Raw genomic sequence first — 90,204 nt, forward strand, 5'->3', positions numbered from 1 at the left:
CAGAAATTCGGCCAGCTTTACGGTGGCAATTGGCGGGCAATGTGGAGACAATTCTTAGATTTAACGGGCGACGAAGTGCTCGATGACGGACATCATTTTGAGAATCGCGAAAATTTTTGTCTTCATCAAGATAAGTTGCGCATCTTGGATTACGGCAGTCGCGCTACGCAGAAAATAGTTGCCCAATACGGTGAAAAGATACACAATAATTTTGATCCGAATAAAATTTAACGGGTGTTTGAATTCAAGGTTCATCCGCCCGTTTTTTTAATTCAATATAGCGAGCATTGAAAAATTTCCGTTAAAGCACGCAGCGCACCGCCGCCGCTGGCGGGGCAAGGAAACCGTGTCCCGCCAGCGGCGGGGCTAGGCTTCCTAGCGGAGTGATAGGAAATTTTTACTGCGAGCAGTTTTTCTTGTCCCGTCATTTTTGCGGGATGCGCCACTTTTTTTAAAAAAAGTGGCAAAGATTTTTGAAATAATGTCAGGAATAGACCCACCCCCCAACTTCGCTCCGCGACGGAGCTTCGTTGGGCAAGCTGTCTTTTTAAGAAAGGCCACCCTTGCCCTGCCGAAGCTTCAGCGTAGGCGGGCCTCCCGGGGAGGGGAATTATTAGCTTTGACTTTTCCCCCAATTATTCCTATAATCAATATTACTAAAACTAATTAACCAATTAACTAATCAACTAATTTTATGCCATTGATACCAACAGTCATTGAAAAAGCCGGAAATTACGAGCGCGCTTATGATATTTATTCGCGTCTCTTAAAGGATCGGATCATCTTTTTGGGCGAGCCGATCGACGACCATGTCGCCAATATCGTCATTGCCCAGCTTTTGTTCTTGGATGCGGAAGGAAGCGACAAGGATATCAAATTCTATATCAACTGCCCGGGCGGAGCGGTGACTTCCGGTTTGGCGATCTATGACACGATGCAATACATCAAAAGCAACGTTTCGACGATCTGCGTCGGCATGGCCGCTTCGATGGCGGCGATGCTTTTGGCGGCCGGAACCGCAGGCAAGCGTTTTGCTTTGCCGAATAGCGAAATAATGATCCATCAGGTTCTGGGCGGCGCCGAAGGCCAGGCCTCGGACATCAAGATCCGCGCCGAGCATATCCTGAAGATGAAGGAAAAGATGAATGTCTTGCTGGCTTTCCATACCAAGCAGGATATTAAGACGATCGAAAAAGATACTGACCGCGATTACTTTATGAGCGCGGAAGAGGCGAAGAAATATGGTATAATTGATAAAGTGATTAAGAAATAGTTATTTGGTTAATTAGTGAATTAGTTAATTAGTTTACACTCATCGGGCTTTAATATTTTATAGTTCTCTGAGGCTAAATCAAGATTTCCCTTTTTAAAATTATCGAACTTATTTACTTTACAACTAATTAACCAATTAACTAATCAACTAATAAACCATGTTAGAACTTACCGACGCAAATTTTGAGAAGGAGGTGATAGAAACTTCTAAGGCTAAACCAGTCGTCGTCGATTTTTACGCCACCTGGTGCGGCGTCTGCAAAATGATGGCGCCAATCTTCGAAGAAGTGGCCAACGAGACCGGCGACAAAGTTATTTTTGCAAAAGCCAACGCCGAAGAAGTACCGCTCGCGGCGGAAAAATTTGAAATTCTTTCCCTGCCGACGATCGCTCTCTTTAAAGACGGCAAAGTGATCAAATCGATTTCCGGCCCGCAGGCGAAGGAAATGTTGTTGGAACTTATCAAATAAAATAACTATAAACAAAAAACCGGGTAATGCCGGTTTTTTTTGTTTGAAATTAGAAATTTGAGATTAGAAATTGGGCTGATTAAATTACTAATATCAAATTTCCAATTTCAAATTTCAATTAATAGTGCTGCCCCGATCGCGCCGGCTTCCAAGCCGAGCTTGGATTTTAAGATTTTGGTCTTGCCTTGCGTCTTGACGACTTTTTCGTCGATAGTTTTTTTCAGCGCCGGCAAAAACAGATCTGCCGAGCCCATTACTCCGCCGCCGAAAACGATCGCTTCCGGATCAAGCAGGTTGATGATGTTGGCGCAGGCTAAGCCCAGAAAGCGGCCGACTTCATCGAAAGCGCGGCGGGCCAGTTCGTCGCCGCGGTAATTTTCCATGGCCAAATTGAGCGGGTTATTTTGGGTAAGTTTTTGGTAGGAAGCTTCCAGCGAAGTTTGTTCTTTAAAATCAAGGATCATCCGCCCTGGTTCAGAAAAGCCGTGAGCGCCGTAATAAATATCGCCGGTGACCCACCAGGCTCCGCCGATTCCGGTGCCGACGGTGATGCCGTAAATATTCTTGTATTTGGCGGCCGAGCCCAGAGTCGCTTCGGCGCGCAAAAAGCATTCCGTGTCATTGTCCATTTTCACCGGCAAATTGATCCGTTTAGCCAGAATTTCCGCGAGTTTGACGCCGTTTAATAAAGGTAGATTGGGCGCATCGACCACTTTAGCACTGTAAGGATCGACAATCCCCGGAACGCCCAAACCAACTCCGGAGATTTTCATTTTATCCTCGGCGGCTTTTTTGGAAAGCGGTTCAATCAGGGCCAAAATCATGATAATCAAGTGCTCCAGCGAATCTTTCGGCGTGCCCAAAGAATAATCCATCACGACCTTTTCGCCGTTAAACAAAACCGACTTGATGTTCGTCCCGCCTATATCAATGCCGATTGAGTACTGATTTGCTTGCTTCGCCGCCATAGAATTTTTAATTTTTATAATTTTTAAAGAAATCAAATTTTTAATTTTTAAAGGGCCTGCTTAAGCCGGCTTTTTAAAAATTTGAGTTTAAAAATTCTTTAAAAATTTAAAAATTATAAAATTTTATTTAAATAATGTCTTAGCATAATCCCAATAACCCGAATCGCCCTTAATTTCCCTCTCATAGGCCCACCATTCCGCGCCCCAGAGATAAAAATTCTTGAAGCCGGTTTTCTGGCCGAAATTTATCAGATATTTGAATTTATCGATCGTCATGGTTTGCGCCATGTCTTTTTCGCTTAAAGCGGTGACCGCGACCGGACCCCAGGGCTCGCCTTGCATTTCAATAACGATCCAATCTTTGGGATGAGCGAAGAGACTGACGATATTTTTTTTGAAATGGAAAAATCCAGGCAAGATCGGATAATGAACATAGCTTTTGGTATTTCCCGAGTAAGTATTCAAATACATGCTGGTGCCGAAAATATCGGCTCGCTTGGCCGCTTGAACCCAGAAGGAAAGTTCCCCTGAATCAGTGACGACGATCGGACGGGAATCAAGGCTTCTGACCAGGGCGATCTCTTTGTCCAAAAAAGCCGGGTCGAACGGCGGGCATTCGCCGAAGAAAGAGAGGAACGGCTCGTTTTCCACTTGCCAGGCCATGATCTGGTCTTTGTCTTTGTATCTTTCAACCGTTTTTCGAATATAATTCAGCGTATCCTGCTGTTTCTGTTCGGCGGACAAATTTTTCGCCCAAGCCGGCAGATGGCATTCGGGCCACCTCGGCAGGCGATAACCGACCGCCAAGATGATCGCCGCGTTTCTTTTGCCGGCTTCATTGATCTGCCAATCGAGCGCCGAGTAATCATAATCATTCTGCCCTTTCGCCTGGATCTCATCCCAAAAAGCGGGGATCCTTAATTTTCTCACGCCCAGATCGTCCAGAATATCAGTGTAAGTTTTTTTCCAGTCCAGCCCCAAAAATTCGGCATAGCTTTTGGCAAAAGTTACGCCATAAGAAAGTTCGGCTTTGGGGTAATTTTTTCCCAGCGAAAGAATGACGGCCAAAAAAATTACGATTATCAAAACGACCAAGATCTTTTTTATGATTTTTAGCGAGGTCCACATAGGCTTTTTGCCTGGCAAGCGCCGGTAATCTTTATTCGGCTTATTTACAGATATCAGCTGTCCAAATAACATAGCTGGTTGCCCCGATCAGGCAGCTGGTGACAAAGCTGGTTAAGGCGTAGGCCGATAAAATAATGATCAAGCCGATAATGGCCGAGACGATCTGGCCTTTAGCTTGGCTGGTTTGTTCCTCGTTGCCCATGCTGGTCATGTATTTAAATCCGGCATAAAGCAGGAGAATCAAAAAAATAGTTCCTAAAAGACCCAAAACCGCCACAATGATATTGGCGATGATAGTCCTGATGTCGGTAGGCTCTCCGCTTTGGCCAAAGGCGTGGGAAATGGCCCCGGTACCATCTTCAAACCCCTGTTGATTATTGATGTCCGTCGGAGCCTGGGCCAATACCGGCGGCACTAAAGCGGCGGCCGAAAAATTAAGCAAAAAGATCGGCAGCATTAGATAAAAAACGATTCTTTTCATAAACATGGAGCATAGAACATGGAGCATAGAACAGGTTGCCGATGAATGCCTTGAGGAGCTGATAAATGGCAACTTGTCTTACGGTGGATGTTTTATGCCTTGATTAGTATGATATAATTAAATATTAGATATTAATCCATTTATCCCTTCTATTGAATTATAGCTAAAATTGCGGGAAAAGACAAAACAAAGAGTAAGAGAACATAGAACAAAGAGCAAGTCGCCAATATTCTTAAGCCCTTTAAGCTCCGACCTGTTTTTTGCTCTTTGCTCTATGCTCCGTGATCTATGCAGCTTGGCACCAAAGTCGCTTATAATACGATCATCCAGGTAGCGAGCAAAGTCGTGACGACCGCGCTCGGTCTTTTGGCTGTAGCCATAATGACTCGTTATTTGGGCACGGCCGGTTTTGGCGAATATACCACCATCATTACTTTTCTGGCTCTTTTCGGAGTGCTGGCCGATTTGGGATTGACCCTGGTGACCGTGCAAATGATCTCTCAAGCGGGCGTTGACGAAAAGAAAATTTTGGATAATTTATTCAGTTTGCGGCTGCTGACCGCGATTGTTTTTTTAGGCGCGGCTCCGATCGCGGCTTGGTTTTTCCCCTATAATCATGACATCAAGATTGGCATCATCATCACGGTTTTCTCTTTTTTCTTCATCGCCCTCAATCAAATTTTTACCGCAATTTTTCAAAAATATTTGCGGATGGATAAAGTTTCTCTGGCCGAGACCGCCAGCCGGCTGGTCTTGCTCGGCGGAACCATCGCGGCCGTTCGTTTCGATTTCGGTCTCTCGGGCGTGCTGGTTTCGATCGTGGCCGGCAGCTTCGTTCAATTTATTTTACTTTATCTGTTTTCGAGAAAATTCGCCCGGCTGGGTTTTGCCTTTGATCTTTCTTTATGGCGCGAGGTGGCGCAAAAGTCCTGGCCGCTGGCCGTGACCATTTTTTTTAATTTGATCTATCTCAAAACCGATACTTTGATTTTGTCGTTAATGAAAAGCCAGTCCGATGTCGGCATCTATGGCGCGGCTTATAAAGTGATCGATATTTTGACGACTATTCCTTTTATTTTTGCCGGAGTGGTCTTGCCGATCTTGGCGGCCGATTGGTCGCAACGCGCCGAGGAGCGGTTCAGAAAAATTTTACAAAAGTCTTTTGATCTGATGGTGATCTTGGCCGTGCCTTTGGTGGTCGGCACGCAAATTTTGGCTCAGCCGGTGATGGTCTTGGTGGCGGGCCAGGATTTTGCGGCGGCCGGAACGGTTTTGAAAATTTTGATCTTTGCCGCCGGATTTGTTTTTACCAGCAGTTTTTTGGCGCACGTGATGATTGCTTTGAATAAGCAGCAAAAAATAATTCCCGCCTACATTTTTACCGCCGTTACTTCGGTGATCGGCTATTTGATCTTTATTCCGCGGTTTTCTTATTTTGGCGCGGCGGCGATCACGGTCTACAGCGAGGCAGTTATTACTTTATTTATGATCTGGTACGCTTTCCGCTACGCGAAATTTTTTCCTCGCTTGAAGATTCTCGGCAAATCCGTCCTGGCCGCCCTGGTCATGGGAGCGGCGCTGGCAATACCGCCGGCCGGTTTTTATCAGCACGGCTGGTGTTTGCTTTCGGCCATCGGCGCGGCCGTGGCGATCTATTTTGTCGCTCTGTATCTGGTGCGCGGCATCGGCCAAAAGGATTTGGCGCTCTTGCTTAACCAGGAGCCGCGAGAAAACGAATTTCTGTAATGATAATGGTCGGTTATAACGCAAAATATTGCGTTCCCGCGATATGAAAAATATCTTATTGATAAATTCGGCGAAAAAATTCGAACAGTCGCTGCTGGACATGTTCGGGGATTTAGGCAAGGATAATTCTTTTTTTTCCTGGGTTGGCGATCGTGACTATTGGCAGCAATTCAACGCCGCGGGCAAGCTGAAGAAGATATTTTTCGGCCCGGAATTGAAGAATTTTTTTGGCGTGGCGAGCTTTCTTTCCTTATTACCGTTTCTTTGGCTGGGTTATCTTTGGTTGCTTTCTTCCTGGAAACGCTCGGAGCAGATCGATAAAATTTTGTGCGTCGATCTGCGGGAGAAAATAATTTTTACGCCCCTGGCTCGAATTTTGCGGATCAAAGTCTATTGGTTGGAATTGCCCGAAAGAAATCGGCGCCAATTAAAAAAAATGCGGCGGCTATTTTCTTCACCGGCAAAGTTAATTGTCTTCACGCCCCAAGACGCGGAGGATTTGGCGAAGGACGGATTTAAGAAAGAAAAAATTCACAATATTTCTTTGGGGGTTAATTTACAGTCGGTCGAGCGGCAAGATAATCTTTTTTCGAGCCTGGCGAAAGCCGATAAGCCTTATAGTTTTTATAAAAATTTTACCGTGGGCGCCTGGTGCGGCAGCGGCGATCGGCGCCGTTTGGAAATACTTTTGCAGTCGGCCAAGGCTTGCGTTAATCTTATTCCTAATTTCCGACTGGTGGTTATCGGCCAGGATACCTCGAGCGGAAATCTTAATTGGCTGATCAAGAAATTAGGGCTCGAGCGGCGAGTTTGGCTGGTGGGCGAACAAAAAAATCTGATCCAATGGTTTGCTGATCTGGATTTGTACGTTGTTTTGGCGGAAAATCCCGGCTTGAATGATTTGGAGAGAGCGTTGATGGCCGCCTCCCGCGGCTTGCCCTTGCTCGGTTTTCCGACCAGGAATTTAACTGATATTATCATTGAGGGCCAAAACGGTTTTATCTGCGAGGATGACCGCGCCGAAGCGCTCGCCCAAAAAATAATCGCGATTGAAGCAGACGAGCGGGCGCGGAAAAAAATGGGCGCCAACGGCCAGCAGCTGGTTTACCGGAATTTTGATAGGCAAAAACAACTTCAGCGGTTGAGAGAAATAATAGGTTAAAAAATAATCCGAACTTACGAAATATCCGAATACTACGAACATTTTAACGAAAAGTTGTTCGGTTCGCAGAGTTCGTAGTATTCGGATATTTTGTAGGTTCGGATTGTGTGTTAGGCTTGTTATCATTAATAAAGCATTGATTATTATGAAGTATAAAATAACCAAAGAAAACGCCGGACTACGCTTGGATTTGTTTTTAGTCCAAAAAACCAAAAAAACCCGCGGGCAAGTTCAAAATTTAATCGGCGCGGGGCAAGTTTTGGTTAATGGAAAAGTTTTGAGCAATCATTACGCGTTAAAAGAAGGAGAAGTCGTTGAAATTAGAAAATTAGAAAATTTGAAAATTAGTAAAGATAAAAAAGAGGATCATTTGAAGCCCGAGATCGTTTTTGCCAATGATGAATTCATCGTGGTGAATAAGCCGGCCGGATTGATCGTCCATGGCGCGCCGCACATCAAGGGGCCGACGCTGGCCGATTGGCTGGTAAAAAAATATCCCGAACTTAAAAAAGTCGGGGAGGATAAAACCCGTCCGGGCATCATGCATCGCCTGGATAAGGACGTCAGCGGCTTGTTGGTGATCGCGCGAACCAATAAATCTTTTGCCAATCTGAAAAAACAATTTCAAAAACGCGAAGTGGAAAAAGAATATACGGCGCTGGTTTATGGCGCGGTGGCCAAAGAGAATGATAAAATAAATTTTTCGCTGAAGCGCGCCGCCGGCGGATACCGGCAGGCGGCCGTTCCCGCCCGTTACGACTTTAAACAAAACTTTTCGGAATTGCGGGAAGCTTTTACCGAATTCCAAGTTTTGCGCCGCTTCGTCAATTACACAATGCTGGCGGTAAAAATAAAAAGCGGGCGCAAGCATCAGATTCGCGTCCACCTTTTCGCTTATGGTTATCCGTTGGTGGGAGATAATTTATATAGCACCAAGAAAACCCGCGAGCTGAACCGGAAAAATAATCTGGGCCGGATTTTTTTGGCGGCGAGCAAATTATCTTTCGCGGATCTGGCCGGAAAAAAGCATTCTTTCCGCATCGGGTTGCCGCCGGAATTGGCCAGTTTTTTGCCGGGCATCAAATAGCTTCCCCCTTTTATCGGAAAGGATCGGTAACGGAACTTGACAGAGATGAGCTGGAAGTTTTTTGGTCGATATTTTCAACGAGTTTATCGAATTTGTTGACATCTACGGCTTGGGCGGCCATATTTTTTTGCAAGGCGAAAACCGTTTGCGAGCCGGTTAGAGCGGGGTAAAAATCATTTTGCGCAAAGGAAAAAATGTAAACACCGGCGCCGAGCACGGCGCCGAGCAACAGAACTTTTACATAAGGTCTGATTTTTTTTGCGGAAATCATATTTTTTTTCAGGTTTTATTGACCTTGCCAGTAGGTGAAGGCGGAAATTTGCGCCGCCAAAATTTTCTGCGGCGTGCTGGTCTCGGTCTTGATTGGCAGTTCCGAACCGATCGCGGTTATTTGCAGCGAATTTATATTGATGTATTTTTTAAGCGTTTCCAGATCGGTGACAAAACCGATCAAACCGCTGAAGTTGCCGCTCACGTCGAGCCGCAAGGGGATCTGACTGTAAAATTTTCCCAAAGGAGTTTCCGCCCCCAGCTTGGCCTTTTCCGTCACTTTGTTTTTTTCGGCTGCCGCCTCCAATGAAGTTACAAAGGACAAAGAATCGCTTTTGCTGATAAAAATTTGTTCGATCTCTCCTATCCGGGGCGCGACGGCCTTGATATCGTCCTTTATTTTTTTTAAATTTTGCCCTTGCGCGTAATCTCTTTCCGCCGCGAGTCTTTGATTTTGCATTTGGACCTTGGTTGTTTCGACATTATTTACGGCCGGAATGATCAGCCAATAAAATAAAGCAAAGGCGGCGGCCAGAAAAGCGAGGACGCTCAAAGCGATTTTACTCGGATAAGTCAGGCGGGTTAAGATATTATTATTCATATTAGTCGGAAGTAATTTTAAAGGCATCAAATTCCATGTCAATATCAAAATCAATTTTATTTTGGCTGAATTTTTCTTCCAGCGGGACGTTGACGTTCTTGAGCCACGGCGCGTCTTTCAGGTTTTTTTCCAAATTAAGCAGATCGTCTCTGGTCATGGCCAACCCCCTCAGCTTAATGGTTTTCGCGTCCGAATCGATGTTTAAAAAAGACAAAGAAATATTATCCGGCATTAAAGCGGCGAGATGGCGGAGAATCCGCGCGTAGGAAAGATGGCTGTTTTCGATCTGGGCCACGGCCGCCATTTTTTCGTTTAATTCCCTGGCTTTGACATTGTAATCGGCGCTCGAAGCGTTGATCAATTTGGCCGTTTCCTGGCTTGATTGATAGATATTGGCAGAAAGCATTTTTTCCGCCGCAAAAACAATTACTCCCACGAGGATGGCGAGGATAAGCAAAATACTCTCTGCTTTGAGTAAGAGAAAATATAGCCGTTGATATTTAATTGTCTGTTTTGCTTCTTCAGCAAGCAAATTTAATCGAAGCATATTTAAGTTGGGGCAGTTTAAATGTTTCCCTCCGCCCGTTTGCCAAAAGGTTGCGAGGGTCGGCGTCCGCCGGCGGGCGGATCATTCCGCGGCACGCGGGAACGCAAAATATTGCGTTCCTACCAATCATTCGTCAATAAAGATTCCGCGCAAGGCCAGGCCGATGGCCGTGGCATAGCAGAGGCTGACATCATGAGAAATTTTGATGGTTTTGCTTTCCTTGGCCTTGGTTTTTTTATTTTGTTCTTCGTCGAGAAAATCGGTGTTCAAACCGAAAGAGCGGTTAAATTGGCCAAAAAAATTTTTTTTGTTTCCCAGGAAATTAACCAGGACATCGCCTCTGATCGTATTGATGCCGGTTTCCTTCCGGATCAGCTTGTCCAGATCTTTGATGTTGGCGCCGCCGCCGCATAAGATGATCTTTTCGATCGGCCCCCAGGCGGAAAAATGATGATTGAAAAAAGCCAGCGCTTCCGTGCATTTATCTTTCAGATCATCGGCCAGGTCGTCGATGATTTTTTTTGCCTCCGTTTCTTCGCTGTTATTTACCAGGCCGTAAAGGATTTTGACTTTTTCCGCCTGGGCATGATCGATCTCCAGCGCGGCGGCTATTTTTTGGGTTATGGCTTCGCCGGAGATCGGCAGATTCACCGAGAAAAGAATGGTGTTTTTTGAATAAAAAGTGAGGCTGGCGTCAGTGGCGCCGATATCGACGATCGCACTATTTTTATTAGCCGCGCCGCGGTAAGCCGGATTTTCCGATGACAAAAGACAGCGGCAAACGGAAATCGGTTCGGTTTCCACGACCGAGGCCAGAAGACGGCATTCTTTGAGCAATTCCTGATGGTCGTTGACTAATTTTTTGGGAGCGGCGCCGATCAAGACGAGATTCGAATGTCCGGAGTCGCCGATGATCTGCCAGTCGAATAACAAGTCGTCGATCGGCAGCGGAACGTGTTTTTCCAGCTCGCTCTTGACGGCCTTGTTTTTGTCCGAGCTTTGTTTGTCGATTTCCACGATTTTGAGAAAAGTTTTTCCTTCCGGCAGGCAAATTGCCGCCTCGCGGCCGGTAACTTTCCCCCACTCGGGATGAGCGACCAATTTTCTGATCGATTTAGCCAGCTCTTTCTGGTTGATGATCTCTCCGTTCGCCAAAAGACCCGGCGGAAGATCGATCTTTCCCAGGGCTTGGATTTTAATTTTTTTCCCCGTTTTTTTCAGCTGGACTAATTTTATCGATAAGTCGGAAATGTCCAGGCCGATCGGACTGGCGAAACCGCTAAGAAGTGACATAAAAGTTTTTTACGACAACTAATTTTAAAAATCCAAAATTTAAAGCACGAAATCCAAAACAAGCACAAAATTTAAATAACAAAAAATTTAAACTTTCTTAATTTTAGATTTTGAGCTTTTAAATTTGTTTTGAATTTTGGATTCTGAGTTTTGGATTTAAAGAGTACACAGCATTTATGATTTCTTTGACCCGTTAAAATTATAGCACAAAAATTCGGTCAGAGGGGATATTTATCGCACTTCCTGCCAGGAAAGGATGGTGTATTGGTCGGAGGTTTGAGGAAAGCTGGGCGGCGGCGAGTACAATAAGTGTTCGTCATAATTGATATTTCTGATCTGATAGCCGGTGCCGCCGACGTAGGCAAAACCATAGCGCAGGCTGGAAGCGATCATGCCATTGAGGGTTAAGGTCGATTTGATAGCGTCGGAACCGCAGTAGCTTGAGCCGTTAGCGTAATAATAGCGGCCGGCGCGCCCGGTTTCGGCGACTAGCGCGGCGTCAATGGTTAAAATATTCTGGCTATACAATCCGACATTGATATTATTTTGGGCGATCAGCGAAATGACATCGCGTCCGTCATCGTTGGTGTAGCGCAGATTATTATTGATGGTAATGCTTTTTCGCGTGGCAGGGTCGTCGGGGAAAGCCGCCGCGGCAATGGTTACCCGGGCGGTATTGATCTGCCCCTCGACAAAAACATTATCCTCCAAAAAGATTATACCGTTGCCGGGGAAAGGATAGTTGCCCAAAAGAGTCTGCGTATTGACGCTCCAAGTGCCCCAGCCGGCTTGGTAGTTTCCGGCGTTAGTGCAGTTGCTTGACGGCGAGGCTTTGAGGACGGTGACTTGATAGAGGTCGAAGGTGTCATTGGTTTTTAAGATCAGATTATAACCCATGGCGCCGGAACCGGCGCGATAAAAACCATTGGCGACGGCGTCGGTTTTCATCTGCGCCAGATCAGCGGTCAGTCCGGTAAAGTCCACCGCTGGCACGGGAAATTGCCGGCCGGCCACAAAGACATCGGGTCGATTGGGGACGGAAGCGGGGGGCACTGGATCGTACGAGCCGTGATGAGTGTAGACGCCGAACTCGTTTGATTTTATGTCAGAGTCATTATCGTAATACTGGGTCAGGGCGCTGGTGACCAGATTATAGGCGATGCCGTCGAAATGGATGCCTTTATTGGAACTGATCGGGCCCTGGACTATCGTGCCCTCGCCAAAGCGCATATTATCATTGGCGACGACGGCGAATTTGGCCAGCGAAGGCTTGGCCATTTTAGTTTCGATCACTCTTGAACCATGAAAATCACTGATAGTTTTTCCCGTCGAACGAACCGTGACAATGCTCGAGCCGATCAGCGGCGGCGTGATAGCCAGAGAAAAACTGCCGACCAGACCCCCGGCTTTATTATAAAATTGATGGACATAAGGCCCTGGTCCGGCCGTGCCGTCTTGATAATCGGTCGGGGCGTGCGCCAAATGCCAGCGATAATATTCGCTGCCTGATTCGGCGATTTGAAAAGCCGCTTCGCGCTTCACCGCTTGTTGCGCCGCGCGCAGATTGATCATGGCCCAGCTGACGATTCCGCCCATGATGATCATGGCGATCGTCCCGAAAACGAGCACCAGCGGCAAGGTTATACCGTCTTGGTTATTGATTATTTTTAGCCTCATAATATGATGCGAATACAACAAATTTTACGCGAATACAGCGAATAGATTTAACGAATTTTTTGGAGTAATTCGATAAGTAATTTGTAGTATTCGCGTCCGTTATTACTAATTCGTATGAGCCGCATTCGTAGTGCGGCGGACAAATCCGTAGTATTCGTATTATGCGCCCAGCTTATAAATTATCCTTCAAATTCCTGATCGAGACTTGCGTGGAAAATCCCATCGCGGCCGGCGGCTGACTTGGATCATGATCGATCAGCACGTTTATTTTGATCAGCCGCACGGCGGAAATATTTATCGGCAGTGTCAGCGGAGCGGTCGTTCCGTCATAGGAGCTGTCATAGTAAGAAAAGATCGGCGTTGCCGCCGGATTGACCACGTCGTTGATCAGGGCGGATGTTTTTTCATTGGCCGGATTATAAATCGGCGGATTGCCGGTCGGCTCGATGACCCCGATCCTTAAAATTTTGCCGCTCAAAAAATAGCGGATTTTTTCTTTTAAGCCGTCACGGTCGACATCCGAATAAAAAGAGAAATAAGTCGAGCTGGCGGTATCAATAGTGTAGGCGCCGGCAGCCGATGGCGAAGCGCTGCGGATGTTAGCCAGCATCGAAGTAAAAGCGGCTCGAACTTCCATTTGGGCGTTAAGATTGCCGGTCAAAGCGTCGTTAGTTTTGATCGTATCGTTATATAAAGTTAAAGATCCCTGCAGGAGTATTAAAAAAATAAACATCGCGGCGAGCGTTTCCGCCAGCGTAAAGCCGGAAGATGATTTAATCGGCGGAAATCTGAACATAAATATTTAAATTTTTTTGCCTTAATGGGGCATTAAAATGACTTGGTGCTGCTGCCAGGACGAGGAAGCGGTAATCGTTTCATGGCTGGGATCGAAACCCAATTTGGAAACATCCAGGGTATAATCAGCGTCGGTTAAGCCGTCAAATAGCACTTGTCCCGACGGCACGCAGAGCGAAGAAAAAGTAAAATCGACTTCGCCGACGTTGGGCGTGAAAGTCGAACTGGCAGTGGCCAGATAAATTTTGTAGCGGAAATAGCGCTTGTTATTATTAATGGCGCTGATATTGGTGTCAGTGGCCGTGTAATAAGTTGAAGCGGTGCCGTCCGGCCCCTTAAAGTCCCAGGTTAAATTGTCATTATTGGTGGCGAGCTGCAAGCGGACGCTCGAAGTGCCGGCGCTCTCCGGCTGATCGGTCGGTGAAAATTCCAGCTGATAAAAATTGCTGACCGAACCGGTATCGAACGTCGAAGAAGTCAGATCTCCGGCCGCGGCAAATAAGCCGGCATTGTTTTTTAATTTTATTTCTCCGGCCGGGTCAGCCGTTTCAATATTGCCGTCGGAGCTGGAATAAGAAGTTTGGTCGATAAAATTTTCCTGGCCCGAGCCGCCCGACCAATCAGACTGCCGCAAGAATCCCCGCCCGGTGATCAATTGTTTGGTCGAAGTTCCCAAAGACAATTCCACGGTGGCGCCGGAAAGCGGCTGGGTTGTGCCTCCTTGTTTGACGCTGACCAAAATACTATTGGGATTTTTGGGAGTGGCGACGATTTTTACCTCCTGGGTGCTGCCGGGCGCGAGCGAGAGAGGAATCGGGGAGATCGAACCGGCCAAATCGCGGGTAGTATCGGTGAAAGTCAGGGTGTAGGTGTCCCACTCGAGATCGTTGATGATTTTTAATCCGGTCCCGTCGGTGGTAAAATCATTTTGATATTTTAAAACATCGGGAGAGCCGATCAGTTTGCTCCCCCGCAAATTAAAGGCGATATTGGCTACTGGCGCGCAAGTTTGAGTGACGCTTTCAATGTTAAGCGTCGCGACTCGGTCGATCATAAAACTGGTTTGTGTTACTTGCTGGGTGAGGACGGTCGCGTCCGGCATCGTCGGACTGGGATTAGTGGAAGAGCCCATCGGATAGGTCCGGTCTTGCGAATAGCCGCTTTTGCTGACGAAGATTTTATAGACGTTGGCGCCCGGCGGCACGTCGACGATCGTGAGAATGCCGTCGTTGTTGGTGACATCATTGATTATTCTCGGCGGCTCGGCCTCGTTGTTTTCGATGTGGACTTCAGCTTCCGGCACCGGCTGGCCGTTGGCGTCAAAAACGCGGACAAAAAGCGCGCCGTTGGTGGTGGAATTTTCCAAATTTTTCGGGGCGATGTATTCGGTGTAAATCTGCGCCGGAAAGCGGGAATTGCCGGGCACGGAAATTTTCAGTTCCATCCGCTTATAGTCGGCCGGCGAAGTATCATTCGGAGTGCCGCCGATGGTTCCGTCGAACGGATCATCAATATTGCTTATGAATGTTTCTACCAGAAAATTAAAATTATCGCGCGCGATATTTTGCAGGGGCGGTATTTTTCCGAGCGGGATGCCGCTCAACAGGCCGACATCGGCATAAGGCAGGTTGTGGGCGATTTCGAATTGCTCATTGGCTAACGCGGCGGAGGAGACGAGCATTCTTGATGTTTCAACCAAGCGGGCCGCCATTTCAAACGCCCCGTAAATACCTACGGTGAAAAGCAAAAAAACCGCCAGGCCCACGATACCTTCGATCAGAGTAAAACCGGCGGCGCTTGATTTTAGTTTGGGTTTTTTCATAACTAGATCACTGACGTCAGAGAATACATCGGCATAATGATGGCCACGGCGATCGCTCCGACGCCAAGGCCTAAAAGCAAAATCAAAACCGGTTCGATGATCGAAGGAAGATTTTGCATGGTTTGATCGACTTCGCCCTCGTAGAATTCCGCCAGGTCGGCCAAAATATTGCTCACCTCGCCGGTTTGTTCGCCGACCGTGATCATTTGCGTGACCATGGGCGGGAAAAAACGCGGATAATTCTTGATGATCTCGTTGATCTGCCCGCCTTTTTTTATTTGTTCGCTGATTTCCAGTATCACCCGGCGGTAATGATGATTGGAGACGACGTTGGCGGTGATGCGGAAGGCATTGACGATCATCACGTCGGTTTTTAAAAGAGAGCCGGCCGTGCGCGAGAAGCGGGCCAGATTGATTTTTTTGGTGATCGGCCCGATGATCGGCAGCCGCAAAATGATTCCCTGAAAAAAATATTGGCCTTTTTCCGTGCGGAGTACGGCCCAAATCGCGAAGATCAGGACCAGCGCGCCGGCCAGGGACAATAACCAGTTATTGGCCAAAAAATTGCTGGTGTCGATCAGTATTCTGGTTAACAGCGGCAGCGGAACATTGCTTTCGGTAAAAACCGAAGTTATTTTGGGAATGACGAAAATCATCATGAAAATTCCGATGCCGATCATCGCCATGACCACGATCAGCGGATAGGTCATCGCCCCCTTGATCCGCGAAGTCAGTTCGTACTGTTTTTTGGTTTGCAAATGAAGCTGGGCGAGCACCTCTTCCAATTTGCCCGAAACTTCTCCGGAACCGATCATATTGATAAAAAGTTCGTTAAAAACCCGGGGATACATTTTCATGCTTTCGCTCAAGCTCGAGCCTTGCTCCAGTTTCAGGGCGACCTGTTTGATGATCCGGGAAAAGTTTTTGCTTTCGGTCTGCTCGGCCAAGGTGCGGAAAGAAGCCAGCACCGGAATGCCGGCCTTGATCATTACCGAAAGATTTTGGATGAAGACCAGTTTTTCCCGGATACTGACGCCCTGCAAATCGAACCATAAGTCTCCCAAGGTCCGGGAAAAAGATTTTTTTTCTTCGGCGGTTTGACCCAAATTCTGCGGGTTTATTTTTTTGTCGGGCTTGAATAAAGACATCGAAAGATAAGTAAAAAATAAAAAACCAAAAGTAAAAAATTAATTCTAAATAATTTTTTGTTTTTTGTTTTTTACTTTTTGTTTTATTATTCTTGCGTTACTCTCATCACTTCTTCCAGGTTGGTCAGGCCGCTGACCGCTTTGATAAAACCGTCTTCCACCAGGCTGAGCATACCTTGTTTTTCCACCTGTTTTTTCAATTCGGCGGTGTCGATCGTGTTGGTGATGAGTTCGGCCATTTCCGGAGTCATTTCCAGGGTTTCGTAAACGCCGATCCGGCCCTTGTAGCCGGAATTGTTGCAACGATTGCAACCTTGGCCGCGATAAAAGGTGATTGATTCCAGGCTGTCTTTAGTGCTGATGTTTTTTCCCCTTTCCAGCCGGGCCAGGATGTCGGTGATATTCAATTGTTTTTCAATGTCTTCGATGGCTTTATGGGAAAGGTGAAAAGGCTGTTTGCAGTAAGGGCAGACTTTTCTGACCAGGCGCTGGGCGATGATCAGGTTGGTCGTCGAAGCGATCAAAAACGAAGCAATGCCCATTTGCGCCAGGCGCGGCAAAGTCGTTACGGCATCATTGGTGTGCAAGGTGGACAAAAGCAAATGGCCGGTCATGGCGGCGTTCACCGAAATCTTGGCGGTTTCTTCATCGCGGATCTCGCCGACCATGATAATATTGGGGTCTTGGCGCAAGAGCGATCTTAAGCCGGCCTCGAAACCAAAACCGATCTTGGGATTGATCTGGGATTGATTAATATGCGGGATGCGGTACTCGATCGGGTCCTCGATGGTGGCGATATTTACCTTGGGCGTGTTCAGTACGCTTAAGATCGTATAAAGCGTAGTTGTTTTTCCCGAACCGGTCGGGCCGGTGACGATGATCATGCCGTGCGGCTTGGTAATATTTCTTTTGACGATTTCCAGCGAGCCGGACAAAAAGCCGAGATTTTCCAAGCTAAGCGCCTGGGCTTTTTCATCCAATAATCTGATCACGATCTTTTCGCCGTCAAAAGTGGGGATGATCGAGACGCGGCAAGAGACGCGGTATTTATCGGTGTAAATCTTAAAGCGTCCGTCTTGCGGCAAGCGGTGTTCATCGACTTTCAGGCTGGAAAGGATTTTTATTCTGGCGACAATGCCGGGCTGGACGTTTTTGCCCAGCGTCATCACATTATATAGTATGCCGTCGATGCGGTAGCGGACGATCACGTCGTTTTCTTCCGGTTCGATATGGATGTCCGAAGCGTCTTTGAACATTCCGTATTCCAAAAGATCGTTGACGATGCGGACGATCGGCAGATTGGCGGCGATTTTTTCCAGTTCTTCCGGCCGGTTGATCTCCATGCCCTCGCCTTCTTTTTTGGGCTCGCAAAAATTTTTGATCTCGGCATTGATGGTTTCGCGATATTGTTTCAGCCCTTCTTTGATGCTTTCCGGAGTCGTCAAATAGACTTCAATTTCATAACCGGTTTTTTTTCTTAAAAAATCAAAAATTTCCAGATTTTCCGGATCGAGCACGGCGATCTTCAAGACATTGCCCGCCATAGTAAAGGCGATCAGATCGTGGGCGACCGCGATCGGCTCCGGAACATTGAGCAGGGCATCTTTTTGGATGGTCTGTTCTTTCAAATTGACGAACGGCACTTTGAAATATTTGGCGGTTTCTTTGGCCAGATCTTCCGGAGCGATGATTTTTTTCTCCGCCAGCAGGTCTTCGATCTTTTTGTCGTTTTCCGCGGCTTCGCGGGACAATTTATCAAAGTCCTCCTCGCTGATGATTTTGGCGCCGGTCAGAATATTTTTTAATTGTTGCTCGTTAAACATACATTAGACCCCCTTTTAATTATTTCTATTATTATAACATATAATGCGACTTTTGGAGAATTTCATAACACGTAACACGTAACACGTAACACGTAACACGTAAAAATAGTTTTTTCTGTTATGATAAAAAGAAGGAAAATTGATTTTGTCAAATTATTTTTTCAGCACCGTTACGTGTTATGTGCTATGTGTTATGTAATAAAGGTGATAAAATAAATAACATGAAATACAATTACGCCAAAATAATTCAAGAAGTAAAAAGGTTGGTCAAGGCGGCCAATGATTCGCCGCGCAATAAATACAGCGCTTCGGTTTGGAAATACCATTTGGAGCTGGTCGCCAAGTACGGTTTGGCGTTGGCCAAGAAACTAAAAGCTGATGCCGAAGTGGTGGAGTTGGCAGCTTATTTGCACGATTACGCTTCTTTGCTCAATGTCAAAAACGCCGCCCAGCACCATCTGGCCGGAGCGAATTTGGCCGGAAATATTTTGCGAGATTTGGGGTTGCCCGAAGCCAAGATCAGGGCGGTCAAAAAATGCATTTTTTCCCATCGCGGCAGTGTCAAGATAAGAAAGCAGACCTTGGAAGCCAAGATCATCGCTTCAGCCGACGCCATGTCCCATTTTTATTATCTGCCGGATATGTTTTATCTCGCTTACGGCGTTCATAAATTCAAAACCGACGAAGGCGCGGCCTGGCTTAAGGCGAAGTTGCAAAGGAGCTGGGATAAAATAGTTTTGCCCGAGGCGCGGGTGATGATCAGAAAGGACCGGAAGTTATTTTTTGAAGTTTTGGACCAGGTATTAAAATAACCAATATTCAAAATAATAAATAAACAGTTTGATATCTGAATTTTCGCCAATAAATGGTATTCAACCGCAGGTCAAGACCCGCCCCCCTATCTTTTCTGTTGGGTGTCCCCGCCACAAGTGGACGAGATCTTTATCGGCGCTCGCTCGGAAATAATCCCCGCGAGGCGCGGGATCATTTCACTCACTCGCTTGATAAGCAAGGTTATCGGCGCTCGCTCGGAAATAATCCCCGCGAGGCGCGGGATCATTTCACTCACTCGCTTGATAATAAAAAAAGACCGGTCGCGAGATCGGTCTTTTGCCTGCTTATTGGCCGGCAGTAATAGTTTTTTGATAAGTAGATAGTTTTACTCGTTTCTTGCCCGGACGATTTTTCGCGCTAGCGGAGCTAGCCGTTTTTATAAACGGCGCATTATCTTTTTGTGGCCGCTGATTGTTATGGCAGAAATTCGGGTATCAGTCATCGGGCCTCCGTGAGGAAAAGGTTAAAATCCATCAATGGCGCGGGGAAAATTAAAAATTTTCGACTGCTCGCAGTTTCCGGATCAATGACCTTTTCAGTTTCATCAATCTTGAGTCCTTGGCCGAGATGCGGGTAACAAAGTTTCCGGAGACAAAATCATTTTTAGGGAAAACGCCGCCTTTTGACGCGCCTTCCGGCCGCAAAAGCTTAGTTGAGTATAAGCCGAGCTTCTTGTCTTCACCGGCGATCTTTACAAAAGCGCCGGTGAGCGTGATGAAACAGCTTCCTTTTCTGATAGGCACAAGCTTCTCCTTTGTTGATGGTGGAAAAAGGTGCATTTTTGCTGACTAATCAAATTAACACAAATTAATAAAAAAAGCAAGCCACGATCGCACAACACATAACTCGTAACACGTAACATGTTTCCTCTGCGCCATGCGGCAGTCCCCTAATCGGGAGACTGCCGCATGGCAAGGGAGTAAGAGGTCGCAAGTCCCCTGATCGGGAGACTGCCGCATGGCAAAGAACAGGTTACTTAGTGACAAAAATTATTAATTTTGTTAAAATATTTTTGTATGAAAAATCAAGGAGGGAAAATATTTTTGATCTTGGGCGTTTTGCTATGTCCGGGATTTTTTATTGGCTTTGGCAAATAAAAAACCCGCCAGTGAAATGTCCTGGCGGGATAATGACTCGTCCATGATCTGCAGCTTACGCCCAGGCCATGATTCCTCCTATTACAATGAGGATAAGCCCGAGATTTCTGAAGAACGTTCCTTGCAGCCAGATCGGAGCGCCACGACCGTCCTTTACTGTGTTCCGGGAAAGGATCCACCAGCCGGCAACTACCAAGCAAACGCCGAAGAAACCGGTACCCAGGTTGGGATTATTCTTGTGCTTGTCGCTTATGCAGGAACAGAGAATGCAACTGAAAGCGCATAAAGTACACAGGAATGAAGAAATGTAAAAACGCATAAGAGCCCCCTTGTTTGTTGTGGTGATTTTTTTTGGCCTTTATCAGATTATCATCTGATAAACGTTGATTTACCAGTGGATTTTTCAAAGATCTCTTTTGACATCCTATCTAATCATAAGCCGGCATTTTTGTCAATATCGGCAAATCGGCGTTGCTGCCGGAAAAAAGTTAAATAATTCGGTAAAAAATTACTGGCTATGAAAAATTGGGGAGGAAAAATATTTTTGATCTTGGGCGTTTTGCTATGCTCGGGATTTTTTGTTACGCAAAAATGCCAGGCGGCTTCGGCCGGTGACGTTGTAATCAGCGAGATCGCTTGGATGGGAACGTTAAATAGTGCTAATGATGAATGGCTGGAATTGGCGAATAAGACGGATCAAGACATAATAATTGAAGGCTGGACTATAACTTTCGGCACCAGCACGCCGAAAAAAATTGAAAAATGCAAAATTAATCAGCCTTGCGCCATCCCGGCCGGAGGATTTTTTCTGCTGGAGCGCACCGACGATACCAGCGCCCCGCCGCCGGCTGATTTGATTTATACCGGCGCTTTGAATGATAATGGTGAAATTTTGGAATTAAAAAATGATTCGGGCGTCACGGTCGACCGGCTTGACGCCTCGGCAAAATGGCCGGCCGGAAATAAAGATTTAAGATCAACCATGGAACGAGCGGCTGATAATTCTTGGTGCGATAGCCAATCGCCCGGCGGGACGCCGAAAGCGGCAAATGATTGCGCGGGCGGAAGTTCGGCGCCGGAAACGCCCGAGCCGCCGCCAGCGGAAAGCGGCGGAAGTTCAGTGCCGGTTTATCGCTACGGCGACGTGCTGATCAACGAATTCGTCAGCGATCCGGCCGCGGGAGAAAACGAATGGGTGGAATTGTATAATCCGAGCGGCGGGGAAATATCGCTTGAGGGCTGGACGATCGCCGACGGTTCGGGCGCGGAAACTGCGCTGTCCGGCGGTTTTGATGAAACTGATTATTATTTTTTCGTCGCGGAAAAATTCAAGGGCGCTTTAAATAACGACGGTGATGAAATTAATTTATACAGCGATACCCATAATTTGATCGATAAGGTTATTTATGGAAAGTTCGGCGCCTTGCCGGCGAATAATGCTCCGGCGCCGGGAAAAGGCGAGTCAGCAGCTTTAAAAACCGACGGACAAGAAGCTGTTTTTGATAAAGATAGTTACGCGGTCACTGATTCTCCGACCAAGGGCAAAAGCAATATTATTTCCTCGCCGGTTGAAGAAAACAATGATGATACGGCGGCCGCCGGCGCTGAAACCGCCGGCAAAATAATGATCACGGAAATTTTTCCCAATCCGATCGGCTCGGACCGGGAAGGGGAATTCATCGAACTTCATAACGCAACCGATCAGGCGATTGATCTGGCCGGCTGGCGGATTGAAATTGAAGGCGGAAAAATTTTTGAGTTTGGCAGATTTTTCAATCCCACCCGGACGCTCTCCGCCGGAGAATACTTTGCGCTTTTTCGGGCGGCCAGCAATTTGATCTTGGACAATAACGGCGGGAAGATCCGCTTGTTCGCGCCGGGCAAGAGCAAGGCCGCGCAATTATTGGAATATGGCCCGGCCGGCGAAGGTTTGAGTTTTGCTGATACGGAAAATATCAATTTAAAGAACGCGGCCAGCTCGACCAAGAATTTTTTGCGCAATTCTTTGCTGCTTAACCGCTGGGTTTGGAGCGATTTGCCCACGCCGGGCGCGCCCAATCAGATCAGAACCGCCAATCACGCGCCGAAAATAAGTTTTTCAACGCCGGATAAAATTATCACCGGCGCGCCGATGGTTTTTGACGCTTCTGATTCTTTTGATGAAAACGGCGACACAATCTCTTTTGTTTGGGATTTTGGCGATGGCGCGCGATTGAATCTGGAAACACCGGCGCACGTCTTCATGCGGCCGGGAAATTACCCGGTAAAATTGACAGCCAGCGACGGGCAAAATTTTTCCACGCTGGAAAAAATCATCAAAGTCACGGGCGCTTCTTTTGGCAATGCGGCGGTGCTGGGAGAAAAAATCGCGGCCAATAATATTCCGATTGAGTTGAAAAATAATTTGCCTGCTAAAAAAATAAGCCCTAAGCCGAGCGCGGTCGCGGCCACGACGGCGAGCAAGAATAATTCAGCGGTGAAAGTCGCGGTTGCTACGCCAACAATTAAACCAAGCGCGCCTGGAACCGCGATAGATAAAATAAAGCTGGGCGCGGCTTGGAAAATTTCCGGAACCGTCATTGTCTTGCCCGGGATTTTCGGCGTCCAATATTTTTATATAATAAATAATTCCCCTCTCGGGATCACCGCCGAGGCGGGACAGGGGGGTGGCGACGCCCCTGGCGGAGACGGGGTGGGTCAGCCGGCGGTGAAAATTTATAATTATTACAAAGATTTTCCCGCTTTAGCGATCGGCGACATTGTCGAAGTAAACGGCGTGATCGGCGGGTCAGAAGCTGATAAATATTTAAAAACTAAAAGCAAGGCCAATATAAAAATTTCGAGCCATGGCGATCCGCCCGTTCCGGAAAAAATAAATGCCGCCGGATTTAAAGAAGAAAATTTGGGAAAATTCGTGCAAGCCGAGGGCGAAGTCGAGTCGCGAAGCGCTCAAGAGATGAAACTTTTCGACGGCCAGGGCGATATCAATTTATATTTCAAAAGCAACGCCAAGATCGACGTTAAAAATATTCCGGCCGGAGCCAAAATCACGGCTATCGGTTTATTAAGCAAAGTTTCCGGCGGCCTAGCCATTTTACCCCGCAATCAAGCTGATTTGATTTTAGCCACGACGACTGAAGACGCAACCGGCCAAGTTCTTGGCGCGGCCACCGGCTCCTCGGCCTGGACTTTGCCTGCCCGCTCGAATAATTCTCAGCTTCTTTTATATATCTTGATCGCTGCCGGCGGAGTAATCATTATTTTAGCCATTGTACTTTTAAAAAAATATTTAGCCAGATAAACGGCAGAATTTCCGGCGGCAGCCATAGGTTTATTAAGAAAGGAAATTCGGGCAAAGCTTGCAATTTTCGGCAAAAAGTATAAAGATAAAAACATATGATCAACGGCGTAGTTATCAAAGAAGTGAAAAAAAATATCGACGAGCGCGGCTGGCTGGCCGAAGTTTTTCGCCATGATGAAACGAATTTTCAGGAAGCGATGTGTTATGTGAGCTTAACCAAGCCCGGCGTGATCCGCGGCCCGCATGAACACGTGCAACAGGCCGATTGTTTCGTTTTTCTCGGTCCGGGCGCGTTTGCCTTGCATCTTTGGGACCGCCGCCCCGGATCAGCGACGGCCGGCGAATATTTGAAAGTCGTGGTCGGTGAAGACAATCCATCTTTGGTTATCATTCCGCCGGGAGTGGTGCACGGCTACCAATGTATTTCCAAGCAACCCGCCTGGTGTTTGAATTTTCCGGACAAATTGTACGGCGGCGAGGGGAAAAAAGAAGAAGTTGACGAGATCCGCTGGGAAAAAGATCCAAACTCGCCTTACAAGATTGAATAAAATGTTATTTTGAACTTCTTTTGTCATCCTGAGCCTCTGGCGAAGGATCTATTTTGAATTAGATTGGGATATAGTTGAAAAATTTTTTATGATAATCGTTGGTGATTAAGGCAATTGCTCAAAATTTATATCTCGTGTATCGGCGTATTGCGATAATAGATCCTTCGCGCGGCGCTCAGGATGACAAAATACAAAAATCGTCTTAAGAGACGATTTTTTTGATATATTCTTTTAAAGCTTCCTGATAGCTTCGTAGCGGCGGCAGTTTGGTGTTGAGGAGAACGGATTGAGCCGGGCGCCGGGCCGGCCGGGGAAATTCATTGCCGGTAACCGGCATGACTTTTTTTTCAACGCCGGCAATCTTAAAGAGTTCGAGGCAAGCTTCATACCAGGTGGCCGGATTGCTGTTAATAATATGGTAGATGCCAAAAGGTTTTTTTTCTTCCAATAATTTTTTCGTCGCTTTCGCCAAATCAGGCGTATAAGTGAAACAGCTTTTTTCTTCATCAACCGCTTTAACCCTGTCATTTTTTTCGGCCGCTTTGAGCATCAGATCAAAAAAGCTGGGCTTGGCCGAAACAGACGGCCCCTGCGGGCCGAAAAGCTTGGAAGTTCTGATCAAATAATGGCGCGGTCCGTCTGAACTTGTCATGAGCTCCTCTTCGCCCAATAATTTACTGATTCCGTAATTATTGATCGGAGCGGGAAGGGCGGCCTCGTCATAACCGTCTCGATTTACGCCGTCAAAAACATAATCGGTCGAATAATGGACGATCGTGGCGTTGATCTTGGCCGCGGCTTGCGTTAAAAAGCCGACCGCCTCGCCGTTGATTTTTTTAGCCAGCGCAAATTCATTATCGTCGGCTTCGCATTTGTCCACGGCATTGTAAGCGGCGGCATTGATGATGAACTGCGGCTCGAGGCCGATAATTTTTTCAATCAAGCTTTCGCCATCGGCGATATCAATATCTTCTTTATCCCAACTGATCACTTCCGCTTCATTCGCTTCAGCGAAGACAGCGGCTAATTGCGCCCCCAAATTTCCTTTGGCTCCTAAAATTAATATTTTCATAGCTTATTGCATTAATTTAGCACAAAAGAAAGAAAAGTTAAATGTGACCTAACCGGCGCTGCAGGCACGAAGATTTAGCCGGAGTAAAAAAATCCCCATTCATTAAAACGAATGGGGATTGATTGAATAACATTTTTATTTACTTGCCAAGAAGGTGGAATGCTACGTCGCCCTTGAGGACCAGGCCTATCATTTTTGTCCAGGAGAACAGGTTTAATCCTCCGTTTGGGCAAGAGTAAGTGTAAAAGGAATCGTTCTTGTTTGTCATGCACTGGACATATTGATCGACGCTTACAAATTCCCAGGCGGAGATATCGGGATTATACCGATATCTAACCTGCCAAAGGTTTCGAGAAACAATTCTCCCGTTAGAAATTCTCTGCAAATAAGCAATAACGTGAACATGTGCTTCCGCCACTACCCTGTCAGTAACATACAAGATATCGACCGCAGAAGAAAAGTCTTTCGCTTTCTCAAAGTTAGCAGTGGACTTCTGATAGCTGCGATTTTCTCCGCAGCCGGGAAAACTTTTAACTTTGACGAAATACCATTTTAAATAATAACCGGGGTTATTATTTTTTTTACTGTTAAAGATATTGCTGATTTCTTGGGCAAGGTCTTGTAAGGGAGTGTTTTCCTGACCAAGGACCGGGCTGCTCATAGCGCCGAGCAGGGCGACAACAACGATAGTTCGTAATGAATAAAACATAAGTCCCTCGTCTGTTTAAGGTTTCAGTTATTCTGCTGATAAACGATGGATATAACCCATTTTTAATGAACATTTTAAAATCATTTTAATATAGGATAATATTAGTTTTTTGTCAATAGTATAATATTGGCAATGCCTACGCGCGTCACCTTTTATTTTTGTTACCGTCTTTTATCGGATGATTCTGGCGTAGTCAAAAATCACCTTTTTTTAATGTTTTTTCTGTGATATCATAAAGATAACAAGGGGGATAAACTATCCCCAATTTTGAATATAAAATTTTTTACTTATTACTTTTTACTTCTTACTTTTTCTATGGCTCGCCGCAAAAAATTCAAAAATCCGCTTGATTATCTGGAGATTCCCGATGTGGAGATCAGCGCCGAAACCAAAACCAGCCTTTTTATCCTGTTGATTCTGCTCGTGGCCGTGCTTTGCCTGTTGGGCTTGTTCGATCTGGCCGGCGCGGTGGGCAAATATCTGGCCCGGGGCGAGGAGCTGGCTTTCGGCTGGGGCAAATGGCTTTTTCCGCTCTTGCTGATTTGGTGGAGCTTCCTCTTATATAAGAAGGACCGCCGCTACTTCCGCGGCGCGGGAATTTTGGGAATTTTTTTGGCTTTTATCACCTTGCAGGCTTTTCTGCAAATTTTTATTCCCTTAAGCGAATGGAATGATTCGATCAAGACCGGCATCGGCGGCGGTTATGTCGGCTTATTTCTCGCTTCGTCATTTATTAAGATTTTGGGATTCTGGGGCGGGCTGGTCGTGCTGGTCGCTTTGATGATCGTCGCCGGCTTGCTGATCTTTAACACGTCGCTTTTGAAATTGATCGGCGGGGAAAGCATTTTTGCCAAAACCGCTCATCCGTTCCGCGCCTTGTTCGGCCGCTTGTTCGGCGGCGAGGATCGGGAAGAAGAAATTGAAGAAGAGGAGGAAACCGAGAAAGAAGAAAAGGCCCAAGAAAGCTTGTTTACCAAAAAAAGCATTGTCGAAGAAGAAGGGGAGGCTGGAGCCGAGGAGACGGTGGAAGAAAAAAACGAAGAAGAAGCCGATGATGAATTAGCCGACAAAGAGGAACAGCCGGTTCGCCGGATGACCGAAAGGGAAATTTGGAAAACCAATCGCGTCAAGATTGATCTGCCGATCGAATTGTTAGACAGTAATAATAGCAAGCCGACTTCCGGCGATATCAAGAATAATTCTTTGATCATCCAGCGCACGCTGGAAAATTTCGGCATTCCGGTGGGCATGGGCGAAACGCAGATCGGCCCGACCATCACCCAATATACTTTCCGGCCGGCCGAGGGGGTCAAGCTTTCTAAGATCACCACTTTAAGCAATGACTTGGCCTTGGCTTTATCGGCGCATCCGATCAGGATCGAGGCGCCGATCCCGGGCAAGCCGCTAGTTGGAGTGGAAGTTCCCAATAAGACCAAAGCGATCGTCGGCTTGAAAGAAATTTTGGAATCCAGCGAATTCAAAGCGAGAAAAAATAATTTGACGATTGCGATAGGCAAGGACGTGGCCGGAGCGGCTTGGTGCTATGACATCAACCGCATGCCGCATTTGCTCGTCGCCGGCGCCACCAACTCGGGAAAATCCGTCTGCTTGAATTCGATCGTGGTTTCGCTTTTGTATCAAAACAATCCGGAAGATCTGCGTTTTATCATGGTTGATCCCAAGCGCGTCGAACTTACCGTCTATGACGGCATCCCGCATCTGTTGACCCCGGTCATTACCAATGTGCCGAAAACGATCAATGCTTTGCGCTGGTGTTTGAATGAAATGGACCGCCGTTTCGAGGTTTTGCAAAATTTTAAAAAGAGAAATATCCAGGCTTATAACGCGACCGCCCGAGAAAAAATGCCCTATATCGTTTTTATTGTCGATGAGTTGGCTGATCTGATGGTGGCGGCCGGCCGCGACATTGAGGCGAGCGTGATCCGCCTGGCGCAGATGGCCCGCGCGGTCGGCATTCATCTGGTGCTCGCCACGCAGCGGCCGAGCGTTGACGTGATCACCGGTTTGATCAAGGCCAATATGCCCGCCCGCATCGCTTTCTCGGTCGCTTCCAGCATTGATTCCAAAACGATCTTGGACGGCATGGGCGCGGAAAAACTTTTGGGCAAGGGCGATATGCTCTTCCAGACTCCGGAAATTTCCAAACCGAAAAGATTGCAGGGCGCCTATGTTTCTGATAATGAAATCAAACGGATCGTCGATTATATCAAAGACAAGGGCGGTGATTTTGAATATGTCGAAGGCGTGACGGAAAAGCAAGCCGTGCACGGCATCGCTTCGGTCGGCATCGACGGCCAGACCGGCGATGAAGATGAATTATTGGCCGAAGCTCGGGAGTTGATCATCAGATCGGGCAAGGCCTCGGCTTCGATGCTGCAGCGCCGCCTTTCAGTCGGTTATGCCCGTGCGGCCAGATTGCTGGATGAGTTGGAAGAAGCCGGGATCGTCGGTCCGTCCAATGGCGCCAAACCGCGGGAGATTATGATCAGCCAATCGCAATTTGAAGAAATGGAAGATCAGCCGACCGCCGGAGTCGGGTTGCACGATCGCGCCAAAACCAAAATGCCGGAAAATTTCTTGGGTGAAGATAATAGCCTGGGCGAAGCGCCGGACGATGACGCGACAGTTTTTGCCGGTGAGGAGGAAGAAGTAGAAGATGAGGATGATGAATCGGAAGAATCCTCCTTCGCTAAAGCTTCGGAGGATGAAGAAGCTGCGCCAGAAGAGAAAGAAGAAACCAAAGAAGAGGTTGACGAGCCGGACTTGTCCGCCGAAGCTGCGTCAGACGCAGCGGAGGTGGATTTTGAAGTCCCGGCCGAGTCCGAGGAGAAAAAATCATCTGCGCCGAAAGCTGAAAAAATAATCGATTTAAGAAAAGACAAAAAATCCGTAGCAGACATCGAGGATGATGGGATGTTTTTTTCCCGCTAAAAGGCCAATTGATAAGTTTTGGGGAATTGTTGACAGATAATCAAAAAAGTGCTATTTTATAAAGAATAACTATTTTTTCGACCTCTTTAAAAATATTTTAAATTATATGAATACAAAAGATGATATAACTGAAGCGGGGCTTTCCGAGCCGGAAGCGGCGGCCATGATCCGCGGGCGCAAGCTTGGATTTTTAGTAGCCGCATCGACTTTACCCGATGAGGTTAAAGACGAATTGGCGGTTTTGACCGAGGAGATGACCGAAGAACAGCAAAACAAACTTTTGGATATCTTTGAAGCGAAATATCTGGACGAGCAAACCGAAGACGCGGAGAAAAAATTAACCGAGGAAATCGAAGCTTTAGTAAAAAAATATCAAGCCGAGGACGAAGCGCTGGCTAAAAGTTTAGCCGCCGCCATCGGCCGAATATAAATATGCCAAATATTGAAGCAGAAATCGGAGCGGCAGTTGAGAAAATCGAATCGCTTCCCAGCGTTGAGAAAAAAAGAGGCGACTTGCCCCAGGGAAAAGATTTGTCGCGAAAGATCGATAATCTGGTCAAGGAAGTCGAGTCTTTGCCGAACAAAGAAAGGCTTGACGCCGACTTGGCGTCAAAAAAAGAAGAAGCCTGGATGCCGGCAGTCGGGAAAAGCGTTTTTGTCAAAAGAACCGACGGCGAAATTGACGGGGGCTGGGAAGTTTCCCGAGTTGAAAACGGCATTGCTTATCTTTTGAAGCCCGATGCGAATAATCCGGGAAGAACTTTCAGAAAGAGCGGTCCGGTGGAAGAATTGGAAAGATTGAATGAAAAGGGAAAAATAGATTTTTCGCAAGCGGAAAATTTTTCTGATTTGTATAAATTGATTAATTATAACGGTCCGGTGAGGGGATCCAGCCGGGAATATTCTCCTGACAGATTGCAAAAGATAATTGAAGATGTAAAAAGCAAGAAAGTCGGTTTGGAAATGGTTACGCAGACGGGAAATTTGCGCCAAGCCGTGACTAAGCTTTTGGAAAAAGAGCCGGACGCGGAAATGAAAACTCTGGACGAGCGGATCATGGGCAGCCGCAGTTTTGCCGATTTGCGCGAGGTTATTGGCACATCACAATTATCCTATAAAAAGCAGGTTCTCGCGGCGCTTAATCAGACCGAAGCGGTCGTTAAGGAATCTTTGGCGAAGGGAAAAAATTTTCAAACTCTTTCCCCTGATTTTGTTAAATCAATTCCCGAAACTCACGGCTTATCCCGCAAGATCAGACAAATCGCTTCCGATTTTTTCGCTTCAGCCAATGGCGAGACCCGCTCCGGGAAAGAAAAATTAATCAGTGAAAAATCAAAAATTGTTTTTCCGCCCGAAGCGGTTAAAGCCGCCAAGCCTGAACCGGCCGCGGGAAAGAGCCCGGCTGAACTGGTTGCCGGGATGGACAAGGAAATCGAAGAGTTAGATAAAAAAATGGCCGCTCCCGATGCCGGTATGAGCAATTGGGAAGTCGGCGAGCGGTATTTGGCCAAGCATCCGGTTTCGCCGTTCGGCCGCCGGCCGGAAAGAATAGAAAAAGAACCTTATGATCCGGCAATTGAAGAATATAAAGCTTCTAACAAATTGGTCGGCGATAGCGGAGCAAAAAAGTCGCGCCGGGAATATGATCCGGTTGACGGCATTATCAGGCGTTTGGATGAACTGACTAAAAGTGAAGACATTCACGATCGGGTGGAAGCCGCTCGGATTTTGAGGGAGATGACTCCGGAGCAGACGGCGAAGCTTCCGGAAAAGATGCCGCCCGAATTAATCAGAAGATTGATGAAGATCGAGGCGCCGGGATTTGGCCGCCGGCCGGAAAGAAAAGAAAAAGATTTTCCCGTCGCCGATGAACGCGCTCGTGAAAGGGGAAAAATATTTAAAGTGGAGAATGGCAAGCGAAAAATAATAAAGTCGCGCCGGGAATATGATCCCGATGCTCCGCGGGTTTCACCGCCGGATGAAAAAGGCGCGCCAGAACCAGCGGGGGCGGAGCCCCGGCAAAGGGACAATCCGAACAATCTTCCGCGGGAAGAATTGGATAATTTGCGCCGTTTCGGCCCGAGCAAGGCTGAAGCTTTCGGGCGCGAGGTGGAGGAAAAAATTTTTGGCGGAGAAAGGAAAAATAAGAACGAAAGTTTTCATAAAAAATTCAAGAATCTCCTGGCTGACCATCCGATCGCTACCCAGATTTTTAAGACCGGGGCTGCTTCGGTTGCTTCGATTTTGGGCGTCAAATCTTTTTATGACGTGCCGGCTTATTTTACCCAGCGCTATGCCGTGCGCGGCAATATTTTCGGCATCGGCCACGGCAAAAATTTAGCCGATTCGGTCGAGGAATTGGTCGCTGCCAACAAAGCGTCCAAAGAAAAAAGGCGCGGTGAAAAGCCGGCGAAAAAAGAAGGGTCAACTGAAAAAAGCGCGGTTGATCAGGCGATCGATGATCTGAACAAGCGCCTGGCCAAGACCAAAGAGGGCACGACCAAAGGTTCCGAGCAAAGAAAGATGTTAGCTGAACTCCTTAAGGCTAATCGCAACAAGGAACAACAGACCAAGGAAGAAAGGCGCAAAGAGTTGGAAAATATTCTGGATAATTATACCAATACTAAGGTTTCCGGCATTCAGGCGGCTCGCGAGGCGCTCAACACCGCTTGTATGGCTACCGGCGCGATTTCCCTGCGCGGCGTCACTTATGGCGGCTTGGCTTTTTTTGAGAAACGGGAAGAGATGCGTCATCAGGCCCAAGGCGAGGCGAACAGAAAGGGCACGGAAGCCAAAGCCGAATATGTCAGCCTCGAACAAGTCTTTATCCGCGGTCTAAAAGAAACTTATAACGGCATTACGCTTCAAACCGGACGGAATAAAAAAGAAAAATCCATTGCCGCCATCAAGTCCTTCGGGTCGATCGCCCGTTTTGCCGGCATCGCCTTTGGCATGGGTACGGGCGGCCATGCCTATCACGGGGATTTGGAAAAAGTCATCAATGCTTTTGAAGGTAAAGTTAATTTTTCGGACATTGGCCATAATTTTATCCATAATGCCGAACGATACTTAAAGTTGATGCCCAATCTGGTAAATTCAATGCCGCATCTTCCCGGAGCGGCCCTTGGCGCCGAAGCCAGCCATCAATTTTCGTCTGCTCCGGCCGATTCGGCGGCGGGAAAACTACCTTCGATGGTAACGCCGGAAGGAGCGCCGGCGGCCGTTGAGCCGATTCCGGAAATTCAGTATCAGGGAGGCAATAGCATTTGGAATGAATTGAAACAGCAGCTAGCGGCGCGGTATGGGAAGGATTTTGACGGCTTGAGCGAAGCGGCTAAAAATGAATCAATCAATATTTTAGCCAATCGGATCACCGGCAATCCGGCGGCTTTCGGCCTGCCGACTGATGTCGACTTCACTAAATTAACCAAGGCCGATTTGGAAAAAATTCCCTGGAATAATTTTTTTGGCAACGAAGAAACTCCGGCAGCCGCCGTTCATAATTTGGGAAAAACTTTGGCCGAGCCGGGCGAAAATTTAAAACATTTTGGCGGCGGAGCGGGAAGAGAATGGACGCCGGAGGAAAGTCAGCATAATGCCGAGAATTTTTTTGAAAGTAAGGCGATAAGCGATGAGCTGGCCAAAATGTCGGAAAGAGCCCGTCATCTTAACGATGGAACTCTGGGACAAATAGAAAAGCAGAAGTTTTACGATGAGTTTGAGCGGCTGCGCAGCTCGGTTAAAAATCTGACCAACGGAACTTTGTTTTTTGATCCGAGCGGCGATTGGAATATAAAAATGCCCAACAACGAAATAATGAATGTTTTTCATGCCCAGGGGCCGCTGGCGATAAATATTGAAAAAGGCGCCGGAATGGGCAGCGGAATGGTAACGGCCGAGGAATATTTGCCGCCCGATAAATCCCCTCTGGTTGGACTGACTGCCGATGAAGCGGAGCGTTTGGAAATAAAAATTCCGGCTCCGGATATGTCGGATGAAATGGCGGTCGCGGCTGCCGGCCCTGCGCCCGAGGCTCCGGAGTTTCACCGGCCAAGTTTGGGCTATCAAAATGCGCCGGCTCCGCATGAGACCGACGTGTCCGGTCATGAGGAAGCCGAGCCTTTGGCGCCGAGCGCGGTAGGCGCGATCGAGCCTACGATTGATTGGCAGCACCCCGCAAAAATAACAGGCTCATTTGATGATGTCGCGGCGGCCAAGCGGATGATCGCTCATCAGGGCAAGAATCTTGATTTGCGGAAGGTCACCTCTATTTCTCCCGAAGTCCTGGAAATTTTGGCAGGCAAAAAAAATGGCGCGATAATCTTGACCGGGCTTTATCCGGAAAATATCCCGCCTGAATTGGCTGAAAAAACTTTTCAGGCCCTGACCGAAGTCCAGCCGCGCGGCGGAGTGGCGATGAACGATGAGATGATCAAGTGGATGGAAAAGAACGCGCCGGTTAATGAGGCTTGGCTGCCGCCCGATGAAAATCTGGAGGTTACCGCGGCTCCCAATCCTTGATAGTTATAAATATTTTGCAAATAAAAAAGGCGGCTCGAGCGAGTCGCCTTTTTGGTTTATCGTTGTTTTGGCGCCAATCGCCAGTAGCTTCGGGGATGGTTGATCAGGAAGTCGATATCATCCCTGGTTACCTTGCGGGGCGGAATGAATTTTTGATTATCCAATTCCGTGGCCTCCAATTCCATCAAATTGAATTCCAGCAGCGTGCCTAAACAGCTGTCGTTGATGGCGGAGAGCAAGAACAGGCTGTCCGTGAAAATCATTTTCTGGCCGTTGGGAAGGCTGATAGCCACCTCGATATTCTTGTAATGAAAGCTGGAATCATAAAAATAGGGCAGTTTGATCTCCGTGAATTTTCCGTTCCCGTAAAAAGTAGCGGACTTGATCGAAAAACAGATGGCATCGCCGATCAGTTGCTCGGCCGGTTCACAGCCGGCTGATTCGGCCGCAACAACAGCGAGCGGCCAGCAAAAGAGCCAGCAAAAGAGGAATAATTTCATAATACCCTTCTTTCCGTAATGTAAAGAGCTTCAAAAATCCTTCCCGCCATCTTTTCACATTTTTTAAAAAAAATCAAGCCCATGAAAAATATAATTCGGATTATCTAAATTCGTAGCATTCGCTGTAAAAAAGGCGGCTCTATTGAGTCGCCTTTTATTTGCTCATTTGATGTTGTTTATTTCTTCTTCGGAAGGTGCAGCCGCCAATTTGAAGCCGTCTTTTTAAAATTTGCGGCCTCGGCGGGTGTGATTTTTCCGTTATTCTGGGTTCCCAGTCTTTTGCTGGCTTCATTGGAATATTCGGCCACTAATCGATAAAGATCGATAATTACGTCTGTCCCGCCGGTGGCGCTGGCCAGCAGGCGGAAAGTTGTGTCATGGATAGTGATGACCTTGGTCCCGTTGGCGATGTCCACCAACAGTTCGCCGTTCTGGAACGCCTTCGGTATCGTGTCCAGCGAAACGATCCACATAATTGAATCGTTGTTAAAGGGGAGAGCTTTCTTCGGAGAGAGATAAATTGTGTTATTCGCATTGGCGATGGCGCAGGCGGCAAAGACGATGCCTGCTAACAGTTTGAACATGGGTCCTCCTTGAGAGATTGTTTAAAGATTAAAGGCGACTGGTTAGCCGCCTTTGTTACCGAGAGTGGGCTTAGCTTTCCAGCCGCCAGTTTTTCCCGTTCGCGAGAAGATCATTGATATCCTCTTTGGAAAATATCTGTTCGGAAAAACTTGCGTCCTTCTGCAGTTGCGACCAGTTTCTCAATAGTCCGGTCAGGGAGAAGAAAATAACCGTTGTCGGATATTTATCCCCTTCGATTTTTGCAATCGTTCTGACTTTGACGGTTACGCCCTCGTAATCGACGGCGACTTTTACACTGTCGCTGTAGAATTTTGTCCCCTGGATTTCGGCCCGGATTCCAATCTGGCCTTTAAGTTGAATGAAGCTGTAATAAGCTTTGAATCCGTAAAAATACATCTTCGAATCTGACATGGAAAATGCACTTTCCTCGGCCGACACAATTGATACAACTGAAACCAGCAGCGAAAGCAGGCAAATCCGGAACATAAAGCCTCCTGTAAAAATGGTTTATATGGGTTATTTAGGTTGTTTTTAATGTTCATTCTCGTACTTTTATAATAGCATATTTTATATAAATTGTCAATAAGAGCTGATTGACACTAATGGCCGATTTGCTATACTTATTATAGGCAAAATGGGTGCCTATTTTTCAATTTTTAGGTTGATTTTACTAATAAATTTTGGGATGTAATACTAATCCACGAATACATACTAATCTGACGAATATTTTTTCAACAAGCATTCGTTATATTAGTATGTATTCGTATTTATTAGTATTACATTTAAAATAATATTATGATGATAAGTTATTTAGGACAATCGTGTTTCAAACTTCAGGACAAGCTCGGACCGGAAGGCGTGACCTTGGTCACCGATCCGTTTGATAAAGAGCTGGGTTTAAAAGTCCCGAATTTTGAAGCTGATATCGTAACCGTGAGCCATCAGCATCACAATCATAATAATGCCGCGGCTTTGCGCGGCAATCCTTTTATCATCGACACGCCCGGAGAATATGATATTAAAAACGTCATGGTGCAGGGCATTAAAACCTGGCATGATGCCAAGGGCGGCGCCGAGCGCGGCGAGAATATTGTTTATCGGATTGAGATGGATGATTTGACCATCGTGCACTTGGGCGACCTCGGCCATATATTAACCGATGAACAATTGGAACAGTTGGACGACGTCGATATTTTGTTTATTCCGGTCGGCGGAAAAGTTACGTTGGATGCCAAAGCGGCCGTGGAAGTTATCGGCCAGCTTGAACCGCGGATCGTCATTCCGATGCATTATAAATTATCCGGCGCCAAGGCCGATCTTGATGCAGTGGAAAAATTCATCAAAGAACTGGGAGTCCAGCCCCGCAAGGAAGAAAAATTGAAAGTCGCCAAGAAAGATCTGCCGGTTGAGGGGATGGAGCTTGTTGTTTTGGATGTGATAATGTAATACTAATCCACGAATACATACTAATTTCGAATATGTTTTTAGCAAGAATTCGTCATATTAGTATGTATTCGTATTCATTAGTATTACATTTAAAAAGTAAATAAAAGAACAATCATTTATGTCAGTGGAGGAAAAAAAATCAACCCCGCCGGCTTCTTCGCCGAAAGAAGAGCGGGATAAGCATAACGCGCTCTTGGCCGGAGTTATTTTTTTCATGCTGCTGATTATTATTTTGTGGGCGATGAATTTGAATTTGGTTTTTAAGAGCGCTTCCCCGAAGCCAAACGATCTGGCCAATATCAATCAGTTAAGCCGGGATTTTAAAAAGGCTTTCAATCAGGTGGGAGCAAAAATCACTGAGTTGAAGAATATCGACTCTGCCGAGCTGCAAAAATACGCGGCGCAATTTTCAGCCTCCAGCTCCCTGGCCACCACTACGATTAAAAAATAGATTTTTACTTTTTAATTATTTAGGATATGCCGAAAAACAAGAAACCCGCGAAATTATCTTCCGTCCGCCCTGGGCGGACTACGGCGGACAAGCCCGCCTCCGCCAAGGCTACGGCGGACAAGGGCGGAAAAAAGCATAAAGTCGAGAGAAAAGAGGAGAAAGAAAAGAAAGTGGATAAAAAATCCATAGCTATTCCTGTTGGCGAAGTTGCGGCCGATAAAGCGGAGAAGAAGCAGCCTAAGCTGGAAAATCCCGTTTCCGCCAAGGCTATGGGGGACAAGCCGGAGGACAAGGGCGAGATGGTCGGGCTGCAGCCTAAATCCGGCATGGGACAATCACGGACCATGTATGGCTTGGTGCAAACCCAGCCGATCGTCGAAGAAATGAGCCGGTCATATTTGGATTACGCGATGAGCGTAATTGTTTCGCGCGCCTTGCCTGACGTCCGCGACGGCTTGAAACCGGTGCACCGCAAGATTTTATACGCGATGTGGGATATCGGCTTGCGCGCCGGCGGTAAATTTAGAAAATCAGCTACGGTCGTCGGCGAGGTCTTGGGCAAATATCATCCGCACGGCGACAGCGCCGCTTATGAATCGATGGTCCGCATGGCGCAGGATTTTTCCATGCGCTATCCGCTCGTCAAAGGCCAGGGAAACTTCGGTTCGATGGACGGCGATTCGGCCGCGGCCATGCGTTATACCGAAGCCAAGCTCTCGGCGATTTCCGAGGAGATGCTTTTTGATATTGATAAAAATACTGTTGATTTCATACCGACTTATGATGGTTCGCATCTTGAGCCGAGCGTTCTGCCATCCAAATTACCCAATCTTTTATTGAACGGCACCATGGGCATCGCCGTCGGCATGTCCACGGAAATCCCGCCGCATAATTTGCGCGAACTTTCCGACGCCATCGCTTATCTGATCGAAAAACCGGATGCGACAGTCGAAGATCTCTGCCAATTCGTCAAAGGCCCGGATTTCCCGACCGGCGGAATTATTTATAATCAGAAAGATATCGAATCGGCTTACGGGACGGGCAAAGGCGGGATCGTGATGCGCGGCGTGGCCGAGATCGAAGAAATGAAAGGCGACAAATTTCAGATCGTCATTTCCGAAATACCCTATCAGGTTAATAAGGCGACTTTAGTGGAAAAGATCGCCGAGTTAGTGACAGAGAAAAAGATCGATGGCATCCGCGATTTGCGCGACGAATCCGACCGCGAGAAAAGCGTGCGCATCGTGATTGAATTAAAGAAAGATGCTTATCCGAAAAAAGTTTTGAACGCCTTGTTCAAGATGACCGCCCTGCAATCAACCTTTCATGTCAATATGCTCGCCTTGGTCGACGGCATCCAGCCCAAGGTTTTGAATTTGAAATCGATTTTGGAAGAATATATCAAGCATCGCGAAGTGGTGGTCAGGCGCCGGACGCAATATGATCTGGATAAAGCCAAGGATCGCGCCCATATTTTGGAAGGCTTGGTGATCGCTTTGGAAAATATCGATGCCGTCATCAAGACGATCAAAGCTTCCCGCGACAAGGATGACGCGAAAATAAATCTGATCAAGAAATTCAAGCTGACCGAACGGCAGGCGATCGCCATTTTGGAAATGAAACTCCAGCAATTGGCCAATCTGGAAAGATTGCGCGTCGAGGAAGAACTGAAAGAAAAGAAAAAATTGATCGCCGAATTGGAAGCGATCTTAAGATCAAAAACTAAAATATTAAGCATCGTCAAAACGGAATTGAAAGAATTGGCTGATAAATACGGCGATGAGCGCCGCACCCAAGTCGTCGCCCGCGGCGTTAAGGATTTTAGCATTGAAGATCTGGTGCCGAACGAAGAGGCGATCGTGATGATGACCCGCGATGGCTATATCAAGCGCCTGCCGCCTGATACGTTCAAACAGCAGGAACGCGGCGGCAAAGGCGTGATCGGCTTATCGACCAAGGAAGAAGATACGGTGGAATTCATGTTCACCACCATGACTCATACTGATCTGCTATTTTTTACTACCAAGGGGCGTGTTTTCCAATTAAAGGCTTATGAGATTCCCGTGGCCTCTAGAACGGCCAAGGGCACGCCGATCGTTAACTTCCTTCAATTATTGTCCGAAGAAAAAATAACTTCCACTTTGCCTTTGGACAAGATCGTCGGCGCGGAATATTTATTCTTTGCCACCGAGCAAGGCTTGGTGAAAAAAGTCAAGCTGGAAGCTTTTGCCAATGTCCGCCGCTCCGGATTGATCGCCATTAAAATAAAAGGCGAAGATAAATTGATCTGGGCCAAGCCGACTTCTGGCACTGACGATATCCAATTGATCACTTCCGAAGGCCAGTCGATCCGTTTTGCCGAAGATGATGTTAGAGAAATGGGCCGCAATGCCGCTGGCGTCCGCGGCATCCGCCTCAAGGGCAAGGATGTGATGGTCGGCATGGGCGTAATTTCCACTGATAAAGAAAGAGTGAAAAAATATCAATTGATCAGCATTATGGCCAACGGTTTTGGCAAGCGCTCGCCGCTTTCTCTCTATAAAGTTCAGGGCCGCGGCGGTTCAGGCATCCGCACCGCGCATGTCACTGACAAGACCGGCAAATTAACCAACGCTTTCGTAGTCAATGCCGAAACTATGGCTGACCGCGACCTCATTATTATTTCTGAAAAAGGCCAGGTGATCCGTCTGCCGTTCAAGCAGGTTAACGAACTCGGCCGCGACACCCAGGGCGTCCGGGTGATGCGCTTCAAGGAAGAGGGCGACAAGGTCGCCTGCGTAACCTGGGCCTAGCCCCCCTCCTTTCGAAGGAGGACCCCCCTCCTTTTCAAGGAGGGGTTTGGGGGTGGTTCTGGGGGTGGTTCTGCGGGGAGGGCGGGGGCGATTTCAGATTTACGATTTTCGATTTTTTTGTTTTGGCAGAATCTCCTCTCGGGGGATTCTGCCCTTTTGTCCGGCGTGCTCATAAGTATTTTAAACAGTATAATATAATTGAATAAAACATAAAATAAATTATGAATTCGATCTTGGGCGCGTTTTTGATCGGTATCGGGTTGAGCGTGATAACGGTTTTTGCCGATGCCTTGATAAAACATGCCTCGCTGCAAAATGCTTTTTCCGGGTGGCGAACGCTGATTTTGGGCGCGATTATCTATGGCTTAACCGCTTTCGGCTGGTTTTTTACCATGCGGAAAATAAAACTTTCCACGCTCGGAGTTTTATACGCGGTTAGTTGCGTCATTTTGCTGACTTTAATAAGTATGTTTTATTTTAAAGAAAGAATATCTCCTTGGGAAATTAGCGCTATAATTTTGGCGATTTTTTCTCTGATCATCCTTTTCCGTTTTGCTTAAATTTTTTCAAAATAAAAAAGGGCGGAATTGTTTCCGTCCTTTTTGTAATTTAAAGTTTTTCCTGTCCTAGAACCATCGCCTCTATTTCTCTTTTTTTCTTTTCATTACGCCGGCCGATTTCTTTCCCTAATAAGGAAAGTATGATCGCGGCTCCGATCGCCAAAAGGTAAACGAATCCGTTAAGCCGGGAAGAATAAAGGATGGCAAAAAAGCTCACAACTACGCCCCACCAGAAAAGAGAGTTATAGAATAAGGTCTTTACTTTGGCATCGACGCAGGATTGTTCCCCTTTTCCCGATAAGCAGAAGATTAAAATGCCGGTAGCTGTTAATCCCAGGGCGGCGGCAATCGCCGCTCCTCGCCAGGGAATGTCCAGAACCGGCTGGCCGAATCCCAGCCAGCCAAGGTAGATAAGGTAGATCATGACGAATAAACCCGCGGAAATTATCAGTAAACTCGAATAGTTCAAAATCTGGGGTGGGAGCAATTTGGCGACGCGCAAGAAAATTATCAAGACCAGCAAGGCGAGAAAGATCAAACCGATCCGCCCCTGGTAATTGGGAAAAATTTTTTCTTCCGGTTTGACGTGCCGGGGATAGATTTTTATCTCGCCATCCATCCCTTCAAGCTGGACTCCGGGTCCTTGCCGGACAATGTCAGTTCTGGCGATGACGCGGGCAAGATCAATACCCCAAAATCCCGCCGGGTCATAGACCGTGTCGAACAGAGCGACGCTTCCGGTCGATAATACTTTTTTGATCAGCGCGGAATCAATATCGATCGCGGTAATTATGTCTTGGTGGCCGTCATAGTAAAGGTGATATTTACCCGGGCCGGTTGGGACAAGCAAAATTCCGTTTTTTTCCGGCGCGGCTGAACCGAAAACTATTGCCGCCGCCAAAACGGTGATAATCAGAAAACTTCGCGATAAAATAATCATGGCCCAACTCCTTTCGTTTAGTGGAGGTTGTTAAAAGAACATTTCGTTCAATATTACGATTTCTTCAATCTTCTGTCAATCTCGGGACTTTGAGTTTTAAAAATGATATAATCAATATTAAGCAGCAAGGATATTTTTTCGTTGCGCGACAATGTAACAATTTAGCAATCTAATAATATATTTTTTATGAAACATTTTTTAATTTTCGGAGGAGCTTTTTTATTGATTTTAATTTTAGCGGTAGGCACTGTCAGGTTTCTTTCCGGGCCGGAGGATACTTGGCTTTGTCAGAACGGCGCTTGGGTCAAACATGGTGTTCCGGCCAATCTTCCGACTGGCATCTGTTTGTCAAAGGAAACCGGCGGTGTGGTCCAAACCAGCACGACGACCGCGCCTAATCTGCCGACCGCCGATAATGTGGCCGCGGAAATAACCATCAGTTCCCCCGCTTCGAACGGGATCGTTTCCAGCCCGCTCTCGATTGCCGGCGAGGCCAGGGGAAATTGGTATTTTGAAGCTGTTTTTCCGATCAAATTGATCGGCGAAAACGGCCAGGTGATCGCCCAAGGGCAGGCAACCGCCCAAGCGGATTGGATGAGTCCGGACTTTGTGCCGTTTAAGGCCGAGCTGAAATTCGATCCGGGAACTTCGACGATCGGCATGCTGGTTTTTGCCAATGATAACCCGAGCGGGTTGCCGCAGAATGAAAAACAATTCGGCGTTCCAATCCGTTTCAGTAACGTCCAAAAAATTCCCGTCAAGATATATTTTGGCAATACGCAGCTGGACAGCGGCTCAACCGATTGCAGCCTGGTTTATCCGGTTGAACGTTTGATCACCAAAACTCCGGCCGTGGCCCGCACCGCTTTGGAGCAACTGCTGTCGGGAACTAACAGCGCGGAAAAAATCCAGGGATATTTTTCTTCGATCAACCCGGGAGTAAGCATCAATTCGATCACCATCGAGAACGGCACGGCTAAAGTTGATTTTGACGCCGAAATGCAAAAGCAGCTGGGCGGTTCTTGCCGTGTCACCGGCATCCGTTCCCAAATCACCCAAACCCTGGAACAGTTTCCCACCGTCAAGGAGGTGATAATTTCCGTTGACGGCAACGTCGAAGAAGCGTTGCAGCCGTAGTCGCGTCTTTCAAGAATTTTAGAAATCAGCTTAACCGGCGGATTGATTAATCGGCCGGTTTTTATATTGATTACTTTTTCGTTTTGTGGTAATATCGTGGGCAAAAGAGATATACTTAATTTTTTGACTATTTTTAGCTAAATTATTAATTATATTTCGGCGCGATCTTTGACAATTTTTTTCTAACATTGCCAATAATATTGACTTAAATAATCATCCTAAAAAAGGAGAGAGAAGTATAAGCCAAGAGTAAAGTTGAAGTCAGCTTGGTGCGTTTTTTCATCCTCTTACCATTTTCGGTTAACGAGGATTTTCTGACAGACGGCTGTCAGCGCGGTTGCGTATGTTTCACCTAAATTTTTCGGAGGAATGAAAAAGAGATAAACAGATGATTTGCCGCTTTCAATGGTTGAGTCTTGGTCGCCGGTCGGCATCAGGACAAGGGAGGCGGCCCTCACCTTAAACCCGGGACTTTTCCCAATTCGGGACGGTTCTTCGAACCGTTGTTTTCCGGCAGATATTTTCGGACGGTTGTTATTTGAATTGTTTTTTACCTTAACTGAAATTTCCTTGGAGGCAATTATGTTCCGCTTTATTCATCCAGTAATCGTTTGGCTCTGGTTGTTGTTAATGGTAAATGTCTCTTTCGGACAGGCGGCCTGGGTTACTTTAAGCCCTTCGCCCACCGCGGCTAATTTATCTGATGTTGTCTGGGGCGATTCGCAGTTCGTGGCCGTGGGAAGCGATGGAACAGTACTTACTTCATCCGATGGCGCAAAGTGGTCGGTTCGTTTGGCAAAGACTTCGGGTCTTTTGAACAAAGTCATCTGGACGGGGAAACAGTATGTGGCGGTCGGTTCGGCCGGCGTGATCGTGACGTCGGAGAACGGAATCAATTGGACGGCGCGAGTTTCCAATTCAGCCCGAGATCTCCTCTCTGTTGCCTGGACCGGCAGCAAGCTGGTGGTCGTGGGGTCATTAGGAACAGTGCTTACTTCGCCCGATGGTATTGCCTGGACCGCGCAGCCTTTGGCCTGCAATCAATGCTATTTGCGCAGCGTCGTTTGGACCGGCGCGCAACTGGTAGCAGGCGGTTATTCGACGACTGGTACGGGCAGTTCGCTAATTCTGACTTCGCCGGACGGGACAGCCTGGACCGCGCATTCAGCCGGCGCGATCACGATCATTAATGATCTTGCTTGGACCGGCAGCAGACTGGTGGCGGTAGGATATTTTGGGCTGACGACATCGCCGGATGCGATTGTTTGGACCCTTAATTCGAGTGTGACTTACGGGTTAAACAAAGTTGTCTGGACCGGCAGCCAGTTGGTAGCCGTGGGAATAAGAAGCCAGTATCAAAATAGTATTTTTACTTCGCCGGATGGATTGGCCTGGACTTACCGCCCCACCGATAATATGGAAAGCCTGTTCGGCGTAGCGAGTAACGGCAAAACGCTGGTAGCAGTCGGAATAGTCGGAACGATCCTTAGTTCCGGCGATGGCATCAGTTGGGTCGCCCGATCAACGGGCATTGCCCGCGATTTGGCCGACGTGGCCTGGAGCGGGCACCTGCTGGCGGCGGTAGGCCGGGACAATATGATCGCGACTTCGGTTAACGGTACTGTTTGGACGCCGCGCTCTTGCGGATTTATGCAGAGTTTTCACTCGATCATCTGGGCCGACACCCAATTCGTGGCTTCCAGCGATAATTATACGGTAACGTCGGCTGACGGCGTGAATTGGCGGCTCCGAACCAGGGATGGAAACGGATTTTCGGCCATGGTTTACGCGAACAAACGAATCATCGGAGCGGGGATCAAAGGCATAATCAAGACCTCGCCGGATGGCCAAGTTTGGACGCCTTGCACTTCGAACGTGACCGTGGATTTGCGCGGGATAGTTTCCAATGGTCAGCGGCTGGTGGTTGTCGGCGACAGCGGGGTTGTTTTGACTTCGACTGACGGCAATGTTTGGCAAAAACAAATCCCCGATTCGTTGATCGATCTCTGGACCGTTGCCTGGGGCGGAGGAAAATTCATTGCCGCCGGCGCCAGTGACACGGTTTTGGTATCGCCAGACGGCGCGGTTTGGTCGGCGCATGCTACCGGTATGGGCGGTTTCTATGAAATCGTTTGGACCGGCCGGCAATTTGTCGCGCAAAATAACGGCGAAATCTTTTCTTCGTCCGACGGGGTAAATTGGTCAAAACGCACTTCGGGCATCAGGGGGAGCGCGCTAGTCTGGCAAGCCAACACGCTGGTGCTGGTCGGGGCAAGCGGCGAGATCAAAATTTCTCCCGAAGACATTGTGGCCGTGGAAGATTCCCGGCCGGTTCTTTCGGCAAGATCGACTCGCGCGTTGTCGGTCAGCTTGTCTGATCGCCAATTGTTCATTTCTTACGTTGTGGAACGGCCAGCCGCGCTGTCGATCGGTTTGGTTGATTTGAGCGGCCGCAGGATTTTTTCCGCGGTAGATAAATCCAACCAGGCCGGGACGCGGTCGATCCGAGTGCCCTTACACAATCTGGCTGCCGGCGCCTATTATCTAATTCTCAAGTCCGAATCGGCTCGAGAGTGCCGGATGGTAGTCATAGAGTAAAGTCCAACCGTTCTTTGACTTGATAAAGCCTGGAAAATCTTCCAGGCTTTTTATATCCTTGACTTTTCAGTGTTTCTAAGTTAGTATGATAAAAGCTAATAAAAATCGTTCAAAAGTCAATTTTTATCGGCTTATTTAGTTAAATAATTTATTAATTAGTCAGACTATATTGTTTGTCTATTTATTTTTTTAAAAATGTTAGTTATTAGATTAGCCAGGATCGGCACCAAAAATAAGCCGAATTATCGAATTATCATCACTGAAAAAGGCCGGGACAATTACGGCAATGTTTTAGAAAATTTGGGCACTTATAACACTTCGACCAAAGCTTTGAAATTGGAAGAAGCCAAAGTTAAGGCTTGGATCTCCAAAGGCGCGCAATTATCCGCGACTTTGAATAATCTCTTTATTGATAAAGGAATTATTAAGGGTGAAAAAATGAAATCCCGCCGGATGAATACGGAAAAATTAGTGAAAGCGCGCGCTGACAAGGATGTCGCAGCTAAAAAGAAAATTGAAGACGATAAAGCTGCCGCCGAGGCTGCCAAGGCTGCTGAAATTGCCGCCAAGGAAGCTGAAGCCGCTGCTAAGGCCGAAGCCGCTGCCGCTCCGGTTGTTGAAAATCCAGTTGCCGAAGTAAAGTAATCCGAAGTTAATAAAATAACGATATTTTTTATGTCAAATCCTACTGATGAAAATGGTTAAGATAGTTAGGCTAATATTAGCTTTTACTATTGACAAATTTAGCCAGTGTGCTATAATTTATTCAGAATGTAATTAGTCCTGTCGAATGACGGGGTTAATATAAAATTAATGAAATCTTGCGAATAAGGTTTAAGCTTTATTCGGTGAGAAGAAACACTACTATGGCAGACCAAGACAAGGCGTTCTTAGAAATGATTGTCAAGTCCATCGTGGGCAAGCCAGACGCTGTCCAAGTTGACCGCACAGTCGACGAAATGGGAGTCCTCTTAACTCTCAAGGTTGATCCGACCGACATGGGTTATGTCATCGGCCGCAAGGGCCAGACCGCTCAAGCGATCAGAACTCTCTTGAAGATTGTTGGCGCGAAGAACAACGCCAGAGTCAACTTGAAGATCTTTGATCCGGAAGGCGGCAACCGCCCGCGCCGGATGGAATCTTCTTCCTCTTCCGAGGTTGATACCTCCGCTGTCGATGATTTGAAGATCTAAACCAAAAAACACTTCAAATAATTGCAAAACCGCTCCAGACTGGGGCGGTTTTGTTTTATGCAAGCGCTCAGTTTTTTTGTGGTACAAGGTAATAGATGTTATAATATTAGTACATTTTTCAGTTAAGCGCATAATGCGCGCCAGATGGGCAAATTAATTACGTAATGTTTGACATTCTTCAGGATGTTAAAAAATAAAATACGCCACAATTTTTTATTTAAAAGTTTAGCGCTGAAATTATTTTTTTTGGCAGCCGTTTTTTTATTGCTGGTATCGAATGCTCAAGCAGATGATCCGCCAACCGAAATCTACCAAGTTTATGCGACGCCGGCATCCGCTACATCCGCTCTAATTACTTGGAACCTTCAGAACGATAACACAGGTGTCGATCACTATGAAATTAGCCGGGGATTGTGCGGTAATGACAGCTTGACTTTACTTGAAACCGTAGGGAGTACCACGACCTCTTATGTTGATTCGGATAGAGCTAATACCGTTTGTTACATTTATGGCGTCGTTGTTGTTGATGAGCTGGCGCATTCTGGTTCTATTTGGCACCGAGCCAGCCTGACTATGCCAGCCGGACCAAGTTTAAAGAAACCGATTTACGTTGATCAGACGTGGGGCGGAACCGATGGCCAGCCGTATACCGGCACTCCCGGAGTGGGCGTGGGTTATCACACGCTACAAGCCGCGGTTGATAACATAATCCCCGGCGATACGATTTATTTGCGCGGCGGAGTGCATCAGGAATTAACAAACCTTCCTAGTAATCGGAACGGGTCATCTTGGAATGACGGCGAATTTAATACCATCACCTCCTATCCCGGGGAGTGGGCGATATTAGACGGCGGGAATAATGTTAACGCCAACTATAAATATGTTATTGGAGTTAATTTTGGCACCGGTTATCTGGCCTATTGGAAAATTGAGCGGCTGGAAGTTCGTAATGGCTCAACTGCCGACGGCACCGGCGCGCACGGTCTTTCTTTAACTGGAATATTCAGCGTTCGTTATTGCTACATTCATGACAATGTGGCGACTTCATACGATAATTACGCCGGGCTTTATGGAGCTCATTGGACTGACGCTATTGTTGAATATAATGTTTTTAAGAATAATGGCTGCCCTACTCAGGGGAATAGTACCCATATGGGGCAATATACCGATTATAACGCTACCAATATTTCCAATAATGGTTTTGTCGACCTGGGAATAGCAAGGCACGATACGCGGAACGAAATTCGCTACAATCTATTTTTAGGAGGCAGTAATCATGGCTATAAGGAAAAAATGGATCAATATTTTTCATCGCGCTCTGTTTGGCAGGATGCCGATTTCAAGACCTATGGTAATAATATCCATCACAATGTTTTTCTGAATTTGGACGGTAGTGCTATTGTGGCGGATCAGGATTACACCCAAATACATAACAATATTATTGCCAATAGCGGCGGCGGCATCGTTCTCGGTGATGATCCGTTGCGCAAGCCCGTGGTATACAATAATACCATTGTAAATACTGCGGGTGATGCGATGACCTTCCTCAACAGCCCGGGAAGTTCCCATCTGCCTCTCCTAAATCCTTATTATGGCTATGCCTTCAATAATATTGCGGACGGTGATGAAGTTTCTGGGGCGAATTGGACTTCGGAAGAGTATACGGTCTGGGCCACCACAACAAACCCAAGCAAAATGTATTTTAAAAATAATTATTCCTACCGGCCAGTTTCCAACGGTAATGATCCGGCAGGTACCTATATGTTTTGGGCGGGTCCCTATAATGTTTGTCCCGGAGTCGCTTGTCGCTATACCATTGCTCGCTATAAATCCGAGATCGATCCTTCTGCTACCAATTGGATGAACGCTTACGATGCCGGCAATCTTCTCTATCGGGGTGTGGCTGGCACGGACTTGTATCGGACAGTGGGAACACATAGTTTGGGTGATGGTTTAACTATTGCTAATGGCGGAATCGGCGGTACGCACCCATATCTGGACGGCGTTGGCGTAGACGGCCGCGGAGTGGCCGTACCGTTGGTTACTATTCCGTCATACGTTGGCGCCACCAATCCCAACGATGACGCTTGGGTCGCGGGAGTCCTTGGTCTGGAAGCAACCTCCACTTTAATGGCCGCTTCTTCCAACGATCCGGGTTGGATTGAAGGTGCTGGGCCTGATATCACCGCTCCGTCCATTCCAACCGGTTTAACCGCGACCGCGATTTCTTCTTCGCGAATCAATTTATTTTGGACTGCATCCGCTGACGCTGTCGGCGTTTCCGGCTACCGCGTCTATCGCAATAGCATCCAGATCGCCACTTCCACCGGTACCAGTTATTCCAGCACCGGACTCTCCGCCTCCACTCAATATTCCTATACCGTTTCCGCCTTTGACGCGGCGCGCAATTTCAGCGCGCAAAGTTCCGCGGTTTCCGCCACCACCCAAGCCGCTCCCGTAGTCGCGCCGCCGTCAGGCGGGGGCTCTTCCGGCGGAGGAAGTTCCGGCGGCAGCGTTACTCCGGTCGTTCCGCCTGTCGTTTCTCCGGTAGCCACTTCCACCGGCCAAACCCCGGAGCCGGAAACCACTCCGCCCGCGGCCGCCAATCAAGAAAATCAAACCTCTGTTTCCGCTCCGGCCACATTGTCCGGCGCCTCCTCGGCCACGGTCAATCAAGTCACGGCCGCCGAAGCCGCGATTATCAGTTCCCGAACCACCTATGTTAATTTTTCCACCGGTTCCAAAATCTCCTACGACAAACTGATGGCGCAAATATCCGTCCCGGTAACTAACGAACAAAAAGCAATTGTCGCTAATTTCATCCAATCCGGCACTCCGACCACGCTAGTCTTGGGGGCGGGCGAGCGGGCCGGTTCGATCAATTCCTTCCGCTCCGCCTTTACCCGTTTGCCGGCTTCAACTCTGGACTGGCAGGACGTGATCAAGATCGGCAACGGCCGCTGGACAACGCAAAGAAGCGCCACGGCCGAAGCCAAAGCGAAAATCAGTTTCAAAAAAATCTATCTCCGCGAGCCGAATATGGCCAATGCCAAAGACAATGCCGCCGTTACGGTCATGGCCTACGGCCTGCGGCCGGCGCAAAGAAATATGAATAGCGAAAAAGCCGCGATCAATTCCTTCAAATATATTTTCCACAAAATTCCGGTGTCGGCGGCGGACTGGGATATAGTCCGAGCAATTGCATATAGCGGCGCCAAAAGATAAATTTAAGCAGCTTCAAATAATTGCAAAACCACTCTTTAAACGGGGGTGGTTTTGTTTTAATGTATTATGTATAAAGTATAATGTATGAATAATTTTGTTTTTCACATCATACATAATACATTATACTTTATACAAAAAGCTTGTTCCGAGGCGATGCTTTATTAATGTGGTTCTTGTTTTCCTGGCAGCTACCCATTTGCCCCGGTTTTGTGCTATAATATGAAAAGATAAATCTTTTCAATTAAATAAATCTTGTTTGGGCTCTACAAGGAGGACAAACAAGAGACATATTTTATGTTCCTCTATCGCGACATCTTAAAAAAATCTTTGGCCATCACCTGGACGCATAAGAATTTATGGTTCCTCGGCATTTTCGCCGGCCTGATCGGCGGCGTCAGCCAGTACACCATGTCGATCAGCCAGTCTGCCGAAGATTGGACCTCGACCATTTTTTCCTCCTTGGCCATTTTTTTCGGACAGACGGCTAACGGAAACGCCTTTTCCAACTTGATCATGCTTTTCAAAGGCGCTCCGGTTTTCGCCACCATTTTCACCGCTTTTATTTTGATTGTTTTTGTCGTCACCTTATTTGTTATCTGGCTGGCGGTCGTTTCTCAAGCCGGCTTGGTCAATAATGGGGCGGCGATCATTAAAAGCAATAATAAAAAAGAAGGCCTGCCGATCCGGGACGGGCTGGATAAAGGGATTAAGAAGTTTTGGCCGGTATTCGGTTTTGATCTGATCGGCGCCGCCCTGACCTGTTTCTTCGCCGCTTTGGTCGGTTCGCCTTTGGTATTTTTGACCGCCGGGTCGGATGTGCGGGTTTTTCTGCTTTATGTCTTGCTCTTCATCGTCTTGATTCCGTTGTCCCTGATAATTTCTTTCATTGTTAAATACGCGGTTAATTTTTCCATCATCAAAGAACGCAAATTCGTCGATTCTTTTATCGACGCTTGCCGCCTTTTCAGCAAGTACTGGCTGGTTTCCATTGAAATGGCCCTGATCCTTTTTATGATCGACTTCCTTTTTGTTTTTGTTTTGGCCTTGGTGGTTCTGGTGCTGGCCATTCCTTATATTTTCGTGACGAGAATTTTGTCTTTGACTTTCTTGGCGGTGATCGGGGTGGATCCTATTTCCTCGATCGCGCTGACCGCCGGATTATTTCTCGCGCTGATTCTCGTTGTTTTGGGCAGCGCGGTCATTACCGTCTTCAAGACCATGGCCTGGACCGACATCTTCATCAATCTGGTTGACAAAAAAGGCGGCCTGGCCAAATTGGAAAGAATGGCGGCGGGACTCAAGAAGTAAAAAGTTAAAAGTAAAAAGTAATAAAATACAAAAGCAAGCTTCTTTGAAGCTTGTTTTTGCTATATATAAAATAAAGACACATTGACAGATTATAAATTGTATGCTATTGTAACAGCATCTTAAATAGGTTGTACGTTCAAAATAGTTAAAACAAAACACAAACTTTTTAGAAGGGAGCTATCCATGAAAAAGATAGCAGTTTTAATGGTTTTGACAGCGATGTTTTTTGCGGGATGCGGGAATAAAGTCGCCGGACCTGAGGTTCCGCAATATTCCGCCGTCGTCAATTACGACCTTTCTCTTACCGAGATGATCGCCGACGGGGAATACGACGGTACTGATAATATCGGTGCCGATAATTTTTCCATAGAAGGAAAAGGGCAGGTTAAGGTCGATTTTATTCTCGTTCTCGCTAGCCACAGTATTCTAATGGATACGATACGAGAAACCATTCCAATGGACACCGTGCTCAAAGAGCTTGATTACCAAGGATTACGGCCGGCAACGATTGCGGAGCTTCTATCTTTTGGAGCTAAATATCCCGATGAGCAGCGGAAGTATCCTATCGTTGCCCTTGGCTCGGTTGGCTTAGACCCTGACGGCGGCAGCGTGGTGGCGGTTCTTTGCAAAGTTTATGCCGGGGGGCGCGAGTTGAAATTGTATTACGTTGATGGGGGTTGGTTTGTTAACTACCGTTACCTAGCCGTGCGCAAGTAAACGCTTGGGCGATTGGATGCTTAATCCTTTTTGCCCTTTATCTCTTTGTCCGTTTCAATCACTGTGTTGCAAAACATGGTGGTCGAAACGGACTTTTTTATTATCAAGCGAAGCGAGTGAAATAATTCCGCTACGGCGGAGATTATTTCCGAGCGAGCGATGATAAATACCTCGTCCGCTGGTGGCGAGGATACCTTTTAGAAAAGATGGGGCGAGTGCCTGCCCCGCGATTGAATACCATTTATTATTACAATTAAGAAATTGATTTAATTGGCAAAAAACAAGGGGTAAGATATAATATATAACAAAGAACAGGGAACAAAGAGCAATGCGTTAATAATTATTTTATACTCTTTGATTTATGTTCTTTGATCAATGATTTTTATGGCTACTTCTAAATCAATCGAAGAATTGATCAAGTCTTCCCGGGGTGAACCAATGGCTGATGAGTCAGCCGAAGCTAAATTCGCCAAAAAAGAAGAGGAGATAAAGATCAAGGAAATGGAACGCCAGACCGGCGAGCGGGCCGCCGCCGCGGGGTTGCCTTACATTGATCTTTTCGGTTTTCCCATCAGTCCGGAGGCGATCGCGCTGATTCCCGAGGCTGACGCGGCCAGATTGAAAATCGTTTGTTTTTTTTATGACGGCAATAACGCCCGGATCGCGGTGATGGATCCGTCCTTGCCGGAAATCGGACCGATCGCCGAAGCGATCGCCCATGATTACCACGTCAAAGTGGCGTTTTATATGATCTCCTCGCACAGTTTTGACTATGCCTTGAAAATATACCAGACACTCCCCAAGATCATCCGCCAGACCAGAGGAGTTGATATTACCGAAGAAGAATTGGAAAAATTCAAAACTTATATCGAAGACTATCGGAGCTTGGCGCAAAAGATCAACGAGGTCAACACCACCGATGTCATCACCCTGATTTTGGCTACCGCTTTAAAGATGGATTCAAGCGATCTGCACATCGAGGCGGAAGAAAAAGGCATCGCCGTCCGAGTCCGCGTCGACGGCGTTTTGTACGAGGCGGCAATGATCGAAAAAGAAAAATGGAAGCAGATCATTTCCCGCTTGAAACTTTTAGCCAAGGTCAAGATCAACATCACCGATAAGCCGCAGGACGGGCGCTTCACTATTTTTTTAACCAAGGAAAAAATCGAAGTCAGGGTTTCCTTTCTGCCCACCAATTACGGCGAGAGTGTGGTCGTTCGCTTATTGCGGCCGGGTTCGATAAGTTTGGGTTTTGAAAAATTGGGTTTGCGCCCCAAGGCCTGGGAAATTTTGGAACGGGAGATCAATAAGCCGAACGGCTTGGTCCTTGCCACCGGTCCGACCGGTTCGGGAAAAACCACCACGCTGTACGCGATTTTGCGGAAGATCAACAAGCCGGGAATGAAAATAATCACCTTGGAAGACCCGATCGAATATCAGCTGGAAGGGATCAACCAAAGCCAGATTGATCCTTCCAAAGGTTATACTTTCGCGAGCGGCCTAAGGTCGATCTTGCGCCAGGACCCGGACGTGATCATGGTCGGCGAGATCCGCGATCTGGAAACGGGGGAAACGGCGATCCAGGCCGCGCTGACCGGCCATCTGGTTTTAAGCACTTTGCATACCAACGACGCCGCCGGCGTACTGCCCCGTTTGATCGATCTGGGCGTCAAGCCGTATTTTATGACGCCGTCGATCAACTGCATTGTCGGCCAGCGTTTGGTCAGGCACCTTTGCCCCCAATGCCGGGTTGAGCATATTCTTAATGAAGAAGAAAAACAAAAACTGGAAAAAATACTCGCGGTGGTTTCGCCTAAATCCGGAGAAGACGTGCCCACGGTCTTGCCGAAAATTTATCAGGCCGGCGCCGGCTGCAAAGCTTGCAATGGCATCGGCTATAAAGGCCGTCTCGGCATTTACGAACTTTTTACCATGACCGAGAGCATCAAAGAATTGGCGACGCAAAACGCTCCGGCGTTCAAATTGCTGGAGCAGGCGATCGAGGATGGCATGCTGACCATGCTGCAGGATGGCGTGTTTAAAGTTATGGACGGACTGACTTCCTTGGATGAAGTTTATCGCGTCATCGGCAAAACCGATTATGTCGACGCCTTGTATGATATCGTCATCTCCAAAACTTTCGGCCATGGCATCAAAGTCACCGAAGCGGATATTGCCCGCAGCGAAGAGATCGCGGCCGACCCGGCCACGATGAATGCCAAAGCCGGCCGCATTCCTTCCAGTGAACTTCTTAATCTGGTTATGGCTTTGGCTCTCAAAGATGATGCCGGTGATGTCCATATTGAACCGACCGAAGGCGACGTCAAGATCAGATTCAGGATTGACGGCATTTTGCATGATATCTTGACTTTGTCCAAAGAGCATTATTTGCCGCTTTTGTCGCAAGTGAAAATTTCCGCCGGCTTTCCGACCAATGTCAAAAAGGCTACCTGGGACGGGCGCTTCGGCATATTCTTGAAAGACAAGAAGATCGATTGCCGCATTTCCATCATTTCCGGCGGCTATGGCGAAACGGTCGTGGTCCGCGTTTTGTCTTCCCAGGCGGAAAGCTTGGATCTGGAAAAATTAGGCATGCGGCCTTACGCTTTGGATCCGGTCAAGCGCTCGATGTCCAAAACCAAGGGTGTGATCATCAATACCGGTCCGACCGGTTCGGGAAAAACTACCACGCTTTACGCTATTTTAAACGCCTTGAATAAATCAGACGTGAAAATTATTACTGTCGAAGATCCGATCGAGTATCATCTTCCCGGCGTGATGCAGACCCAGATCGACCCGGAACAAGGCTATACTTTCGCCGCGGCCATGCGTTCGCTCTTGCGCCAGAATCCCAACATTATGATGATCGGCGAAATCCGCGACGAGGAAACGGCCAAGATCGCGATTGAAGCATCGCTCACCGGCCACTTGGTCTTATCAACCATCCACGCCAACACGGCCGCCACCGCCATTTCCCGTTTTGCCGGCTTGGGCGTGGGCGCGCAAATGCTGGCTTCGGCGGTCGAATGCACGATCGGCCAGCGCCTGGTCCGTAAAAATTGCCAATTCTGCAAAGCGGAAGTGAAATTATCCGACGAGCAAATGAAAGAAGTAAAAACGATCCTTGATTCCATCAGTCCGCTGGCAAAAATAAAAATCCCCAAAATTTTGAAGTTTTATCAAGGGAAGGGCTGCGCCAAATGCAATAACTTGGGCTACAAAGGGCGCTTGGGTATTTATGAAACGATTGAGATGATCCCGGAAATGCAGCGCAAGATCCAGGAAACCAACGTGACCGCTTTTGATATCGAGCAAGAGGCGATCAAATACGGCACGGTGACGATGATGCAAGACGGCATTTTGAAAGCTTTGGACGGGGAGACGAGCGTGGAGGAAGTGTTCCGGGTGGTAAAATAATTATTTAATTTTTGCAATTTTTAATTTTTAAATAATTTTTAAACAACTAATTTTTAAGGCTTAAAAATTAAGGCTTATTTAAAAATTACAAAATTAAAAATTTAAAAAACTGAACATGTTAAATAAGAAGTTCATCGAGAAGCTCAAGGGGGATTATCAAAAGTCGCAGTCGGAAAGACGGCAGATCATTTCTATTTCCAATGAAATCCTGCATGATTCGAAAAAGACGATTTTCGCCCTGCATCGCGGAGAAATAAAACAGGCCGAGGAAACTTTCAAAGCGATCGAGGAATCGCTGGCGCGGATGGAAAAGAATTTCGGCTTTAACCGCAACGAGGACGAGGGTTCTTATAAAGCGGCGGTTGAAGAATATGTCGAAGCCAAGATGTTTTATTATTATCTGTCCGGCCAAAAGATCGACAAAATTTCCGAAGTCAATCTGGATTATGACAGCTATATCGGCGGCATCTGCGATTTCACCGGCGAGATGGTCCGCTACGCCACTAACCAGGCGGCGGCGGGAAATTTCGAGAAAGTCGCGGAAGTGAAAGAAGCGATCAATCTGGTGATCGGCGAACTGATCGATTTTGATCTGGGCGGCTATCTGCGGACCAAGTATGACCAGTGCCGGTCTAATTTAAGGAAGATCGAAGAAATGGCTTATGAGGTGAAATTAAAAACTGGCAAATAAAGTTTGGAAAATAGCAAAAGCGCGGGTTGGACCCGCGTTTTTTGTTTTCAGTGACTGGTTGACTGGCAACTATTATTTTGTTAAGCTGCAGGGTCGGTTAGTCCTTTGCGAAATAAACTTTAGCAGAAAGGAAGTTGCATGAAAAAGGAAACGTCAGTCAATCTATACCAGGAATTGGGAGTTGATTCGGGAAAAAGAATCGTGCGTAAAGTCTTCAAGAGGCTCGTCCGGAATGAATTTCCCGGCGCGTTCTGCAATATCGTGGCTGATCCGATGGTGCCGGGCTGGGTGATGACCCAACATGGCGATGGCGATGGCAGCAAGATCGTGCCCCGGATAATCCATTATTTGGAAACCGGCAAGCCCGAAATCATCAAGGGCTCGGTCGATGACGGGATGACGATGAATTACGCGGATGTGGCCGCGGCTGGTTTCGTCTATGGCTATTCGGTGATTACGGACACGATAAATTTCGGTCTTCCGAAAAAACTGAAAGAAATCGTGATGACCCAGATGGCGGCGCGAATCGCCGAATTGATCGATTTCTACGCCAAGCATGGTATCAACTTGATTTATTTTTTGGGCGGCGAAACGGCCGATCTGCCCAATCAGGTCTGTTCCGCCGTGTTTGATGTCACGGTCAATGCGCACATGCCCAGAGAAAAAGTCATTGCCGGAAACGTCAAACCGGGTGATGTTATTTACGGTTTGGCCAGCGGCGGCAAAGCGCGGGGGGAAAAGGTGGAAAGTTCCTGGTTGATGTCGAACGGTTTGACCCTGGCATCTTCCTGCCTGCTGCACCGATCATATAACAAAAAACACCGCGATATCTTGCGCAATCCTTTTTGGTTCAAGGGTCGCTATCGGATCGGCGACGTTCCGGCTGGGCTGGGTTGCGAAGTGAACGAGGCGCTGCTGGCGCCAACCAGACAATGGGTGATCTTCATCCGTAAATTTCTGGATTATCTGGATCATGAGGGCATTGGAAAAATGCTTCATGGTATCAGCGTTAACACCGGCGGCGGAGCCACGAAAATTCTTCATGTGGGCGAAGGCGGTATCCGCTACGTTAAAGAAATGCCGACCCCGGGGCCGATCTTCCAACTCATTCATGAGGAATCCGGCCAGAACTGGCGCAATATGTTCGAGACTTTCAATTGCGGAGTCGGGCTTGACGTTGTCGGCAAAGATGATCCGCGATTTCAACGGGCCATCAGCCAAGTAGCCGCGAACTGCGAAATCGAGCTTTATCGGCTCGGCCAATGCGAAGCCAAGGAAGGGGAGAATGACGTCATCTTGAAAACTCCTTATGGGACGTTCGACGACTATACGAAGAAGAAGTAAACCAAAAGGACCAAGGGTAAGCGGGTAAGGCACAAGCCATACCCGTTTTTTTGTTGCCGAACAAGCAGTTTGTCTAAGCAAAAAAAATGAGGACCGTTTAAGAAAGGTCCTCGGCAACGCGAGCGTTGCGATGGTTTTGATGTTTCAGACAAAACGTTTTTTTCTGAATTCGGTAAAATACTTCCTGAACTCCCTTTGCTTATCATACCCCCGTAAATTCGGTTTCTGGTCCGGTTTGGGCCAGTTACTTTTTTCGATGTCCTTGCGGTCATCGGTTTTATTTTCCGGATTTTCCGGAATAGTTTGCGAAGCGGGGTTGGTGGAATCTTTGAGGTTGGGGGAATTTTGGGTGTTGGGGGCAGAGAGAGTATTTGTCGGTTGATAAGGAGCTTGTTTGGTTTGATTGGATTGAGCGTTGGTGATGAAAAAGAGAGCAGAGATGAAAAGGACGAGAAGAATGGGGGAGATTGGGATCGTTTTCATAGGTGCCACCTTTGTTTGGTGTGTTTTTGGTGTTGGTGAAGAAAAAATATTAGCCCTTGCGGGCGCCCGTCAGGGCTACTTTCTGCTTTGAAATTACCACCAAGCCGATTGTTTGTCAAGGGGCGGTTTTGGGCGTCTTTATATCCCAAAAAGGCAAAAAAATAACCCTCCTTGATAGGGGGGGGCTGTTTGTTGAAATTTATAAAAAGATAATTTTTGGACAAATTGAAAGGGGACTGTTGAATCAGTCCCCCTCGTGATCGTTTTTTGAGGTCAATCACCAACCTATGACAACAGACGTCGTTGTCGTTTGTGCTTGCTGCGCGTTCTTGCTGGCGAGTTCTTCCAGCATCAGGCTCTGGATCCTTTCGTCGACGCTGATTTTTTTGCTATAAACCCATTCGTTAATGGTAACCAGATTGTTCGGAAAGAGCGTTTCGACTGAACTCCTGCTCATCCTGGGGAGGGGGGTGGATGCGATTCGCAAGTTCCTCGCCGCGATGTAATCGTCGCCGGCTTTTTCGATTGTCGCGATTTCGGCATCCGATATTTTGGGTGCCGGCAGCGTGCAGGTGTCCGTCATCGACGAGTACCCCACCTGGGACGTTGAATTTTCCTGGGCGCTGGCGCTGAAGGAAAGGGCGAGACTGGCGATGAGGGCGGCAACTGCGATTGTGATACGGAACATGGCGTACTCCTTTGTGGATTGTGATGCCCTATTTTTGTAGGGCTGGTGTATGGGTTTGTTTAAATAACATTCTGTTTTATTCTCGATGACTATATCATAGCATAAATATAAAATTATGTCAAGAGTTTTGGCAAGAAAAAAGATGAAAAAATGGCATTTATTATTTAAAATTAGCTAAGTAATTGTTAATGGCTGGCTAATATTAAATAAGAAACGTTATATCAATATTGTCAATTTTACTGGTTATTTAACATTATATTAGCGTCGCAGTCCGCGGCGGCTTGTCCCGAGTTTGCCGAGGGAAGACTGCGACGAGGCTAATATTTTTTTAAAAAGAACAATCTCTGATATAATGAAGGTAATAAGTTACTCTCAGTTGCGTTATAACTTTATGGCATCAACCGAAGCGTTTTTAGAAAATGAAGCCGAGCTCGTGGAAAAAGCCAAGGTCGATGACCAGGCTTTTAGTATTCTTTACCAGCATTATTTTCCCAAGATTTACGGCTACGTGCAGAAGCGCGTCTCGGGCCGGGAAACGGCGGAAGATATTGTCTCGCAAGTTTTTTTAAAGGCTTTCGGCCATCGGCAAAAATATCAGAGCCGCGGTTTTAGTTTTGGCGCCTGGCTTTACCGCATCGCCACCAACGCCTTGACTGATCATTATCGCCGCCAAGGCTCTCATCTCGAAGAAGCGATCACTGACGATTCGGCGCGCGAGCCGGCGGGCGAAAATTTAACCGAAGAATTGATCCAAAAAAGCGATCGGCAAGCGATCGAAAAAGTGCTTAACAAGATGCCCGAACGCTACCGGCAAGCCGTCTATCTGCGCTATTTCGCGGAAATGGAAATTTTCGAGATCGCTGAAACTCTGCAGCTTCCCAAAACGCATGTTTCGGTGATCTTGCATCGCGCCCTGGATTGCTTCCGCCAAAAGGCGGACAAAGCCGGAATAAAATTTTATCTGATAATTTTTTAATATATGGAACAAGAATTAAATCCAAACCAAGGCCAAGACCTGGCTGGGCGTAATAAAGAGGATGAGGCAGCGTTATTAAAGGCAGAGGAAAAAATTAAAAACCTCGCTTTTAAAGACGAACCCGCTACGCCGGATTTCCAGGAAAATTTGCAAAATCGGATTTTGGCGGCGCGCCATCGTCATTTTTCTATGTCCGAATTTTTAAACAAGCTCGCCAAAGGATTGATTTTTATGTTTGACACCAAGGCTTTTGTCCCGGCCGTGGCCGTTTTTTTGATCATTGCCGTCGGCTTGAGCCTGACCATGCCCTGGCTGCCGCGGCAAGCGGGCGTTAATAATCCCTGGGGGAAGATCTCCCAATTGGTTATCAACCCGGCCTACGCGCAGGATAATTTTTCCGCCGAGGCGACCATTTCCGACAGCTTGGGCGTTGGCGCCGATACGGCTTTTATCATTAAAAGCAAAGAGGCGATTGACGAGCAAACTCTGCGGGCGAACATAACTTTACAACCGACGACCGAATTTTCCTTAACCAAGATCGATGATCATACTTATCAAGTAATTCCGGCGCAAGCTTTGGCGGCCAAGAAAGTTTATAGCTTGAAGATCGCCAGCGCTTATGTCGATCAAAGCGGCGCCACCGTCGAGCGCGATTATTCCTGGGCCTTCCAGGTCAAAGATATTTTTAAGGTTTTGAATTCGATCCCGGGCAATCAGGCCAATGGCGTGCCGTTGGATGCCGGAATTGAAGTGACTTTTTCCAACGAAAACTTCAGCAATTACGAACAAGCGTTCAAGATCGAGCCGGCCATTGCCGGGCGTTTTGAGATTCACAAGCGCACTTTGGTTTTTGTGCCCAAAGCTTTGGAGGCGGGGATGATCTATACCGTGACCATCAATAAAGATTTGCTGAAAGTTACGGGGAGCGAAGCCAAGCTCGCGGAAAATTATGTCATTCAATTTGAAACCGATCCGGCCGGAAAAAAACGCGGCGAGTATTCCGAATTCAATTTCCAAAATAATTTTAACGAGATCTATACCGAACGCGCGCCGGCGCTGGCTGTCAATCTATACAACATCAAACAGGAAACTTTTGCCGTCGAAGTTTACGCATTTTCCGGCGCGGACGGATTTATTGCCGCCCTGGAAAAGTCGCAAAAAATTCCCTATTGGGCGCAGTACAATCGCGCTGTCTACAATACCGACGTTTCCGCCTTGACTAAAGTTTCCTCGTTTTCCATTCCTTTGTCGCCTTTTGGCTACAACAAATACTTGGTGTTTCCCGACAAGATCGCCAAGGGTTTTTATGTCGTTCAGGTCAATATCAACGGCGTTTATCTTCAGACATTTATGGAGGTTTCCGATTTGACCAATTATACGACCGTGACTGATACCAATACTTTGGTTTGGCTCAACAATATCAAAACCAAAGGACCGGCGGCCGGGGCGAAGGTAAAAATTATCGGCACGGACAAGCAGACGGTTACCGGAAGCGACGGAACGGCCGTGATGCCGACCAGCTGGCTGTCTGCCGGCACCACCAGCGACCGCACTTACTTGCTGATCGACGCGGGAGAAAAAACGATCGTGCCGATCAATTTCAATTATCAAAACACCGCGCCAACGGGCGTCATGCCTTTGAGCGCCGCTTCTAAATTCTGGTATTATTTTTATACCGATCGGATGACTTACCAGCCGGGCGACACGGTCAGCTATTGGGGCTTTGTCAAACCACGGGAAGGAGTGAAAAGCTCTTCGACGGTCACGATCAAATTATTCGGCTGGCAAAGTTATTACGATTATTACAATGACCCGGTGCCGCTCTTGCAAACCGCGGCGCAGCTTGATCCTAACTTTACTTTTACCGGCAAGATCGATCTGGGGCGTTTATCCGCCGGGTATTATTATTTGGAATATTTTATCGGCGACCAGATGATCGGCAGCCGCGGTTTGAACATCGAGAACTATGTCAAACCGGCTTATAAAGTGGAGGCGAACGCCGACCAGCACGCGGTTTTTGCGGGGCAGACCCAGTCGATCGCGGTCAAGGCCAGCTTTTTCGAAGGCACGCCGGTTCCTAATCTGGCTTTAACTGACCCGAACGATAACGGGCAATTAAAAACCAACGCTTTGGGCGAAGCGATCAAAACTTTTAAGGTCGATCCGGTTTCCGGCGACTACGGCAGCAACTGCAATTATTTTTATCCGGTCGCGTCCGAGGAAGCCGATATTTCCGCCAGCGCTTGCTACACTGTTTTCAATTATAGCGTCGTCCCCAAGGGGGAACTGGTGAAAACGGACGGAGCCGATCAGGCGAAATTGCAATTAAACGTGAAAAAGGTGGATATCGCCAAAGCCAACGTGGTCGGGGCGACCGAAGATCAATTCTTGCACGAAGCCGCTCCGGGCATGCCCGTAACCGTTTCGGTCACGGAAATTTCTTATCAGGCCGTTTCCACCGGACAGTATTATGATTTCTTCAATAAGATCGTGCGTAATACCTATCGCTACAATGAGATCAGAAATAATATCGCCTCGGCCAAGGGCAAAACCGATTCGGCCGGCCAATACCAGTATTCATTTCCGATCAAGCCGAAAAACAGTTATGAAGTCAATGTCACGATCAAGGATGTTAACGGCCAGGATATCAATGAGCGATATTATATCTATTACAGCCAGTATAATTTTGACGATCAAAGCGATTATTATAATTTGGGATTCAAAGATCAGAAGAAAACGGATTTTTCCTTGGGCGAACAGGTGCAGATCCAATATAAGAATAAGGATCAGCTCTTGCCTGTTGCCCCCGGCCATTATCTTTTCTATCGCCTGTTCAAAGGATTGGTGGATTATCAGATCGGCGGCAGCGCGGAATATAATTTCAATTTTACCGACCGCTTCTTGCCCGGCGTGTACGTGATGGGAGTTTATTTTGACGGTGAAACTTACCATCGGCCGGGAAGTTACGGTTATTGGGAGTCATATTCCCCCGGGCTGTATGTGCCTTTCAAGCAAACCGACCGGGAATTAAAAGTCGAGGTGACGCCGGATAAAGACAAATATCAGCCGGGAGGCGAGGTGAAGTTGGCTGTCAAAGTTACCGACAAATCCGGCAAGCCCGTGGCGGCGAGCGTCAATCTTAATCTGGTTGACGAGTCTTATTACGCGATCTATCCGGAAAACGTCGATGCCCTGGGAGGATTATACGGCAATCGGGTCGAGGACGGCGAGTTAGTGACTTATATTTCCAATCCGGCGCCGGCGCTTGGCGCCGAAGTCGCGGAAAGGGGCGGCTGTTTTCTCGCGGGCACCAAAATAACCATGGCCGACCGGTCGCTTAAAAATATCGAAGATGTTAAAATCGGCGACGAGGTGCTTACCTTTACCAATGAAACGGCGCGGAGTTTGGTGGCGGGAAAAGTAACCAAGACCTATGTCCACGAAGTCGGCGAGTATTTGATCATTAATGATAAATTAAAAATCACTCCGATCCACCGCGTTTTCTTGAACGGCCAATGGCGGATGATCGGCGAAGCCAAGGTCGGCGACTGGCTTTTGGACGAGCAAGGCGAAAAAGTTAAGATTGCCAAGATCGAGGACCGCCGCGGTCTGTTCAAAGTTTATAATCTGACGATCGAGCCTTATCATACTTTTTTTGCCGAAGGTTTTTATGTCCATAATGATAAAGGCGGCGGCGTGCGTTCGCTGTTCGTGGATACGGCCGTGTTTATGAACGTCAACACCGGCGCTGATGGCGCGGCAATCGCCGCCTTCAAGCTGCCGGATAATATCACTTCCTGGCGCGTGACCGCGCAAGCTTTAAGCGGCGATCTTTACGCCGGCGACAAGGTCATCAATCTCAAATCGTCTCTGCCGGCCTTCGTCAACACCACTTTCGCCAAAGAATATTTAACGGTCGATAAGCCGATCGTAAAAGTGCGGGCTTTCGGCGACGCGCTGCGCGATAATGATCCGGTGCAATTCAAAATGGACGCGCCGACTTTGAATTTTTCGAGCACGACCGTCGGCCAGGCCTTTGTTGCTTCCTATTTTAAGCTCCCGCCATTGGCGATCGGCGAGCACTCGATCACCACGGCGATCAAAGCCGGCGGCAACCAGGACGCGGTTTTGGAAAAAGTGAAGGTGCTCGATACTCGTTTTAAAGAAACCAAAACCCAGTTCTATGAATTATCGCCGGGCCTTAAAGCGGCCGGGGCGCCCGATGGCCAGACTAATTTGATTTTCAGCGACAAAAACCAAGGCCGATTCTACGGCCAGCTTTCCTATTGTTTCTTTTGTTCGGGCGGCGATCGGGTCGATCAAAAATTGGCCCGGGTCGTATCGGCCGATCTCTTGAAGAAATATTTCGGCGAAGAACCCTTTAACCCGGAAACTTTTAACGGGGCGATGTATCAAACCGATGACGGCGGCGTCGCTTTGCTGCCCTATGCTTCTTCGGATTTTGAATTGTCAGCCAAGGTCGCTTTTGTCGCCGGAGATTATTTCGATAAGACCCGGCTGACCAATTATTTTTACAAGATTTTGACGGCCGATGATTCGACCCGCGAACAAGTCGGGGTTTCTCTTTTCGCCTTGAGCGGTTTGGGCGAACCGATCTTGTCGCCGGCGGAAAATTTCGCCGCGCTGCCCGATCTCACCGCTAAGGAAAAATTGTATATCGGCATTGCCCTGAATCATTTGGGCGACGCGGAAACGGCGCGCGCTATCTATTCGGCGGTAATAAAAGACAAAGGAGAAAAATTAGATCCTTATCTGCGGGTCAAAGTTTCGGATTCCAACGATGAGATTTTGGCGGCGACCTCGCTGGCGGCGATCTTGGCGGGCGGGCTCTTAATTCCCGATCATGAACAATTATGGAATTACGCGGAAAGTAATTATACCCGGAATATCTCGATTGATCTGGAAAAGCTGGCCTATGTTTCCGAAACTTTGCCCAAACTTACTCCGGGCGAAGTATCCTTTACCATCAATCTGCCCGGAAGAAAAATCGACAAAACTCTCTCGCGCGGCGAAAGTTTCCGCCTGAAAATCGAACCGGCTGATCTGGGAGTGATTTCATTCTCCAATATCAAAGGCCAGGTCGGCTTGACCAGTTCTTACCAGGCGCGCGAAGCCAATATCGCGCCTCGTGATGATTCTTATGTTTCCTTGCGGAGAGAATACTATGTCAACGGCGTTAAGACCAATACCTTCAAAGAAAGCGACTTGGTGGAGATCAGGATGTACCCGTCCTTCAAACCCGGCGCCTTAAATTATGGTTATCAAATTACCGATCTGCTCCCTTCCGGGTTGAGCGTGATGACCAATCTTTATTCGCGCGGCATGAATTACTCCTGCAGCAATTATTATCCTTACGAAGTTAACGGGCAGACGGTTAAGTTCTCGATCTGGAAGGACTGGAATAAAGGTTCATATTGCCATACGGATTATTTCAGTTATTTCGCCCGCGTCGTTAATCCGGGCGAATACCGGGCCGAATCGGCCGTGATCCAGTCGTTCGAGGCAAGCACCGTCAAGAATTATTCCGGCGCGAATACGGTGTTGATCGAAAAATAAATCTTATCTTATGGCGGGAAGAAGGATCATCATTTTAATTTTTGTTTTAGGCGCATCGGCGGTCATCTTGGCCGCCGGTGCGTTTGTATTGGAGAAAAAGAATTTTTCCGCGGAAAAGGCGATCAGCCCGGATCGGCCGGCTAATGAAGCGGTGAATGAATCGGCGCATATTTTTCCTTATGATCGTAATCTTTTCAATTCAGCCATCAGTAAAAATTATCTTGAGCGAATGGCGACGAGCGGGCCGGTCATTGCCGGCCTGGTGCCGCATCATGAGTTGGCCGGGGATCTGGCCGCGGAATTTTTTTCCTCGCTGGCGCAAAAACAAAAAGTTAATAATTTCATTGTCATCGGACCCTTGCACTCGGATCAAGCGGTCGGCCCCGCGGTAAGCGGGCGGTTTATCTGGGATGCCGGGTTTGGCCAGGTGGAAAATAATTATGAAATACTGGACGATCTGGTCGCGGCTCATTTGGTGGTTTATGACGAGAATGCGGTGCGGAGCGAGCACGCTCTTTATAATATGGCGCCGTTCATCGCCCATTATTTTCCGGAGGCGAAGATCGCGCCGATCGCCTTGACTTCGCGTAATTCTCCGGAACAATGTTTCGCTTTGGCTCAGGCTCTGCAGAAATATCTGGCCCAAGGGGATACGGTGCTGGTCGCCTCGATCGATTTTTCCCATTATCTTCCGGCTGATCAAACTCCGGCCAAAAATTTGCGAATGATCGAGTTGATAAAAAATAAGGATTACCAGACGATTGCCGGCCTGGCCAATGATTATTTGGATTCGCCCCCTTCGCTTATCACCTTGCTTAAGGCCGCTGATCTGTCGGATGCCGGCGTTAATATTTTAGCTTCGACCAATTCCGGAGAAATTACCGGGACGCCGGTTCTTTCTTCAACCAGCTATATCAGCGCCTTTTTTGCCGTCCCCCTCCTTTCAAATGAGTCTGTCCCCGCGAAGGCGGGGAAGGGGTCTGGGCCCGTCTCGGTTTTACCTACAGCGTCCAGTAGTCCCTTGAAGCTGCTTTTTTTCGGCGACATTATGCTTGATCGCCAGGTCGGCGAAAAGATCAAGGCTTCGGGAAGCTTGGACTGGATCTTCAAGGGCTTGAATTCGACCGGAATTTTTCAAGGCAATGATATTGTTTCCGCCAATCTGGAAGGCGCGGCCACTGATAATGGCGCGCATTATCCGCCGGCCTTGGTTTTTGATTTTGCTTTCGCGCCCAAGCTGGTCGGAGAGCTCGCGAAATATAATTTTAATTATTTTAATCTGGCCAATAATCATTTAGCCGATCAGGGCAAAAATGGTATAATAGAGACAGAGAAAAATCTTACTGATCTGGGTTTTGTTTTTGCCGGCTGCCAGGATCGCCAAGTCGGCGACTGCACGGCCAAAATTGTGGAGAAAAGCGGCCGCCAGATCGGGTTGATCGGCGCGAGCATGGTTTATGGCGCGCTTGATGAAAACCGCCTGATCGCCGAAGTAAAAAAGCTGGCCAGTTCCACCGATTTAGTGGCGGTGCAAATACATTGGGGAACGGAATACAAGCACGAGGCGGCGGCCAACCAAACCGTTTTGGCGCGCAAATTGATCGATGCCGGCGCTGATATCATCATCGGCCATCATCCGCATGTGGTCGGCGGGGTGGAACTATATAAAAATAAGCCGATTTTTTATTCGCTGGGGAATTTCGTTTTTGATCAGTATTTTTCTCTTGATACGCAGGAAGAGTTGGGAGTGAGGATAGCCGTAACCACCCCCAAACCCCTCCTTGGAAAGGAGGGGGGCGAGGGGAAAAATTTCCAGATCGATCTTTTGCCGATCAAATCGGAAGCCGGACGCTTGCGCCTGATGAATAACGCGGAGAAAGATAAATTTTTGACCAAGCTGGCGGGCTGGTCGATCGGCGATAAAAATTTTTTGTCGGAAGTCGGAGCGGGTAAAATAGTTATTGAATAAACAATAAAAGTTAATTTAAATATCAAGATGAAATTTTTTGAACCAAAAAGCCGGGGGGCGAATTTATTCCGCGATCTGGCGATTATTCTTTTTAGCATCATTATTACGATTTTGTTGATAAAAACCGGCGTCCTGAACACTTTATTGGCCGGAACTCAACAGGTAAAAATATTAGGAAGTTTTATCGCGGGAATGTTTTTTACTTCCATCTTCACGACCGCGCCGGCAACGATAACTTTGGCGGAGCTCGCCCGCTCCAATTCTATTTGGCAGGTGGCGATTTTCGGGGGGATAGGGGCGACGATCGGGGATTTGGTTATTTTTCAATTTCTTAAAAATGAATTGGTCGAAGATTTTTCCGGCTTGGTTAAGAAGTACGGTTCGAAAAGAGTTATCGCGATCTTCCACCTGAAATTTTTGCGCTGGTTTTTTGCTTTTTTGGGAGCGCTGGTGATCGCCTCGCCCTTGCCCGATGAATTAGGGCTGGCAATGATGGGGGTGTCTAAGGTCAAAACCCGGGTCTTTATTCCTCTGTCTTTCGCGCTTAATACCTTGGGAATTTTGATTATCGGCCTGATCGCCAAATCATTATGAAAATATCCAAGAATTACTTTATGGCCGTGGCGGTTTTGGTCGGCGCGATTACCGGCGCCGGAGTTTTTGCCATGCCTTTTGTTTTGACTCATTCCGGTCTTTGGCCGTTTGTTTTTTGGTTTCCCATTTTGGTCGCGGTCCAATGCCTGATCCATCTTCTTTTTGCCAAAGTCATTTTGTCCACCAAGGGCTTGCACCGCGTTCCCGGCTACACGGAAATTTATGCCGGAAAGAATTGGAAAAAAATTGTTTCGATTTTTGCCGTAATCGGCGGCTGGGGCACGATCCTGGCCTATATAATTTTGGGCGGCGTCTTTTTTAATCAGTTTTTTTCCCCGCTGATCGGGGGCAGCCTTTTCACTAATTCGCTCATTTTTTTCGCCTTGGAAACTGTGGTGGTCATTGCCGGATTAAAGACGATCGCGGGATCGGAAATGATTTTTTCCTTTTTACTCCTTATTTTATTCGTGGTGCTGTCGGTCAAATGCTTCGGCCGGTTTGATCTGAGCAATTTTACGGCGGTCAATTGGGAGGATTTTTTTCTCCCTTATGGCGTGATTTTTTTCGCGATTGGCGGCGATGCGGCCATTCCGGAAGTGGTAAAACTTTTGGATAAGGAAAAGGAAAAAATAAAAAGCGCGATCTTGTGGGGGACGATCTTGCCCGCGGTTATGATGTTTATTTTTGTGATCGCCACGGTCGGGGCAATGGGCGCGTTGACTACCGCAGACGCTTTGTCTGGATTGAACAAATTTTTCGGCAATGGCTTTGTTTCCATCTCCCTGCTTTTCGGCTTAATTTGCATTGCCACTTCGTTCTGGGTATTTGCCCAAGCGGTGCGGGAAATATTCTGGTGGGACTTTAAGATCAATAAGTATTGGTCGCTGGTTTTAGCCGTCGGCGTTCCGCTGGCATTTTTTATTTTCGGCTTTACTAATTTGACGACAGTCGTTTCTCTTTCCGGCGCGATCACCAGCGGCGTTTTAGGAATTATTCTGATTTCTCTGACCGCGGCCGTGGACCGTGAGGGGCAAAAAAAATCGCCCATCGCCATTAAAACTTCCCGGCCGTTGGCGATCGTTTTGTATTCTCTTTTCATTGTCGGGTTTTTGACCGAGCTGTGGACGATAATTTTTAAATTATGAAAATCGCGGTAATTTCCGATCTTCACGATAATCTGGTCAACTTGAGAAAATGTCTCTCTTGGTGCGGGCAAAATAATATCGAGAAGCTGATCTGCTGCGGCGACGTGACCAACGCGGAGACGCTGGGAATTCTTTCCCGGGAATTTAAGGGAGAAATTTTTTTAGTCCGCGGCAATTTGGAGATCTACCAAGAAGAAGAAATCGAGCCTTATAAAAATTATACTTATGGCGGGCGGCTTGCCGGCCATAGCCTTGGCGACGGCCGGACGGCGATTTGGGAGATTGATGGAAAAAAAGTCGGCGTCTGCCATGAACCTTTTTTTATCAATCAAGTTTTAGCAAAAGCAAAATCCCCCCTCCTTTCTAAGGAGGGGTCTGGGGGTGGTTCTGCAAAGGCGGCGGACATCGTCTTTTACGGCCATACTCATAAGCCCTGGATCGAAGAAAAAGACCATGTTCAAATAGTGAATCCGGGAACTTTGGGCGGAGTCTTCACTCAGCCGACTTTTGCTGCTTGGGATACCGTGAGTGGTAAACTGGAATTAAAATTGCTGAATAATCTCTAATTTAAACTCCAAAATCTTCACTTAAATGAATATTGATCGGCAAATTAAACAAATCGCGATCAACGCGGCCAAACAGGCCGGTAAGGCTTTGAGCGCGGAATATTTCCGCTTCAATCGGGCCGACGTCCAGATGAAATCGCGCTTTGAAATTTTGACCCGGGCGGATCTTTTGAGCGAGGAAATTATTTTAAAAGAGATCAGGCGTAATTTTCCGCATCACCATATTTTGTCCGAAGAAACCGGCGATAATAAAGCGGTGTCGGATTATTTTTGGATCATTGATCCTTTGGACGGAACCACTAATTTTTTCATGCGCGATCCAATGTGGTCGATCTCGATTGCCTTGGCTTATCAAGGCGAATTGATCTTGGGGATTGTTTACGCGCCGATCTTGGGTGAATTTTATCTGGCCGAAAAGGGTGAGGGCGCAACCTTGAATGGTCGATCAATAAAAGTTTCCGATATCAGTAAAAATCAGGTAGTTAATTTGTTTTGTCATGGTCATAATGATCCGGCCATAAAAAAGGCCGTGAAATATTATACCTATCAGAAAATTCATGGTTTTGATTCTCGGCAGATAGGATCGGCCGCGCTGGAATTGGCTTATACTGCCGGAGGCCGGGTTGAATCGATCTCGATTCCGGGCGCTGATCTTTATGACGTGGCTGCCGGCGTGCTTTTGGTCAAAGAAGCGGGCGGAAAAGTGACTGATTTGAAAAATAAGGAATGGACAATTGCCAGTCAGGACATGGTCGCTTCTAATGGCAAGGTCCATCAGGATGTTTTGGGTGTTTTTAAGAAAATCAGCTAAAGACCTTAAGGCTCTTGACAGCTTTTTTGATTTGTAATATAACACAATTAAGTGGGTGAATTCCCTGTTTAATGGTGTTAGTCGAAGCAGTATGGGCTTTGCTCGAACGAAGCAATCGTTTTGGCAAAGCCCTTTTTTTTATCAAGCGAAGCGAGCGAAATAATCCCGCGACAGCGGAGATTATTTCCGAGCGAGCGATGATAAATACTTCGTCCGGCGGCACGCGAGGATACCTTTCAGAAAAGATGGGTGCGGGGATTGCCTTGCGCTTGATACCATTCGTTTGTTATAATTATCTTGGTTCATTCAGCCCCTTTTCTGGCATGAAAAGGGATATCCGCATTTCAACCCCTTTAAAGAGAGGTGAATTATGCTTCACTTTACCATCGGCCAAAACATTGGCCCTCCGGCGATCATAGTCGCCAAAAAAACAGCGCGCATCAAATAAGAAAAAAGTGCGTGGTGTTGGTCGGGTTCTGGCTAAGCGAAGCAATCGCTTGGACAGAACCCCCTATTTTTTTACACGCTTGATCGGTGGAAAAAAATTGCTACAATTATATTCTGTTCCTTTGCTCATTATTATTTAAATTTATCTAAATATTATCCCCTGTAAAAAGGGGAGTTGGCAATAAACCTTCCACTTTCAAAAATAGAAAGGACAACCGTCTATGATTGTATCGATCAGCACGTCACAAGCGGCCGCCAAAACGCAAACCGCATGAAGAAGCCGGCGTTACCAATGAAAGGGGAAAAAGATGAGGCATAAACACCCTCTGCCAAGGGATTCTCCCTAGGAAAATAGTGTCGGAATATATCCGATAGTTAGGGCAAATTCGGCGGAAGCAAGACTAAGGTCTTCGCTTCCGTTTTTTAAAATGTGGTATTGACAAATTTTATAGAATGTGATAATGTTAAAATACGAACGTTGAAAAGATTATAGCCGGTTTTAGAGCCACTGGGAAGGCGTCCCAATGGTTTTTTGTTCCACCTTAACTATCCCAACCCAGCGCGGGTGCCGGATAATAGAAAGAGAAAGCATACATTCGCCGCCTGTTTTCATTGTTTCGGTAAACACATTTTCTCAACACGGGCCACGGACCTACTGTGGACACAGGAAGCAGTGGGGCCAGTTCTGTACCGGCAGGAACTAAAATACTTGTCCGGACATTGTTGCCTGCACTCCCCATCGGGACCCCGCACGGGCGGTAAACCGAGGCTCCAGGCAACGCGATGCGCAATCGACAATCGCCGCCACCAACGACATCATTTCCTGCGGCGACGCGCAAAACCTCGTTCCTTTAATGCGCGCTACGTTCTGTCGATATGAAGAACGAGCAATTCCAACCACGAAATCCAATCCCGGGCTAACGTGACATTGGCCCAAAGGAAAGGGACATCATGCGAAGAAAATTCGCCTATGAAAGTCGAGCAGCGCCGCAGGCACTGACATCCTGAATCTTCAGGGGCAGCAACCTGCAAGGCTGACTGTCTACGATAGCATACGGGAGCGAGATTGATCTAATCAACTCGCTCCTTTTTTAATATCCAATATCAAATAATAAATATCAAAAAAATATTATAATATTTAAATATTTTTTAATATATCGGTTATTTGATATTGGATATTTAAAAACGCCGGCATTGCGCCAGCGCTTTTTAGTTCGGTCACAATCTCGCATTGCGGACTGCGACCGAACAGATAAATTAATTTCCTTATAGCGAGCATTGAAAAATTTCCGTTAAAGCACGCAGCGTAGAAGCCGTGCAAAATCGCGTTGTTTGAGGAGGCGCCGCGCCGACGAGTATAGCGATTTTGCTAGGCTTCCTAGCGGAGTGATAGGAAATTTTTCCTGCGAGCAGTTTTTTGCGCCACTTTTTTTAAAAAAAGTGGCAAAGATTTTGCTAAAAATTTAAAATAAAAAACGTCGGCTTTTTTGAACCGACGTTTTTAATTTATTTTAATTTATAATTTTCGATAGGTATTGCCCGGTATAGCTTTTTTTCACTTTGGCAACTTGCATTGGCGTGCCTTGGGCGACGATTTCGCCCCCCTTGTCGCCGCCTTCCGGGCCGAGGTCGATGATCCAGTCGACCGATTTGATCACTTCCATATTATGCTCGATGATTAGGACCGTATTGCCGCGATCGACCAATTTATTCAGAACTTCCAAAAGATTCTTGATATCGTCAAAATGCAGGCCGGTGGTCGGCTCATCCAAAATGTAAAGCGTGCGGCCGGTGGCGCGGCGGGATAATTCCGTGGCGAGCTTAACGCGCTGGGCTTCGCCGCCGGACAAGGTCGTGGCCGATTGGCCGACTTTGATATAGCCCAAACCGACTTCATTCAACATGGCGATCTTCTGGTAGATGGCCGGGACATTTTCGAAAAAAGTCATCGCTTCCTCGATCGTCATATCCAAAACATCGTAAATATTTTTTCCTTTGTAGAAAATTTCCAAAGCTTCTTTATTGTATCTTTTACCGTGGCAGACTTCGCACTCGACATAAACATCGGGCAAAAATTGCATCTCGATCTGCACCAGGCCGTCGCCGGCGCAGGCTTCGCAGCGTCCGCCCGGAACATTGAAAGAAAAGCGCCCGGCATTATAGCCGCGGATCTTGGCTTCGGGCAAAGAAGCGAAAAGATCGCGGATCGGCGTAAAAGCTCCCGTATAGGTGGCGGGATTGGAGCGGGGAGTGCGGCCGATGGGCGATTGATCGATATCGATCACTTTATCAATGGCGTGCAAGCCTTCGATGCGGTCGTGTTTGCCCGCTTCTTCTTTGGCGCCGTAAAATTCATGGGATAGATGGCGGGCCAGAATATCATTCATTAAAGTGGATTTGCCCGAGCCGGAAACGCCGGTGATAGCGATGAATTTGCCGAGTGGGAATTCCACATCGATATTTTTCAGATTATTTTCGCGGGCGCCGACTATTTTCAAGGTCTGGCCGCTGCCATGGCGGTATTTCCGGGCGATCGGAATGAATTTTTTTCCTGATAAATATTGGCCGGTCAAAGATTTGGGATTGGCTTCGATTTGCGCCGGAGTGCCCACCGCGATGATCTCGCCGCCATGGATGCCGGCCCGCGGACCGACGTCGACGACATAATCGGCCGAACGGATGGTTTCTTCATCATGTTCGACAACAATCACGCTGTTGCCCAAATCGCGCAATTCCTTTAGAGTGCTGATCAATTTGGCATTGTCGCGCTGATGCAAGCCGACGGAAGGTTCGTCTAAAATATACAAAACTCCGACCAAGGCTGAGCCGATCTGCGTGGCTAAGCGGATGCGCTGGGCTTCGCCGCCGGACAAGGTCATGGCCGCGCGGTCAAGCGTCAGATAATCCAAACCGACATTGGAAAGAAATAATAATCGGGCGCTGATCTCTTTGATGATTTGCGCCGAGATCTTTTTGTCTTTGGCTGTCAGATTCTTGGAAGCCGGCAGGGCGCTGAAGAACTTTTTCGCTTCATCGATATTTTTGACGGAAATGTCATTGATATTAACCCCCTCTATCTTTACTCCCAAAACTTCCGGCTTCAAGCGCTTGCCGCCGCAGGTCGGGCAGACCAAGACGCGCATATATTTGCCGATCTCTTTGCGCACATAATCGGAATCGGTTTGCTGATACCGTCGTTCCAAATTAGGGATCACGCCTTCGAAGTTGGTCACTAATTCGCCGGAAAAGCGGTCGGATTCATAATCCATGCGGTAATCTTTTTTGCCCGTGCCATATAGCAAAATGTCTAATTGGTTTTTGGTGAAATCTTTGAGCGGCGTATTCAGATCAAATCCGTATTCTTCGCCGACCGTGCCGAGGATTCGCAATAACCAGGTTTGCGGACCGTTGATGGCGTGCGACATCGGTCTGATCGCGCCCTGCGCTAAGGTTAAATTTTTATTGATGATGGTATCGGCTTCGATTTCTAATTTGGTGCCCAAGCCGTCGCAGGAAGGACAGGCGCCGTGCGGAGTATTGAAAGAAAAATTCCGCGGCTCCAATTCGACCATGGAAATTCCGCAATCCGGACAGGCGAATTGCTTGGAAAAAATCCGCTCGTCGCCCTCCTCCTTTCCAAAGAGGGGCTGGGGGTGGTTCTGCCCCCCTCCTTTCGAAGGAGGGGTTTGGGGGTGGTTTAGCGGTGCGATAATGACCAAGCCATTGGAAAGGTCAAGCGCTTTTTCTACCGATTCGGTCAGTCGCGCCGTTTCTTCCTTGCCCGCCTCGACTCTAATTTTATCAATAATAATTTCCACTGAATGTTTTTTTTGCTTGTCGATTTCCATATCTTCCAAATCTTCCAGAGTGTAAATTTTTCCGTCAAACCGGACCGAACCGAAACCGGCCTTGGCGATCCCTTCTATTATATTGCGGTGCTCGCCCTTCTTGTCTTTGACGATCGGCGAAAGGATCATGGCCATCTGTCCGACGTAATGTTTGTCGATCTGCTCGACTATTTCGTCAACGGTATATTTTTTTACTTTTTTGCCGCAGATCGGGCAATGCGGCACGCCGATGCGGGCGTAAAGCAAGCGCAGATAATCATAAATTTCCGTGACCGTGCCGACGGTCGAGCGGGGATTATGCGAAGCGGTTTTTTGGTCGATGGAAATGGCCGGCGAAAGCCCGTCGATCTGATCGACGTCCGGCTTGTCCATCAAGCCGATGAATTGCCGCGCGTAAGCGGAAAGCGACTCGACATAGCGGCGCTGGCCTTCGGCGTAAAGCGTGTCAAAAGCCAGGCTCGATTTTCCCGAACCGGATAATCCGGTGATGACGACCAATTTGTCGCGCGGAATTTCCAGCGAAACATTTTTTAAATTATGCACCCGCGCGTTCTTGATCTTGATTACTTTGTTGTTCAAAGTTTTCGGCATAAATTTATAATTCCCCTCTTGAGAGGGGTGGTTCCGCCTCGGAACCGGGGTGTGTTAAAATCAGCGTCAGAATCTTAGATTGATTATTGTTTAACGACTATTTTTACTAAAATTTTATTATACACGAGAAAAGTAGTTGGCGCAAGGTCAAGGACCGGCAGCTGATTATCGGAGTAGCAAAGTTGACAAATTACGCCTGATATTATATATTGAGCGGCAATGGTTCTTTGACAGATAAATCGGATAAAAACAATAAAACCTAACAGAAAGAGGTGATTTATGTTCAAGAAAGGTGATTTTACCGGTTATCTTCTCAGCGTGTTGATGGGGATTTCCGCCACGGAACTTTTGACCATGAAATTTTGGGGCAGCGCCTGGTGGCAAGTGGCGATCGCCTGCGCGGTCGGGGTCATTGCCGGTTTGTTCATCGCCGATCACCGTGCCATGATCGTGATCGGTCAAAAGACGGTAAAGAAGTCAATGGCATTTTTAAAAACTGCCGGCGAATGTTGGGAAGGAAAAAAGCTGCATCAGGCAAACTGGTCGGGGCGCGGAAAAAAAATAGCCGGAGTTGCTTGGCGGATTTCTGGCGCGGTAGCGAGACTATTCTGTTTTTTACTTTTATATTCTCTGACTTCGGCAATTTTTTTCGTTTTTCTTGGACATCCTTTCAGTTACGGTTTTAATTTTATTTCCATCGGCCATATCTCGGCCGGAGCGGGCATGCCGCTTTTGTTCTTGGCGATTTCCTGGATGTGGATATGGTTTTCGCCATATGGGTCAATTGCCAATAACAATAGCAAGACGGAAGGATTAGCCCGCGAAAAAGAAATAATTTCGGAAAATTGGAGATTGTTACGTTTTTTGCCGCTTTGGTATTTAAGAATTTCTCTTTCGATACTCGTCTATCTGGGCATGATCGTCGCGGCTATTGCCCTTTTCTTCGGTAATTTTGCCGCGGAAATTTGGGGCCGCAAGAAGCTATTGTTCGTGGGCATCTGCATCGTCGCTGGCGCTCTGTTCGGAACTTGGTTAAATTATTTTTTGACCCGGCAAATATCTTTTCTGGCCGGTCTCTTGTGCGGCGGAATTATTTTCTGCGCGGGCTACGCTGCCGACCGTTTCAGAATTCCCGCGGTATCCGCGCCTTTTTTCTGGGCGCATGGTTGGCTTAAAGAAATACCCATGCCTAATGTTTTTCAATCTTGATCCGATTTTTATCATGGCCGCGAGCAATTTTGTCCGCGGCCTTTTTTATTGCGAATGCTGCGAATTTAGATGATCCGAATTGATTTTTTGATCTTTGCTCCATGCCCTTTGTTCTGTTTACCACCCTTGCTTTTCCCATAAAATAAGGGTAAATTATAGTATTATGATCATCTTTTTGTATGGCGAGGACGATTTCCGCGCCAAAAAGAAAATCCGCGAACTAAAGGATAAATTCCTGCGGGAAGTCGACAAGTCCGGCGGGAGCATCGAATACGTCGATGGCAAGACCGCGGACTTGAAAGAGATCAACGAGAAGGCGGCGACGGCTTCGCTTTTGGCGTCCAAGCGGATGATTATTATTGAGGATATTTTTTCCAACCGCGATAAGGAATTATTGCCGGAAGTGGCGGAATATTTTCGCGCCAAGGAAAAAAATAAATGGGAAAATATTGTCATCTTTTGCGACAACTCGATCAAATCAAAAAGAAAAACGGGCGGGGAGGAAATCGTCAAAGCCGATTCCGAGGGCCGCGACAAGCCGCTCGGAAAAAAAGAAAAAGAATTATTTATTTTTTTAAGCAATCCCTCGGGCAAGACAGTTTCGACAAACTCACTACAGGTCGGGACAGGGCAGAAATTTGTTCAGGAATTCAAAAAATTGAATAATAGCGATTTAAGCGCCTGGATAAAAAAAGAAATCGAGGCCAGGGGCGGGGCGATTTCAACTCGCGCCATCCAAACTCTGATCGGCCTGATCGGCTATGACCTTTGGCAAATCGACCGCGAAATTGATAAATTGGTAAATTATAAAAGTGGCGAGATTCCAAAAATTGTCTTTCCTTTGGTAGAGGCTGGAGAGAAAAAGTCCCCTCTCGAGAGGGGTGCCGAGCCCGGCGAGGCGGGGTGTGTGAAGGATGGGTCTAAAGAAATGCTGGCAAAAGCGGCAACCGCGGTAACACACCCCGGCGCTCCGCGCCACCCCTCTCGAGAGGGGAATATAATCGAACCGGAAGACGTGGAAAAATTGGTCAAGGGAAATTTTGACGATAATATTTTCGCTTTGACTGACGCAATCGGCGCGCGCAACAAAGCGCTGGCCGCCAAACTGCTGGAAGAGCAATTCGAATTGGGCGCCAACGAGATTTATTTATTGACGATGATCACTCGGCAGATAAAAATAATCCTGCAGGTTCGGCAGGCGCTTGACCTTGGCCAGTCATCGCGGCAAATAATTTCCGAGTTAAAATTAAATCCTTACGTCATCCAGAAGGCGATCGAGCAGGCCCGCCATTTCAGCCTCAATGCTTTAAAAATAATCTTTGATAAATTAGTCGAAATTGATTTCAAAATAAAAACCGGCCAGGGCGAACCGCAAGTTTTGCTGGATCTGCTGGTTAGTAAGTTTTAGGGAAAATTTTTTATGTCTCGATTGACAGATTGGATAATTGGTGCTATTATGCGCTGATAATAATTATTGTTCTTATTGTTAATTTTATTGGAAAATCGAATCAGGAAAGGAGAATCGCATGCCCGGTATTTATAAACTGGTGAGAAGTCGGAGCGGAACCAAGCTGATGTTCATTGCGACTCTGCCGCCTTTGCCTAAAGTCAAATTGACGCGGAACAAGATTGCCGAGCTGAAAAAGTTTTTACAGCAGCCGGCGATTTCTGTCTTGCGGCTCAAAGTCAGGACGGCAAATATCATTCATAATCAGTACGCCGAGTTCCTGCCGAAAAGCCGGAAAGAAGTTCTGGTTCGGGACGTTGTCGCGCTCGGCGAAAATGTTTTTTTGTCCCGCACTAATGCCGGCGCCGCGAGTTATTTGGACGTCCGCCTGGCTTTGCGGCAGCATGATCTCGATTTTGCGGAACATTTGACCGCCGACAAAAAACGTTTGTTCAGAGCCGCCATTTTCCCAATTAAGAGTCAATAAAACCGCCCCCGGATAGGAGCGGTTTTTTTTGCGGGTCGAAAGAATTATTTTTTTGTTACGGAAATATTGTTAGCCAGGCAGACTTCGTCGCAGACATAGCATTTGATGCATTTCTTTTTATTGACGGCGGGATCGGCTTTGGCCGGAAAATAGATCGCCTGCCCCGGGCAGTTAACGAGGCATTTGCCGCAGGCGGTGCAGTGCCCCAGAAATTCCGGAAACTGGCGGCCCGTTCTTTCCAGTCTTTGGGTGATTCCGGAAACATCAATCCCCAGTTTATATAAAAAAGGCAGGAATCTTTCCAGAAAAATAAGCCCGAGCAACTTGCTGTTTTTAATGAATGGCACGTTGAATTTGGATTTTACTTCGTCGATCGAATTTCCCGCGACAGTGATTTTATCCGAGTCATATTGGCCGATGTTTTTATTTTTAGCCAGTCGGATGTGCTTTACGCGGTAAGGATCAAATCCCATTACGCGGCAAGCCACGATTTCCAGCGCCAGAATGTCATTCGAAGCGATCAGGAGATCCATCCGCTTGGCCTGACCGCTGGTTGGGCCATCGCCTTCCAGGCCGACAATGCCGTCGATTATGGTAAACGCCGGTTTGATGAAAGTATTGAGATCGACGATTCCCTCGCTTAATCCCTTTTCGTGAAGTTTTAATTTCTCCTCGCCGCAAATAAAGCCTTTCAGGTTTTTCATCCCGAGCGTCACGCTGGTCTGCGAATGAGTTTTTAAAACCGGCAAATTGAAAATTTTATCGGCCTCTAATAAAAGTCCGGAAACTTTCAGGTCCTTGATCACCATGCCGTTTTGGATGCGGATGATAGTCGGCCGGTAGGTATCCAGATTGATCAGCCTGATGCCGTATTTTTTGGCCAGCATTTCGTAGCCCAATTGGCGGAAAACCGTGTTCGCGTTATAAGCAAAAGGCACGCCCTCGGCAACGATCGGCTCGGCGCCTTGCGCTAAAATTAATTTTACCACCGCTTCAACCAGACGGAGATCGGTGGTAACGCCGGTGGAAGATGGCTTGGGCACGACCAAGTTTGGCTTAATGACAACTTTGTCGCCTGGCTTGATAATTGCGCCGATTCCGCCGAATGGCGCAAAAAGCTTGGCGACATTGGCGTCAATTTCTTTTTCCGCGGTCTTTAAAATTATGACTTGAGAATTTTCCATGAAAAAGCGGCATTAGATAGCCGGTCAAACTATGCGATTTTTTTCTCAAAAGACATTTACGCTTCAAACCGGCGAAGTATTTGTCTGTGTTCGCTCGAAAATGATCTCCGCCGTAGCGGGATTATTTCGCTCGCTTCGCTTGATAACAAAATATCCGCCTCGCGGGCAGATATTTTTCACCGTTATTTCAATTTATTTTGAAAATATTCCCTTAGCTCGGCGATTTTGATCCTTTCCTGTTTCATCGTGTCGCGGTCGCGGACGGTTACCATATCATCCTTTTCAATCGTGTCAAAATCGACCGTGACGCAGAAAGGCGTGCCGATCTCGTCTTGGCGGCGGTAGCGCTTGCCCACGTTGCCGTTATCATCAAATTCGCAGGCAAAATCTTTTTTCAATTCGTTAAAAATTCCTTTGGCTTTTTCCACTAAGGCCGGTTTATTTTTTAAAAGCGGGAAGATGGCGATTTTGACCGGCGCGATTTTAACGGGAAATTTCAGAACGATTCTGGTTTCTTCTGCAACCGAACCACCCCCAGACCTCTCCTTAGAAAGGAGGGGAGATTTATCCGGCGCGTTTATTTTTTCTTCAGTGTAAGCGGCAAGCATTGCGGCCAATAAGGCGCGATCAAGGCCGAAGCTTGGTTCCAAAACGTGCGGGACGAATTTGCGGCCGGTGGCCGAATCGGTCCAGCTTAAGTCCTGGCCGGAATTTTTGGCGTGCGCCGACAGATCAAAATCAGTGCGATTAGCCAAGCCGGATAATTCGCTCCAGCCAAACGGAAAATTATATTCCAAATCCACAGTTTTTTTAGAATAGTGCGAGAGTTTTTCTTTCGGGTGCTCGAAGCGATGCAGGTTTTCTTTCTTGACGCCGAGAGCGTAATAAAATTCTTCCTGCAAAGCTAACCATTGATCAAATAATTCTTCCCATTTTGCCTCCGGGTCGAAGAAATATTCAATTTCCATCAGATCGAATTCTCTGATGCGGAAAATAAAATTGCGGGTGACGATCTCGTTGCGGAAAGCTTTGCCGATTTGGGCGATGCCGAAAGGAATTTTGACGCGGGTGGAATCGCAGATATTCTTGAAATCGACGAAGATCGCGCCGGCGGTTTCCGGCCGCAGATAAACCGGGCCGTCAAAACCGTTCATCTCAGTTTTAAACATCATATTCAAAAGACGGACTTCGGTCCAGTTGGATTTGCCGCATTCCGGGCATTTTTGTCCCTGTAAAGCTTCGGTCATGGCGGCGAGATTGCCTTCCAAATCTTTGCCGGTTAATTCTTTGACCAGATGATCGGCGCGAAAACGATTCTTGCATTCTTTGCAATCGACCATGGCGTCATTGAAACCGGAAGTATGGCCGGAAGCTTCCCAAACTTTGGGATGCAGTAAAATCGGGCCGTCCAGGCCGACGATATCTTCGCGCTCTTCGACGAATTTTTTCCACCAAAGATCCTTGATATTCTTTTTCAATTGCGCGCCATATGGGCCGTAAGAATACGCCGCGGAAAATCCGCCGTAAATCTCGCAAGCCGGCCAGACAAAGCCCCGCCGTTTGCAGAGAGAGACAATTTTTTCCATTAAGTCGTTTGATTCAGACATATTGAATGAATTTTTAAATTTTATAATTTTTAAAGAATTTTTAATGATTAATTTTTAAAAATTAAAGCTTATTTAAAAATTACAAAATTATAAAAATTAAAAATTACCGATTTTGCCCCGTCGCAGTCTCCGCCGCGGGACTGCGACGTTGTTGCCACTAGCGCAGCAGTCCCCTGCGGGAGACTGCTGCATGGCAAGAAGGGGGTAAGTTAATTTAGCTAATTTTGCCCCGTCGCAGTCTCCGCCGCGGGACTGCGACGTTATCGCCACTAGCGCAAAAAATTTATAATTTATAATTTATAATTGATCCCTACATTTCCTCCACCGTCTCAATCCCTAATAAATTTAAACCATTCTTTATAACTTGCGCGACCGAACTTAATAATGCCAGGCGGGCGAATTTTATTTCTTCCTCGACAGCTTGCAGAACCGGCACGGCGTGATAATAATCATTAAGCATTTGGGCGACCTCATAAACATATTTGGCGATCATCGACGGATCATAATCCTTTCCCGCCGCCGCCACGATTTCCGGATAAACCGCCAATTTTTTAATCAGCGCGATTTCTTTCTCTTCAACCAACTTTTCAAAATTTAAATTTTTTGTTTTTTGTTTTTCATTTTTTACTTTTCTCAGGATGCTTTTGATTCTCGCGTAAGCATACTGGATATAGGCTGAAGTATAGCCTTCCAGCGACAAAGCTTTGGCAATATCAAATGTGATGATGCTCTTGGCGCCGACCTTGAGCATTTCGAATTTGGCCGCGCCCAAACCGATCTTCAGGGCATTCTCTTTTATTTTTCCTTCCGGCCAATCATCGTGGCGCTTTTTGGTTTCCGTTTCGCATTTGGCCAGCAGATCATTTTTCAATTCCAGATAAGTGATGACATTGCCGGTGCGGGAAGCCATCATTCCCGAAGGCAATTTGACAAAATCAAACGGCAGATGAATTAATTTTTCCTTGAAGCCGGAAGCGGCCAAAATTTTAAATAATTGCCGGAAATAAAGTTCCTGGCGGATATCGACGACATAGATCGATCGCGACGGTTTATATCTTTGGTGTTTTTCTTCGGCCAAAGCCAGATCGCCGACCGCGTAAGAAGCCGTGCCATTGGAACGGATCACGACCAAAACTCCCAGGCCGCAATTTTCCAAGTCGGCGATGATCGCGCCTTCGGACTCGCGCAGGATACCTTTCTTTAAGAGTTCTTTAACTTTTTCCTTGCCGCGTTCGACAAAATCGCTTTCATATAGTATATCGTCAAATTTAACTCCCAAGTCGCGATAGATGAGATCAAATTGGGCAATGCTCCAGAGCCGGGTTTTTTTCCAGAGTTCATATTCTTCGCCGCTTCGGTTTTCAATTTTCTGTTTCCAGCCGGCGATCATCTGTGCCGCCACCGGATCATCCTTTTCTTTATTAGACGCGTCAACGTACATTTTTCCCAAAAGAAAGCCGCGCTCGGCTTCGGGCAGGGCTTCGATATTTTTGCCGCCCAATTTTTCACGAATAAAGGCTGCGTAATCCCAAAGCGCTTTGGCCACGTGAATGCCAAAGTCGTTGACATAAGAGATTGGCACGGCCTCAAAACCGTTGGCGTTCAAAATTTTGGTCACCGCGTCGCCATAGCAAATGTTGCGCAGATGGCCGACATGATATTCCTTATGCGTGTTGACGTTGGAAAATTCCAAGACGATTTTTTCTTTGGCCCCGGTTTTGTTGCGCCCGAATTTTTCTTCCTCTTTATCTATTTCAGTGATGACATTTTTTACCAGATTTTTTTTATCCAGGAAAAAATTCAAATACGGACCCGCCGCCTTGGCGCCGATGATCGTCTCGTTGAATTTAATGCCGTTCAGGATCGCTTCGCTTACTTCGTTAGGGGTTTTGCCGGTTTTTTTCGCCAAAGCAAAAAGCGGGATTCCCAGATCGCCGAATTCCGGTTTGGGCGGAATGATCAGATCGTCCGCCGCTGCCAAGTTTTCTCCCAAAACCGCATTAATATTGGCAACTATTTCTTCTTTGATTTTTTCCCAAGCGTACATGGTCGTTTTTCCAAATTTTTGAATTATAGCTTAATTTTACGGGAAAAATAGCGTTTTGGCAAGGACAAACCAATTACAGATTACAAATTACAAATGACAAATTAAATTGTCGAATTTATCCAATTATTGCTATAATTGAAGCACGATAATTTGTAATTTGTAATTCCTAATTTGTAATTTTATATGAACGATACTCTCATCACTTTCGTCCGGCACGGGAAAAATAAGATGGGCACGGACACCACGCCCTGGCATGCCGGACCGGGATTGAATCCGGACGGCCGCAAGCAATCCGACAAAACCGGCCGTTACTTGAGGCACTTTGCTTTTGATCTGGTTTTGTCATCCGACATGAAACGCGCGGCCGAGTGCGCGAAGATCATCTGCCGCTATCAGAAAAAAATTACGCCGGATAAAATCGTTTTCGCCCGCCAATTGGCTGAGCATGACGAAATCGTTTACGGCTATACCCACAAAACCAAGATCACGCCGGACGGCGAATGGGATAAAGCCCGGACGACCGTGAAATTCTTCCAAGAAATTTTGAAAAAATATCAGGGCAAGAAAATTTTGATCATCACTCATGGCAATGTCATCCGCGCGCTACTGGGCGCGGCGCTCGGCTATCCTTTGCATTATTCGCCGGAAATAAATTCTTTCAATTGCTCGCTGACCACGATCGCCTTGCGCGGCTCGCGGCTGCGGGCGATCTTTCATATCAATCATACCGATCAGCTCGGCGAATTTCCCTTCCTCGAGCGTTTGGAATCGGTGAAGTTCATTTCTGATTATTCCAAATTGCTAAAGGACGGCGAGGTCCAATAAAATTTTTTCGGTAAGGGAATAATTAATCCCCCTGCCCGGGCGGGGGGATTTTTAGTCCTTGGCTTAGGAAAAGGGGGTCGCTGAAAAGTTTGACGATAATTTGTTTTTTTGTTAAAGTAATTATGCTTTTTTTAACAGGATCGATCATTAAAACAAACCAGGCCTTAAAAAAATCAGGGAAAGGAAATAATAATGAAAAGAACATCGATCAGTCCGCAGGTTGGGATATTAATAAGGCGGGCCGATAGCTTGAAATACAGCAAGCCCAAAAAGGCTTTAAAATTTCTCCGGCGAGCGAAAAAATTCAATTCCCCGAAGAACATCGTTATTTTAGGGATTGAAACTCAATGCTTGCTGGGGTTGAAAGAATTCAAGGCGGCCGAAATTGTCGCCCGAAGAGCAACCCGCCTGGGGGGCGATATGGTTAATTTCGGCTTGCTGGCCCAGGCTCTGCTGTTCCGGGGGGAGCTTGAGCAGGCTGAAATCGCCGTCAACAAAGCAATTCGCTTGGGCGGCGGCGCGGTCAGTTTAGGCCTGCTGACTCAAATTAAGCTGATTCAAGGCAAATTAGATGAGGCGGAAAACATCGCCAACCAAATAATCAGCCAGAAGGGAAATTCGGATTCAATCGGATTCAATATCTTGGGGGAGGTGTTAAGAAAGAAGAAAAAATACGAGGAGGCGCTGGCGGTTTTAAGCAATATCGCTGAAAAAGAAAAAAATTATCACGATTGCCTCTGTGCCGCTTATTGCCTGATGCATTTAAGGCGATTTTCCGAATCTTTGGCTCAATTCAAACAAGCGGAAGAATCGCTGTCGCGGAGCAAAAATGGTTATTTTGATTCCCAAATCAGGTTAAACGCCGGTTATGTGTTTTTGTGCGAAACAATGTTCCAGGCCGGCGAACCGATTGAGAAAACATTTTTAGAAACCGTAAAAAATGCCAGCCAATGGCTGAAGGAGAAGGCGAAAGACAAGAATATCGGCAAACATCAGGTCCGTGATCTAAGTTCCGCTTTGCGGATCGCGGCCAGCAGGAAATTTGGGGAATTATTAGAAGTCCGGCATTAGACGCTGGGCTTTTTTATTTTTTTCTTTTTTTGTGCTATTATTAAACTAACCAGGCTTGGTCCGGTTTTTTACCGGTGCGGCCAGCCGGGGCAAAAAATTATCGATTAAACTAATAAATCAACAAGGAAAATATCTCTATGCCCACTCAAGGTAAAATATTGCTGGTCGAAGACGACCCGATGGTGATCAGAATGTATCAAAGAAAATTAACCCTGGAAGGTTTTGATCTGACTCTGGCTTTTAACGGCGAGGAAGGATTGGTGGCGCTCGCCAAAGACCGGCCGGATCTGGTGCTCTTGGATATCATGATGCCCAAAATGGACGGCTTTGAAATGCTGAAAAAAGTAAAAGCCGATCCGGCCCTGAAAGATATTCCGGTGGTGATCCTCACCAATCTGGGCGACCGCTCGGAAGACGTCCAAAAAAGCAAAGAATCCGGGGCTGATGATTATTGGGTAAAAGCCAATATGCCCTTGAAGGAGCTGATCGATAAGATCAGAATAATCATGGATAGAAAAAAATAAACCGATTATCCGAGAGAAGCGGCGGATAAAAAAATTGCCGAATTTAAAAAATAATTTAAATAAAATAAAAAACCTATGACTAACAAAAAAACAATTCTTACGATCGTGATCGCCGTGATCATCGTCTTGATCGTCGGCGGCTTGGCAGCTTTTTATCTGCTGCCGAAAAAGCAAGCGGCGGTAACGCCAACGCCGAAACAAGAGATCAACGCCTTGACTTTTTATGATTGGTGGACCTCGCCCGGAGAATCGGCGGCGTTAAACGCGCTGGTCAATATCTTTATTAAAAAATATCCGGACGTGGCGATCATGCCTACCTCGGTGATCGGCGGAGCGGGTTATTCAATGCTGGGGATCATCAAGCCTTTGGTGACGGCCGGGCAGGCGCCGGACTCTTTTCAGATGCACGCGGGATACGAAGGCATGCCTTATTACAAGGCCGGTCTCTTGAATCCGGTCGATGATATCTGGGCTAAGGATCAATTGGCCGAGGTCATTCCGAGCGTGGTGCAGGATATGAATAAATTCGACGGGCATTATTATTCCGTGCCGGTGGATATCCATCGGGTCAATATCGTTTGGTATAATAAAAAGCTGCTGGAAAGAAATAATATCGAGCCGTTAAGCCTGGCCAGTTGGGACGCGTTTTTTGCCGCTTGTGATAAATTAAAGACCGCCGGAATAAGCTATCCGATCAGCCTGGGCGAGTCATGGACTGCTTCCCATGCTTTCGAGCAGATCGTGGCCAGCCAAGGAATTGATTTTTATCAGGATTGGGTGAACGGCAAGGTCCTCTCGGCGGACGATCCCAGGCTCTTATCTGCCCTGGGCACTTTCAAAAAATATTTGAGTTATGTTAATCCGGATTATGCCAAGATGACTTGGAACGACGCGACCGGGCGGGTAATCGCCGGGGAAAGCGCTTTCAATATCATGGGCGACTGGGCGAATCAGGAATTCAAGCTTGCCGGCAAGAAATATGGCACGGATTACGGGACAATTGCCGTTCCGGGAACGGAAAGCGTTTACGGCCTTTGCATTGATACTTTCCAGCGGCCGAAGAATATCGCTCATCCGACCAATGCCGATCGCTGGCTGGATCTGGTCTCCTCCAAAGAAGGCCAAGACACTTTCAATCCTTTGAAGGGTTCGATCTCCGCCCGCACCGACGCTGATATTTCCCAATATGATGCTTATCAGCAATCAGCCATTTCGGATTTCTGGAAAGCGAAATACATGTTTCCGAGCGTGGTTCATGGCTCCGGGGCGCCGCAATCTTTCAAGATCAAGCTGGGAGACATAATCGCCGAATTCCTCGCCAACCAGGATGTAACCAATACGGCGATGGCCATGACCAATTATTCGGCGGTGATCAATGATGAATACACCATTGCCTGGTCGCTGAAATAAATATTTTCTCCGTCAGCCGGGACGCGATCTTGGCGCGGGAGAAGAACCGAGGATAAGCAAGATGGTTACAAAATTATTTTTGCTGCAATTTGTCTTTTTCGGCCAATACTTCGTCAGAACTGCGCAAAATGATTTTCACCGTAATGCTATTACGGTTTCAAGCCATTTCGCTTGTCTTCCTCGTCTTGGCCGAATCCCGAATTTAATTCGGGACGCTTAAAAATAGTTTTGTAACCATCTCAATGAATCTTTTTCTGAAAATTTTTTTCAAATCGCTGGCAACGAAAATAATTTTGCTTACCACGCTTTTGCTGGTGGTGATTCTTGGCGTCCAGACGGTTCTTTACGTGCGGACGGAAACAAAAAATTTGGAAGATGTCCTCATTAACAACAAAAAAGATTTCGCCGAACTTTTGGCGATAAATTTCGGCGCGGCCCAGTCTTTGGGCGGATATGCTTTTCAGGCCCAATTAGTTGAAGATAGCGGAAAAACCCAAGACACGGTTTACACCAGATTCGTCAAACCCACCGGTGAAATTTACCTGTCCAATATCGTGGCTGAAAGAGGCCAATTTCTTAAAGATAATGCCATCGACGCGAAACAAACCATGGTTCAGGACGCGGTCTATCAGGGGGAAAAAATAAAAGTGGTGATTTCCCCCAGCCCCGGCGGCTATACGACCTGGCTGGGATTTTCCCTTAAATCAATTCAGGCGGCCGTGAACGTCACCATAATTTCCCGGGCCATGCTCTCGGTCATTATTTTGCTGGCCGGCGCTGTTTTCGCTCTCCTTTTGGCTCTTTATCTGACGAAAAATATCCGCGTGCTGAAAAATGCCGCGGAAGAGATCACTAAGGGCAACTTGAAAGTCAAAACGAACATCAACACCCGAGATGAGATCGGCGATTTGGCGCGAAGCTTCAATCACATGACGGAAAGATTGCTGCAGTCCCGCACTAACTTGGAAGGGAAGATCAAAGAACTTTCCGAAGAGCACGGCCGCATGTCTTCCTTGGTGGAAAGCGTCAAACTCGGCGTGATCATGGTCGACTTGAGCCTTAATGTCATTTTGGCCAACTCGGCCGCGAAGAAAGTTTTAGGCGGACCGGACGCCAAAGAAATAACTTTCAGGGACGTGTCGGAAAAAATAAAAGGCAGCGTTGATATCTCCCAGGCCCTGAGCTATTATGTTCATACCGGTACGCCGCTCAATATCCAGGAAGTGATGATCGGCGAGAGCTACTTCCGGCTCTTTATGTCGCCGGTGCGCGATATCATCGAGCAGGTCTTCATTGGCGCCGTGGTCGTCATGGAAGATATTACCGAGCAGAAAAAATTGGATAAGATGAGAACCGAGATCGTTTCTATCACTTCGCACCAATTGCGCACTCCTTCGACGATCATCAAGGGCAATTTGGAGATGGTTTTGGGCGGCGAAGTGGGGGAGATCACTAAAGACCAGCGCGAACTGCTTGATGATACTTATTTGGGCAATCAAAGAATGATCCGGCTGATCAATGATCTGATGGACGTGGCCAAGATCGATGAAGGAAAATTCAAGCTGGCTCTGGAGCCGGCTCAGCTTGAGGAGGTGGTCGCGGAAGTGGTTAAATTGATCGCTCCTTTAGCCAAGGAGAAGCATGTTACTTTGACCTATGATCATCCGGCCACTCCGTTCCCCCCGGTAAAGGTCAACCGCCAAAGGGTGTTGCAGGTCGCGCAAAATATCATTGATAATGCCATCAAATATTCAAGCAATGGCGACAAGGGACAGGTGCTGGTGATGATCCAGGAAGGGTCTAAATTTTTGGAACTGATCGTTAAGGATAACGGCATCGGCATTCCCGAAGACGAGCAGGATAAAATGTTCGAGCGTTTTTCCCGGGGTTCGAATACCACCAAGCTTGATCCGGGAGGAGGATCAGGCCTTGGCCTTTATATCGCCAAAGCGGTTGTGGAGCAGGGCGGGGGCAGGATCTGGTTCGAGTCAAAAGAAAATGCGGGAACGACTTTCCACACCACTTTCCCTTACGCTTGAAGCTCCGAAGAAAGCGAGAACGCGATATTTTGCGTTCCGGCAAAAAAGGGGGCTACGAAAGAGAACTCGATTAAAGTTTTTTTAATTTGAATTTATTATCAAGCGAGCGAGTGAAATGATCCTGCGCCTCGCGGAGATCATTTCCGAGCGAGTGCCGATAAAGATTTCGTCCGCTTGCGGCGAGGATATCCTTTAGAAAAGATGGGTGCAGGGTTCTACCCTGCGGTTGAATATCATTTATTTATTTTTTATCAGTTTGTCGCGGGGAAGATTTTACCAACGATTCCCCGGGCAAGACTAAACCATAAAATGCCCGAAGCGCTAAAAAAAATTCTGATCGTTGAAGACGAAAGGCTGATCACCAAGCCCCTGGCTAAGAAATTGCAATTCGCCGGTTTCGAGGTCAAAGCCGCTTATGACGGAGAGGAAGCGCTGGCCGTTTTGGAAACCGAAAAATTCGACCTGATCCTTTTGGATCTGCTGATGCCCAGGGTTGACGGTTTTGACGTTCTGACCGAACTCAAGAAAAGAGGGGATCTGACGCCGGTGATCGTCGCCACTAATTTGAATCAGGAAAAAGACGTTTCCCGGGTTTTGGAATTGGGAGTCACCAGCTATTATGTCAAATCCGACACCACTTTGGACGAAATAGTCGAGAATGTAAAACGGGCGCTGAATATCGGTTGAGAGCGATTGCCCGGCAATTTTGCTAAAATATTCAGCCGCGGCCTAAATTTTTTTGCCATGCGATTTTTTTGCCATGCGGCAGTCTCCCGTTTTTTTGCCATGCGGCAGTCTCCCTTAAGGGGACTGCCGCTATTTTATCCGCGATACTGAATACTTGACTTTTTTTCTTAATATAGTATGGTAGCGGGAAAGGCCAAGGAAATTTTTTCGTTAAACTATCAAAGAGGAGGTAGAAAATGGAAAGTACATTAGCCACGTTGTTTTTAACAGGTTTATTCTGCTTAGCTGCCGGGTTCTTTGTTTTCAACCGGACGATAGGCAAGCCGGTTGCCGATCCGGATATCGATGGCCTTCTTTACATGGTTTTATTCGGCGTGATGGGCTTTATCGGCTATAGCGCTCATTTCCAGCACCATGTCGTTTTTAACTTTTGGCCGCAAAAGATTATGATCTTTTTGGCCATCTATATCGCCCCGGTCATTTGCCTGATCTTTTTGGCCCGCCTTGCCTATATTATTTATTCAGATGTGCGCAGATATAAAAGGCGTAAAAAAGCGCTGGCGGAAAAACCATAGGATTGAAACGACGCAAATTTTCAAGAACCGTTCAAAGATGGCTTTGAGCGGTTTTTTTCATGGTAGAATTTATTGATAAAAAATAAAAAGGCCCGCGCGGAATCCGGGCAGGCCTTGACTCGATGAAATTCAATTTGAATCGCCGAGCGAATCGATAAAAGTTTCCAAATCGTTCTCCTTGATTTTCCTCTTGAGAATGGTGGGAGAAATTTCCGCGATCTTCGCCGCCGCGGCAAGGTTGCCACCGGCTTGGCGCAGGATATCGCGCAAATATTTCTTTTCCGCCTGACGCCAGGAAGGGAAATTCATATCTCCGACTCCCGCGAGATACGGTTCGATATGTTCCGGCCCGATATTTTTTTCTTCTCCTGAAAAAAATACGGCGCGATCAACGGCATTCTTCAGCTCGCGGATATTTCCCGGCCAATGATAGCCGGTCAATACGGCCAGCGCGTCAGGCGAGAAATTCTTCCCCGCTTTTTCCTCGTGGAGAAAATATTCCGCCAGCAGACGAATGTCTCCGCTTCTTTCCCGTAACGGCGGAATTTTGAAAGTGATGGTATTGAGCCGGTGATACAGATCCAGGCGCAATTTGCCTTTTTTTACCGCTTGGGCCAGATCGGCGTTCGTCGCCGCGATGATCCTGGTATTAACTTCAATCTCCTTTCTCCCGCCGACGGAGCGGTAGGTCTTTTTTTCCAGGATGCGCAGGAATTTTACCTGCAGCTCGTGGCACATATTGGCCACTTCATTGAAGAATAGCGTTCCCTGTTCGGCGATTTTTACCAGTCCCGCCTTTTCTTCCTGGGCGCCGGTAAAAGCGTCGCCGGTATGGCCGAATAATTCCGCCTCCGACAGATTGAAGGTCAAAGCCCCGCAATCCACCGGCACGAAAGCATAGCCATTACGGCCCAAACCGTGAATATATTCGGCCAAATGATCTTTGCCCGCGCCCGTTTCCCCCAAAAGGAGGATGTTGGCTTCGGTAGCGGCGGCTTTTTGCGCGAACTCGCGCATTTGTTCCGCCGCTTTGGATTCGCCGATCAGCACAACCCGCTGGCGGGGCTTTTCCGAATCTGATTGATTGATTGGTTCCATTCTTTTCTCTTTCTATCGCCTTGTTAACAGCCGCCTCGTTAACAGCGCGTTTTTTAATTAGATCGGAAGAG

General features: G+C 47.2%; 69 protein-coding genes. 43 read left to right on the forward strand and 26 right to left on the reverse strand.

Features of this window, described 5'->3' with window-relative positions:
* The 3 genes from PHE24_02240 to trxA form a co-directional block, all read left to right on the forward strand.
* On the forward strand, window positions 1-231 hold a 231-nt coding region (locus PHE24_02240), incomplete at its 5' end, for a hypothetical protein (protein ID MDD4901932.1).
* Window positions 232-694: 463 nt separating this feature from the next.
* Window positions 695-1,273, forward strand: a complete 579-nt coding sequence (gene clpP / locus PHE24_02245) for an ATP-dependent Clp endopeptidase proteolytic subunit ClpP (protein ID MDD4901933.1) — start codon at window positions 695-697, stop codon at window positions 1,271-1,273.
* Between the two features lie 157 nt (window positions 1,274-1,430).
* Window positions 1,431-1,742 (forward strand): thioredoxin, encoded by a 312-nt coding sequence (gene trxA / locus PHE24_02250; GenBank protein ID MDD4901934.1) that lies wholly within the window; start codon window positions 1,431-1,433, stop codon window positions 1,740-1,742.
* Between the two features lie 107 nt (window positions 1,743-1,849).
* Here trxA and PHE24_02255 read toward each other — a convergent pair whose 3' ends face one another.
* The 3 genes from PHE24_02255 to PHE24_02265 form a co-directional block, all read right to left on the reverse strand.
* Window positions 1,850-2,710 carry an ROK family protein gene (locus PHE24_02255; GenBank protein ID MDD4901935.1) on the reverse strand — a complete coding sequence of 287 codons (861 nt, stop codon included), beginning with the start codon at window positions 2,708-2,710 and terminating at the stop codon, window positions 1,850-1,852.
* A 123-nt stretch (window positions 2,711-2,833) separates the two neighbouring features.
* A complete protein-coding gene (locus PHE24_02260) occupies window positions 2,834-3,838 on the reverse strand; it encodes a cellulase family glycosylhydrolase (GenBank protein ID MDD4901936.1) in 1,005 nt (334 codons plus the stop codon).
* Between the two features lie 40 nt (window positions 3,839-3,878).
* Window positions 3,879-4,319: a pilin gene (locus PHE24_02265; GenBank protein MDD4901937.1), complete on the reverse strand. Its 441-nt coding sequence runs from the start codon at window positions 4,317-4,319 to the stop codon at window positions 3,879-3,881.
* Window positions 4,320-4,607: 288 nt separating this feature from the next.
* Between PHE24_02265 and PHE24_02270 the strand changes: the two genes are divergently transcribed.
* The 3 genes from PHE24_02270 to PHE24_02280 all read left to right on the forward strand — a co-directional run bounded on the left by PHE24_02270 (window position 4,608) and on the right by PHE24_02280 (window position 8,314).
* On the forward strand, window positions 4,608-6,065 hold the full coding sequence (locus PHE24_02270; protein MDD4901938.1) for a flippase: 1,458 nt from the start codon (window positions 4,608-4,610) through the stop codon (window positions 6,063-6,065).
* Between the two features lie 43 nt (window positions 6,066-6,108).
* Window positions 6,109-7,227, forward strand: coding sequence for a glycosyltransferase family 4 protein (locus PHE24_02275; protein ID MDD4901939.1), 1,119 nt, complete (start codon window positions 6,109-6,111; stop codon window positions 7,225-7,227).
* A gap of 145 nt (window positions 7,228-7,372) precedes the next feature.
* The gene (locus PHE24_02280) at window positions 7,373-8,314 is read left to right on the forward strand and encodes an RluA family pseudouridine synthase (protein ID MDD4901940.1); all 942 of its coding nucleotides are present in this window, start codon (window positions 7,373-7,375) and stop codon (window positions 8,312-8,314) included.
* A 10-nt stretch (window positions 8,315-8,324) separates the two neighbouring features.
* Here PHE24_02280 and PHE24_02285 read toward each other — a convergent pair whose 3' ends face one another.
* The 9 genes from PHE24_02285 to PHE24_02325 all read right to left on the reverse strand — a co-directional run bounded on the left by PHE24_02285 (window position 8,325) and on the right by PHE24_02325 (window position 18,290).
* Entirely contained in the window at window positions 8,325-8,585 is a 261-nt protein-coding gene (locus PHE24_02285; protein ID MDD4901941.1) for a hypothetical protein, read from the reverse strand.
* 15 nt (window positions 8,586-8,600) lie between these two features.
* Window positions 8,601-9,185 carry a type 4a pilus biogenesis protein PilO gene (gene pilO / locus PHE24_02290; GenBank protein ID MDD4901942.1) on the reverse strand — a complete coding sequence of 195 codons (585 nt, stop codon included), beginning with the start codon at window positions 9,183-9,185 and terminating at the stop codon, window positions 8,601-8,603.
* A gap of 1 nt (window position 9,186) precedes the next feature.
* Window positions 9,187-9,732, reverse strand: coding sequence for a PilN domain-containing protein (locus PHE24_02295; protein MDD4901943.1), 546 nt, complete (start codon window positions 9,730-9,732; stop codon window positions 9,187-9,189).
* Between the two features lie 126 nt (window positions 9,733-9,858).
* Window positions 9,859-11,025 (reverse strand): type IV pilus assembly protein PilM, encoded by a 1,167-nt coding sequence (gene pilM / locus PHE24_02300; protein ID MDD4901944.1) that lies wholly within the window; start codon window positions 11,023-11,025, stop codon window positions 9,859-9,861.
* 231 nt (window positions 11,026-11,256) lie between these two features.
* Complete coding sequence (locus PHE24_02305) at window positions 11,257-12,702, reverse strand: hypothetical protein (GenBank protein MDD4901945.1); 1,446 nt, start codon at window positions 12,700-12,702, stop codon at window positions 11,257-11,259.
* 172 nt (window positions 12,703-12,874) lie between these two features.
* Window positions 12,875-13,498 (reverse strand): prepilin-type N-terminal cleavage/methylation domain-containing protein, encoded by a 624-nt coding sequence (locus PHE24_02310; GenBank protein ID MDD4901946.1) that lies wholly within the window; start codon window positions 13,496-13,498, stop codon window positions 12,875-12,877.
* Between the two features lie 21 nt (window positions 13,499-13,519).
* Entirely contained in the window at window positions 13,520-15,319 is a 1,800-nt protein-coding gene (locus PHE24_02315) for a carboxypeptidase-like regulatory domain-containing protein (GenBank protein MDD4901947.1), read from the reverse strand.
* A gap of 2 nt (window positions 15,320-15,321) precedes the next feature.
* The gene (locus PHE24_02320; protein ID MDD4901948.1) at window positions 15,322-16,467 is read right to left on the reverse strand and encodes a type II secretion system F family protein; all 1,146 of its coding nucleotides are present in this window, start codon (window positions 16,465-16,467) and stop codon (window positions 15,322-15,324) included.
* Window positions 16,468-16,553: 86 nt separating this feature from the next.
* On the reverse strand, window positions 16,554-18,290 hold the full coding sequence (locus PHE24_02325) for a GspE/PulE family protein (protein ID MDD4901949.1): 1,737 nt from the start codon (window positions 18,288-18,290) through the stop codon (window positions 16,554-16,556).
* Window positions 18,291-18,511: 221 nt separating this feature from the next.
* Here PHE24_02325 and PHE24_02330 point away from each other — a divergent pair, with 221 nt between their 5' ends.
* The gene (locus PHE24_02330) at window positions 18,512-19,102 is read left to right on the forward strand and encodes an HD domain-containing protein (GenBank protein MDD4901950.1); all 591 of its coding nucleotides are present in this window, start codon (window positions 18,512-18,514) and stop codon (window positions 19,100-19,102) included.
* A 513-nt stretch (window positions 19,103-19,615) separates the two neighbouring features.
* Here PHE24_02330 and PHE24_02335 read toward each other — a convergent pair.
* Entirely contained in the window at window positions 19,616-19,867 is a 252-nt protein-coding gene (locus PHE24_02335) for a hypothetical protein (GenBank protein ID MDD4901951.1), read from the reverse strand.
* An 871-nt stretch (window positions 19,868-20,738) separates the two neighbouring features.
* Between PHE24_02335 and PHE24_02340 the strand changes: the two genes are divergently transcribed.
* The gene (locus PHE24_02340) at window positions 20,739-23,522 is read left to right on the forward strand and encodes a lamin tail domain-containing protein (protein MDD4901952.1); all 2,784 of its coding nucleotides are present in this window, start codon (window positions 20,739-20,741) and stop codon (window positions 23,520-23,522) included.
* A gap of 95 nt (window positions 23,523-23,617) precedes the next feature.
* Window positions 23,618-24,070 carry a dTDP-4-dehydrorhamnose 3,5-epimerase family protein gene (locus PHE24_02345; protein ID MDD4901953.1) on the forward strand — a complete coding sequence of 151 codons (453 nt, stop codon included), beginning with the start codon at window positions 23,618-23,620 and terminating at the stop codon, window positions 24,068-24,070.
* Between the two features lie 202 nt (window positions 24,071-24,272).
* On the opposite strand, the gene rfbD is transcribed toward PHE24_02345, so the two are convergent.
* Together rfbD and PHE24_02355 are read right to left on the reverse strand one after the other, a co-directional pair.
* On the reverse strand, window positions 24,273-25,142 hold the full coding sequence (rfbD, locus tag PHE24_02350) for a dTDP-4-dehydrorhamnose reductase (GenBank protein ID MDD4901954.1): 870 nt from the start codon (window positions 25,140-25,142) through the stop codon (window positions 24,273-24,275).
* A gap of 139 nt (window positions 25,143-25,281) precedes the next feature.
* Window positions 25,282-25,851 carry a hypothetical protein gene (locus PHE24_02355; GenBank protein MDD4901955.1) on the reverse strand — a complete coding sequence of 190 codons (570 nt, stop codon included), beginning with the start codon at window positions 25,849-25,851 and terminating at the stop codon, window positions 25,282-25,284.
* 315 nt (window positions 25,852-26,166) lie between these two features.
* On the opposite strand from PHE24_02355, the gene PHE24_02360 reads away from it, so the two are divergent.
* From PHE24_02360 to PHE24_02370, 3 genes are all read left to right on the forward strand, one after another.
* Window positions 26,167-28,803, forward strand: coding sequence for a DNA translocase FtsK 4TM domain-containing protein (locus tag PHE24_02360; protein MDD4901956.1), 2,637 nt, complete (start codon window positions 26,167-26,169; stop codon window positions 28,801-28,803).
* Window positions 28,804-28,909: 106 nt separating this feature from the next.
* Window positions 28,910-29,233 carry a hypothetical protein gene (locus PHE24_02365; protein MDD4901957.1) on the forward strand — a complete coding sequence of 108 codons (324 nt, stop codon included), beginning with the start codon at window positions 28,910-28,912 and terminating at the stop codon, window positions 29,231-29,233.
* A 2-nt stretch (window positions 29,234-29,235) separates the two neighbouring features.
* Window positions 29,236-33,324, forward strand: coding sequence for a hypothetical protein (locus tag PHE24_02370; protein ID MDD4901958.1), 4,089 nt, complete (start codon window positions 29,236-29,238; stop codon window positions 33,322-33,324).
* A 56-nt stretch (window positions 33,325-33,380) separates the two neighbouring features.
* On the opposite strand, the gene PHE24_02375 is transcribed toward PHE24_02370, so the two are convergent.
* From PHE24_02375 to PHE24_02385, 3 genes are all read right to left on the reverse strand, one after another.
* A complete protein-coding gene (locus PHE24_02375) occupies window positions 33,381-33,824 on the reverse strand; it encodes a hypothetical protein (GenBank protein ID MDD4901959.1) in 444 nt (147 codons plus the stop codon).
* Window positions 33,825-34,000: 176 nt separating this feature from the next.
* Entirely contained in the window at window positions 34,001-34,408 is a 408-nt protein-coding gene (locus PHE24_02380; protein ID MDD4901960.1) for a hypothetical protein, read from the reverse strand.
* Between the two features lie 70 nt (window positions 34,409-34,478).
* Window positions 34,479-34,895 (reverse strand): hypothetical protein, encoded by a 417-nt coding sequence (locus tag PHE24_02385; GenBank protein MDD4901961.1) that lies wholly within the window; start codon window positions 34,893-34,895, stop codon window positions 34,479-34,481.
* A 309-nt stretch (window positions 34,896-35,204) separates the two neighbouring features.
* Here PHE24_02385 and PHE24_02390 point away from each other — a divergent pair, with 309 nt between their 5' ends.
* The 4 genes from PHE24_02390 to PHE24_02405 all read left to right on the forward strand — a co-directional run bounded on the left by PHE24_02390 (window position 35,205) and on the right by PHE24_02405 (window position 39,658).
* Complete coding sequence (locus PHE24_02390) at window positions 35,205-35,855, forward strand: MBL fold metallo-hydrolase (GenBank protein MDD4901962.1); 651 nt, start codon at window positions 35,205-35,207, stop codon at window positions 35,853-35,855.
* Between the two features lie 118 nt (window positions 35,856-35,973).
* Window positions 35,974-36,306, forward strand: a complete 333-nt coding sequence (locus PHE24_02395; GenBank protein ID MDD4901963.1) for a hypothetical protein — start codon at window positions 35,974-35,976, stop codon at window positions 36,304-36,306.
* Between the two features lie 26 nt (window positions 36,307-36,332).
* Entirely contained in the window at window positions 36,333-39,098 is a 2,766-nt protein-coding gene (gene gyrA / locus PHE24_02400) for a DNA gyrase subunit A (protein ID MDD4901964.1), read from the forward strand.
* Between the two features lie 221 nt (window positions 39,099-39,319).
* A complete protein-coding gene (locus PHE24_02405; protein MDD4901965.1) occupies window positions 39,320-39,658 on the forward strand; it encodes a transporter in 339 nt (112 codons plus the stop codon).
* A 49-nt stretch (window positions 39,659-39,707) separates the two neighbouring features.
* Here the strand turns inward: PHE24_02405 and PHE24_02410 are convergent, their stop codons facing one another.
* Window positions 39,708-40,598, reverse strand: a complete 891-nt coding sequence (locus PHE24_02410) for a hypothetical protein (GenBank protein MDD4901966.1) — start codon at window positions 40,596-40,598, stop codon at window positions 39,708-39,710.
* 186 nt (window positions 40,599-40,784) lie between these two features.
* Here PHE24_02410 and PHE24_02415 point away from each other — a divergent pair, with 186 nt between their 5' ends.
* From PHE24_02415 to PHE24_02460, 10 genes are all read left to right on the forward strand, one after another.
* On the forward strand, window positions 40,785-41,735 hold the full coding sequence (locus PHE24_02415; GenBank protein MDD4901967.1) for a GerMN domain-containing protein: 951 nt from the start codon (window positions 40,785-40,787) through the stop codon (window positions 41,733-41,735).
* 582 nt (window positions 41,736-42,317) lie between these two features.
* Window positions 42,318-44,333 carry a hypothetical protein gene (locus PHE24_02420; GenBank protein ID MDD4901968.1) on the forward strand — a complete coding sequence of 672 codons (2,016 nt, stop codon included), beginning with the start codon at window positions 42,318-42,320 and terminating at the stop codon, window positions 44,331-44,333.
* 195 nt (window positions 44,334-44,528) lie between these two features.
* Window positions 44,529-44,978: a 30S ribosomal protein S16 gene (gene rpsP / locus PHE24_02425; GenBank protein MDD4901969.1), complete on the forward strand. Its 450-nt coding sequence runs from the start codon at window positions 44,529-44,531 to the stop codon at window positions 44,976-44,978.
* 221 nt (window positions 44,979-45,199) lie between these two features.
* Entirely contained in the window at window positions 45,200-45,526 is a 327-nt protein-coding gene (locus PHE24_02430; protein MDD4901970.1) for a KH domain-containing protein, read from the forward strand.
* A gap of 246 nt (window positions 45,527-45,772) precedes the next feature.
* Window positions 45,773-48,751, forward strand: coding sequence for a hypothetical protein (locus PHE24_02435; GenBank protein MDD4901971.1), 2,979 nt, complete (start codon window positions 45,773-45,775; stop codon window positions 48,749-48,751).
* Between the two features lie 294 nt (window positions 48,752-49,045).
* The gene (locus PHE24_02440) at window positions 49,046-50,059 is read left to right on the forward strand and encodes a hypothetical protein (GenBank protein ID MDD4901972.1); all 1,014 of its coding nucleotides are present in this window, start codon (window positions 49,046-49,048) and stop codon (window positions 50,057-50,059) included.
* 183 nt (window positions 50,060-50,242) lie between these two features.
* Window positions 50,243-50,776: a hypothetical protein gene (locus tag PHE24_02445; protein ID MDD4901973.1), complete on the forward strand. Its 534-nt coding sequence runs from the start codon at window positions 50,243-50,245 to the stop codon at window positions 50,774-50,776.
* A 384-nt stretch (window positions 50,777-51,160) separates the two neighbouring features.
* Window positions 51,161-54,193: a GspE/PulE family protein gene (locus PHE24_02450; GenBank protein MDD4901974.1), complete on the forward strand. Its 3,033-nt coding sequence runs from the start codon at window positions 51,161-51,163 to the stop codon at window positions 54,191-54,193.
* 115 nt (window positions 54,194-54,308) lie between these two features.
* Window positions 54,309-54,884, forward strand: coding sequence for a hypothetical protein (locus PHE24_02455; protein ID MDD4901975.1), 576 nt, complete (start codon window positions 54,309-54,311; stop codon window positions 54,882-54,884).
* A 138-nt stretch (window positions 54,885-55,022) separates the two neighbouring features.
* A complete protein-coding gene (locus tag PHE24_02460; protein MDD4901976.1) occupies window positions 55,023-56,228 on the forward strand; it encodes a hypothetical protein in 1,206 nt (401 codons plus the stop codon).
* Window positions 56,229-56,372: 144 nt separating this feature from the next.
* On the opposite strand, the gene PHE24_02465 is transcribed toward PHE24_02460, so the two are convergent.
* The gene (locus tag PHE24_02465) at window positions 56,373-56,711 is read right to left on the reverse strand and encodes a hypothetical protein (GenBank protein MDD4901977.1); all 339 of its coding nucleotides are present in this window, start codon (window positions 56,709-56,711) and stop codon (window positions 56,373-56,375) included.
* Window positions 56,712-56,988: 277 nt separating this feature from the next.
* Window positions 56,989-57,399 carry a hypothetical protein gene (locus PHE24_02470; GenBank protein ID MDD4901978.1) on the reverse strand — a complete coding sequence of 137 codons (411 nt, stop codon included), beginning with the start codon at window positions 57,397-57,399 and terminating at the stop codon, window positions 56,989-56,991.
* Window positions 57,400-57,790: 391 nt separating this feature from the next.
* On the opposite strand from PHE24_02470, the gene PHE24_02475 reads away from it, so the two are divergent.
* The 7 genes from PHE24_02475 to PHE24_02505 are packed head-to-tail and all read left to right on the forward strand — an operon-like array spanning window position 57,791 to window position 69,037.
* Window positions 57,791-58,375, forward strand: a complete 585-nt coding sequence (locus PHE24_02475; protein MDD4901979.1) for a sigma-70 family RNA polymerase sigma factor — start codon at window positions 57,791-57,793, stop codon at window positions 58,373-58,375.
* A 3-nt stretch (window positions 58,376-58,378) separates the two neighbouring features.
* Entirely contained in the window at window positions 58,379-63,952 is a 5,574-nt protein-coding gene (locus PHE24_02480) for a polymorphic toxin-type HINT domain-containing protein (protein ID MDD4901980.1), read from the forward strand.
* A 10-nt stretch (window positions 63,953-63,962) separates the two neighbouring features.
* Window positions 63,963-65,921 (forward strand): AmmeMemoRadiSam system protein B, encoded by a 1,959-nt coding sequence (gene amrB, locus PHE24_02485; GenBank protein ID MDD4901981.1) that lies wholly within the window; start codon window positions 63,963-63,965, stop codon window positions 65,919-65,921.
* Between the two features lie 27 nt (window positions 65,922-65,948).
* Window positions 65,949-66,515: a hypothetical protein gene (locus PHE24_02490; protein ID MDD4901982.1), complete on the forward strand. Its 567-nt coding sequence runs from the start codon at window positions 65,949-65,951 to the stop codon at window positions 66,513-66,515.
* Entirely contained in the window at window positions 66,512-67,660 is a 1,149-nt protein-coding gene (locus PHE24_02495) for an aromatic amino acid transport family protein (GenBank protein ID MDD4901983.1), read from the forward strand. The genes PHE24_02490 and PHE24_02495 overlap by 4 nt, the downstream gene beginning before the upstream one ends.
* Window positions 67,657-68,226 (forward strand): YfcE family phosphodiesterase, encoded by a 570-nt coding sequence (locus tag PHE24_02500; GenBank protein ID MDD4901984.1) that lies wholly within the window; start codon window positions 67,657-67,659, stop codon window positions 68,224-68,226. The genes PHE24_02495 and PHE24_02500 overlap by 4 nt, the downstream gene beginning before the upstream one ends.
* 25 nt (window positions 68,227-68,251) lie before the next feature.
* A complete protein-coding gene (locus PHE24_02505) occupies window positions 68,252-69,037 on the forward strand; it encodes an inositol monophosphatase (GenBank protein ID MDD4901985.1) in 786 nt (261 codons plus the stop codon).
* Between the two features lie 1,958 nt (window positions 69,038-70,995).
* Here the strand turns inward: PHE24_02505 and uvrA are convergent.
* Window positions 70,996-73,923 carry an excinuclease ABC subunit UvrA gene (gene uvrA, locus PHE24_02510; protein ID MDD4901986.1) on the reverse strand — a complete coding sequence of 976 codons (2,928 nt, stop codon included), beginning with the start codon at window positions 73,921-73,923 and terminating at the stop codon, window positions 70,996-70,998.
* A 279-nt stretch (window positions 73,924-74,202) separates the two neighbouring features.
* Between uvrA and PHE24_02515 the strand changes: the two genes are divergently transcribed.
* The 3 genes from PHE24_02515 (at window position 74,203) to PHE24_02525 (ending at window position 77,066) form a co-directional block, all read left to right on the forward strand.
* Window positions 74,203-75,132, forward strand: a complete 930-nt coding sequence (locus PHE24_02515; protein MDD4901987.1) for a hypothetical protein — start codon at window positions 74,203-74,205, stop codon at window positions 75,130-75,132.
* Between the two features lie 163 nt (window positions 75,133-75,295).
* Complete coding sequence (locus PHE24_02520; protein MDD4901988.1) at window positions 75,296-76,540, forward strand: hypothetical protein; 1,245 nt, start codon at window positions 75,296-75,298, stop codon at window positions 76,538-76,540.
* A gap of 118 nt (window positions 76,541-76,658) precedes the next feature.
* A complete protein-coding gene (locus tag PHE24_02525; protein MDD4901989.1) occupies window positions 76,659-77,066 on the forward strand; it encodes a hypothetical protein in 408 nt (135 codons plus the stop codon).
* 44 nt (window positions 77,067-77,110) lie between these two features.
* Here PHE24_02525 and PHE24_02530 read toward each other — a convergent pair whose 3' ends face one another.
* From PHE24_02530 to argS, 3 genes are all read right to left on the reverse strand, one after another.
* A complete protein-coding gene (locus tag PHE24_02530) occupies window positions 77,111-78,250 on the reverse strand; it encodes a DUF362 domain-containing protein (protein ID MDD4901990.1) in 1,140 nt (379 codons plus the stop codon).
* A gap of 182 nt (window positions 78,251-78,432) precedes the next feature.
* On the reverse strand, window positions 78,433-79,857 hold the full coding sequence (locus PHE24_02535) for a glycine--tRNA ligase (GenBank protein MDD4901991.1): 1,425 nt from the start codon (window positions 79,855-79,857) through the stop codon (window positions 78,433-78,435).
* Window positions 79,858-80,167: 310 nt separating this feature from the next.
* Window positions 80,168-81,904, reverse strand: a complete 1,737-nt coding sequence (gene argS / locus PHE24_02540; protein ID MDD4901992.1) for an arginine--tRNA ligase — start codon at window positions 81,902-81,904, stop codon at window positions 80,168-80,170.
* Between the two features lie 183 nt (window positions 81,905-82,087).
* On the opposite strand from argS, the gene PHE24_02545 reads away from it, so the two are divergent.
* From PHE24_02545 to PHE24_02575, 7 genes are all read left to right on the forward strand, one after another.
* Entirely contained in the window at window positions 82,088-82,729 is a 642-nt protein-coding gene (locus PHE24_02545; GenBank protein ID MDD4901993.1) for a phosphoglycerate mutase family protein, read from the forward strand.
* Between the two features lie 192 nt (window positions 82,730-82,921).
* A complete protein-coding gene (locus PHE24_02550) occupies window positions 82,922-83,800 on the forward strand; it encodes a hypothetical protein (GenBank protein MDD4901994.1) in 879 nt (292 codons plus the stop codon).
* 137 nt (window positions 83,801-83,937) lie between these two features.
* Window positions 83,938-84,324: a response regulator gene (locus PHE24_02555; GenBank protein MDD4901995.1), complete on the forward strand. Its 387-nt coding sequence runs from the start codon at window positions 83,938-83,940 to the stop codon at window positions 84,322-84,324.
* 75 nt (window positions 84,325-84,399) lie between these two features.
* Entirely contained in the window at window positions 84,400-85,734 is a 1,335-nt protein-coding gene (locus PHE24_02560) for an ABC transporter substrate-binding protein (GenBank protein MDD4901996.1), read from the forward strand.
* Between the two features lie 242 nt (window positions 85,735-85,976).
* Window positions 85,977-87,773, forward strand: coding sequence for an ATP-binding protein (locus PHE24_02565; protein ID MDD4901997.1), 1,797 nt, complete (start codon window positions 85,977-85,979; stop codon window positions 87,771-87,773).
* A 309-nt stretch (window positions 87,774-88,082) separates the two neighbouring features.
* The gene (locus tag PHE24_02570; protein ID MDD4901998.1) at window positions 88,083-88,460 is read left to right on the forward strand and encodes a response regulator; all 378 of its coding nucleotides are present in this window, start codon (window positions 88,083-88,085) and stop codon (window positions 88,458-88,460) included.
* Window positions 88,461-88,696: 236 nt separating this feature from the next.
* Window positions 88,697-89,035 carry a hypothetical protein gene (locus tag PHE24_02575; GenBank protein MDD4901999.1) on the forward strand — a complete coding sequence of 113 codons (339 nt, stop codon included), beginning with the start codon at window positions 88,697-88,699 and terminating at the stop codon, window positions 89,033-89,035.
* 129 nt (window positions 89,036-89,164) lie between these two features.
* Here the strand turns inward: PHE24_02575 and PHE24_02580 are convergent, their stop codons facing one another.
* Complete coding sequence (locus tag PHE24_02580) at window positions 89,165-90,133, reverse strand: sigma-54 dependent transcriptional regulator (GenBank protein MDD4902000.1); 969 nt, start codon at window positions 90,131-90,133, stop codon at window positions 89,165-89,167.
* Window positions 90,134-90,204 lie beyond the last annotated feature (71 nt).

Source organism: Patescibacteria group bacterium, assembly GCA_028707065.1.
GTDB lineage: Bacteria > Patescibacteriota > Patescibacteriia > Patescibacteriales > WJLG01 > JAQTUZ01.

Excerpts from the sequence above, each read along its gene's own strand:
- uvrA (MDD4901986.1), bottom strand. The coding sequence starts at position 73,923 with ATGCCGAAAACTTTGAACAACAAAGTAATCAAGATCAAGAACGCGCGG.
- PHE24_02520 (MDD4901988.1), top strand. The coding sequence starts at position 75,296 with ATGATCATCTTTTTGTATGGCGAGGACGATTTCCGCGCCAAAAAGAAA.
- gyrA (MDD4901964.1), top strand. The coding sequence starts at position 36,333 with ATGCCGAAAAACAAGAAACCCGCGAAATTATCTTCCGTCCGCCCTGGG.
- PHE24_02490 (MDD4901982.1), top strand. The coding sequence starts at position 65,949 with ATGAAATTTTTTGAACCAAAAAGCCGGGGGGCGAATTTATTCCGCGAT.
- PHE24_02270 (MDD4901938.1), top strand. The coding sequence starts at position 4,608 with ATGCAGCTTGGCACCAAAGTCGCTTATAATACGATCATCCAGGTAGCG.
- PHE24_02445 (MDD4901973.1), top strand. The coding sequence starts at position 50,243 with ATGAAAAAGATAGCAGTTTTAATGGTTTTGACAGCGATGTTTTTTGCG.
- PHE24_02460 (MDD4901976.1), top strand. The coding sequence starts at position 55,023 with ATGAAAAAGGAAACGTCAGTCAATCTATACCAGGAATTGGGAGTTGAT.
- PHE24_02295 (MDD4901943.1), bottom strand. The coding sequence starts at position 9,732 with ATGCTTCGATTAAATTTGCTTGCTGAAGAAGCAAAACAGACAATTAAA.
- PHE24_02285 (MDD4901941.1), bottom strand. The coding sequence starts at position 8,585 with ATGATTTCCGCAAAAAAAATCAGACCTTATGTAAAAGTTCTGTTGCTC.
- PHE24_02330 (MDD4901950.1), top strand. The coding sequence starts at position 18,512 with ATGAAATACAATTACGCCAAAATAATTCAAGAAGTAAAAAGGTTGGTC.
- PHE24_02320 (MDD4901948.1), bottom strand. The coding sequence starts at position 16,467 with ATGTCTTTATTCAAGCCCGACAAAAAAATAAACCCGCAGAATTTGGGT.
- PHE24_02365 (MDD4901957.1), top strand. The coding sequence starts at position 28,910 with ATGAATACAAAAGATGATATAACTGAAGCGGGGCTTTCCGAGCCGGAA.
- amrB (MDD4901981.1), top strand. The coding sequence starts at position 63,963 with ATGGCGGGAAGAAGGATCATCATTTTAATTTTTGTTTTAGGCGCATCG.
- PHE24_02360 (MDD4901956.1), top strand. The coding sequence starts at position 26,167 with ATGGCTCGCCGCAAAAAATTCAAAAATCCGCTTGATTATCTGGAGATT.
- PHE24_02515 (MDD4901987.1), top strand. The coding sequence starts at position 74,203 with ATGTTCAAGAAAGGTGATTTTACCGGTTATCTTCTCAGCGTGTTGATG.
- PHE24_02500 (MDD4901984.1), top strand. The coding sequence starts at position 67,657 with ATGAAAATCGCGGTAATTTCCGATCTTCACGATAATCTGGTCAACTTG.
- PHE24_02560 (MDD4901996.1), top strand. The coding sequence starts at position 84,400 with ATGACTAACAAAAAAACAATTCTTACGATCGTGATCGCCGTGATCATC.
- PHE24_02555 (MDD4901995.1), top strand. The coding sequence starts at position 83,938 with ATGCCCACTCAAGGTAAAATATTGCTGGTCGAAGACGACCCGATGGTG.
- PHE24_02395 (MDD4901963.1), top strand. The coding sequence starts at position 35,974 with ATGTCAGTGGAGGAAAAAAAATCAACCCCGCCGGCTTCTTCGCCGAAA.
- PHE24_02535 (MDD4901991.1), bottom strand. The coding sequence starts at position 79,857 with ATGTCTGAATCAAACGACTTAATGGAAAAAATTGTCTCTCTCTGCAAA.
- PHE24_02355 (MDD4901955.1), bottom strand. The coding sequence starts at position 25,851 with ATGTTTTATTCATTACGAACTATCGTTGTTGTCGCCCTGCTCGGCGCT.
- PHE24_02550 (MDD4901994.1), top strand. The coding sequence starts at position 82,922 with ATGAAAAGAACATCGATCAGTCCGCAGGTTGGGATATTAATAAGGCGG.
- PHE24_02260 (MDD4901936.1), bottom strand. The coding sequence starts at position 3,838 with ATGTGGACCTCGCTAAAAATCATAAAAAAGATCTTGGTCGTTTTGATA.
- PHE24_02390 (MDD4901962.1), top strand. The coding sequence starts at position 35,205 with ATGATGATAAGTTATTTAGGACAATCGTGTTTCAAACTTCAGGACAAG.
- PHE24_02420 (MDD4901968.1), top strand. The coding sequence starts at position 42,318 with ATGTTCCGCTTTATTCATCCAGTAATCGTTTGGCTCTGGTTGTTGTTA.
- PHE24_02380 (MDD4901960.1), bottom strand. The coding sequence starts at position 34,408 with ATGTTCAAACTGTTAGCAGGCATCGTCTTTGCCGCCTGCGCCATCGCC.
- PHE24_02255 (MDD4901935.1), bottom strand. The coding sequence starts at position 2,710 with ATGGCGGCGAAGCAAGCAAATCAGTACTCAATCGGCATTGATATAGGC.
- PHE24_02280 (MDD4901940.1), top strand. The coding sequence starts at position 7,373 with ATGAAGTATAAAATAACCAAAGAAAACGCCGGACTACGCTTGGATTTG.
- PHE24_02405 (MDD4901965.1), top strand. The coding sequence starts at position 39,320 with ATGAATTCGATCTTGGGCGCGTTTTTGATCGGTATCGGGTTGAGCGTG.
- PHE24_02525 (MDD4901989.1), top strand. The coding sequence starts at position 76,659 with ATGCCCGGTATTTATAAACTGGTGAGAAGTCGGAGCGGAACCAAGCTG.
- PHE24_02440 (MDD4901972.1), top strand. The coding sequence starts at position 49,046 with ATGTTCCTCTATCGCGACATCTTAAAAAAATCTTTGGCCATCACCTGG.
- PHE24_02370 (MDD4901958.1), top strand. The coding sequence starts at position 29,236 with ATGCCAAATATTGAAGCAGAAATCGGAGCGGCAGTTGAGAAAATCGAA.
- PHE24_02570 (MDD4901998.1), top strand. The coding sequence starts at position 88,083 with ATGCCCGAAGCGCTAAAAAAAATTCTGATCGTTGAAGACGAAAGGCTG.
- PHE24_02345 (MDD4901953.1), top strand. The coding sequence starts at position 23,618 with ATGATCAACGGCGTAGTTATCAAAGAAGTGAAAAAAAATATCGACGAG.
- PHE24_02340 (MDD4901952.1), top strand. The coding sequence starts at position 20,739 with ATGAAAAATTGGGGAGGAAAAATATTTTTGATCTTGGGCGTTTTGCTA.
- PHE24_02415 (MDD4901967.1), top strand. The coding sequence starts at position 40,785 with ATGAAACATTTTTTAATTTTCGGAGGAGCTTTTTTATTGATTTTAATT.
- PHE24_02505 (MDD4901985.1), top strand. The coding sequence starts at position 68,252 with ATGAATATTGATCGGCAAATTAAACAAATCGCGATCAACGCGGCCAAA.
- PHE24_02305 (MDD4901945.1), bottom strand. The coding sequence starts at position 12,702 with ATGAGGCTAAAAATAATCAATAACCAAGACGGTATAACCTTGCCGCTG.
- PHE24_02495 (MDD4901983.1), top strand. The coding sequence starts at position 66,512 with ATGAAAATATCCAAGAATTACTTTATGGCCGTGGCGGTTTTGGTCGGC.
- pilO (MDD4901942.1), bottom strand. The coding sequence starts at position 9,185 with ATGAATAATAATATCTTAACCCGCCTGACTTATCCGAGTAAAATCGCT.
- PHE24_02455 (MDD4901975.1), top strand. The coding sequence starts at position 54,309 with ATGTTAAATAAGAAGTTCATCGAGAAGCTCAAGGGGGATTATCAAAAG.
- PHE24_02385 (MDD4901961.1), bottom strand. The coding sequence starts at position 34,895 with ATGTTCCGGATTTGCCTGCTTTCGCTGCTGGTTTCAGTTGTATCAATT.
- pilM (MDD4901944.1), bottom strand. The coding sequence starts at position 11,025 with ATGTCACTTCTTAGCGGTTTCGCCAGTCCGATCGGCCTGGACATTTCC.
- PHE24_02545 (MDD4901993.1), top strand. The coding sequence starts at position 82,088 with ATGAACGATACTCTCATCACTTTCGTCCGGCACGGGAAAAATAAGATG.
- rfbD (MDD4901954.1), bottom strand. The coding sequence starts at position 25,142 with ATGAAAATATTAATTTTAGGAGCCAAAGGAAATTTGGGGGCGCAATTA.
- PHE24_02325 (MDD4901949.1), bottom strand. The coding sequence starts at position 18,290 with ATGTTTAACGAGCAACAATTAAAAAATATTCTGACCGGCGCCAAAATC.
- PHE24_02315 (MDD4901947.1), bottom strand. The coding sequence starts at position 15,319 with ATGAAAAAACCCAAACTAAAATCAAGCGCCGCCGGTTTTACTCTGATC.
- PHE24_02530 (MDD4901990.1), bottom strand. The coding sequence starts at position 78,250 with ATGGAAAATTCTCAAGTCATAATTTTAAAGACCGCGGAAAAAGAAATT.
- PHE24_02565 (MDD4901997.1), top strand. The coding sequence starts at position 85,977 with ATGAATCTTTTTCTGAAAATTTTTTTCAAATCGCTGGCAACGAAAATA.
- PHE24_02310 (MDD4901946.1), bottom strand. The coding sequence starts at position 13,498 with ATGTTCAGATTTCCGCCGATTAAATCATCTTCCGGCTTTACGCTGGCG.
- PHE24_02410 (MDD4901966.1), bottom strand. The coding sequence starts at position 40,598 with ATGATTATTTTATCGCGAAGTTTTCTGATTATCACCGTTTTGGCGGCG.
- PHE24_02575 (MDD4901999.1), top strand. The coding sequence starts at position 88,697 with ATGGAAAGTACATTAGCCACGTTGTTTTTAACAGGTTTATTCTGCTTA.
- PHE24_02475 (MDD4901979.1), top strand. The coding sequence starts at position 57,791 with ATGGCATCAACCGAAGCGTTTTTAGAAAATGAAGCCGAGCTCGTGGAA.
- trxA (MDD4901934.1), top strand. The coding sequence starts at position 1,431 with ATGTTAGAACTTACCGACGCAAATTTTGAGAAGGAGGTGATAGAAACT.
- PHE24_02465 (MDD4901977.1), bottom strand. The coding sequence starts at position 56,711 with ATGAAAACGATCCCAATCTCCCCCATTCTTCTCGTCCTTTTCATCTCT.
- clpP (MDD4901933.1), top strand. The coding sequence starts at position 695 with ATGCCATTGATACCAACAGTCATTGAAAAAGCCGGAAATTACGAGCGC.
- rpsP (MDD4901969.1), top strand. The coding sequence starts at position 44,529 with ATGTTAGTTATTAGATTAGCCAGGATCGGCACCAAAAATAAGCCGAAT.
- PHE24_02480 (MDD4901980.1), top strand. The coding sequence starts at position 58,379 with ATGGAACAAGAATTAAATCCAAACCAAGGCCAAGACCTGGCTGGGCGT.
- PHE24_02265 (MDD4901937.1), bottom strand. The coding sequence starts at position 4,319 with ATGAAAAGAATCGTTTTTTATCTAATGCTGCCGATCTTTTTGCTTAAT.
- PHE24_02375 (MDD4901959.1), bottom strand. The coding sequence starts at position 33,824 with ATGAAATTATTCCTCTTTTGCTGGCTCTTTTGCTGGCCGCTCGCTGTT.
- PHE24_02580 (MDD4902000.1), bottom strand. The coding sequence starts at position 90,133 with ATGGAACCAATCAATCAATCAGATTCGGAAAAGCCCCGCCAGCGGGTT.
- argS (MDD4901992.1), bottom strand. The coding sequence starts at position 81,904 with ATGTACGCTTGGGAAAAAATCAAAGAAGAAATAGTTGCCAATATTAAT.
- PHE24_02430 (MDD4901970.1), top strand. The coding sequence starts at position 45,200 with ATGGCAGACCAAGACAAGGCGTTCTTAGAAATGATTGTCAAGTCCATC.
- PHE24_02275 (MDD4901939.1), top strand. The coding sequence starts at position 6,109 with ATGAAAAATATCTTATTGATAAATTCGGCGAAAAAATTCGAACAGTCG.
- PHE24_02470 (MDD4901978.1), bottom strand. The coding sequence starts at position 57,399 with ATGTTCCGTATCACAATCGCAGTTGCCGCCCTCATCGCCAGTCTCGCC.
- PHE24_02450 (MDD4901974.1), top strand. The coding sequence starts at position 51,161 with ATGGCTACTTCTAAATCAATCGAAGAATTGATCAAGTCTTCCCGGGGT.